This is a genomic window from Streptococcus sp. SN-1 (assembly GCF_041154385.1).
In the GTDB taxonomy this organism is placed as follows: Bacteria; Bacillota; Bacilli; order Lactobacillales; family Streptococcaceae; genus Streptococcus; species Streptococcus mitis_CT.
This window is the reverse complement of the sequence record NZ_AP028929.1, coordinates 1,613,128-1,700,000: the sequence shown is the minus strand read 5'-3', so window position 1 is coordinate 1,700,000 and position 86,873 is coordinate 1,613,128. Positions and strand designations below refer to the sequence as shown.

General features: G+C 39.9%; 86 protein-coding genes, 5 tRNA genes, 3 pseudogenes, 1 riboswitch and 1 other annotated feature (1 of these 96 running past the window's edge). Of the genes and pseudogenes, 68 read left to right on the top strand and 26 right to left on the bottom strand.

Translation table 11 applies throughout. From position 1 onward, the window contains the following. Positions 1-9 precede the first annotated feature (9 nt). The 3 genes from ACAM22_RS07645 to ACAM22_RS07635 all read left to right on the top strand — a co-directional run bounded on the left by ACAM22_RS07645 (position 10) and on the right by ACAM22_RS07635 (position 287). A tRNA-Gly gene (locus ACAM22_RS07645) sits at positions 10-80 on the top strand. Positions 81-119: 39 nt separating this feature from the next. After that, a tRNA-Ile gene (locus ACAM22_RS07640) sits at positions 120-193 on the top strand. A gap of 6 nt (positions 194-199) precedes the next feature. After that, positions 200-287: transfer RNA gene (locus ACAM22_RS07635), tRNA-Ser, on the top strand. A gap of 185 nt (positions 288-472) precedes the next feature. On the opposite strand, the gene birA is transcribed toward ACAM22_RS07635, so the two are convergent. Continuing rightward, complete coding sequence (gene birA / locus ACAM22_RS07630) at positions 473-1,408, bottom strand: bifunctional biotin--[acetyl-CoA-carboxylase] ligase/biotin operon repressor BirA (RefSeq protein ID WP_369606647.1); 936 nt, start codon at positions 1,406-1,408, stop codon at positions 473-475. A 269-nt stretch (positions 1,409-1,677) separates the two neighbouring features. Between birA and ACAM22_RS07625 the strand changes: the two genes are divergently transcribed. The 10 genes and pseudogenes from ACAM22_RS07625 to pnuC form a co-directional block, all read left to right on the top strand. Further along, positions 1,678-2,871, top strand: coding sequence for an O-antigen ligase family protein (locus ACAM22_RS07625; RefSeq protein WP_369606646.1), 1,194 nt, complete (start codon positions 1,678-1,680; stop codon positions 2,869-2,871). 147 nt (positions 2,872-3,018) lie between these two features. Then, positions 3,019-3,462 carry a MarR family winged helix-turn-helix transcriptional regulator gene (locus tag ACAM22_RS07620; RefSeq protein WP_261229742.1) on the top strand — a complete coding sequence of 148 codons (444 nt, stop codon included), beginning with the start codon at positions 3,019-3,021 and terminating at the stop codon, positions 3,460-3,462. A gap of 36 nt (positions 3,463-3,498) precedes the next feature. Continuing rightward, positions 3,499-3,690: pseudogene (locus ACAM22_RS07615) on the top strand (polyketide cyclase); the annotation flags it as partial. A gap of 14 nt (positions 3,691-3,704) precedes the next feature. Then, positions 3,705-4,433, top strand: a complete 729-nt coding sequence (locus ACAM22_RS07610) for an ABC transporter ATP-binding protein (RefSeq protein ID WP_261229743.1) — start codon at positions 3,705-3,707, stop codon at positions 4,431-4,433. Next, the gene (locus ACAM22_RS07605) at positions 4,426-5,946 is read left to right on the top strand and encodes an ABC transporter permease/substrate-binding protein (RefSeq protein ID WP_369606645.1); all 1,521 of its coding nucleotides are present in this window, start codon (positions 4,426-4,428) and stop codon (positions 5,944-5,946) included. Before ACAM22_RS07610 ends, ACAM22_RS07605 begins: the two co-directional genes overlap by 8 nt. 335 nt (positions 5,947-6,281) lie before the next feature. Further along, positions 6,282-6,884 (top strand): hypothetical protein, encoded by a 603-nt coding sequence (locus ACAM22_RS07600; protein ID WP_033679755.1) that lies wholly within the window; start codon positions 6,282-6,284, stop codon positions 6,882-6,884. Beyond that, a complete protein-coding gene (locus ACAM22_RS07595; protein WP_000130448.1) occupies positions 6,884-7,675 on the top strand; it encodes an energy-coupling factor transporter transmembrane component T in 792 nt (263 codons plus the stop codon). The genes ACAM22_RS07600 and ACAM22_RS07595 overlap by 1 nt, the downstream gene beginning before the upstream one ends. After that, positions 7,651-8,487, top strand: a complete 837-nt coding sequence (locus ACAM22_RS07590; protein WP_000343048.1) for an ABC transporter ATP-binding protein — start codon at positions 7,651-7,653, stop codon at positions 8,485-8,487. Before ACAM22_RS07595 ends, ACAM22_RS07590 begins: the two co-directional genes overlap by 25 nt. After that, a complete protein-coding gene (locus ACAM22_RS07585) occupies positions 8,474-9,274 on the top strand; it encodes an ABC transporter ATP-binding protein (protein ID WP_261050598.1) in 801 nt (266 codons plus the stop codon). The genes ACAM22_RS07590 and ACAM22_RS07585 overlap by 14 nt, the downstream gene beginning before the upstream one ends. 320 nt (positions 9,275-9,594) lie before the next feature. Next, positions 9,595-9,798: pseudogene (gene pnuC / locus ACAM22_RS07580) on the top strand (nicotinamide riboside transporter PnuC); the annotation flags it as partial. Between the two features lie 166 nt (positions 9,799-9,964). On the opposite strand, the gene ACAM22_RS07575 reads toward pnuC, so the two are convergent. Then, positions 9,965-10,501, bottom strand: a complete 537-nt coding sequence (locus ACAM22_RS07575) for a TetR/AcrR family transcriptional regulator (protein ID WP_261050599.1) — start codon at positions 10,499-10,501, stop codon at positions 9,965-9,967. A gap of 132 nt (positions 10,502-10,633) precedes the next feature. Between ACAM22_RS07575 and ACAM22_RS07570 the strand changes: the two genes are divergently transcribed. Beyond that, the gene (locus tag ACAM22_RS07570) at positions 10,634-11,524 is read left to right on the top strand and encodes a cation diffusion facilitator family transporter (RefSeq protein ID WP_369606644.1); all 891 of its coding nucleotides are present in this window, start codon (positions 10,634-10,636) and stop codon (positions 11,522-11,524) included. A gap of 138 nt (positions 11,525-11,662) precedes the next feature. Here the strand turns inward: ACAM22_RS07570 and galR are convergent, their stop codons facing one another. After that, positions 11,663-12,667: a DNA-binding transcriptional regulator GalR gene (galR, locus tag ACAM22_RS07565; protein ID WP_369606643.1), complete on the bottom strand. Its 1,005-nt coding sequence runs from the start codon at positions 12,665-12,667 to the stop codon at positions 11,663-11,665. A 164-nt stretch (positions 12,668-12,831) separates the two neighbouring features. On the opposite strand from galR, the gene ACAM22_RS07560 reads away from it, so the two are divergent. From ACAM22_RS07560 to ACAM22_RS07550, 3 genes are all read left to right on the top strand, one after another. Beyond that, entirely contained in the window at positions 12,832-14,010 is a 1,179-nt protein-coding gene (locus ACAM22_RS07560; RefSeq protein ID WP_369606642.1) for a galactokinase, read from the top strand. 18 nt (positions 14,011-14,028) lie between these two features. Continuing rightward, positions 14,029-15,510 (top strand): UDP-glucose--hexose-1-phosphate uridylyltransferase, encoded by a 1,482-nt coding sequence (locus ACAM22_RS07555; protein ID WP_369606641.1) that lies wholly within the window; start codon positions 14,029-14,031, stop codon positions 15,508-15,510. Positions 15,511-15,579: 69 nt separating this feature from the next. Next, positions 15,580-15,984 carry a PaaI family thioesterase gene (locus tag ACAM22_RS07550; protein WP_000651223.1) on the top strand — a complete coding sequence of 135 codons (405 nt, stop codon included), beginning with the start codon at positions 15,580-15,582 and terminating at the stop codon, positions 15,982-15,984. Positions 15,985-16,012: 28 nt separating this feature from the next. On the opposite strand, the gene ACAM22_RS07545 is transcribed toward ACAM22_RS07550, so the two are convergent. The 4 genes from ACAM22_RS07545 to ACAM22_RS07530 all read right to left on the bottom strand — a co-directional run bounded on the left by ACAM22_RS07545 (position 16,013) and on the right by ACAM22_RS07530 (position 19,638). Beyond that, the gene (locus tag ACAM22_RS07545) at positions 16,013-17,275 is read right to left on the bottom strand and encodes a nucleobase:cation symporter-2 family protein (RefSeq protein WP_001194476.1); all 1,263 of its coding nucleotides are present in this window, start codon (positions 17,273-17,275) and stop codon (positions 16,013-16,015) included. Next, positions 17,275-17,856, bottom strand: coding sequence for a xanthine phosphoribosyltransferase (locus tag ACAM22_RS07540; RefSeq protein WP_369606640.1), 582 nt, complete (start codon positions 17,854-17,856; stop codon positions 17,275-17,277). The genes ACAM22_RS07545 and ACAM22_RS07540 overlap by 1 nt, the downstream gene beginning before the upstream one ends. Positions 17,857-17,985: 129 nt before the next feature. Beyond that, positions 17,986-18,081, bottom strand: a riboswitch (purine riboswitch). A gap of 329 nt (positions 18,082-18,410) precedes the next feature. Continuing rightward, complete coding sequence (locus tag ACAM22_RS07535; protein WP_000386217.1) at positions 18,411-18,797, bottom strand: VOC family protein; 387 nt, start codon at positions 18,795-18,797, stop codon at positions 18,411-18,413. Between the two features lie 13 nt (positions 18,798-18,810). Continuing rightward, positions 18,811-19,638, bottom strand: a complete 828-nt coding sequence (locus ACAM22_RS07530) for an exodeoxyribonuclease III (RefSeq protein ID WP_369606639.1) — start codon at positions 19,636-19,638, stop codon at positions 18,811-18,813. Between the two features lie 133 nt (positions 19,639-19,771). On the opposite strand from ACAM22_RS07530, the gene ACAM22_RS07525 reads away from it, so the two are divergent. From ACAM22_RS07525 to trpA, 26 genes are all read left to right on the top strand, one after another. Continuing rightward, entirely contained in the window at positions 19,772-20,227 is a 456-nt protein-coding gene (locus ACAM22_RS07525; RefSeq protein WP_020900359.1) for a DUF3290 family protein, read from the top strand. Beyond that, positions 20,224-20,859, top strand: a complete 636-nt coding sequence (locus ACAM22_RS07520) for a DUF421 domain-containing protein (RefSeq protein WP_000174451.1) — start codon at positions 20,224-20,226, stop codon at positions 20,857-20,859. Before ACAM22_RS07525 ends, ACAM22_RS07520 begins: the two co-directional genes overlap by 4 nt. 54 nt (positions 20,860-20,913) lie before the next feature. Next, the gene (locus ACAM22_RS07515; RefSeq protein WP_369606638.1) at positions 20,914-22,659 is read left to right on the top strand and encodes an ABC transporter ATP-binding protein; all 1,746 of its coding nucleotides are present in this window, start codon (positions 20,914-20,916) and stop codon (positions 22,657-22,659) included. Next, positions 22,649-24,391, top strand: a complete 1,743-nt coding sequence (locus tag ACAM22_RS07510; protein ID WP_369606637.1) for an ABC transporter ATP-binding protein — start codon at positions 22,649-22,651, stop codon at positions 24,389-24,391. Before ACAM22_RS07515 ends, ACAM22_RS07510 begins: the two co-directional genes overlap by 11 nt. Positions 24,392-24,521: 130 nt before the next feature. Continuing rightward, positions 24,522-25,214 (top strand): sugar transferase, encoded by a 693-nt coding sequence (locus ACAM22_RS07505; protein WP_369606636.1) that lies wholly within the window; start codon positions 24,522-24,524, stop codon positions 25,212-25,214. Between the two features lie 42 nt (positions 25,215-25,256). Beyond that, complete coding sequence (locus ACAM22_RS07500; protein ID WP_369606635.1) at positions 25,257-26,483, top strand: DegT/DnrJ/EryC1/StrS family aminotransferase; 1,227 nt, start codon at positions 25,257-25,259, stop codon at positions 26,481-26,483. A 921-nt stretch (positions 26,484-27,404) separates the two neighbouring features. Next, positions 27,405-29,513: a glycosyl hydrolase family 28-related protein gene (locus tag ACAM22_RS07495; RefSeq protein WP_369606634.1), complete on the top strand. Its 2,109-nt coding sequence runs from the start codon at positions 27,405-27,407 to the stop codon at positions 29,511-29,513. Beyond that, a complete protein-coding gene (locus tag ACAM22_RS07490; protein ID WP_078171017.1) occupies positions 29,497-30,243 on the top strand; it encodes a protein phosphatase 2C domain-containing protein in 747 nt (248 codons plus the stop codon). The genes ACAM22_RS07495 and ACAM22_RS07490 overlap by 17 nt, the downstream gene beginning before the upstream one ends. Before the next feature lie 57 nt (positions 30,244-30,300). After that, the gene (locus ACAM22_RS07485; RefSeq protein ID WP_000945324.1) at positions 30,301-30,942 is read left to right on the top strand and encodes a phosphate uptake regulator PhoU; all 642 of its coding nucleotides are present in this window, start codon (positions 30,301-30,303) and stop codon (positions 30,940-30,942) included. 12 nt (positions 30,943-30,954) lie between these two features. Then, positions 30,955-32,430, top strand: a complete 1,476-nt coding sequence (galT, locus tag ACAM22_RS07480; RefSeq protein WP_054422763.1) for a UDP-glucose--hexose-1-phosphate uridylyltransferase — start codon at positions 30,955-30,957, stop codon at positions 32,428-32,430. Positions 32,431-32,442: 12 nt separating this feature from the next. After that, complete coding sequence (gene galE, locus ACAM22_RS07475) at positions 32,443-33,453, top strand: UDP-glucose 4-epimerase GalE (RefSeq protein ID WP_057487890.1); 1,011 nt, start codon at positions 32,443-32,445, stop codon at positions 33,451-33,453. A gap of 183 nt (positions 33,454-33,636) precedes the next feature. After that, entirely contained in the window at positions 33,637-34,296 is a 660-nt protein-coding gene (locus ACAM22_RS07470; RefSeq protein ID WP_000793811.1) for a DUF1868 domain-containing protein, read from the top strand. Positions 34,297-34,320: 24 nt separating this feature from the next. Continuing rightward, entirely contained in the window at positions 34,321-35,388 is a 1,068-nt protein-coding gene (locus tag ACAM22_RS07465; protein WP_369606633.1) for an extracellular solute-binding protein, read from the top strand. A 102-nt stretch (positions 35,389-35,490) separates the two neighbouring features. Then, positions 35,491-36,501, top strand: a complete 1,011-nt coding sequence (locus ACAM22_RS07460; RefSeq protein WP_000589137.1) for an ABC transporter ATP-binding protein — start codon at positions 35,491-35,493, stop codon at positions 36,499-36,501. A gap of 11 nt (positions 36,502-36,512) precedes the next feature. Continuing rightward, on the top strand, positions 36,513-38,204 hold the full coding sequence (locus tag ACAM22_RS07455; RefSeq protein ID WP_023943877.1) for an iron ABC transporter permease: 1,692 nt from the start codon (positions 36,513-36,515) through the stop codon (positions 38,202-38,204). A gap of 2 nt (positions 38,205-38,206) precedes the next feature. After that, positions 38,207-38,917: an MgtC/SapB family protein gene (locus tag ACAM22_RS07450; RefSeq protein ID WP_001149045.1), complete on the top strand. Its 711-nt coding sequence runs from the start codon at positions 38,207-38,209 to the stop codon at positions 38,915-38,917. Positions 38,918-39,012: 95 nt separating this feature from the next. Next, positions 39,013-39,381, top strand: coding sequence for a hypothetical protein (locus ACAM22_RS07445; protein WP_369606632.1), 369 nt, complete (start codon positions 39,013-39,015; stop codon positions 39,379-39,381). Between the two features lie 107 nt (positions 39,382-39,488). After that, on the top strand, positions 39,489-40,490 hold the full coding sequence (locus tag ACAM22_RS07440; protein ID WP_369606631.1) for a LacI family DNA-binding transcriptional regulator: 1,002 nt from the start codon (positions 39,489-39,491) through the stop codon (positions 40,488-40,490). A 512-nt stretch (positions 40,491-41,002) separates the two neighbouring features. Beyond that, entirely contained in the window at positions 41,003-42,181 is a 1,179-nt protein-coding gene (gene trpB / locus ACAM22_RS07435) for a tryptophan synthase subunit beta (RefSeq protein ID WP_000208439.1), read from the top strand. Continuing rightward, positions 42,172-42,403, top strand: a binding site (T-box leader). (Overlaps the previous gene by 10 nt.) A 71-nt stretch (positions 42,404-42,474) precedes the next feature. Continuing rightward, positions 42,475-43,836: an anthranilate synthase component I gene (gene trpE, locus ACAM22_RS07430; protein WP_369606630.1), complete on the top strand. Its 1,362-nt coding sequence runs from the start codon at positions 42,475-42,477 to the stop codon at positions 43,834-43,836. Then, on the top strand, positions 43,833-44,399 hold the full coding sequence (locus ACAM22_RS07425; protein WP_000601904.1) for an aminodeoxychorismate/anthranilate synthase component II: 567 nt from the start codon (positions 43,833-43,835) through the stop codon (positions 44,397-44,399). Before trpE ends, ACAM22_RS07425 begins: the two co-directional genes overlap by 4 nt. 10 nt (positions 44,400-44,409) lie before the next feature. Continuing rightward, positions 44,410-45,414: an anthranilate phosphoribosyltransferase gene (gene trpD / locus ACAM22_RS07420; protein ID WP_369606629.1), complete on the top strand. Its 1,005-nt coding sequence runs from the start codon at positions 44,410-44,412 to the stop codon at positions 45,412-45,414. Continuing rightward, positions 45,411-46,178, top strand: a complete 768-nt coding sequence (gene trpC / locus ACAM22_RS07415; protein WP_369606628.1) for an indole-3-glycerol phosphate synthase TrpC — start codon at positions 45,411-45,413, stop codon at positions 46,176-46,178. The genes trpD and trpC overlap by 4 nt, the downstream gene beginning before the upstream one ends. After that, positions 46,165-46,764 carry a phosphoribosylanthranilate isomerase gene (locus ACAM22_RS07410; RefSeq protein ID WP_369606627.1) on the top strand — a complete coding sequence of 200 codons (600 nt, stop codon included), beginning with the start codon at positions 46,165-46,167 and terminating at the stop codon, positions 46,762-46,764. The genes trpC and ACAM22_RS07410 overlap by 14 nt, the downstream gene beginning before the upstream one ends. Next, positions 46,742-47,965, top strand: coding sequence for a tryptophan synthase subunit beta (trpB, locus tag ACAM22_RS07405; RefSeq protein ID WP_261149242.1), 1,224 nt, complete (start codon positions 46,742-46,744; stop codon positions 47,963-47,965). Before ACAM22_RS07410 ends, trpB (ACAM22_RS07405) begins: the two co-directional genes overlap by 23 nt. After that, complete coding sequence (gene trpA, locus ACAM22_RS07400) at positions 47,958-48,734, top strand: tryptophan synthase subunit alpha (protein WP_369606626.1); 777 nt, start codon at positions 47,958-47,960, stop codon at positions 48,732-48,734. The genes trpB (ACAM22_RS07405) and trpA overlap by 8 nt, the downstream gene beginning before the upstream one ends. Here the strand turns inward: trpA and ACAM22_RS07395 are convergent. Next, positions 48,706-49,365 carry an A24 family peptidase gene (locus tag ACAM22_RS07395; RefSeq protein ID WP_369606625.1) on the bottom strand — a complete coding sequence of 220 codons (660 nt, stop codon included), beginning with the start codon at positions 49,363-49,365 and terminating at the stop codon, positions 48,706-48,708. The two genes, trpA and ACAM22_RS07395, sit on opposite strands and share 29 nt — an antisense overlap. Positions 49,366-49,434: 69 nt before the next feature. Between ACAM22_RS07395 and ACAM22_RS07390 the strand changes: the two genes are divergently transcribed. Next, positions 49,435-49,890 carry a GNAT family N-acetyltransferase gene (locus ACAM22_RS07390; RefSeq protein WP_369606624.1) on the top strand — a complete coding sequence of 152 codons (456 nt, stop codon included), beginning with the start codon at positions 49,435-49,437 and terminating at the stop codon, positions 49,888-49,890. Positions 49,891-49,937: 47 nt separating this feature from the next. Here ACAM22_RS07390 and ACAM22_RS07385 read toward each other — a convergent pair whose 3' ends face one another. Beyond that, positions 49,938-51,083, bottom strand: a complete 1,146-nt coding sequence (locus ACAM22_RS07385; RefSeq protein WP_049499291.1) for a low temperature requirement protein A — start codon at positions 51,081-51,083, stop codon at positions 49,938-49,940. An 800-nt stretch (positions 51,084-51,883) separates the two neighbouring features. Here ACAM22_RS07385 and ACAM22_RS07380 point away from each other — a divergent pair. Both ACAM22_RS07380 and ACAM22_RS07375 read left to right on the top strand, forming a co-directional pair. After that, positions 51,884-53,173, top strand: coding sequence for a DUF308 domain-containing protein (locus ACAM22_RS07380; RefSeq protein ID WP_369606623.1), 1,290 nt, complete (start codon positions 51,884-51,886; stop codon positions 53,171-53,173). Positions 53,174-53,182: 9 nt separating this feature from the next. Then, the gene (locus ACAM22_RS07375) at positions 53,183-54,271 is read left to right on the top strand and encodes an AI-2E family transporter (protein WP_033681461.1); all 1,089 of its coding nucleotides are present in this window, start codon (positions 53,183-53,185) and stop codon (positions 54,269-54,271) included. A 140-nt stretch (positions 54,272-54,411) separates the two neighbouring features. On the opposite strand, the gene ACAM22_RS07370 is transcribed toward ACAM22_RS07375, so the two are convergent. The 4 genes from ACAM22_RS07370 to ACAM22_RS07355 all read right to left on the bottom strand — a co-directional run bounded on the left by ACAM22_RS07370 (position 54,412) and on the right by ACAM22_RS07355 (position 57,025). Continuing rightward, positions 54,412-54,484, bottom strand: a tRNA-Lys gene (locus ACAM22_RS07370). A gap of 62 nt (positions 54,485-54,546) precedes the next feature. Further along, entirely contained in the window at positions 54,547-55,062 is a 516-nt protein-coding gene (locus ACAM22_RS07365; protein ID WP_000672740.1) for a DUF308 domain-containing protein, read from the bottom strand. A gap of 354 nt (positions 55,063-55,416) precedes the next feature. Further along, positions 55,417-55,489: transfer RNA gene (locus tag ACAM22_RS07360), tRNA-Lys, on the bottom strand. 264 nt (positions 55,490-55,753) lie between these two features. After that, complete coding sequence (locus ACAM22_RS07355) at positions 55,754-57,025, bottom strand: replication-associated recombination protein A (RefSeq protein ID WP_261077397.1); 1,272 nt, start codon at positions 57,023-57,025, stop codon at positions 55,754-55,756. 115 nt (positions 57,026-57,140) lie between these two features. Between ACAM22_RS07355 and ACAM22_RS07350 the strand changes: the two genes are divergently transcribed. The 6 genes from ACAM22_RS07350 (at position 57,141) to pepF (ending at position 62,767) form a co-directional block, all read left to right on the top strand. Continuing rightward, positions 57,141-57,611, top strand: coding sequence for a DUF3013 family protein (locus ACAM22_RS07350; RefSeq protein WP_033630114.1), 471 nt, complete (start codon positions 57,141-57,143; stop codon positions 57,609-57,611). An 18-nt stretch (positions 57,612-57,629) separates the two neighbouring features. Further along, a complete protein-coding gene (locus tag ACAM22_RS07345; RefSeq protein WP_369606622.1) occupies positions 57,630-58,697 on the top strand; it encodes a M50 family metallopeptidase in 1,068 nt (355 codons plus the stop codon). A gap of 1 nt (position 58,698) precedes the next feature. Further along, positions 58,699-59,127, top strand: a complete 429-nt coding sequence (locus ACAM22_RS07340) for an NUDIX hydrolase (protein ID WP_369606621.1) — start codon at positions 58,699-58,701, stop codon at positions 59,125-59,127. 137 nt (positions 59,128-59,264) lie between these two features. Beyond that, positions 59,265-60,215, top strand: a complete 951-nt coding sequence (prmA, locus tag ACAM22_RS07335) for a 50S ribosomal protein L11 methyltransferase (protein ID WP_369606620.1) — start codon at positions 59,265-59,267, stop codon at positions 60,213-60,215. Position 60,216: 1 nt separating this feature from the next. After that, positions 60,217-60,960, top strand: coding sequence for a 16S rRNA (uracil(1498)-N(3))-methyltransferase (locus ACAM22_RS07330; RefSeq protein ID WP_369606619.1), 744 nt, complete (start codon positions 60,217-60,219; stop codon positions 60,958-60,960). 10 nt (positions 60,961-60,970) lie between these two features. Then, on the top strand, positions 60,971-62,767 hold the full coding sequence (gene pepF, locus ACAM22_RS07325) for an oligoendopeptidase F (RefSeq protein ID WP_369606618.1): 1,797 nt from the start codon (positions 60,971-60,973) through the stop codon (positions 62,765-62,767). A 168-nt stretch (positions 62,768-62,935) separates the two neighbouring features. Here pepF and ACAM22_RS07320 read toward each other — a convergent pair whose 3' ends face one another. Continuing rightward, the gene (locus tag ACAM22_RS07320; RefSeq protein WP_005591134.1) at positions 62,936-63,325 is read right to left on the bottom strand and encodes a nuclear transport factor 2 family protein; all 390 of its coding nucleotides are present in this window, start codon (positions 63,323-63,325) and stop codon (positions 62,936-62,938) included. A 150-nt stretch (positions 63,326-63,475) separates the two neighbouring features. On the opposite strand from ACAM22_RS07320, the gene ACAM22_RS07315 reads away from it, so the two are divergent. Further along, positions 63,476-63,808 (top strand): helix-turn-helix domain-containing protein, encoded by a 333-nt coding sequence (locus ACAM22_RS07315; protein ID WP_000182730.1) that lies wholly within the window; start codon positions 63,476-63,478, stop codon positions 63,806-63,808. Positions 63,809-63,819: 11 nt separating this feature from the next. Beyond that, positions 63,820-64,612: pseudogene (locus ACAM22_RS07310) on the top strand (DUF2785 domain-containing protein). 107 nt (positions 64,613-64,719) lie between these two features. On the opposite strand, the gene ACAM22_RS07305 reads toward ACAM22_RS07310, so the two are convergent. Continuing rightward, positions 64,720-65,484: a (S)-acetoin forming diacetyl reductase gene (locus tag ACAM22_RS07305; RefSeq protein ID WP_000048147.1), complete on the bottom strand. Its 765-nt coding sequence runs from the start codon at positions 65,482-65,484 to the stop codon at positions 64,720-64,722. Between the two features lie 257 nt (positions 65,485-65,741). Here ACAM22_RS07305 and ACAM22_RS07300 point away from each other — a divergent pair, with 257 nt between their 5' ends. After that, positions 65,742-66,410, top strand: a complete 669-nt coding sequence (locus tag ACAM22_RS07300; protein ID WP_369606617.1) for an MIP/aquaporin family protein — start codon at positions 65,742-65,744, stop codon at positions 66,408-66,410. 57 nt (positions 66,411-66,467) lie between these two features. Here the strand turns inward: ACAM22_RS07300 and queF are convergent, their stop codons facing one another. The 7 genes from queF to ACAM22_RS07265 form a co-directional block, all read right to left on the bottom strand. Further along, positions 66,468-66,959, bottom strand: a complete 492-nt coding sequence (queF, locus tag ACAM22_RS07295) for a preQ(1) synthase (RefSeq protein WP_000082587.1) — start codon at positions 66,957-66,959, stop codon at positions 66,468-66,470. Between the two features lie 18 nt (positions 66,960-66,977). After that, complete coding sequence (gene queE, locus ACAM22_RS07290) at positions 66,978-67,694, bottom strand: 7-carboxy-7-deazaguanine synthase QueE (RefSeq protein WP_369606616.1); 717 nt, start codon at positions 67,692-67,694, stop codon at positions 66,978-66,980. After that, on the bottom strand, positions 67,687-68,130 hold the full coding sequence (gene queD / locus ACAM22_RS07285; RefSeq protein ID WP_000464575.1) for a 6-carboxytetrahydropterin synthase QueD: 444 nt from the start codon (positions 68,128-68,130) through the stop codon (positions 67,687-67,689). The genes queE and queD overlap by 8 nt, the downstream gene beginning before the upstream one ends. Positions 68,131-68,135: 5 nt before the next feature. Further along, on the bottom strand, positions 68,136-68,783 hold the full coding sequence (gene queC / locus ACAM22_RS07280; RefSeq protein ID WP_265472165.1) for a 7-cyano-7-deazaguanine synthase QueC: 648 nt from the start codon (positions 68,781-68,783) through the stop codon (positions 68,136-68,138). Between the two features lie 202 nt (positions 68,784-68,985). Then, on the bottom strand, positions 68,986-69,300 hold the full coding sequence (trxA, locus tag ACAM22_RS07275) for a thioredoxin (protein WP_001029581.1): 315 nt from the start codon (positions 69,298-69,300) through the stop codon (positions 68,986-68,988). 14 nt (positions 69,301-69,314) lie between these two features. Further along, positions 69,315-69,536, bottom strand: a complete 222-nt coding sequence (locus ACAM22_RS07270) for a DUF4649 family protein (protein ID WP_000570256.1) — start codon at positions 69,534-69,536, stop codon at positions 69,315-69,317. A 99-nt stretch (positions 69,537-69,635) separates the two neighbouring features. Continuing rightward, positions 69,636-70,016: a MarR family transcriptional regulator gene (locus tag ACAM22_RS07265; RefSeq protein ID WP_265472166.1), complete on the bottom strand. Its 381-nt coding sequence runs from the start codon at positions 70,014-70,016 to the stop codon at positions 69,636-69,638. 281 nt (positions 70,017-70,297) lie between these two features. Between ACAM22_RS07265 and ACAM22_RS07260 the strand changes: the two genes are divergently transcribed. The 4 genes from ACAM22_RS07260 (at position 70,298) to ACAM22_RS07245 (ending at position 74,482) form a co-directional block, all read left to right on the top strand. After that, the gene (locus tag ACAM22_RS07260; protein ID WP_265472167.1) at positions 70,298-70,672 is read left to right on the top strand and encodes a CidA/LrgA family protein; all 375 of its coding nucleotides are present in this window, start codon (positions 70,298-70,300) and stop codon (positions 70,670-70,672) included. After that, positions 70,669-71,364: an LrgB family protein gene (locus ACAM22_RS07255; protein ID WP_001288952.1), complete on the top strand. Its 696-nt coding sequence runs from the start codon at positions 70,669-70,671 to the stop codon at positions 71,362-71,364. The genes ACAM22_RS07260 and ACAM22_RS07255 overlap by 4 nt, the downstream gene beginning before the upstream one ends. 389 nt (positions 71,365-71,753) lie before the next feature. Then, entirely contained in the window at positions 71,754-73,025 is a 1,272-nt protein-coding gene (locus ACAM22_RS07250; protein WP_369606615.1) for a radical SAM protein, read from the top strand. After that, positions 73,022-74,482: an ATP-binding cassette domain-containing protein gene (locus ACAM22_RS07245; protein WP_369606614.1), complete on the top strand. Its 1,461-nt coding sequence runs from the start codon at positions 73,022-73,024 to the stop codon at positions 74,480-74,482. Before ACAM22_RS07250 ends, ACAM22_RS07245 begins: the two co-directional genes overlap by 4 nt. Positions 74,483-74,679: 197 nt before the next feature. On the opposite strand, the gene ACAM22_RS07240 is transcribed toward ACAM22_RS07245, so the two are convergent. The 4 genes from ACAM22_RS07240 to ACAM22_RS07225 form a co-directional block, all read right to left on the bottom strand. After that, positions 74,680-76,230, bottom strand: coding sequence for an ATP-binding cassette domain-containing protein (locus tag ACAM22_RS07240; protein WP_369606613.1), 1,551 nt, complete (start codon positions 76,228-76,230; stop codon positions 74,680-74,682). Positions 76,231-76,368: 138 nt separating this feature from the next. After that, entirely contained in the window at positions 76,369-77,136 is a 768-nt protein-coding gene (locus ACAM22_RS07235) for a hypothetical protein (RefSeq protein WP_369606612.1), read from the bottom strand. A 15-nt stretch (positions 77,137-77,151) separates the two neighbouring features. Continuing rightward, positions 77,152-77,847 carry an ABC transporter ATP-binding protein gene (locus tag ACAM22_RS07230; RefSeq protein ID WP_369606611.1) on the bottom strand — a complete coding sequence of 232 codons (696 nt, stop codon included), beginning with the start codon at positions 77,845-77,847 and terminating at the stop codon, positions 77,152-77,154. A 4-nt stretch (positions 77,848-77,851) separates the two neighbouring features. Continuing rightward, positions 77,852-78,217, bottom strand: a complete 366-nt coding sequence (locus tag ACAM22_RS07225) for a GntR family transcriptional regulator (protein WP_000119150.1) — start codon at positions 78,215-78,217, stop codon at positions 77,852-77,854. A gap of 139 nt (positions 78,218-78,356) precedes the next feature. On the opposite strand from ACAM22_RS07225, the gene nrdR reads away from it, so the two are divergent. The 9 genes from nrdR to ACAM22_RS07180 all read left to right on the top strand — a co-directional run. Then, positions 78,357-78,830: a transcriptional regulator NrdR gene (gene nrdR, locus ACAM22_RS07220; RefSeq protein ID WP_001203672.1), complete on the top strand. Its 474-nt coding sequence runs from the start codon at positions 78,357-78,359 to the stop codon at positions 78,828-78,830. Continuing rightward, positions 78,831-80,000 (top strand): DnaD domain protein, encoded by a 1,170-nt coding sequence (locus tag ACAM22_RS07215; protein ID WP_369606610.1) that lies wholly within the window; start codon positions 78,831-78,833, stop codon positions 79,998-80,000. Next, a complete protein-coding gene (gene dnaI, locus ACAM22_RS07210; RefSeq protein ID WP_369606609.1) occupies positions 80,001-80,897 on the top strand; it encodes a primosomal protein DnaI in 897 nt (298 codons plus the stop codon). Next, positions 80,894-81,607, top strand: coding sequence for an NADPH-dependent oxidoreductase (locus ACAM22_RS07205; protein ID WP_369606608.1), 714 nt, complete (start codon positions 80,894-80,896; stop codon positions 81,605-81,607). Before dnaI ends, ACAM22_RS07205 begins: the two co-directional genes overlap by 4 nt. A gap of 13 nt (positions 81,608-81,620) precedes the next feature. Then, the gene (der, locus tag ACAM22_RS07200) at positions 81,621-82,931 is read left to right on the top strand and encodes a ribosome biogenesis GTPase Der (protein ID WP_001207696.1); all 1,311 of its coding nucleotides are present in this window, start codon (positions 81,621-81,623) and stop codon (positions 82,929-82,931) included. Between the two features lie 80 nt (positions 82,932-83,011). Further along, positions 83,012-83,359 (top strand): hypothetical protein, encoded by a 348-nt coding sequence (locus ACAM22_RS07195; RefSeq protein WP_369606607.1) that lies wholly within the window; start codon positions 83,012-83,014, stop codon positions 83,357-83,359. Positions 83,360-83,498: 139 nt separating this feature from the next. Continuing rightward, complete coding sequence (locus tag ACAM22_RS07190; protein ID WP_369606606.1) at positions 83,499-83,786, top strand: hypothetical protein; 288 nt, start codon at positions 83,499-83,501, stop codon at positions 83,784-83,786. A 145-nt stretch (positions 83,787-83,931) separates the two neighbouring features. Beyond that, complete coding sequence (gene secA, locus ACAM22_RS07185) at positions 83,932-86,445, top strand: preprotein translocase subunit SecA (RefSeq protein ID WP_369606605.1); 2,514 nt, start codon at positions 83,932-83,934, stop codon at positions 86,443-86,445. Positions 86,446-86,525: 80 nt separating this feature from the next. Beyond that, positions 86,526-86,873: the 5' end (the start) of a 3-deoxy-7-phosphoheptulonate synthase gene (locus ACAM22_RS07180; protein WP_369606604.1), read on the top strand. Its footprint extends 684 nt past the window's final position; only the first 348 of its 1,032 coding nucleotides appear in the window; the start codon lies at positions 86,526-86,528; its stop codon lies beyond the right edge, outside the window.

Genomic DNA, 86,873 nt, shown 5'->3' with positions numbered 1-86,873 from the left:
AGTATGTATGCGGGTGTAGTTTAGTGGTAAAACTACAGCCTTCCAAGCTGTTGTCGCGAGTTCGATTCTCGTCACCCGCTTTGAACTTTGTTCAAATTACATTACCAAGTTTTTAACTTGGGCGCGTAGCTCAGGTGGTTAGAGCGCACGCCTGATAAGCGTGAGGTCGGTGGTTCGAGTCCACTCGTGCCCATTAATAGGAGAATTACTCAAGAGGCTGAAGAGGACGGTTTGCTAAATCGTTAGGTCGGGTAACTGGCGCAAGGGTTCGAATCCCTTATTCTCCGTTTTATTGAGAGTTTATAGCTCTTTTTTTGTATTTTTAAGAATAGTAGAATAAAAACTTCAGATTTGTAAAACTTAATTGGATTACTTATCTGAAGTTTTTTTGCGCTCTTTGTCAACTGTAGTGGGCTGAAGAAATACTAAAATTTGTATATATTGTTGATTTTATGGTTGTGCTAGTTTATTATTACTTCCAACTCTTGAGTGAAATTTCTCCGCTATTGAGCCAGATTTCTTTTCCGTTATCACATTGAACTAGAAGTTTTCCAGTTTCAGAGATGTCTTTAGCAAGTCCCTTGTAGTCTTTTTGATCTAGTGTGAAAGTAACTTCTTTTCCTAGAACGAATGACTGTTTTTTGTATAGGTATAATAGTTCTTCTGCTGGTGTTTCGAAGAAAGTCCGCCAGATTTCTATGATTAATTCATTTCTGGTAATAGGTGCTGGTGTTTTAAATAAACTAGCAGCTTTTTCTTTTAATTCCTGAGGGAAGTCTTTAATTGTAAAGTTGATCCCTACTCCAATAATGATATCTGTGACTAAGCCAGTTTCTACAGAGGTCATTGCTTCAGTAAGGATTCCTCCAATTTTATGATTGTTTAGGTAGATATCATTGACCCATTTTATATCGGCATCTATTAAAGTTAGGTTCTTAATGGCTTTGTAGATAGCTCCTGCTACAAGTAGTGTGTAGGATGGTAATTTGTCGTAAGGGAGATTTGGTTTAAGATGGAGTGTCATATAAATACCACCTTGTGGTGAGTAGAAAGAACGTTGAAAGCGACCTCGTCCTGCTGTTTGATAGGAAGATAGGTAGAGAGTGTTTGTTTTATCCCCTAAATCAATTGCTTCTTTTGCATCCAACTGTGTTGATTTTGTTTCGGGTTTAAAACTGACTTTAATTGGAAGGTTTTCTTCTAGAATCTCTGGAAGAATAAGGTCTCCATTCACTAGTTTATATCCTTTGTTTTTGATACTATCAATTTCAATGCCTTCTTGTTCTAGACGCTTGATGGCTTTCCAAATTGACGTTCGGCTTAGAGATAGTTCTTCTGCGATTTTTTCTCCGCTGATATAGTCGGTTTCTTTAGCTAGAATCTGGTAGACAGCTTGGTAGGATTTCATAGTGTTTCCTTTCTTTAGGAATAGTATCTGATTTGAATCTAGTTTGGCTAGTTGCTTAATTACTACTATTTTAACATATGCCTAGTATTTACGGTATGATTTTCTTAGAGTAAATGTAGTCATTAAGCTTGAGGTGTGAAATCTCAGTATTTTTGCTCCTTTTTTAACTAGGAAGCGTTTCCTTTGTTTTCAAATTGCTCAAAAAGTGGTATAATATAGGATAGCTTACTATTATCTGAATCAGCTGATTTGGAGAGAAAGGATTCATTTTGAAATCAATAGGCTTTATTGAAAAGCTGAAAGGGTTGTCTAGTAAAGAGCTGACTTTATTGGGAATTATCCTGAGTATCTTTTTACCCTTTTATCTTTTTGTAGTTGTATTCTGTTTATATATTATCAGTTTGATTTTTACAGGAGACATGAAAAGTATTCTTCAGAAAATGGGGGAGCATCCGATGCTGCTTCTTTTTCTTGGCTATAGTACTGTTATATCCGTTTTTGCACAAAATTGGATGGGAGTTGTGGCTTCAGTAGGAATTTTTCTATTTACTGTTTTCTTTTTGCACTATCAGTCGATTTTATCACATAAATTCTTTCGATTGATTTTGCAGCTCGTCTTGTTTGGTAGCGTCTTGTCAGCTGCTTTTGCGAGTTTAGAACATTTCCAAATTGTGAAGAAATTTAACTATGCTTTTCTTTCACCCAATATGCAGGTGTGGCATCAGAATCGGGCAGAAGTGACTTTCTTTAATCCTAATTATTATGGAATTATTTGTTGTTTCTGTATCATGATTGCCTTCTATCTGTTTACAACGACCAAGTTGAATTGGTTGAAAGTATTCTGTGTGATTGCAGGCTTTGTTAATCTCTTTGGTTTGAACTTTACGCAAAATCGAACTGCATTTCCTGCTATTATCGCTGGAGCAATTATCTATCTCTTTACGACCATTAAAAACTGGAAGGCTTTTTGGCTTAGTATTGGGGTCTTTGCGATTGGCTTGAGCTTCCTCTTTTCTAGTGATTTGGGAGTTCGGATGGGGACTTTAGACTCTTCTATGGAAGAACGCATTTCTATCTGGGATGCTGGAATGGCCTTGTTTAAGCAAAATCCTTTTTGGGGTGAGGGGCCATTGACCTACATGCACTCGTATCCTCGGATACATGCTCCTTATCATGAACATGCTCACAGCCTTTACATTGATACGATTCTGAGTTACGGAATTGTGGGAACTATTTTATTAGTTTTATCTTCTGTTGCTCCTGTTCGCTTGATGATGGATATGAGTCAGGAGTCGGGGAAACGTCCGATTATCGGTCTTTATCTATCTTTCCTTACAGTGGTTGCTGTGCACGGAATCTTTGATCTGGCCCTCTTCTGGATTCAGTCAGGTTTTATTTTCTTGCTAGTTATGTGCAGTATTCCGTTGGAGCATCGAACTTTGGTATCGGACATGACGGATTAAGTTTATAAGATTAAAAAATTCTTCTGCCTTGGGTAGGAGATTTTTTTACTTGGAAAAATTATTTCTAAATCGAAATAGTTGACAGTTAGAACAATGAGTGTTACAATTATTTTATTCATTTCGATATCGAAATAAATTGGAGGTGTTATGAAAGATAGTCATTTGCTAGCCCATCATATTCGTTTGTTGAATGGGCGGATTTTTCAAAAGTTACTGAGCCAAGATCCTGAAGCTCTTTATAGGGGTGAACAGGGTAAGATTTTAGCGGTTTTATGGAATAGTGAAACTGGCTGCGCAACTGCGACAGATATCGCGCTTGCGACGGGGCTTGCTAATAATACGCTGACGACTATGATAAAAAAGCTAGAGGAACAAAAGCTTGTAACTGTTATTCCATGTGAGAAAGACAAGCGTAAGAAGTATCTAGTTTTAACAGATTTGGGGCAGTCACAAAAAGAAGTGGGGCAATGTGTCAGTCAGAAATTGGATACGATCTTTTACAAAGGATTTTCAGAGGAAGAAATTCGGCAGTTTGAAGCCTTTCAAGAAAGAATTTTGGCTAATCTGAAAGAGGAAGAAAATGAGGATTAGAATAGAGCAAAAATTAACTGTTTATAAGTAAAGGCCACTTTTGACTTTGTTTTCCAGCTTTTGGGACAAGGAAATTATGTGGTTAGCTATGGCCAGGTTCAGATTGATGGCCTTGCTTATGCCCAGTACGATATTTTCCGTCTAGAAAATGGGAAAATTGTGGAGCATTGGGATAATAAGGAAATTATGCCAAAGGTTGAAGATTTGACCAACCGAGGAAAGTTTTAAATTGAGGACAAAGAATGATTGAATACAAAAATGTAGCGCTACGCTACACAGAAAAAGATATCTTAAGAGATGTCAATTTACAGATTGAGAATGGAGAGTTTATGGTTTTAGTTGGGCCATCTGGGTCCGGTAAGACAACCATGATTAAGATGGTCAACCGCCTCTTGGAACCAACTGATGGAAATATTTATATGGATGGCAAGCGCATCAAAGACTATGATGAGCGTGAACTTCGTCTTTCTACTGGTTATGTTTTACAGGCTATTGCTCTCTTTCCTAATCTAACGGTTGCGGAAAATATTGCCCTGATTCCTGAGATGAAGGGATGGACTAAGGAAGAAATTGCTCAGAAAACTGAAGAGCTTTTGGCAAAGGTTGGTTTACCAGTAGCTGAGTATGGGCATCGTTTGCCTAGTGAATTATCTGGTGGAGAACAGCAACGGGTAGGTATTGTTCGTGCTATGATTGGTCAGCCTAAGATTCTCCTCATGGATGAGCCTTTTTCGGCTCTTGATGCTATTTCGAGAAAACAGTTGCAGGTTCTGACTAAAGAATTGCATAAAGAGTTTGGGATGACAACAATTTTTGTAACCCATGATACGGATGAAGCTTTGAAATTGGCGGACCGTATTGCTGTTTTACAGGATGGGGAGATTCGCCAGGTAGCGAATCCCGAGACCATTTTAAAAGCGCCTGCCACAGACTTTGTAGCAGACTTGTTTGGAGGTAGTGTTCATGACTAATTTAATTGCAACTTTTCAGGATCGTTTTAGTGATTGGTTGACAGCTCTATCTCAACATTTGCAGTTGTCACTTTTAACCTTGTTACTAGCTATTTTTATCGCGATTCCCTTGGCTGTTTATCTTCGCTTTCATGAGAAGTTGGCGGATTGGGTCTTGCAGATTGCAGGGATTTTCCAGACCATCCCGTCTCTGGCCTTGTTGGGGCTCTTTATTCCTTTGATGGGAATTGGAACCTTGCCTGCTTTGACAGCACTAGTGATTTATGCGATTTTTCCGATTTTGCAAAATACTATCACTGGACTCAAGGGAATTGATCCAAGTCTACAAGAGGCTGGGATTGCCTTTGGGATGACTAGGTGGGAGCGACTCAAGAAGTTTGAAATTCCACTTGCTATGCCTGTTATGATGTCTGGAATTCGGACGGCAGCTGTCTTGATTATCGGTACGGCAACCTTGGCGGCCTTGATTGGGGCAGGGGGACTGGGTTCCTTTATCCTTTTGGGAATTGACCGTAATAATGCCAGTTTGATTTTGATTGGGGCCCTTTCTTCTGCAGTGCTAGCCATTGCCTTTAACTTCCTACTAAAAGTGATGGAAAAAGCAAAATTGCGGACGATTTTTTCTGGTTTTGCCTTGGTGACAATATTGCTCGGTTTGTCTTATAGTCCAGCTCTTTTGTCTCAAAAAGACAAAGAGAACTTGATCATTGCTGGGAAATTGGGGCCAGAACCAGAAATTTTGGCCAATATGTATAAACTCCTTATTGAAGAAAATACCAGTATGACTGCGACTGTTAAACCAAATTTTGGGAAAACAAGCTTTCTCTATGAAGCTCTGAAAAAAGGCGATATTGACATCTATCCTGAATTTACTGGTACGGTGACTGAAAGTCTACTTCAACCATCACCGAAAGTGAGTCATGAGCCAGATCAGGTTTATCAGGTGGCGCGTGATGGTATTGCTAAGCAGGATCATCTAGCCTATCTTAAACCCATGTCTTATCAGAATACCTATGCTGTAGCTGTTCCGAAAAAGATTGCTCAAGAATACGGCTTGAAGACCATTTCGGACTTGAAAAAAGTGGAAGGGCAGCTGAAGGCTGGATTTACCCTTGAGTTTAATGACCGTGAAGATGGAAATAAGGGCTTGCAATCAATGTACGGTCTCAATCTCAATGTAGCGACCATGGAGCCAGCCCTTCGCTATCAGGCTATTCAGTCAGGCGATATTCAAATCACGGACGCCTATTCAACCGATGCAGAGTTGGCGCGTTATGATTTGCAAGTCTTGGAAGATGACAAGCAACTCTTCCCACCTTACCAAGGGGCTCCACTGATGAAAGAAGCTCTTCTCAAGAACCATCCAGAGTTGGAAACAGTTCTCAATAAATTGGCTGGTAAAATTACTGAAAGCCAGATGAGCCAGCTCAACTACCAAGTCGGTGTTGAAGGCAAGTCAGCAGAACAAGTAGCCAAGGAGTTTCTACAAGAACAAGGTTTGTTGAAGAAATAGCTTGAGAATCGTAAGTTCAACTTACTTAAACGACTATATAGAAGAACGCTCAGACAATGTTGTCTGGGCTTTTTTAAGTTAGAGTTATTAAATGTCATTAAAAATGGAAAATAAGAGAAATTTTTAGGATTTTCTAAAATTTTACTGTAAATACACTTGACTATTCACAAAATAGGTGTATAATGTGTTGTGAACTACTTAACAAATAAAGATTTCCAGCTCATGTCGACTAAGGCTGGAAATCTTGTGTATAGACAGTTCAGTAGATATATAATAGAGCGTTGCGTCCGAAAGTCTATCCAGACACGGCTCTTTAAAAACAAAAGGAGAAGATTATGAAAACAGAACCGATTCATCGTACCAGTATGTGGAAATTTAAGTTAAGTGCTGCTACCATGACTTTGATTCCCGCTGCCGTGGGGATTAACTATGTTGCCAAAGCCTTGGCGGAGGGGTTAAAGTTGCCCGTTTGGCTGGGGTCTTTGGGAACCTTTCTTACCAGCATGTTGGCTGGGCCGGTTGCCGGTGCCATTAGTGGTTTCATCAACAACGTGATCTATGGGCTGACCTTATCGCCAATTTCAACCGTGTATGCGATTACCAGCATCGGAATTGGGATTGCTGTCGGAGTTTTGCACGCCAATGGGTGGTTCTCGTCAGCGCGACGAGTATTTGTTTCTGCTATTATTATTGCCATCGTTTCAGCTGTCATTTCAACGCCACTCAACGTCATCTTTTGGGGTGGTCAGACCGGTATCGCTTGGGGTGACTCATTGTTTGCGGTAATGGTCGCCAATCATGCACCAGTGTGGCTGGCCTCATTTACCGATGAGTTTGTCTTGGATATTTTGGATAAAGTCTGCGTGGCCTACCTGTCATTCTTCATCTATCGTCAGCTGCCGAAGCGGATGGTGCACTTCTTTAGCGATGATAAATGATGACTGATAAAACATTGATTTCTGGAGCGCCACGGGTCAAGCTCAAGTGGTACCAGGTGATCGATCCGATTACTAAGCTCTTGTTCATCTTGGACATGACGTTGTTGAGCTTTGCCAGTATGAATTTATTGCTTCAGGCCGGATTAATTCTTGTCGCAACACTGCTATTGTTATTTTCCAAATTGAGTTCTACCACCTTTAAGGCGCTGGGATTCAGCCTGTTTCTGATTTGCACCATGCTGATCATCCAAGGGTTATTTTACAGTCGGAATCAAACTGTGCTGTTTTCTGTGCTTGGGGTGTCGTTCTACAAAGAAGGCCTGATTTACGCCACCACTCTGGGTTGTCGAGTATTGGTAATTATTTTGACCAGTGGCTTTTTTATGGTGACCACGAGTATTTCAGAAAACGCGGCCTATTTGGAACTGTCCGGATTGTCTTATAAAACCGTCTACGTTCTGATGTCGGTGTGTTATATTTTGCCGGAAATGATGCGCAATATGCGGAAAATCCAGCAGGCACAAAAAGTTCGCGGAACCAATCCGCAAAAAACGTTGATTCAGAAATTAAAGTCAGTCCTGCCGGTTCTAATTCCATTGGTGATTAAGACCTTGGATCAATCGATGACGCGGTCGATTTCTCTCCAACTGAGAGGTTTTGATAATCTCAACCGGACTGTCAGAACCTCCCAGCGCGTGTATCGCCTGTCGCGGACGCTGCACATTGGTCTGACTGGATTGGCAATTTTATTGATTGGGTGGAAGATATGGACGAAGATAAACGGATTGTAATTGAAAATTTGACCACCCGTTATCCGGGTACTGAGCAACCACAACTGCGTCAGATTAACGCGGAGGTTCATACCGGCCAGGTGGTTGGGATTATCGGGAATAGCCACTCCGGCAAATCGACTTTGTGCCGTGTGCTGGCAGGGGTCATTCCCAAAATTGTGTCTGCTGAGATTGAGGGCGATTGGCACATGTTTGGCCAGCGAGTGTCCGACAATTGGCCCGTTTATAATGCCATGAATGGAGTTGTACTGCAAAATCCAGCTGGCCAACTAAGCGGTTTGGCAGACACGGTTGCCGATGAAATCGCCTTTGACTTGATTAATCAGGGAATGGCTGAAGGACTGATTCAAAAACGGGTTGAAGAAGTTGCCACGCAAATGGGGCTGATTGAACAGCTGAATTTGCGTCCCGAGAGCCTTTCCGGTGGTCAGATCCAGCGGTTGGCAATTGCCACGGCGATTGTGGCTAATCCGGCTGTTTTGATTATGGATGATCCGACCAGTGAGATGGATCCCCTTGGCCGCCGGCAATTTTTCCAATGGCTGGCCCAAGTCAAAGAGACGACTGTCTTCATTGTCACCAGTGAAATTGACGATTTGTGCGAAGTCGCCGACGTTGTGTGGGTGCTGCACGAGGGTCAAATGGTAGCCCAGGGCAGGCCGGGTGAGGTGTTTAATCACTTGGCAGCTGACTGGCAGATTCCAGCCCCTACAATCCAGCAACTTGCTCAAAAAATGGATTGGCACTTGGCTGATGGCCGGTATCCGGTGAATTACGCTGATCTGAAGGAGGTTCGTTATGTCCACAATTGAACTTAGCCACCTGACGTTCACTTATCCGGAACGGTCCTTTAGCTTGGATGTTGAAGACAAACACTTCGCCGATCCGATGGTGGCGATTGTCGGCCAAAATGGTGCCGGCAAATCAACGCTCTTCAAAGTGTTGACGGGCTTGCTGACACCACAAACCGGTGTGATTAAGATCGATGGAGAAAATTTTAATGATCTTAAACCAGTCGAAAAGTTACTGAAGGTTGGGATTACTTTTCAGAATCCTGACGATCAGCTTTTCAACCCGACCGTTCAACGAGAGGTGGAGTGGAGTGTCGCGCAGGTCATGGATGACCACGACACGATTACGAGGCGGGCTTTAGCGGCTCTAAAAAGAGTTGGCTTGGATGATAAAACAGCTGAAAGTCCATATGACCTGTCATTGTCGGAACGCAAGCTGTTGAGCGTTGCCACAGTTTTGGCAGTGGATCCGGCGATTTATTTATTTGATGAGCCGATGATGTCGCTTGATTGGGAAAGCCGGCGCAAGTTGACCGCAATTTTCCATCAGTTGGCTGATTCGGGCCACCAAGTTGTGACCATCACTCATGACATGGATTGGGTCGCCGCCGAGTTTGAGTCGGTGTATGTTATGGAACACGGGAAGTTTAGCTTCGCCGGCAGTCCACGGGAATTGTTCAGCAATCACGAACTTGTCCAGCGAGTGGGATTACTACCACCGCGGATTATGGACATAGCGGAGTCGCTGGGTGATTCACAGACATATTTATCGGTTAATGATTATTGCCAGAAAAATCGAGATGTATAGAAAAAGTCACCTCTGCGGGTTTTCCAGGTTGAAGGATTAACTTCAGCTTCTGGCAAGAACTCACATGGGTGACTTTTGTGTTTAATAACGTTTCATGATCATCGGGTGCTTCCTCAGATCACTCGGTTTTATTTTACTTTATTTCATGGTCATAATCATATACCATTTCTTTTGGATTTTTTGTTTGACTAATACAAAATAGGTCTTCATAGGTCTTCGCATTTTTAGCGCCAATTAGGATCATCAGTATAATTTTCTGAATTAGGAGACTGTCCCATCACTATTCGAACTTCGTCTCCCAACTTAAGCTGTTCCCATTCAATGGTGTAGGGCAAATCCTCATGACAGCTGTTTACCGTGAACAGTGGATATTCTGGGTTGCTACTAATGTCTTTTCAATCTATCTCTGGTGGGGAGAAAGCCTGCAAATCCAAGGGAAATACTTGATTTATCTCATTAACAGTCTAGTTGGTTGGTATCAATGGAGCAAGGCTGCTAAGCAGAATACGGATTTACCTAACTAGGAAAAGATGTTTGAAAGTACTGTTTTAAGTCTTGGGATAAAACAGATAGAGTTGACAATACAGGATTTTATATTATGAAAAAGAGGATCGGCGGGTCCTCTTTTGTTGTTGAAAAGATAAAAAACTCAGTAGCCTAGAAATAAGGCAACCGAGCTTTACTTGCTATTCAATTTTTAGGAATGAGAAGGTCTAGATAAAACTGGACAACTTCCTGGTCTGTAAAATCTTGTCCTTTTTTGAGCCACCAGGTTAATGTCTCGATAAAGTTGGACACGACCAAGTGTTGGATGTAAGAAGTAGGCAGACTGGGGTGAGCTTCTTTTAAATCATCAGCTAGCACGGAATAGACATGGTGTTCTAGCTCTCTCTGGAGTTGACGGAGGAAGTAGTCATTTTTGGAAAATAGCAGACTGGTGATATGGTCTTGGTTTTTCTGAAAATGAAGAAAGAGATGGGCGAGATAAACCTTAGTTGAAATGGACTCCTCTCTTTCAAAGAGGTGATGGAAGAGGTAGCGGCAAAGCTCGTCCAGAAGTAGTTCCTTACTCTCATAGTGACAGTAAAAGGTGGAGCGTCCCACATCTGCGAGATCAATGATATCCTGAACTGTAGTGGACTCGTAGCCCTTATCGTTCAATAGTTGTAGAAAAGCTTGATAGATAGCTTTTTTTGTTTTGCTGATACGGCGGTCAATGTTAGTCATATGGACACTTGAGGCAAATTGTTCAGAACTGAATAAAGCTGATATTTTGCTTCTATCCTTTCTTTAAGTTTTAGTGGATAATGATAATGAAGAAGGTGTTCATAAATCTATTATAACAAAGGAATGAGAAAGATGAAGGCAAAATATACTGTTTGGATAGCTTTTTTCTTAAATTTAAGCTATGCTATTGTTGAGTTTATCACAGGAGGTATCTTTGGTTCGAGTGCTGTTCTTGCTGATTCTGTTCATGACTTGGGAGATGCTATAGCCATTGGCATATCGGCCTCTTTGGAAACGATCTCAAATCGAGAAGAAGATAGGCAGTACACCTTGGGTTACAAGCGATTTAGTCTTTTAGGGGCCCTGGTGACTGCTGTGATTCTTATCACAGGATCCATCCTAGTGATTTTGGAAAATGTAACTAAACTTTTTAATCCACAGCCCGTCAATGATGAAGGTATCCTCTGGCTAGGAATTATTGCAGTCAGTATCAATGTGCTAGCTAGTCTAGTAGTTCGTAAGGGAAAGACAAAGAACGAGTCAATTCTCAGCCTGCACTTTTTTGAAGATACACTTGGTTGGTTGGCTGTCATTCTAGTGGCGATTATCCTCCGATTTACAGATTGGTATATCCTTGATCCGCTCTTATCTCTTGTCATTTCCATCTTCATTCTAACAAAAGCCATTCCTCGCTTTTGGAGCGCGCTCAAGATTTTCTTGGACGCTGTGCCAGAAGGAGTAGAGACTGGTGATTTGGAGAAGAATTTGGATGCTCTGACTAATGTCAAAAGTGTCAATCAACTTAGCATTTGGTCCATGGATGGTCTGGAAAATAATGCCATTATCCATCTTTGTTTAGAGGATTGGGGGCAGATGACGGAAACAAAGAATCAAGTACGTCAGCTCTTAGAAGAAAGAGGAATTCAGAATATTACCATCGAAGTGGACACCAGTCAAAGCAATCATGCGCAACATAAGCGAAAGGTAACAGCCTTAGAGCAACCTCATGGGCATCAACATTAGAAAAGAGGTTGGGGGAAAGTCTTTAAAAGTAAAAAGCGCATAGTATCAGGCATTGAAAATATGATACTATGCGTTTTATTGTGAGGATATTTACTTCATTTTATCTTGAAATTTAGTTTTTGCCTAGATTCTAATATCTTAATCATTCCTTGTACTCTCTCTCAATGTCAGTCTGGTTCCCAGCATAGTCAGGCTAGGTATTTTGCGACCGTGGAGTACTTCCTTGTTAAGAATATCCATACCTGCTCGGCCCATTTCTTCAGTATAAACTGTGATGCTAGAGAGGGGAGGATAGACTTGCTTGGTCAGGCTGGTGTCGTTAAAGGAAATGAGGCTGACATGGTCTGGTAGGCTGATTCCAGCTTCTTGGAGGGCACGGAGGGCACCGATGGCTAAACTATCGCTAGCTGCAAAAAAGGCAGGTGGCAGTTGGTCTCCCAAACTCTGAATAGCCTCTTTCATTAAGTCATAGCCAGACTGGGCGGTAAAGCTTCCTTGAAAGACCAGTTCATCATGATAGATCCCTTTTGTTGGGCTGTAGTTCCTAAAATTTTCCAGCCGCTTATCCTCAATGATTTCTTCTTGATCGGTTGTTTCCTCAAGCCCTGTTAGAATCCCGATACGGTTCATCCCTTGACTGAGGAAATAATCGACAACCTGTTTCATGGCAGTATAAAAGTCCGTGATAATACAGGTGTGTCCTAGTGAAAGAGTATCACTATCTAGAAAGACAAGAGGCTTTTGGTATTCCTCAAAGGTGGAAATCTGAGCTCGGCTAAATTTTCCGATGCAGAGAATCCCAATCACTTCTTCGCTCAGGGTAAAAGGATGGTCATTAAAATAGCGTAAGATATCATAGTCCAGTTCTTGGGCTCTTTTTTCTATTCCTAGGCGAATCTGGTAGTAGTAGAGGTCGTCCAACTCCCCTTGTTCGCTGACCCATTGGATAATGGCAATCTTTTGCTTGGGTTTGTGGGAATCGCCTGTCTTGAGGTGCTTGGTGTAGCCCAGCTCTTCAGCAACGGTTAAAATACGGTGTCTGGTTTCTTCGGTGACAGATAGGCTCTGGTCGCGGTTGAGGACACGGGATACGGTCGCGATAGAGACAGAGGCTAGCTGTGCAATGTCTTTTAAGGTAGCCATAACTCCTCCTTCTTTTAGGTTAGTATATCATATTTTTCTGCTTTTTACCGATAGTTTAGTAAAAGTTTAGTAAAAAGGATTGACCTTGGGAAATCCCTTGGATACAATAGAAGAAAACGATTACACGTTAAGGTGACTTAACGGACAGTCAAAGGAGAAATCATATGACACAACATCTTACTGCTGAAGCACTTCGTAAAGACTTTCTTGCTGTTTTTGATCAAGAAGCAGACCAAACCTTCTTTTCACCAGGTCGTATCAATTTGATTGGTGAACACACGGACTACAACGGTGGGCACGTTTTTCCTGCTGCTATTTCCTTGGGAACTTACGGTGCAGCTCGCAAGCGTGATGACCAAGTCTTGCGTTTCTACTCAGCTAACTTTGAGGACAAGGGCATTATCGAAGTACCTCTAGCTGACCTCAAGTTTGAAAAAGAGCATAACTGGACCAACTATCCAAAAGGAGTTCTTCATTTCTTGCAAGAAGCTGGACACGTGATTGACAAAGGTTTTGATTTTTATGTTTATGGGAATATCCCAAATGGTGCTGGCTTGTCTTCTTCAGCATCCTTGGAACTTTTGACAGGGGTAGTGGCAGAGCATCTCTTTGATTTAAAATTAGATCGTTTGGATTTGGTTAAAATTGGTAAACAAACAGAAAATAACTTTATCGGAGTCAACTCTGGTATCATGGACCAGTTTGCTATCGGTATGGGAGCTGACCAACGTGCTATTTACCTAGATACCAACACCTTAGAGTATGACTTGGTGCCACTTGATTTAAAAGACAATGTTGTTGTTATCATGAACACCAATAAACGTCGTGAACTAGCAGACTCTAAGTACAATGAACGCCGTGCTGAGTGTGAAAAAGCAGTGGAAGAATTGCAAGTTGCCTTGGATATTAAGACCCTGGGTGAATTAGACGAGTGGGCCTTTGATCAATATAGCTACCTGATTAAAGATGAAAATCGTTTGAAACGTGCTCGTCATGCTGTGCTTGAAAATCAACGTACCCTTAAAGCGCAAGCAGCCCTTCAGGCAGGTGATTTGGAAACATTTGGTCGTTTGATGAATGCGTCACACGTTTCCCTAGAGCATGACTATGAAGTAACTGGTTTGGAATTGGATACCCTTGTTCACACAGCTTGGGCACAAGAAGGAGTTCTCGGTACTCGTATGACAGGGGCAGGTTTTGGCGGATGTGCCATTGCTTTGGTGCAAAAAGATGCTGTTGATGCCTTTAAGGAAGCTGTAGGCAAACACTACGAGGAAGTAGTTGGCTACGCTCCAAGCTTCTATATCGCTGAAGTTGCAGGTGGCACTCGCGTCCTTGACTAGTCAAAAGGAGGCTCTATAGTGACCTTAGTAGATAAATTTGTAACACATGTCATTTCTGAAAGTTCATTTGAGGAAATGGATCGAATCTACCTGACCAATCGTGTCTTGGCACGAGTGGGAGACGGTGTTTTGGAAGTTGAGACGGATCTGGATAAAGTGATTGACCTCAAGGACCAGCTGGTTGAGGAAGCCGTTCGATTAGAGACGATTGAGGATAGTCAGACTGCGCGTGAAATCCTCGGTGCTGAATTGATAGACTTGGTAACTCCTTGTCCGAGTCAGGTCAATCGTGACTTTTGGGCAACCTACGCCCAATCTCCTGAGCAGGCGATAGCGGACTTCTACCAACTCAGTCAGAAAAATGACTACATCAAACTCAAGGCCATTGCTAAGAATATCGCTTATCGTGTTCCATCTGATTACGGTGAACTTGAAATTACCATCAACCTCTCTAAGCCTGAAAAGGATCCCAAAGAGATTGCGGCAGCCAAGTTGGTGCAAGCTAGCAATTATCCCCAGTGTCAGCTTTGTCTAGAGAATGAGGGTTACCATGGTCGAGTTAACCACCCAGCTCGCAGCAACCACCGTATTATCCGTTTTGAAATGGCTGGTCAGGAGTGGGGCTTCCAGTATTCGCCCTATGCTTACTTTAATGAGCATTGTATTTTCTTAGATGGCCAGCATCGTCCCATGGCCATTAGTCGTCAGAGTTTTGAACGTCTGCTGGCTATCGTAGAGCAGTTTCCAGGATATTTTGCAGGCTCTAATGCCGACCTGCCGATTGTGGGTGGCTCTATTCTGACTCATGATCACTATCAGGGAGGCCGTCACATATTTCCTATGGAATTGGCTCCTTTGCAAAAGACCTTTCAATTTGCTGGTTTTGAGCAGGTCAAGACTGGGATTGTCAAGTGGCCCATGTCAGTCTTGCGTTTGACTTCGGATTCCAAAGAAGATTTGATCAATTTAGCTGACAAGATTTTGCAGGAATGGCGTCAGTATTCAGATTCTAGTGTGCAGATTTTGGCAGAGACAGACGGGACACCGCATCACACCATCACACCAATTGCTCGTAAACGAAATGGCCAGTTTGAGTTGGACTTGGTCTTGCGGGACAATCAGACTTCTGCAGAGCATCCTGATGGTATCTATCATCCCCATAAGGATGTCCAACATATCAAGAAGGAAAATATCGGCTTGATTGAGGTCATGGGCTTGGCAATCTTGCCACCACGTTTGAAAGAAGAAGTGGAGCAAGTTGCTAGCTATCTTGTAGGAGAAGCTGATACAGTTGCCTCTTATCATCAGGAATGGGCAGACCAACTTAGAGGTCAATATCCAGACATAACAGATAAAGAAAAAGCCCTTGAAATCGTCAAGGACTCTGTGGGTACTATCTTTGCGCGTGTACTTGAGGATGCAGGAGTCTATAAGCAGACGGAACAAGGTCAGACAGCCTTTATGCGCTTTGTAGAGCAGGTCGGAATTTTGCCAGACTAGGAGCTTTCTCCTTGCACAGTCCTATAAAAAGTAGTATCATAGTGTCGTTTGAAATATCAGGAGGAAACGATGAAAGATTTTCATTTTGACGCTATATCTGCCTTTGAAAATTACGAAATTGAACAAATGAGAGATGGTCACGTTGTTGTGACGACCAAAGTAGTGGACTCGTCGCTCAACTACTATGGCAATGCCCATGGTGGCTATCTCTTTACACTTTGTGATCAGATCAGTGGTTTGGTGGTCATTTCGCTAGGACTAGACGGAGTGACTCTCCAATCCTCTATCAACTACCTCAAAGCAGGAAAACTCGACGATGTGCTGACCATCAAAGGAGAATGTGTCCATCAAGGTCGCACAACCTGTGTAGTGGATGTCGATATCACCAATCAAGAAGGCAGAAATGTCTGCAAAGCAACCTTCACCATGTTTGTCACAGGCCAACGGTCAGAAGACAGACAGGTAAGGATATAACATAAAAAGAGGCTCGCACCTCTTTTTCTTATTTCTTTTTATGATTTAGTACCGCATTGAGGACAATGGCGAGTAGGCTAGCTACAACGATTCCGTTTGAGAAGAACATTTGGAAGGCTGTCGGCATGCTGATGAAGAGATTACTGTTATTGAGTCCGACACCTGCTGCGATTGATACTGCTGCGATAAGGAAGTTATGTTCATTGTTAGCAAAGTCAACACGGGCGAGGATTTGCATCCCTTGAATAGATACAAAACCAAACATCACCAGCATAGCACCACCAAGGACAGGGCTCGGAATGATTTGGGCAAGGGCGCCAAACTTAGGAAGGAGTCCAAGGAGAACCAGGAAACCAGCTGCATAGTAGATTGGTAGGCGAGTCTTGATACCTGACAATTTAACCAAACCAACGTTTTGTGAAAATCCTGTGTAAGGGAAGGTATTAAAGATTCCTCCGAGAAGTACGGCCAAGCCTTCTGCGCGGTAACCGTTGCGAAGGCGCGTGCTGTCGATTGGGTCCTTCGTGATATCAGACAAGGCTAGGTAAACACCAGTCGACTCAACCATAGAAACCGTTGCGATGATACACATCATGACAATAGATGAGATTTCAAAGGTTGGCATCCCAAAGTAGAGTGGAGTTGGGACATGGACAAGTGGTGCTGCTGCAACAGGAGAGAAGTCAACCAAGCCCATGCTAGCAGCAATGGCAGTTCCAACAACCAGACCAATCAAAATGGAGATAGACTTGATAAATCCTTTGGTAAAGATGTTAATCAAGAGGATAATCAGAACAGTGATAGCTGCAAGCAGAAGACTTTGACCAGTTGGTTCTGGAACGTTATTTCCCATATTTCCAATAGCGACAGGAATCAAGGTTAAACCAATAGTGGTAATAACAGATCCTGTTACGATAGATGGGAAGAGATTGGCCACTTTTGAGAAGATGCCTGAAACAAGAACTACGTAAATCCCTGATGCGATGAGGGCTCCAAACATAGCACCACTACCATGGCTTTGCCCAATCATAATCAAGGGAGCGACTGATTGGAAGGCAACTCCAAGAACGACTGGTAGTCCAATACCAAAGTATTTGTTGAGTTGGAGTTGGAGGAAGGTTGCCACACCACACATGAAGATATCTGTGGAAATCAAGTAGGTCAACTGCTCAGCTGAATAACCAAGGGCTGTCGCAATCATGATGGGAACCAGGATAGATCCTGAGTACATGGCTAGTAAGTGCTGCAAGCCAAGAACGGCTGCTTGTGAATGTTTTTCTTGAGTTTGCATTAGAGATCTGCCTCCTTAAATACGACCTGACCATTTTCAAAACGATCCAAACGAGTAAGTGATAGTACAGGGTAGCCTGCTTTTTCAAGCAAATCACGGCCATCTTGGAAGGATTTTTCAATCACAATACCGATAGCTTCGACTGTGGCACCAGCTTGTTCAATGATTTGAATCAAGCCTTTAGCAGCTTGGCCATTAGCAAGGAAGTCGTCGATAATCAAAACCTTGTCCTCTGGTGAGAGGAATTTTCCAGCGATAGAAACGGTGCTGGTTACCTGCTTGGTAAAGGAGTAAACTTCGGCAGTTAAGATTCCTTCGTTCATAGTGATGTTTTTAGCTTTTTTAGCGAAAATCATGGGAACGTTTAAGGCCTCAGCTGTAAAAACAGCAGGAGCAATCCCCGACGCTTCAATGGTCACGACCTTAGTAATGCCAGCAGCAGCGAATTTTTCCGCAAAAACCTTACCGATCTCTCGCATCAAGCTAAAGTCAACTTGGTGGGTTAAAAAGGAATCCACTTTGAGGATGTTGTCACCCAAGATGTGCCCATCCTTGAGGATGCGCTCTTCTAATAATTTCATAAGACCTCCTAAAGTCTAAAAGATAATCTATTTGCTTGTTTCAGATTTATATCCAGTAAAACTGATAGAAAAAGGACCTACTTAATCTCTAAGTAAGTCCCCAAAATAGGCATGGCAAAAACGACCATACCTCACTTCTGACTTACTTATTGTTAGGTGTTCCGGCACCTTGTAGAAACGTCGTGCCAATTCACGACATAAACAAGTAAAATGATATTCAATTTTAAATAGGCTTGAGCCAATGTTCTTATTTTACACTAAATAACTTTAGAAATCAAATATTTTGTTAGTGTTTTTGTTTTAAAAACGAACAAATATAAGAAAAGCGGACAAAGATTAACTTATTGGCTAACATTTATACTCAATGAAAATCAAAGAGCAAACTAGGAAGCTAGCCGCAGGCTGTACTTGAGTACGGTAAGGCGACGCTGACGTGGTTTGAATTTGATTTTCGAAGAGTATTAGAAGATTTTTTCATTATAAAAGACATATTATCAAGTTTCTTCAAGACCTGCTAATATGCCTTTTCTGATTTGAAGGATTTTTTCTATTCTCTATTCGCTAAATCTTAAAAAATAGCCATCGGGGTCCAAAACTGCAAATTCATGTGGATATATAAAGCTATCTCCTACTCGAAATTCTCTTTTTGTCAGGGGACGATGGATAGGATAGTCAGCTTCCAGCAGTTTTTGGTGGAGCTGAGGAACATCTGCAATGCCAAAGGAAATATTGACACCGCGCCCGAAAGGATAGGTCAGCTGAGCTAATTCTTCTGCGCTGCCTTCTTCTAGCATAAGTTGGCAGTCTTCAAGCGAGAGGAAGAGAAATTTCTCCTCTGGACGCTCGTATTCGACAGAGAATCCTAGCAGGTCGCAGTAGAAGTGGCGTGATTTTTCGATGTCAGATACTACAAATTCAGGAATGACAGCTTGATAGTCCATTCGTTTTCTCCTCTTAGAGTTCAATCTCCATGACAATCGGTGTATGGTCTTGGCGAGCACCAGAATCAATCATGTCAGACTTGGTCACCTTGTCAGCGATGCGATTACTTGTGAGCCAGTAGTCGATTCTCCAGCCTGTATTGTTGATTTTAGAAGTCTTGCTGCGTTGTGCCCACCAAGTGTAGCGTTCAGGGACATCGCCGTGAATATGACGGAAGGTGTCTGTAAATCCTGATGCCAAAAGGTTGGTAAATCCAGCACGTTCCTCGTCGGTAAATCCAGGTGAGCGGCGGTTGCTAGCAGGATTTGCAAGGTCGATTTCATTGTGGGCTACGTTGTAGTCACCGGTTGCAAGAACTGGTTTTTCTTTGTCTAGTTTAGCCAAGTACTCTGCATATTTGACATCCCAGACTTGACGTTCTTCCAAGCGTTTGAGGCCATCACCAGCGTTTGGTGTGTAAACTTGTGTTACGAAAAATTCATCAAATTCTAGAGTGATGATACGGCCTTCCAAGTCCATGGTAGAAGGAGCACCGATTTCTGGGAAAGTGACAGTAGGCGTAAGTTCTTTCTTATAGAGGAACATAGTTCCAGCATAGCCTTTACGGGCAGGCTCTTGGGAAGAGCGCCACGTGTTTTCGTAGCCTGGAAATAGTTCTTCTAAAATTTCTAGATGTTTCTTTGTAGGCCCCTTAGCAGAAAGTTTGGTTTCTTGAATAGCGATGATATCAGCATTTTCAGCGACCAAGGTTTGTAGGACTTCTTGGGACAATTTGGCACGAGCTGAGTCACTCGTTAGGGCTGCGTTGAGGGAATCAATATTCCATGAGATAAGTTTCATAAAGTTACCTTTTTCATTCAGATTATAGATTTTATTATACCAAAAAAAGGTCTATTTCCCCAACGTATGGCTTGAAAAATCACTCTCTTTCGTTTATAATGAAGAATGATTTTATGAAAGGGAGTGAAAATAAATGAAATTTTACTCATATGACTATGTACTTAGCCAAATCAGTCAGCAAAATGGAATCATGATTGGCTTTGGAATTGTTCTCCTAGCTATCACAGGATTTTTTGCCTTTAAGGCCTATCGAGATAAAAAGGGGACTAAGTTTCGGGAATTGGTCATGATTTTGGCCTTGACCTTAGTGGCCATGCTTTTAGTGACAATTTCAAAATACCAGACCAATCAAGCCTCTAACAATCAATTTCAAACCTCCCTTCATTTCATAGAGGTTGTTTCCAAAGACTTGGGAGTGGATAAATCAGAAGTCTATGTCAATACTTCTGCAGCCACTGATGGAGCGCTTGTCAAGGTAGGTTCAAATGTCTATCGTGCCATGAACGGGAGCCAACCAGACAAGTATCTTTTAGAGAAATTAGAATTGCATCAAACAGATGCTATTGAATTGGTGGAGGTAAACAAATGACACTCAATTATATGGAAATTTTAATCAAACTGGCCTTGGGGCTCTTCTCGCTTGTTTTTGTTATCAATGTGACAGGAAAGGGGAACCTAGCACCTAACTCTGCGACAGACCAAATTCAGAACTATGTTCTCGGTGGTATCATCGGTGGGGTGATTTACAATAGTTCTATCAGTATTCTCCAGTATGCAGTGATTTTGATGATGTGGACGATTTTGGTCTTGACCCTAAAGTGGCTCAATAACAATGTTCGTTTTGTCAAACGCTTGATTGATGGAAAACCAACTCTCCTTATCAAAAATGGGCAGATTGACCCAGAAGCCTGTCGTTCAGTTGGTTTGTCTGCAGCAGAAGTTGCTCTCAAACTTCGTAGCCAAGGGATTTTCCAGATGAAACAGGTCAAATGCGCTGTGCAGGAGCAAAATGGCCAACTCATCGTGGTCCAAATGGGGGATGAAAATCCTAAGTATCCAGTTGTGACTGACGGTGTGATCCAAGTCGATGTTTTGGAATCGATTGGCCGTAGCGAAGAGTGGCTGCTTGATAATCTAAGCAAACAAGGACATGACAATGTGGCCAATATCTTTATCGCTGAGTATGACAAGGGTGCCGTCACAGTTGTAACCTATGAATAAGAAAAACCTGGGGTCTTGGCCTCAGGTTTCTATTTGCAATCAGAAAGGGATTTTATGTCCATTATTCAAAAACTTTGGTGGTTTTTCAAGTTAGAAAAACGCCGTTATCTAGTCGGGATTGTGGCCTTGGTCTTGGTTTCCGTCCTCAATCTTATTCCACCTATGGTCATGGGGCGGGTCATTGATGCCATCACATCGGGGCAATTAACCCAGCAGGACCTCCTTCTTGACCTATTTTACTTGCTTCTTGCTGCCTTTGGGATGTACTATCTACGCTATGTTTGGCGTATGTATATTCTAGGGACTTCCTACCGTTTGGGACAGATTATGCGGTCTCGCTTGTTTGAGCATTTCACAAGAATGTCTCCAGCTTTTTATCAAACCTATCGGACGGGGGACTTGATGGCACACGCAACCAACGATATCAATGCCTTGACTCGTCTGGCAGGAGGCGGTGTTATGTCTGCGGTGGATGCTTCTATCACGGCTTTGGTGACCTTGCTGACCATGCTCTTTAGCATTTCGTGGCAAATGACCCTAGTTGCCATTTTACCCTTACCTTTCATGGCTTATGCGACCAGTCGTCTAGGGAGAAAGACCCACAAGGCTTTTGGCGAATCACAGGCTGCCTTTTCCGAACTTAATAATAAGGTACAGGAGTCTGTATCAGGTATTAAAGTGACCAAGTCTTTCGGTTATCAGGCAGATGAGTTGAAGTCCTTTCAGGAAGTCAATGAATTGACCTTCCAAAAGAACCTCCAAACCATGAAATACGATAGTCTCTTTGACCCCATGGTTCTCTTGTTTGTTGGTTCTTCCTATGTTTTAACCCTCTTGGTCGGCTCCTTGATGGTTCAGAAAGGGCAAATCACGGTTGGGAATCTGGTCACCTTTATCAGCTACTTGGATATGCTGGTTTGGCCTCTTATGGCTATTGGTTTCCTCTTTAATATCACTCAGCGAGGGAAGGTTTCCTATCAGCGGATTGAGGAACTTTTGTCTCAGGAATCACCTGTACAAGACCCTGAGTTTCCTCTAGACAGTATTGAAAATGGGCGCTTGCAGTATGCCATTGATAGCTTTGCATTTGAAAATGAGGAAACACTGACGGATATTCACTTTAGTTTAGAAAAAGGGCAAACCCTGGGCTTGGTTGGTCAGACAGGCTCTGGAAAAACGTCCTTGATCAAACTCCTCTTGCGTGAATACGATGTGGATAAAGGAGCCATTTATCTGAATGGCCACGATATTCGTGACTATCGTCTGACAGATCTTCGCAGTCTTATGGGCTATGTCCCTCAGGACCAGTTCCTCTTTGCGACTTCGATTTTAGACAATATCCGCTTTGGCAAACCTAACTTGCCCCTTTCAGCGGTCGAGGAAGCGACTAAGCTAGCCCAAGTTTACCAAGACATTGTAGCCATGCCTCAAGGATTTGATACACTGATTGGTGAAAAGGGAGTCAGTCTTTCTGGTGGTCAAAAGCAGCGTCTGGCCATGAGTCGGGCTATGATTTTAGACCCTGATATCTTGATTTTGGATGATTCTTTGTCGGCCGTGGATGCCAAGACGGAGTATGCGATTATTGACAACCTCAAGGAGACGCGAAAGGACAAGACAACCATTATCACAGCTCATCGCCTTAGTGCAGTTGTCCATGCAGATTTGATTTTGGTTCTGCAAAATGGTCAAATTATCGAACGGGGAACGCACGAAGAACTGCTAACTCTAGATGGCTGGTATGCCCAAACCTACCAGTCTCAGCAGTTGGAAATGAAGGGAGAAGAAGATGCAGAATAAGAAAGAACAATGGACTGTATTGAAGCGCTTGATGTCTTATCTCAAGCCTTATGGACTCCTGACCTTTTTGGCCCTCAGTTTTCTCCTAGCGACGACGGTCATCAAAAGTGTCATTCCCCTTGTGGCTTCCCACTTTATTGACCAGTATCTCAGCAATCTCAACCAACTTGCTGTGACCGTTTTACTGGCCTACTATGGCCTTTATATCCTACAAACTCTGGTCCAGTATGTCGGCAATCTTCTCTTTGCGAGGGTATCCTACAGTATTGTAAGGGATATTCGTCGCGATGCCTTTGCCAATATGGAGAAGCTGGGCATGTCTTATTTTGACAAGACGCCAGCAGGCTCTATCGTCTCTCGTTTGACAAATGACACCGAGACTATCAGTGATATGTTTTCGGGGATTTTATCTAGCTTTATCTCAGCAGTTTTCATCTTTCTGACAACTCTTTATACCATGTTGGTATTGGATTTTCGTTTGACAGTATTAGTCTTGCTCTTTCTCCCCTTGATTTTCCTTTTGGTCAATCTCTATCGGAAAAAATCAGTGAAAATCATTGAGAGAACCAGAAGTCTCTTGTCAGATATCAATAGCAAGCTGGCTGAAAATATCGAAGGAATCAGAATAATCCAAGCCTTTAATCAAGAGAAACGCCTGCAGGCGGAATTTGATGAGATCAACCGAGAACACTTGGTCTACGCCAACCGTTCTGTAGCCTTGGATGCCCTCTTTTTGAGACCTGCCATGAGTTTGCTGAAACTCTTAGGTTATGCGGTCTTGATGGCTTATTTTGGCTATCGTGGACTTTATCTGGGAATAACGGCCGGGACCATGTATGCCTTTATCCAGTATATCAATCGTCTCTTTGACCCCTTGATTGAGGTGACGCAAAACTTTTCAACCCTTCAAACTTCTATGGTTTCTGCAGGTCGTGTCTTTGCCCTGATAGACGAGAGGACCTATGAACCTCTTCAGAAAGATGGGCAAGCCAAAATCCAAGAAGGCAATATACGTTTTGAACATGTGTGTTTCTCATATGATGGCAAACATCCGATTCTGGATGATATTTCCTTTTCGGTTAACAAGGGTGAGACCATTGCTTTTGTGGGGCATACAGGTTCTGGGAAATCTTCGATTATCAATGTTCTCATGCGCTTTTATGAATTCCAGTCAGGGCGAGTTCTCTTGGATGATGTGGATATCAGGAACTACAGTCAGGAAGAGTTGAGAAAAAATATCGGTCTAGTCTTGCAGGATCCCTTCCTCTATCATGGGACTATTAAGTCCAATATCGCCATGTACCAAGAGATCAGTGATGAGCAGGTCCAGGCTGCGGCAGCCTTCGTGGATGCAGATTCTTTTATTCAAGAACTTCCTTTAGGCTATGATGCACCCGTTTCCGAGCGTGGTTCGAGCTTTTCTACTGGACAGCGCCAGCTTCTTGCCTTTGCCAGAACAGTCGCCAGTCAGCCTAAAATCTTGATTTTAGATGAAGCGACAGCCAATATTGACTCTGAAACAGAAAGTCTGGTTCAAGATTCACTGGCTAAGATGAGACAGGGGCGGACAACCATTGCCATCGCCCACCGCCTTTCTACTATCCAAGACGCCAACTGCATCTATGTTTTGGACAAGGGGCGCATTATCGAGAGCGGAACCCATGAGGAACTTTTGGGATTGGGAGGAACCTATCACAAGATGTATAGTTTGCAAGCAGGGGCCATGTCCTAATACTCTTTGATTTTCATTGAGCATAAGAAGGAAATCCTTCAAATTACAGATTTCTTTCACCGCCTTTTCCATTTTGTGGTATAATGAAAAATGTTGATAAATAGTATAATAAAAACAAAGGAGAAACAGCATGCTGAAATGGGAAGACTTGCCCGTGGAAATGAAATCAAGCGAGGTTGAGTCTTACTACCAGCTTGTCTCTAAAAGGAAGGGTTCGTTGATTTTCAAGCGTTGTTTGGACTGGGTTCTAGCCGTAGTTTTGCTGATTCTGACCTCTCCTATCTTTCTCATCTTGAGCATATGGATCAAGTTGGATAGCAAGGGGCCAGTGATTTACAAGCAAGAGCGCGTGACCCAGTACAACCGTCCTTTCAAGATTTGGAAGTTTCGTACCATGGTGACGGATGCGGATAAAAAAGGGAGTCTGGTGACTTCTGCTAACGATAGCCGCATTACCAAGGTTGGCAATTTTATCCGCCGTGTCCGTTTGGATGAACTGCCTCAACTGATCAATGTTCTTAAAGGCGAGATGTCCTTTGTAGGGACGCGTCCTGAAGTTCCACGTTACACAGAGCAGTATAGCCCTGAAATGATGGCGACCTTGCTTTTACCAGCAGGGATTACCTCTCCAGCCAGCATCAACTATAAGGATGAGGATACGATCATCAGTCAAATGACGGAGAAAGGACTGTCAGTTGACCAAGCCTATGTTGAACATGTCCTCCCTGAAAAGATGCGCTATAACCTTGCCTATCTCCGAGAGTTTAGTTTCCTTGGAGACATCAAAATCATGTTTCAAACCGTGTTTGAAGTGCTAAAATAAAGTAGTCATGAGAGAATGAGTACAGATAAAAGGAGCAAATCAATGCCAAATTACAATATTCCATTTTCACCACCCGATATTACGGAAGCAGAAATTGCTGAAGTAGCGGATACCCTGCGTTCTGGTTGGATTACAACAGGTCCTAAGACCAAAGAACTGGAGCGTCGCTTGTCTCAATACACACAGACGCCCAAGACTGTCTGTCTTAACTCTGCGACTGCCGCGCTTGAGTTGATTTTGCGCGTCTTGGAAGTTGGACCTGGTGATGAAGTCATCGTTCCAGCCATGACCTATACAGCTTCATGTAGTGTTATCACTCACGTAGGGGCAACCCCTGTCATGGTGGATATTCAAGCAGATACGTTTGAGATGGACTATGACTTGCTTGAGCAAGCTATCACTGAAAAGACCAAGGTGATCATCCCAGTAGAGCTCGCAGGGATTGTTTGCGACTATGATCGTTTGTTCCAAGTTGTGGAGAAAAAACGTGATCTCTTTACTGCTTCAAGCAAGTGGCAAAAGGCCTTTAACCGTATTGTGATTGTTTCTGATAGTGCCCACGCTTTGGGGTCTACTTATAAAGGACAACCAGCTGGATCAATCGCGGACTTTACTTCCTTCTCATTCCACGCCGTTAAGAACTTTACAACTGCGGAGGGTGGAAGTGCCACTTGGAAAGCCAATCCAGCGATTGATGACGAAGAAATGTACAAGGAATTCCAAATCCTTTCCCTTCATGGTCAAACAAAGGATGCCCTGGCTAAGATGCAGTTAGGTTCATGGGAATACGATATCGTCACACCAGCCTACAAGTGCAATATGACTGATATCATGGCTTCCCTTGGTTTGGTACAATTGGACCGTTACTCTGGTTTGCTTGGCCGTCGTAAGGACATCGTGGACCGCTATGATAGTGGTTTTGCAGGTTCTCGTATCCATCCATTGGCACACAAGACTGAAACTGTCGAATCTTCACGTCACCTCTACATCACCCATGTAGAAGGAGCAAGCTTAGAAGAACGCAATCTCATCATCCAAGAATTGGCCAAAGCAGGAATTGCAAGTAATGTACACTACAAACCACTTCCGCTCTTGACAGCCTATAAGAATCTTGGCTTTGATATGGCGAACTATCCTAAGGCCTATGCCTTCTTTGAAAATGAAATTACGCTCCCTCTTCATACTAAACTAAGCGATGAAGAAGTGGACTATATCATTGAGACTTTCAAAACAGTTTCTGAAAAAGTGCTAACTTCATCAAAAAAATGACAAACTACAGTCAAGTAATAGTGATTCTGTTTCTAAAAAGTCTAATTGAGTGTAAAACTGTTGTTTTCAATTGAAAGTCCTATAGTAAAATGAAATAAAAACAGGACAAATCAATCAGGATAGTCAAATTAATTTCTAGCAATATTTTAGAAGCAAAGGTGTACTCTTATAGTTTCAATATACTGTATGGTTTGAAATGAGATGTGAGCAATTTGGTGTAGCATTTAGAATTTTTATTAGGCATCATTTAGAAAATGTAGTGTCTTGTTCTAGTTTTCAATTCACCCTATTTTTTGAAAGACGCGAGTTTCCACGAATGAGGTTGTGGAAACTCGCGTCTTTCTTTTTTGTTTTCAGAATATTGTTCAAAGTTTTGAGACTATTTTTCATGTTCTAGTCATTCTTTTGAAATAATCTATAAAATACGTGTCTACAATGATCTATATGTCCTATTCCAGTATTTTAGAAGAACTGCGTCTATTTTTATAGAGCTTGAATTTAGCTTTTATAGAAAATCTATTTAAGAAATATATTGTATTGTTTTGATTTCAATCCGCTATATGAACGATATTCATGTAAATATACCTGGTGAATGCTTGCATGACAAGATATTTGTTTTTGTATTTATAAATTAGTATTTTACGAGATATCAACATGCTTTAAATACAGTGAATAGGATATTTTTATGTTCAAGCTAAGAAAGATAGTAATCACTTTTGAATGGAAGGCTAAAGAATTATTAGAAGTATGGTTAGATATATAAATGGTCACGCTTTCACAATTTTGATATTTTATTGTGTTATTCCTTGACAATTTTGATTTAAAAATATATTATAAAGAAAATGACAGCGGTGTCATTTTCTGGTATGGAATTTATATGAATATTAAATTAGGACATAATATTTTTAATTGGAGGCTAATATGAAATCTTTTCAACAAAATGAGGTTTTCTCTATTCGTAAGTCTAAGGTGGGAGTTTGCTCAGTTCTCTTAGCGGTTTTATTTATTGGAACACAAAGTGTTTTAGCTAATGAAGTAGTTGGTGAAACTTCTTCGTCTAAAGATAATATGCAAATGAACTCTTTGTTGAGTAGCACATCTACATCATTATCTGCGGAACCCCATTCTGATACTCTCAGTCTTGATAACAATTCAAGTTTAAGTACTGATAATAATGGAGGAGTGAGTATTAATCAAAATAAACCTGATATAACAAATGATACTATGATGGGTAACATCTCTGGGATGGAAGTGAATACTATTTTAAGTACTAATCTGAACGAACACGTAGCTTTGAATGTTAAAGATTATGGAGCAATAGGTGACGGGGTTCATGATGATCGACAAGCAATTCAAGATGCAATAGATGCTGCAGCTCAAGGGCTAGGTGGAGGAAATGTATATTTTCCTGAAGGAACTTATTTAGTAAAAGAAATTGTTTTTTTAAAAAGTCATACACACTTAGAATTGAATGAGAAAGCTACCATTCTAAATGGTATAAATATTAAGAATCACCCTTCTATTGTTTTTATGACAGGTTTATTTACGGATGATGGTGCGCAAGTAGAATGGGGCCCAACAGAAGATATTAGTTATTCTGGTGGTACGATTGATATGAACGGTGCTTTGAATGAAGAAGGAACTAAAGCAAAAAATCTACCACTTATAAATTCTTCAGGTGCATTTGCTATTGGGAATTCAAATAACGTAACTATAAAAAATGTAACATTCAAGGATAGTTATCAAGGGCATGCTATTCAAATTGCAGGTTCGAAAAATGTATTAGTTGATAATTCTCGTTTTCTTGGGCAAGCCTTACCCAAAACGATGAAGGATGGGCAAATCATAAGTAAGGAGAGCATTCAGATTGAACCATTAACTAGAAAAGGTTTTCCTTATGCCTTGAATGATGATGGGAAAAAATCTGAAAATATTACTATTCAAAATTCATATTTTGGTAAAAGTGATAAATCTGGAGAATTAGTAACAGCAATTGGTACACACTATCAAACATTGTCGACACAGAACCCCTCTAATATTAAAATTTTAAATAATCATTTTGATAACATGATGTATTCTGGTGTACGTTTTACAGGATTTACTGATATTTTAATTAAAGGAAATAGATTTGATAAGAAAGTAAAAGGAGAAAGTGTACATTATAGAGAAAATGGTGCAGCCTTAATAAATGCTTTTAGTTATAAAAATGTAAAAGATGAACTTGATTTAAATAAGAAAGTCGTTATTACTGAAAATACATTTTATATTTCTGATCCTAAAACAAAGGCTATTAGAGTAGCAAAAGATAGTGCAGAATATTTAGGAAAAGTATCAGATATTACTGTAACAAAAAATGTAATTAATAATAATTCTAAGGAAACAGAACAACCAAATATTGAATTATTACGAGTTAGTGATAATTTAGTAGTGTCAGAGAATAGTATATTCGGTGGTAAAGAAGGAATTGTTATTGAGGATTCAAAGGGTAAAATAACCGTTTTAAATAACCAATTTTATAATTTATCCGGTAAGTATATATCATTCATCAAATCTAATGCAAATGGGAAAGAACCTGTTATACGTGATAGCGATGGTAATTTCAATATTGTAACGGAGAATGGGCTTTACAAAATTGTAACAAATAATTTAAGTGATAAAAACGAAAAAGAAAAAAACAAAGAGGAAAAATTTAAAACAAGTTCATATGTGCATGAAAAACAATCTAATTCAAATAATGTAATTGATAGTAACCAGAAGAACGGAGAGTTTAACTCAAGTAAAGATAATAGACAAATGAATGACAAGATCGACAATAAACAAGATAATAAGACAGAAGAAGTGAACCATAAAATAGTTGGAGATGGAAGAGAAACTGAAAATCATATTAATAAATCTAAAGAAATAGTAGATGTAAAACAAAAATTACCAAAGACTGGTTCGAACAAGATTATGGAACTATTCTTAACAGTGACAGGAATTGGTTTACTTTTGACACTAAAAGGGTTGAAGTATTATGGCAAAGATAAATAAAATTTGTTCGATACAAGGAAGTTCCGTAGAAAATGAGGATGCTGTAGGTTCACAAAATCAGTATTTTTGGATTATTGATGGAGCTACAGATTTATATAATTCTAAAGAGGAGATAGGTTATTCAGTCTCAGAAGTTGTACATATTTTATCAGAAAGTTTGTCGGTTAATTGTAAAGAATCAAAAACTCTTAAACAAATATTTGAAACTGCTTTACTCGAGGTTAAAGATGAAATCGGTTTAAACTCATATGAATTAACAGAGTATTATCGCTTACCAACATTTGCTTTTATATTTGCTAAACTTTCAGAAAAAAAGTTGGAGTATATGATGCTAGGTGACTGCGTCATGTTAGTAAACGAAATGGAAATAACTGATCATAGAGTAGATAACTTATTTGAAAAAGGGAAAAATGAGATAAAAGACTCAATTGGTACAAATAGTGTTTTAAATAAAAAAATTATTTTACAAAAAATCAGAAAATTATCTAATCAACCGAGTGGGTACTGGATAGGTTCGTTGGATGAGAGATTTTTAGACCATGCTATTATTAATCAAATAGATGTTACTAGTGAACAAATTGTTTTAATGAGCGATGGCTTTTATGAATTCTATCAAAATAATCAAAATAAAACTTTTGAAGAGTTAATTAAGATGAGATTTAATTCTTCTGCTATTGATCCAATCTATGGAAAGAAAGATGATGCAAGTATTCTAGTTATTGATGTTTGATATATTGTTTAAAATATTAATTGTTACTATTGAACTTTGTTAAGAAGAGGTACCTAAATGTTAAGGTTATATTTAGAAAATGAAATTATAGAATTATCAAATAATTTAGAGACCATTTGGGTATCTGTGCTTGATAAATATGAGAAGTTATTTGAATATTTATCAAATGAAGAACGAATAGAATTGATTAAAGAAGATTTAATCATAAATGAGTCAGTTCTAAATGTTGATAAAAAAGGATATGAGTTAATTTGTTTACAACATCCCGTTTCATATGACTTAAGAAGAATTATTAGTGTAATAAAAATATCAACTGACATTGAACGTATTGGGGATAGAATTGTTGAAATTTTAAAAAATCTACAGATTATTCAAAACAATGAAATTTTGAAGAAAATTATTTCAGAAATAAAAATACTTCATGAAGTTATCGGACTGCATATGAATAGGGCTATATCTTGTTATAGAGAGGAACAATCTGGATGTTTAGATATGGTTGTTATACAAAAACAGAATGAGATAGAAGAGCTTAGTATAAATATTGAAAAGAAAATCATGAATTACATATTTGAAGATGATGGGAACGTTTCTGAAGTAATTGGTGCTTTGGATATTATTCATCACCTTGATAAAATTGCTCATACTACGCAATCAATTTATAAATGGATAATGTATAGAAAATATGGGAACATAAATTAGAAAGAAAAATATATGAAAACAATTATTGATAATTTTGTTGATAGAGTAATTGAATACGGAATGTATAATGAAATTGACAAAATATATGTGAAAAATAGAGTACTAGCGTTAATAGGTGAGGAGGGAACTGATCGCATTTCCGATGAAAATGACCTGAAACAAATAAAAGATTACTTAGTGGAAATCGCCTTAAAAAACGGTAAAATTAAAGATTTAATCGAGGAAAAGGAATGTTTAGGAGCAGAGTTAATGAATTTCATAGTTCCTTTACCTAGTCGATTAAATGATATTTTTTGGAGTTCATATGATATATCACCTCAAGAAGCAGTTGAAGAGTTTTATAAGTTAAGTAAAGATAGTGATTATATTAAAACTTCTGCTATTGCTAAGAATATTGAGTTTAGAGCATCAACTAAATACGGAGAGCTAGAGATTACGATAAATTTGTCAAAACCCGAAAAAGATCCAAAAACAATTGCTGCTGAAAAATTAGTAAAAGCAACTAATTATCCTAAATGTTTACTATGTATGGAAAATGAAGGATATCAAGGTCGAATAAATTATCCAGCACGTTCGAATCATAGAATTATTCGGTTGAAACTTGGTGACGAAGTATGGGGATTCCAGTATTCTCCCTACTCATATTTTAATGAGCATGCGATATTTTTGAATAGTCAACATGTACCAATGGCTATTACCTCTAAAACATTTGAACAATTATTGGAGATTGTTGATATTTTGCCAGGATATTTTGCTGGTTCAAATTCTGATCTTCCTATCTCAGGAGGCTCCATTCTTAGTCATAACCACTACCAGGGAGGGAAATATATTTTCCCAATGGAAAAAGCAAAATTTGAGAGTGAATTTCGTTTTAAAGACTTTGAGGATGTTAATGCTGGTATTGTAAAATGGCCAATGTCAGTAATTAGGTTACAAAGTGAAAATAAAAATCGCTTGTTAGATTTAGCTACTAAAATTCTAAATAAGTGGAGAGAATATTCAGATTTAGAAGTAGACATCATTGCAATGACTGCAGATGTCCCACACCATACGGTGACTCCTATTGCTCGTAAAGTGGACGGAAGATATGAATTAGATATTGTTCTAAGAGATAATCATACTACTGAACAATACCCAGATGGTGTTTTCCATCCTCATCAAGATGTACAACATATTAAAAAGGAAAATATTGGGTTAATCGAAGTGATGGGACTTGCGATTTTACCACCTCGTTTGAAAACAGAGTTAGAAGAAGTTGAGAAATATCTTTTAGGAAAAGATAACGCAATTGCTGATTATCATTTAGAATGGGCCGTTCAATTGAAAGAAAAATATCCTGGACTTAAAGAGGAAGAGGTTCATAGCGTAGTTCAACATGAAGTAGGGCAAGTATTTGCGAGAGTTCTCGAAGATGCAGGTGTTTATAAGAATACTCAAACCGGACAAGAAGCATTTATGAGATTTGTTAAATCGGTTGGAATTAATTAGGAGGAAGTAAAAATGGCAATATTGGTAACAGGCGGAGCTGGTTATATTGGTAGCCATACCGTAGTAGAATTACTAAATTTAGGTAAGGAAGTCGTTATTGTCGACAACCTTTCAAACTCAAGCATTTTAGTATTAGATCGTATTGAAGCAATTACAGGGCAACGTCCTGCGTTTTACGAATTAGATGTTTGTGATAAACAAGGATTGAGAAAAGTTTTTGAACAAGAATCTATTGAGGCTGCAATTCATTTTGCAGGATACAAAGCTGTCGGCGAATCCGTGCAAAAGCCTGTAATGTATTACGAAAATAATATTATGAGCACATTAGCTCTTGTTGAAGTGATGTCAGAGTTTAATGTTAAAAAGATTGTATTTTCATCGAGTGCGACTGTATACGGCGTTCACAATCAGTCTCCCCTTATTGAGACGATGCCGACAAGTGCAACGAATCCGTATGGGTACACAAAAGTGATGCTTGAACAAATTTTAAAAGATGTTCATGTAGCAGATTCAGAGTGGAGTATTGCGTTGCTTCGTTATTTCAATCCGATTGGTGCTCATGAGTCGGGGTTGATTGGAGAAGATCCATCAGGCATTCCTAACAACTTAATGCCTTTTATTGCACAAGTAGCGGTAGGTAAGCGACCAGAGCTAAGTGTTTTTGGAGATGATTATGATACGGTAGATGGTACTGGTGTTCGCGATTATATCCATGTAGTAGATTTAGCAATAGGACATATAAAAGCTTTAGAAAAAGTATCTGAAAAAACAGATGTTTATATTTATAACCTTGGTTCAGGAGAAGGCACAAGTGTATTACAACTTGTAAATACATTTGAAAGTGTTAATAAGGTTCCAATTCCGTATAAAATTGTACCAAGACGATCAGGAGACGTTGCGACTTGTTATGCAAATGCAGACAAAGCATATAAGGAATTAAATTGGAGGACAACAAAATCGATTGAAGACATGTGTAGAGATACATGGAATTGGCAATCAAAAAATCCCAATGGCTATAATTGATGATACTGTCTATATGAGTGCTGTATTTTGGAAAAATTACTTAACCTTTTAATGAAATGCATATTTAATGAAAGATAAATTTTTTTAAAAAAATGTTTGAAAGCGCTTGACAAAGGAAACGGTTTCATTGTATAATGTAAACAAGATGACACCGATGTCAAATATAAAAAAGAAGGTCTTTATATGAAAAACTTAACAAAAATTAAGTTCAAAGAGAATGGGGAATTTAATCATTTCCCTGGGAATACAGTTGTAGCAAATCTTTATACTAAACAAGATTTGATGGAAGTTGTTGATATTATTCAATCACGTTATAGAGAATTACCATTTATCGATAAGTTTACTTTAACTCCAAGGAATTCTATTCACATGACTGTAATTGAATTGTTGTGCCATGAAAATCGTGAAACGGAGTTTTGGAGCAGTAATCTTCCTCTAGATACACCTTTACAGGAAATACATGATTACTTTGCTAAACAACTTGAAATTTTTCCATTGTTGGATGAAGAAATTCATATGCGTGTAACTGAAATGGGAAAACAAAACATACTAGTTGAACCTGCAGATGAAGCTTCTGCAAAGAGATTAGAAGAAATTCGTACTTATGTCTCAGAAAAAGCAGGTGTTCGTTTCCCTAATCATGATAGATATCAATTCCATATTTCAATTGGGTATCTTCGGATTCCTCTAACCGAAGAGGAGGAAGAAGAGTTTACTAAAGTCAGAGCAGAATTAACTGAAATTTTATTAGAGAAGATTCCAACTATTACTGTAAACCGTATTGACTATACTGTATTTGAAGATATGAGACAATTTGTTCCATATCACGAAAAATTTAAATAAAATAATTAAAAAGGAGAACTTATCATGAAAAAAATGAAAGTTTGGTCTACTGTACTTGCAACGGGAGTTGCTCTTACTACACTTGCTGCTTGCTCTGGAGGTTCAAATTCTACGACTGCTTCTTCATCTGAAGAAAAAGCTGATAAAAGTCAAGAACTAGTAATCTATTCGAACTCAGTCTCAAATGGTCGTGGTGATTGGTTAACTGCTAAAGCAAAAGAAGCTGGTTTTAATATCAAAATGGTTGATATCCCTGGCGCTCAATTAGCAGACCGTGTTATTGCTGAGAAGAATAATGCAGTTGCAGATATGGTATTTGGAATTGGTGCTGTTGATTCAAATAAAATTAGAGATCAAAAATTACTAGTACAGTACAAGCCTAAATGGTTAGATAAAATTGATCAATCTTTATCCGATAAAGATAATTATTATAATCCTGTGATTGTTCAACCATTAGTTTTAATTGGGGCGCCTGATGTAAAAGAAATGCCTAAAGATTGGACTGAATTAGGTAGTAAGTATAAAGGTAAGTATTCAATTTCTGGTCTTCAAGGTGGTACAGGACGGGCAATTCTAGCAAGTATCTTAGTTCGATACCTTGATGATAAAGGTGAATTAGGTGTTTCCGAAAAAGGTTGGGAAGTAGCAAAAGAATATTTGAAAAATGCATACACTCTTCAAAAGGGAGAAAGTTCAATTGTTAAGATGTTAGACAAAGAAGATCCAATACAATATGGAATGATGTGGGGTTCTGGTGCATTAGTTGGACAAAAAGAACAAAATGTTGTTTTCAAAGTTATGACTCCTGAGATTGGTGTACCATTTGTAACTGAACAAACTATGGTTTTAAGCACTAGTAAAAAACAAGCGTTAGCTAAAGAATTTATTGATTGGTTTGGTCAATCAGAAATTCAAGTAGAATATAGTAAGAACTTTGGATCTATTCCTGCAAATAAAGATGCCCTCAAAGATCTACCAGAAGATACTAAGAAATTTATTGATCAAGTGAAACCACAAAATATTGACTGGGAAGCTGTTGGAAAGCATTTGGATGAATGGGTAGAAAAAGCTGAATTAGAATACGTACAATAAGAAATAAGAGTTAATTTTTATGTCCAAGTCTCTCTATTATTTCTAAATTTATGGAAGAAATAAAGAGAGGCTTTTGGTTTAGTAATAGAGGGAGTTAGTGAGATGATTAAATTTGATAATATTCAAATTAAATATGGTGATTTTGTTGCAATTGATAATCTGAATTTAGATATACATGAAGGTGAATTTTTTACATTTCTTGGGCCTTCAGGATGTGGTAAATCAACTACTTTGAGAGCATTGGTAGGTTTTCTAGATCCATCATCAGGAAGTATTGAAGTTAATGGAACAGATGTCACTCATTTGGAACCTGAAAAGCGTGGAATTGGTATTGTATTTCAATCTTATGCGCTATTTCCAACTATGACTGTTTTTGATAATATTGCATTTGGTTTAAAAGTTAAGAAGGTAGCTCCAGATGTTATTAAAGCTAAAGTATCAGCAGTAGCAGCAAAAATTAAGATCTCTGATCAACAGTTACAGCGTAATGTATCAGAATTATCTGGGGGTCAACAACAAAGGGTAGCATTGGCTCGTGCTCTGGTTCTTGAACCTAAAATTCTTTGTCTAGATGAACCATTGTCAAACCTTGACGCAAAATTACGTGTAGATTTGAGAAAAGAGTTGAAAAGACTTCAAAAAGAGTTAGGTATTACTACTTTATATGTTACTCATGATCAAGAGGAAGCCTTAACTTTATCTGATAGAATTGCAGTCTTTAACAATGGATACATCGAACAGGTCGGTACACCTGTAGAGATTTATCATAATTCTCAAACTGAATTTGTATGTGATTTTATTGGCGATATTAATGTTTTGACCGATGAAACAGTCCACGAAGTATTACTTAAAAATGCAAGCGTTTTCTTAGAAGATAAAAAAGGATACATTCGATTAGAGAAAGTTCGATTCAATCGTGAAACTGAACAAGATTTCATTCTAAAAGGAACAATTATTGATGTTGAGTTTTCTGGAGTTACAATTCACTATACAATAAAAGTTTCTGAAAGTCAGATTCTTAATGTAACAAGTATTGATAGTCAGGCTGCTATTAGATCTGTCGGAGAAAGTGTGGACTTATTTATCACACCATCAGACGTTCTGCAATTTTAAGGAGGTGCAGTATGCGTCATAAATTAAATTTAAAAGATTGGCTTATTCGTTTAGGGTTAATCTGGTTCCTAGTAACATTTATTATTTATCCAAACTTTGATCTAGTAGTGAATGTATTTGTAAAAGGAGGAGAATTTTCCCTTGAAGCTGTACATCGTGTTCTAAAATCTGAGAGGGCACTTCAGAGTATTATGAACAGTTTTAAGTTAGCATTTTCACTCATTATTACAGTTAATGTCGTAGGTATTCTTTGTGTTCTATTTACAGAGTACTTTGATATTAAAGGTGCTAAAATTTTAAAATTAGGCTATATGACCTCTTTAATTTATGGAGGAGTGGTTTTAGCGACTGGATATAAATTTGTCTATGGTCCTTATGGATTGATAACAAAATTTTTACAAAATGTTATCCCTTCTTTAGACCCTAACTGGTTTATTGGGTATGGTGCAGTCTTATTCATTATGACATTTTCAGGAACTGCTAATCATACATTGTTTTTAACAAATACAATTCGAAGCGTTGACTATCACACTATTGAGGCTGCACGAAATATGGGAGCAAAACCATTTACTGTTTTCCGAAAAGTAGTGTTACCAACCTTAATTCCAACTCTATTTGCACTTACTATTATGGTTTTTCTTAGTGGTTTGTCTGCAGTAGCAGCACCCATGATTGTTGGTGGTAAAGGATTTCAAACTATAAATCCAATGATTATTACATTTGCAGGGATGGGGAATTCTCGTGATTTAGCTGCCTTACTTGCAATTATTTTAGGTATTGCAACTACAATTTTGCTTACTATCATGAATAAGATAGAAAAAGGTGGAAATTATATTTCTATCTCTAAGACTAAAGCGCCTCTTAAAAAACAAAAAATTGCATCTAAGCCTTGGAATATCATTGCTCACATTGTAGCATATGGATTGTTCACAGTTTTCATGCTTCCACTAATTTTTATAGTATTATACTCATTTACAGATCCAGTTGCAATTCAAACAGGTAACTTAACATTATCAAACTTTACTTTAGAAAATTATCGCTTATTCTTTAGTAATAGTGCGGCATTCTCTCCATTCTTGGTCAGCTTTATTTATTCTATTATCGCTGCGACAACAGCAACAATTCTCGCAGTTATATTTGCTCGAGTTGTCAGAAAACATAAAGCTCGCTTTGATTTCTTATTTGAATATGGTGCTCTACTTCCTTGGTTACTACCAAGTACACTTTTAGCAGTAAGTTTATTATTTACTTTTAATCAGCCACAATTTCTTGTCTTGAATCAGATTTTGGTAGGTAGTTTGGTAATTCTACTTATTGCATATATAGTTGTAAAAATCCCATTTTCTTATAGAATGGTACGTGCTATTTTATTTAGTGTTGATGATGAGATGGAAGATGCAGCAAGAAGTATGGGTGCTTCACCTTTTTATACTATGATGAAGGTTATCATTCCATTTATTTTACCGGTTGTTCTCTCTGTTATTGCTTTAAACTTTAACTCTTTATTAACTGACTTCGACTTATCTGTATTTCTTTACCATCCATTAGCTCAACCGCTGGGTATAACTATTCGTTCAGCAGGTGATGAAACAGCAACTTCAAATGCTCAAGCACTTGTGTTCGTTTATACTATTGTATTAATGATAATTTCTGGTTCTGTATTATACTTTACTCAGAGACCAGCTAGTAGAAAAAGGAAATAATAATGCAGGCAACAAGCTTAGGACTATCATATATCGAAATTGTATTAAGAATTGTACTTTCATTAGTTATTGGTGGAGTAATTGGTTTAGAGAGAGGAAGTAAATCTCAACCAGCAGGTATTCGTACACATAGTATTGTTTGTCTGGCTGCATGTTTAATTATGATGACTAATGAGTATGTATCTTATAAATTTGGTACAGGAGATCCTACACGCTTAGGTGCGCAAGTTATATCAGGTGTTGGTTTTCTTGGGGCTGGAACAATACTTATTACAGATAAAAAGAAAATAACTGGTTTAACAACTGCAGCCGGAATATGGGCTTCAGCTGGAATCGGTCTAGCTATAGGTGTTGGTTTTTATGAAGGAGCCGTACTAGGAGCAATTTCTGTTTGGAGTGTTATAACTATGTTCCAACCTTTAAAAAAATATCTTCAAAGTCGTTCAAAGATAATCGAATTGTATATCGTTGTTAGATCTACAGAGGCATATAATCGGGTACTAGTATACTGTGCTGAGAATGGCATTAGAATGACTGATTCTAGAACTGCATTTGGAGATGTTAATTCAGAAAGAATTGAATATTTTGATGTTCCAGAAAAAAAAATAGCATCATTTATTACTCTAGAACTATCAGGAAGATTTGAACATCTTCGTTTGATGGAAGAAATTGCTAATATTGTAGGTGTTATTTATGTCGAAGAAATTAGCTGAAATTTAGTAAACAAAGGGACAGATGTTTTTGTCCTTTTGTTTTTTAGATGTTTTAATCATCTAATTTTTGAGTAGATTTTTGCTCAGAGGTTTTTATGAAAGATTTTAAAATCTATTTTGATTTAGGTAAAATAGAATATTTTGATAATAATTGTTTGATACAAGTATACAAATTTATTTCTTTTTATGATATTTGTGAAATGGTGTTTCCCTTTCATTTACCTCCTGATGAGTTGATAACAAATGTTATTTTTAAAGTAAAAATTAAGTCTATGTTAGAATGTTACATTGACAGGCTATTATATATTTTTATAAATCCAACAATTTTTACTGAAAAAGTTAATCTACAATTTTATGGTAGTTTTTTCTCATATGAATTTATTTGTCGTGAAGTTGGAAACATTCTTAAAAATAAAGGTGTGAATTGCAATTTAAACTTTTTTGAAGGGGAAGAATATTTGTAAAATTAATATTGTGTATTTGTGGATCTTAAATAATTTACAAAATTCTCTTGTTAAAAAAAATTAAATATTGTATAGTAATATTAGAATGTTCGTAATGGAGGACTGAAATGAAAAATATAAATGGGAAAAAGGTAACTATTTATGATATTGCACGTTTATCAGGTTTTTCTCCAAAAACAGTTTCACGAGTTATTAATGGTGGAGTAAATGTTAAAGAAGAAACTTATCAAGCGATTCAAAAAGTTATAGAGGAATTGTCGTATATTCCAAATGCGTATGCAAAAAATTTAACTAAAAAAGAAGCTATAAATATATTGATTTCTGTAAAAAAAATCGACTCTTTTCCTTTAATTTGGTTTCAAACTTTATTAGATAAAGTTTTACAAACTTGTAAAGAGTATGGTGTTAACGCTATTGTTGAATATTTTAGTGAAGAAGATACAATTAGTAATTCAATAATCTCGAGTACAGGAAGCTTGATAGATGGTGTAATAGTATTTTATGAAAGTAAAGAAGATATTCGGATTAATTACTTGCAAAAGAATAAAATGCCATTCATAGTTTTTGGAGAATCTAGAACACCTAATGTTGTGTATGTTTCTAACAACAATTTTCAGGCCACTTATGACATGATGAAATTAGTATCAAAAGAAAACATTAATAGTATGTGGTTACTTATGGGAGGAGAATCCCTTGTTAATATTGATCGAGAGAGAGGGGTTCGTGCTTTTTTAAATGATAATAACTATGAAATGGATTTGAAAGTAGTATATGGTCTAACTACAATAGATTCGGTTTATTTATATGCTACAAGACATCTATCTAATCAAAATTATCCTGATTTGATTTTTGTATCCGGTGATGAAAAAGTACAGGGATTGATTCGTTCTTGCTATGAGAAGGAAATTACTATTCCTGATGATATTTCAATAATCGGATTTGACAATATTCCAATTTCTCAATATTATACTCCAGCTTTATCTACAATTTCTCCTGATTATATCATGTTGGCTAAAAAAATGATTGAAGGGGTATTAGCAATTATAAAGGGGGAAAGTGTCACATCTGTTGAAGTTTCTACTAAACTTGTTAGGAGACAGAGTTTCTAGTATTGTTTAATTCTTGAAAATCCTAATGGAAAAGATGGAGTGTTCTAAAGTAAGTTCTGTTTAGCCTCCATTCAGTTTCTATTGAGTTGGATCCAATTTCTAATAAGTGGGACATTTTCACGTTCGATTTACTAAAGACATTATCACATTCGAATCACACATCTTTCAAAAAAATTGTAAAAAAGTCTTGACAAAGAAAAAACAAAGTATTAAAATAAGTTCAACAAATCAGAAAAGTAACTATTTTTGATCTTCAGGGAGCCTGTGGTGATTGTGAACAGGTGGTTGGAAGTAGTGAAAGTGGGCTGATTTTAAAAATGAATTTGAAACAATGAAAATTCGGTGCGCACACCTTACAGTGCAACTTGTTGTTAGACAAGGCAGAGATGTAAAGGGGAATAGTCCCTTTATAATTGAGGTGGCACCGCGTTACCAACGCCCTCACATGGAAGTATATTCTGTGTGTGGGCTTTTTTCATATCTTGAAATCAATACTGAAAGAGGAAAATTTTATGACAACTAAAGGTTATTTTGGACAATTTGGTGGAAGTTTTGTACCAGAGCCGATTCAGGCTTTGTTGGACGAGTTGGAAGTGACATTTGACAAGTACAAGGATGATCCAGAATTTTTGGCAGAATTTCGTCATTACTTGAAGGACTATTCAGGTCGCGAAACACCGCTCTATTTTGCGGAAAGCTTGACAGATCACTTAGGTGGCGCTAAGATTTATCTCAAGCGCGAAGACCTTAACCACCTTGGTTCTCACAAGCTCAACAACGTTTTAGGACAAATTCTTTTGGCTAAACGCATGGGCAAAAAACGAGTGATTGCGGAAACAGGGGCAGGTCAGCACGGTGTTGCGACAGCAGCGGCTGCAGCCAAGTTTGGTATGGCCTGTGATGTCTACATGGGGGCAGAAGATGTGGAACGTCAACGTCTCAATGTTTTCCGTATGGAGATGATGGGAGCAACTGTTCATGCAGTTGAAACAGGGACTCGTACCCTCAAAGATGCTGTTGATGCAGCCTTTGGAGCATGGATGAATGATTTGGAAGCCTTTTATGTTCTGGGATCTGCTGTGGGACCTCACCCATATCCAACCATTGTCCACGAGTTCCAAAAGGTCATCAGTGAAGAATCTCGCCGTCAAATCTTAGAAAAAGAAGGCCGTTTACCAGACTATGTCATTGCCTGTGTAGGTGGTGGTTCCAATGCCATCGGTGCTTTTTCTCAGTATGTGGCTGATGAAGAAGTTAAATTGGTTGGGGTTGAAGCTGCTGGTCACGGACTTGATACAGACAAGCACGCAGCTACTATGACAAAAGGTAGTATCGGAATTGTCGACGGCATGAAGACTTATGCAGTCTTTAAGGAAGATGGAGAGCTAGCTCCAGTTTACTCTATCTCAGCTGGATTGGACTATCCAGGGGTTGGCCCAGAACACGCCTACTTCAAAGATTCAGGTCGCGTGGAATATGTTGCTGCGACGGATGAAGAAGCTGTTCAGGCTCTCCTCCTTCTCAGCAAGACAGAAGGAATTATCCCAGCGATTGAAAGTTCGCACGCCATCGCAGAAGCGGTTAAACGTGCACCAAAACTAAGTAAAGATGATATTATCATCATCAATGTCTCTGGTCGTGGAGACAAGGACGTAGCTGCTATTGCAGACTACCTAGAAGCTAAAAAATAATAGATGGAAAAATTACAGTCCTTTCTCTCACAGAGAGCTTGTGGTTGCTGGAAACAAGCAGAGAAAGCTGTAAGGTTGGGTCCATCTGAAATAAGAGAAGAAAACATAATTCTCAAGGGAGTGCCCTTTATCGCACAGCCTGTTACAGGAGGTATCTGAGACAGGAATGAGAGATAGGAGAAATCCTATAATTGAGGTGGCACCGCGAATTTCGTCCTCACGCAAGTTGTTTTGCGTGGGGATTTTTTATACAGTCGCCACCAACTAGAATTAGAACTGAAAGGGAAATTACAATGGAACGAATCATTCATGGAGATGTCTTATCACCAATCTTGGCTTACATGCGCCTAAAGGGGCAACACAAGGTTATCTTAGAGAGTATTCCGAGAGACAAGGAAACAGCTCGTTTTTCTATCCTAGCCTATAATCCTGTTTTTGAGATTAAGTTTGAAAATGGGGTCCTTTATCAAAATGGTCAAGTGATTGATCGTGATCCCTTGGATTTTCTTTATGAAGTGACTCATAAGAGACAACACCATTCAGATCTACCTTTTGGTGGGGGAGCCATTGGTTTTGTTGGCTACGATATGATTTCGCTTTATGAAGAAATTGGTCAAATCCCTGAGGACACAATTGGGACGCCAGACATGCATTTCTTTGTTTATGAGAGCTACATGGTCTTTGACCACAAGAAGGAAAAAATCCATGTCATCGAGGATGCTCTCTATAGTGAGCGAAGTCAAGAAGACTTGGAAAAAGCCTTGAACCAAGTGCTTGAGGAATTACGCATTCCTGCTCCAAATGAATTTGAAGATTTGGATTTATCACCACTTGACTTCAAACCCCATATCGCTCCTCAGAAGTTTGAAGAAATGGTGGAAACAGCTCGTGACTTGATTCGTAACGGAGATATGTTCCAATGTGTACTCAGCCAGCGTTTCTCAGCAGAAGTTACTGGCAATCCATTTGACTTCTACAGAAATCTCCGTGTGACCAACCCATCTAATTACCTCTATTTCTATGATTTTGGGGATTATCAAATCATCGGAGCTAGTCCAGAAAGTTTGGTTTCTGTCAAAAATGGCATCGTGACAACCAATCCGATTGCGGGTACACGACCAAGAGGAGCTACGGATGAAGAAGACAAGGCTTTGGCGACAGACCTGCTTTCGGATGAGAAGGAAACAGCAGAGCATCGAATGTTAGTAGACTTGGGTCGTAATGATATTGGTCGCATCTCTGAAACGGCCAGTGTTCAAGTTACCAAGTATATGGAAGTGGAGCTCTTCCGTTATGTTATGCATTTGACCAGCGTGGTTAAGGGGCGTTTGCTTCCAGAACTCACTGCCATGGATGCCTTGAAAGCAACACTTCCTGCTGGAACAGTTTCAGGAGCACCAAAGATTCGAGCGATGAGACGCATCTATGAACTGGAAAAAGAAAAACGTAGCGTATACGCAGGAGCAATCGGCTACTTGTCGGCAACGGGTGATATGGATTTTGCCATTGCCATCCGAACGATGATTCTCAAAAATCAAACAGCCTATGTGCAGGCTGGGGCAGGGATTGTCTACGACTCCATCGCCCAAAACGAATACAAAGAAACCATTAACAAGGCTAAATCTATGACTAGAATTGGAGAACTAAAACCATGATTTTATTGATTGACAACTATGATTCTTTTACCTATAACTTGGCCCAATACATTGGGAACTTTGCAGAAGTTCAGGTCTTGAGAAATGATGATCCCAAGCTGTATGAAGAAGCTGAAAAAGCAGATGGTTTGGTCTTTTCTCCCGGTCCAGGTTGGCCAGTTGATGCTGGAAAGATGGAAGATATGATTCGTGATTTTGCTGGCAAGAAACCGATTCTTGGAATTTGTTTGGGTCATCAAGCCATTGCAGAAGTCTTTGGTGGTAAGTTAGGCTTGGCTCCAAAAGTCATGCATGGGAAACAGAGCAATATCAACTTTGAAGCGCCATCTGTTTTGTATCAAGGTATTGAGGATGGCCGTGCGGTCATGCGTTACCACAGTATTTTGATTGAGGAAATGCCAGAAGACTTCGAAGTGACAGCTCGTTCAACTGATGACCAGGCCATTATGGGAATTCAACACAAAAATCTACCAATTTATGGTTTCCAGTACCATCCAGAGAGTATCGGAACGCCAGATGGCTTGTCTTCTATTCGGAATTTTATCGAGAAGGTTGTAAAGTGAGGAAACTAGGATGAAAGAGATTATTGAAAAACTAGCAAAATTTGAAAATTTATCAGGTGTGGAAATGACGGATGTCATTGAGCGTATCGTAACTGGGCGTGTAACGGAGGCGCAAATTGCTTCACTCCTCTTGGCTCTTAAGATGAAGGGGGAAACACCTGAAGAACGCACAGCCATTGCCCAAGTCATGAGAGGACATGCCCAACATATTCCAACTGAAATTCATGATGCTATGGACAACTGTGGTACAGGTGGGGACAAGTCTTTCAGCTTTAACATCTCTACAACTGCAGCCTTTGTCTTGGCTGGTGGCGGTGTTCATATGGCAAAACATGGTAATCGCTCGATTTCTTCTAAATCTGGTTCTGCAGATGTCCTCGAAGCCTTAGGCATCAACCTAGACCTCAAACCAGCTGAACTAGGTAAGGTCTTTGATAAAACTGGCATCGTCTTTCTCTTCGCTAAAAATATGCACCCAGCTATGAAATACATCATGCCAGCTCGTTTGGAACTAGGAATTCCAACAATCATGAACTTGACTGGTCCACTGATTCATCCAATGGCTTTGGAAACACAGCTTCTTGGAATTAGTCGTCCAGAACTTCTAGAAAGTACAGCTCAGGTTTTGAAAAATATGGGCCGCAAACGTGCCATCGTTGTTGCTGGGCCAGAAGGATTGGATGAAGCTGGTTTGAACGGAACAACCAAGATTGCACTTCTTGAGAATGGTGAAATCAGCTTGTCAAGCTTTACTCCAGAGGATTTAGGGATGGAGCGCCACGCTATCGAAGATATCCGTGGTGGCAATGCTCAGGAAAATGCAGAAATTTTGCTCAGCGTTCTTAAAAATGAACCAAGTCCATTCTTGGAGACTACAGTTTTAAATGCTGGTCTTGGTTTCTATGCTAATGGTAAGGTAGATAATATCAAGGAGGGAGTTGCCTTGGCCCGTCAAGTGATTGCTAGTGGCAAGGCCCTTGAAAAACTCAGACTGTTACAGGAGTACCAAAAATGAGTCAGGAATTTTTAGCACGAATTTTGGAGCAGAAGGCGCGTGAGGTCGAGCAGATGGAGCTGGAGGAAATCCAGCCCCTGCGCCAGACCTATCGCTTGGCTGAATTTTTGCAGAATCATCAAGACCGTTTGCAGGTAATCGCTGAGGTCAAGAAGGCTAGTCCTAGTCTGGGAGATATCAATCTTGATGTGGATATTGTGCAACAGGCCCAGACTTATGAAGCAAATGGCGCAGTGATGATTTCGGTTCTGACAGATGAAGTTTTCTTTAAAGGGCATTTGGATTATCTGCGAGAGATTTCAAGTCAGGTAGAGATTCCGACGCTGAACAAGGATTTTATCATCGATGAAAAGCAAATCATCCGCGCTCGCAATGCCGGTGCGACAGTTATCTTGCTCATCGTGGCTGCCTTGTCAGAAGAACGCCTCAAGGAACTCTATGACTACGCTACAGAGCTTGGTCTAGAAGTTTTAGTGGAGACTCACAATCTAGCTGAACTAGAGGTAGCACACCGCCTTGGAGCTCAAATTATCGGGGTTAATAACCGCAATTTGACTACCTTTGAAGTCGACTTGCAGACCAGTGTAGACTTGTCCCAGCACTTTAAGGAAGGACGCTATTACATTTCTGAATCTGCTATTTTCACAGGGCAGGATGCGGAACGAGTAGCACCATACTTTAACGGAATTTTGGTAGGGACAGCTCTTATGCAGGCAGAAGATGTAGCCCAGAGAATCAAGGAGTTGCAGATTGACAAAGGTTAAAATTTGCGGATTATCGACCAAAGAAGCGGTGGAGACAGCTGTGTCAGCAGGAGCCGACTACATCGGTTTTGTCTTCGCACCTAGTAAAAGACAGGTGACCTTGGATCAGGCTGCTGAGCTGGCAAAGCTTATTCCTGCAGGTGTCAAAAAGGTTGGTGTATTTGTTTCACCAAGTCGGGCAGAACTGTTAGAAGTCATTGACAAAGTTGGTTTGGACTTGGTTCAAGTTCACGGTCAGGTGGCAGATGATTTGTTTGAGAATTTGCCTTGTGACAGTATTCAGGCTGTGCAGGTGGATGGAGAGGGTCATGTGCCCAATTCTCAGGCAGACTATCTACTCTTTGATGCCCCTGTGGCTGGGAGTGGCCAGACCTTTGACTGGGCTCAACTGGATACGATTGGACTAACTCAGCCTTTCTTTATCGCAGGTGGGCTTAATGAAGACAATGTAGTACAAGCAATTCAATACTTTACTCCCTATGCAGTAGATGTATCGAGCGGAGTGGAGACAGATGGACAAAAAGATCATGAAAAGATTAGAAGATTTATAGAGAGGGTAAAGAATGGCATATCAAGAACCAAATAAAGATGGATTTTACGGAAAATTCGGCGGACGTTTTGTCCCAGAAACATTGATGACAGCAGTTTTGGAGTTGGAGAAGGCCTACCGTGAAAGTCAGGCAGACCCAAGTTTCCAAGAGGAATTAAATCAACTTTTGCGCCAGTATGTGGGACGTGAAACTCCTCTTTACTACGCAAAAAACTTGACCCAGCATATCGGCGGAGCCAAGATTTACCTCAAACGGGAAGATCTTAACCATACAGGGGCCCACAAGATTAACAATGCCTTGGGACAAGTTCTGCTTGCAAAACGCATGGGTAAAAAGAAAATTATCGCTGAGACGGGTGCTGGCCAGCACGGTGTAGCAACTGCAACAGCTGCAGCCCTCTTTAACATGGAATGTACCATCTATATGGGTGAAGAGGATGTTAAACGTCAAGCCCTCAATGTGTTCCGTATGGAGCTTTTGGGAGCTAAGGTTGAGGCAGTGACAGACGGTTCGCGCGTGCTCAAGGATGCGGTCAATGCAGCCCTTCGTTCATGGGTAGCTAATATCGATGATACCCACTATATCCTTGGTTCTGCCTTGGGGCCTCATCCATTCCCAGAAATCGTTCGTGACTTCCAAAGTGTCATCGGTCGAGAGGCTAAACAACAGTATCGTGATTTGACAGGTCAAGATTTACCAGATGCCCTAGTAGCCTGTGTTGGTGGTGGTTCTAATGCCATCGGGCTCTTCCATCCATTTGTAGAAGATGAGTCTGTAGCCATGTATGGGGCTGAAGCGGCTGGACTTGGTGTGGATACAGAGCACCACGCAGCTACCTTGACCAAGGGTCGTCCAGGCGTCCTCCACGGTTCTCTCATGGATGTGCTCCAAGATGCCCATGGTCAAATTCTTGAAGCCTTCTCTATCTCAGCAGGTTTGGACTATCCTGGTATCGGTCCAGAACATTCTCACTACCACGATATCAAACGTGCCAGCTATGTTCCTGTCACAGACGAGGAAGCCTTGGAAGGTTTCCAACTCTTGTCTCGTGTGGAAGGGATTATCCCAGCCTTGGAATCTAGCCATGCTATCGCCTTTGCGGTGAAATTGGCCAAAGAACTTGGACCAGACAAGTCCATGATTGTCTGTCTATCAGGTCGTGGGGACAAGGATGTGGTTCAAGTTAAAGACCGCTTGGAAGCAGATACAGCAAAGAAGGGAGAAGCTCATGCCTAAGACATTAACAGAAAAATTAAATGCTATAAAAGCAGCTGGAAAAGGAATTTTCGTTCCCTACATCATGGCTGGAGACCACGAGAAAGGTTTGGATGGACTCGCTGAAACAATCCACTTTTTAGAAGATTTGGGTGTTTCTGCCATTGAAGTGGGTATTCCCTTTTCAGACCCTGTCGCAGATGGACCTGTTATCGAAGAAGCTGGTTTGCGCAGTCTAGCTCATGGGACTTCGACACAAGCTTTGGTTGAAACCTTGAAAACTGTTCAAACAGAGGTGCCACTTGTTATCATGACCTACTTCAACCCTCTCTTTCAGTACGGTGTGGAGAACTTTGTCAAAGATTTGGCAGATACAGCAGTTAAAGGCTTGATTATCCCAGACCTGCCTCATGAGCATGCCAATTTTGTAGAGCCATTTTTGGCAGATACAGACATCGCTTTGATTTCCCTAGTTAGTTTGACGACAGGGATTGAGCGCCAGAAGGAGTTGATTGAAGGGGCGGAGGGCTTTGTCTATGCCGTTGCCATCAATGGAGTGACAGGGAAATCAGGCAATTACCGAGCAGATTTAGACAAGCATTTGGCACAATTGCATCAAGTGGCTGACATTCCAGTCTTGACAGGTTTTGGGGTATCTAGTCAAGCCGATGTAGAACGCTTCAATGCTGTGTCAGATGGTGTTATCGTTGGTTCGAAAATTGTAAAAGCTCTCCACCAAGGAGAGCCGATTCAGGACTTTATCAAACAAGCAGTAGCTTACCAAAAATAATCACACAAGCAGCGAGCAAGAGGAAAGGCACGAAAGGAAGTCTTTCCTTTTTCTTTTGCAGGAGAAAGGAAAGAATCCCCGTAGCAGAAGCAAACTGAATCAAGATGAGTAATTCGGTTGCGCTAAAGACGAGGGCACAAGAAGCCAGAAAGAGGAAATCTCCTGCACCCATGCGGATATCGATAAAATGAGCCAAAATTCCGAGAACAAGGAAGAAGACCATGACCAGATTCCAGCTAGACCAGACCATTAGGAGTAGATGAAAGACAATCCAGACCAGTAAGGGGTATTCCTGATGGCGCAAATCGTAGATGCCTAAGGTCAAACCAGTGGTGATTAGGATGACTTGTCCCAAGGAAAGTAATCCCCAAGACCAAGCCAGAAAGAGGAGGCCTAAACCTAGTTCAAAAAGGGCATACCAGAAGGGATAAGGAGACTTGCAGTAGCGACAGTGAAAGCGATTGAAGACCTGTGACAGAATCGGAATCAAATCTAAGGTGCACAAGCGAGTCTGACAGGAATCGCAGTGACTAGCAGGTTGGATAATGGATTGCTCTGGAAAACGGTCAATGACCAAACCAAGAAAGGAAGCGAGAATGCTCCCGACAAGAAAAAAATAAATATCAATCATACTTATTTATTCGTAAAAAATAGGAGAAGTAGTATAATAAAGAAACATAGATAAGATGGTGAGGAAAAGATGACAATTCGTTTTGAAGAAAAGGTAAGTACAGAAAACGCTCAGCTCGTATGCCAATGGTCCAACTCCCTTGGCAAATCCTTTCAAGAACAATGGATGGGAACAATGATTCCTTTTCCCTTAACCATTCAAGTCTTGCAAGATTTGGAAGGAATCTTTTCTATCTTTGATGGACGAGAGTTTGTGGGGCTTATCCAGAAAATCAGGCAAGAAAACAGCAATCTTCATATCGGGAGATTTTTTATCAACCCCCAGAAACAGGGGCAAGGCTTAGGTAGCCAGGCTTTAAGGAAATTTGTTAGTTTGATCTTTGAAAATGGAGACATAGGTAGTATTTCTTTAAATGTCCTCGAAGCAAATCAAGCAGCCCAGCACCTTTATCAAAAAGAAGGATTTGAAATCGTTCAAGTGGTTGAAGCACCTGTACGAAAATACATCATGAAAAAGTTTAGATAGAAAGCAAAAAAGCCTTGGTTCCAAGGCTTTTTTATGTTATAAACTCATTAAAACAACTCCCAGTAAGGTGTGGAATGTTTTTTAGTCTGTGTCATATAAAAATAAATAGAATGAATAGCTATAGCTAGAGCTAAAATGGTTGTAATACTTACTACTATTATAGGATTAGAAGCAAAGATTAAAGAGAGAATCAAGGCAGCCAGATAGAGTGTAGCTTGGACACAGTAGTAACTTTTCGAATAGCGAAGATAGTGTTTGTTATAGGGCCCATTTGCTAGGACAGCAGCTTGGAAGAGGCCAATTCCGATATAAAAGAAGCTGGTTGCAAAGAGAAGATTAGTTTCAGGATTCAGAAGAAAACTCATCGAAACGGTCATCATAAGAAGTCCAATGAAAATAGGATAGTGACTGTAAATTAGAAATAGTCCCTTTTGATTAGATTCTTCATCAATAGCATGGTCGAATTGAACAAAATAAAACAAGAACAGAGAAAGCATAATAATGAAATAAAGAACCGAATAAATCGAGAAATTCTCGATTGTAAAGAAGTTAACTAGCCCCATAATCATCTCTCCAAACGTAATAATGACAAGAAGGGAGATGCGCTCGATTAAATGGGGGAGAACTATCTGGAAATGATCATCTTTACTAATCGAGGTAATTGGCGTAATAAATGTTAGCAGAATACTAGCATAAAGGATATAGACTCCAATGTAAATAGGAAGAAGAGCTGCTAGATAGATTTCTAAACTTCGTAGACCTGTTATCCATAGAAAACCTTTGATACTTTCCCTATGAACATTATCGGTTGATTTTTTAAAAAACTCAACCAAATATTGAAAAAATAAGGTAAGGGTTAATGTACCAATAGCCCAACAGACATAATGAAAATATTGTTGCCAATCATCTTTAATCAAATTGGATATAAAGAGTAAAAGTCCCATATTGATAAACATGATTAGCATGTTAAATAAAGAGTTCTTTCCATAGCGATTTGTATAAACGGTTTGAATCATCCAGGCATTGATGAGAAGCAAGACAGACATGAAAAAATCAAGCAAAGAATTCCAAGTCAAAATACCGTTATGAAGATGGTGAATTAAAGCAGTTACTTTTGAAATCGCAAAAACAAAAACTAGATCATAAAAAAGTTCTGAATAATTTACACGTTTATGTTTAACAAGAGTTGTCATCTTAAGACCTTTCTATTTTAGAAGTACAATTTATTATAACAGAAAATGGTAATAAAAAAAGAGATGCTTAAATAACTTCATGTGACGCGAATGAACTGCGCCACAAAAGTTAGGTTTTTTCTGTCTAACTTTTGGGGTGCAGTTCAGAAGGGGTGTTTTTTCTATCGTTTTTTAGTGCTAAGACTACACAAAAAAGCCTTGATTCCAAGGCTTTTTCCTGTTGATTTAGATGCCCCCTACAGGGATTTGGAAAGGACTTTCATATTGAGAGCAATTAAAAATATTGAAATATAAGTGATTTTAGGTATTTTCAATGTCATGATTTAAAAATGGGACAAAAGTGGGGCAAAAACCATACAGATTCTAAACTGTATGGTTCTTTTTTTATCTAACCAAGAAAGGTTAAAACTTATTAAAACAAATGCAATCAACTGTTGAAAACTTTTTAGTCCGTGTAATATAAAAACAAGTAAAAAGTTGAACTATAGGGAATATTGTGTCATAATAGGTAATAGATGAATAATTAATAGATTGGAAATAATGCTTTCTTACCTTAACAAGTTGAATTGGTTATACATTTTTTCGTCGCAATTGTGTCTATCTCTCGAGTTTAGCTAGTTTTTATAAGCTCTGGTTTCTAATCAATATAACAAATTTTAGAAGTGCATAAGACAAGATGGTGACATTATTACAGTCATTTCTAGTCACCATATGTTGCTGGCACAGGCTGTTTGTAGTGTTGGCTATTTACTAGTCAGTTTAATCGGAGTGTTTAATTTTTATTGTTGAAAGGTTTTTATATGGCGAAAATTCTATCTTTAGGTCTGACAGGTAAGAAATTACTTGCTCAGGGGTTCTTGTTTGTTCTGCTAGGTCTCATCTTGATGGTCACGGGGACTTGGTTGCCAGTAAAGGTTATTCGACTGGTTCTGTTTTTAGCTTGGATAGCAACGGTCTTAGATTTAGTATTACGTATTTTCAAAAAAAGTCAGTCAACGGACACCTTGGGAGTTGCACTGGTTAAATTGTTAGTGCTGGGATATTTGCTTGGCTCCAATCTTGCGACGGATGTGCCGATTTATATTTTGGCTCTTGTGATTGGAGTTTATCAGATTTTTCATGCTAGTATTAACCTTGTCACCTATGTTCTCTACCGCAAAAACAAAATTCGACCTCGTTTTCGTCTCTTACTAGATGGACTCGTACTAGTTTTTCTTGGTGGGACTAGTCTTTTGTCCTCTACAGGAAATTCTGTCTTTCAACTCTTTGTATTAGGGGCTTATTTTTTCCTTTATGGTGTGTCCAATATCCGTGATGGTTTCTTGTTTGAGGAGGAAATTGGGAAAAACCATCTCAAACGTCGTGTAAGAATGAGCTTACCTATTGTCCTAGCCGCTCTCATCCCTGCAAGAACTTTAGCAAAAATTAACAAATTCATGCAGGAAAATGCTGATGAGAGAGAGGATATCCATCTTGGAATAGTGAAGTCTGGTAAGACAGCAGAGCTAGAAATTTTTGTTCATACAGCTGAGACCTCTCTGTTTTCGGCAATTGGTCATGTGGATATCTGCTATCAAGGCCGTGTTATTTCTTATGGCAACTATGATCCGTCTTCTGAGACCTTATTTGGCATGGTAGGAGATGGTGTCTTATATTTCTGTGATCGTGACAAGTACATTGACCTATGTAAACGTGAGAGTCAAAAAACGCTTTTTGGTTATGGGATAGATTTGACGCCTGAAATGGAAAAAGCAGTTCAGAAAAAGTTGGCTGAATTGAAACAACTGACGATTCCATGGGAGCCAAGTGCAGATAAAATCATGACAGGTGATGGTAAGGAAGACTACACCTACGCTTATAAAATCAGACATGAGACAGATGGGGAACTTTATAAATTTATCAAATCTAAGTTTAAATCCTACTTTGTCTTATCTACAAACTGTGTGCTCTTGGCTGATACCATAGTCGGTCAGGCTGGCACCGATATCCTCTCACCCAAAGGATTTATCGCTCCAGGAACTTACCAAGCCTACCTTAATCGAGAGTTTGAAAAACCAAATAGTATAGTCGTATCTAAACATGTTTATTAAGGAGAATTTATGAACTTAGTAAAAAAATACACCCCGTTAATACTTTTTATAGGGCTGGTTGCTCTTGTAATTCTGAATGCATCGAGCTTTATATCAGGAGCAATCTCTCTCTTTGATGTAATATCAACCTTGATTTATGGTGCTGTTATTGCTTTTGTGCTTAATGTTCCTATGAAAAAAATTGAACAGTACTTAGTTAAATTGAAGGTAAAGGCAGAGTTGCGTCGTCCGATTGCCATGGTACTTGTTTTCCTAGCTCTTATCTTAATCGTGATTGCTCTTTTGGTTTTGGTGCTGCCAACCCTAGCTCAGACTATTAGTCAGCTGGGAACAGTCCTTTCAACAGTCCTTACTCAACTTGGGAAATTTCTAGGCAGCTCGGAATTTGTAACCAAAGACATGTTGTCAACTATCGTATCAGGCATACAGGGACAATCTAGTTCTATTAGCCAAGCTTTGATAGGTTTTTTATCAGGTCTGACTAGTAATATCGGCAATATTTTTTCAAGTTTGATGAATGCCTTTTTGATTATAGTCTTCACCTTTTTATTTTTATCCAGTAAGGAACATTTGGCAGCGATGACGAGTCGACTTCTAAAAGTTTTTCTTCCAGAGAAGGTGGTGATAAAGTTGACTTACATTGGACAAGTAGCACTAGAGACTTATGACCAATTTTTGATGAGTCAGCTGATTGAAGCAGTTATCATAGGAGTTATGATAGCGGTTGGTTACAGCGTGTTTGGGATACCCTATGGAGTAATGACAGGTATCTTTGCAGGAGTGCTATCGTTCATTCCTTATGTAGGGCCTATGATTGCTTGTGTTGTGGGAGCGATTTTTATCTTCACAGTGAGTCCTACTCAAGCCTTACTTTCTCTTCTTCTATATCAAGTTATACAGCTGATTGAAGGAAACCTTATTTATCCTAGAGTTGTAGGTCAGTCTATTGGTTTGCCAGCTATTTTCACGCTTGCGGCTGCTAGTATTGGAGGCAATCTCTTTGGCTTACTTGGGATGATATTCTTTACACCGATATTTGCTGTTATCTATCGATTGGTTAAGGAATTTGTCGTTGCAAAGGAAAATCAGCTAGATTAAGAAAAACTAAATTTAATAAGATATACTGAGAAGAGAGTGAGAGATTCTCTTCTCTTTTATTTTTAAATACTTTTCTACAAAAAGCTATTAGACGTTAAAAAAAGCCTTGGTTTCAAGGCTTATTTCTGTTGATTTAGATGTGCCCCCTGCAGGGCTCGAACCTGCGCCCCATAGCTTAAGAGTCTACTGCTCTACCAACTGAGCTAAGGAGGCAACAGAAAAAGCTGAGAATGTAACTTCCCAGCTATTTTAATATGCCCAAAATGGCAGCTAGATTATTTACGAAAGGCATCAAGGATATAGGTGAAACCAACAATTAAAAATGCAAAGGCAACGACATAAACGACAAAGACACTTGTAGCTACTGGATTGAACAAAATCACTAGACCTAGTAAAAATGCAAGCAACGCTATCCACATGATATGGTTGCCAATAATAGGGAAAATCAATCCCAGACGATTGCCTTTAAAGAAAACTATAATGGCTTCTACAATTAACCAAATTCCTAAAATAGTTGGAATGACAACTGGCAGCGTCACAAAGCCATAGGCAACGAGGTAAAGAGCTAAGAGAAGATTAACAATCCCTTGGAAAAGATGAGCTGGTGAGCGAAGCTCTTTTGGTACAGAGAAATAGCCTAAAATAGCTGCTATAGAAGAAACCAGTAAACCAAATGCAATCCACCAGCTGTAAGCAACAAGATTAGCTACTGGGTTTGTAAATAGGAAAAGTCCTAAAAGGACAAAAACAACTCCTGCAAGGAATAGCAGTAAACGATTAGAAAATTTCATTTCAATACCCCCTATATAGTATAGTATAGTTTGATAATAAAAATTTTATACACCTTTTTAGAGGAAATGTCAATAAACAAAATGGAAAATTTGGAAGTTTCAGTCTGATTTATGAAAAGAAAATCAGTTTTTATTATTTTGAAAATAAAAAGAGAAGATAAAATTTGTCTTCTCTACATGAAAATATTGTATGGAATCAAAGCAAAAGTAACTGGCTTTACACTATTTGTAAAGATGTAATTTGATTCAAAAAGAAAAGATAGATTTAAAATGTGGGACAAATGATGGGGTAAATCAGTTATAGACAAGCAAAAAAAGCCTTGATTTACAAGGCTTTTTCCTGTTGTATTTAGATGCCCCCTACAGGGATCGAACCTGTGACCCACGGATTAAGAGTCCGCTGCTCTGCCAGCTGAGCTAAGGAGGCAAAGAAAAAAGCTGTATTGGTGCCGAAACTTCACGGTTTGTATTGAACCCGCGCAATTAAGCAGGTGGGCAACTCGCTCTAACTGAAGCTGTTTCCGTGTGAGACGGCCTACATGCTGTTAGAAGACTTTTGTTTCCCTAATAATACAAAAAATAGTCGGTCAACACTTAAGTGTGAAGTCGTACACCACAGCGTTTCTATGTTTATATAATACCACTTTTTCAAAAAAAATCAAGAGGAAAGTGCAATTTTTTGAAAAGGATTTCAGATTTTTCGCAAACGGTCGATAGCTTCCTTTCTTTGAGCCAAAGCCCGTTCATATTTACCAGTATCTTCTGCTTGGAAATAGTGATGATTACGAATTTTTTCTGGTAGATAGTCTTGCTTGACCCAATTTCCAGGATAGTTGTGTGGATAGAGATAGTCTTGGGCATTCCCCAGTTCCTTGCTTCCACTGTAGTGCCCATCACGCAGGTGTCGCGGAATAGGCAAGTGCCCTGATGTTTTGAGGTCGGCAAGAGCCTTATTCATAGCTACATAGGCTGAGTTGGATTTTGGAGAAAGGGCCAAATCAATGACGACATTGGCAATGAGAATGCGGGCTTCTGGGAACCCAATCTTTTGGGCAGCATCCAGAGCAGTCACGGTGTGAATCTGAGCTTCAGGATTGGCTAAGCCGATATCTTCATAGGCGATAACAGTCAAGCGACGAGCGAGACTTGGCAAATCACCAGCCTCAATCAAGCGGGCAGCATAGTGGAGACTGGCATCCACATCTGAGCCACGGATAGACTTTTGCAGGGCTGAGAGAACATCATAGTGGCCATCTCCATCCTTGTCCATGGTAATATAGCTCCGTTGCAGGCTATTTTCCATGATGTCGAGGGTGATATGGCGAATGCCCTCGTCATTCTCAGGGGTAGAGAGAACAGCCAAGTCCAGTGAGTTGAAGGCAGAGCGAAGGTCTCCGTTTGTAGAGGTAGCAATAAAATCCAGCGCATCCTCATCTAGTTCTACTGGAAAATCAAAACCACGCTCAGGGTTACTTAGAGCTATTTGCAGAGCCTCTTTGATGTCTTGGTTAGACAGAGGTTCCAACTCAAAAATTTGAACACGGCTACGAATGGCAGGAGTGACAGAGAAGAAAGGATTTTCAGTCGTAGCGCCAATCATGATGACCAGACCACTTTCCAAGAGAGGTAAGAGGAAGTCTTGCTTGGTTTTATCTAGTCTATGAATCTCGTCTAGCAATAGGACGAGACCACCAGAGAATTTAGCCTCTTCGGCGATTTCTTGCAGTCGCTTTTTACTATCAACTGTCGCATTGAAAGTTCGAAAGGCATACTTAGTAGTTCCAGCGATGGCAGAGGCAATACTGGTCTTGCCGATTCCTGGAGGTCCGTAGAGAATCATGGAGGACAGGCGATTGGCTTCCACCATGCGACGGATGATTTTTCCAGGTCCGACCAGATGCTCCTGACCGATGACCTGGTCGATGGTTTTAGGGCGCATGCGAAGCGCGAGATTGTCTGGCATAGCAGTCCTTTCTAACGTGGATTTTCTGATGTATATGTGGTAAGATGGTAGTATCTATTTTAGCATATTTCCGAGCAATCGGGGCGATTTAAGAGTCGCATAGAAAGAGGACAAAATGGCAACATACGGATTTTTAGATGTTTTAGAGGAAGAGTTGGAGAAGAATTTTCCCTTTGACTTTGAGATTAGTTGGGACAAGCGCAACCACGCGGTTGAAGTGAGTTTTCTATTGGAAGCGCAAAACGCTACAGGTGTGGAGATGGTAGATGAAGACGGAGAGGTTTCATCGGATGATATTCTCTTTGAAGAAGCAGTGCTTTTTTACAATCCTGCCAAATCAACCGTCAATGAGGAAGACTATTTGACTGTCATACCTTACTTGCCTAAAAAAGGCTTTTCTCGCGAATTTTTAAACTATTTTGCACTATTCCTAAAAGATACTGCTGAGGTTGGGCTAGATGCCCTTATGGACTTTTTGGAAGACCCAGAAGCAGAAGAATTTGTCATGGAATGGAACCAAGAAGTCTTTGAAGAAGGAAAAGTTGGCTTGGAAGAGGGAGAGTTTTATCCTTATCCAAGATACTAGGAGTTGGTTGGAGATGTTATGAAGAAAATTGGGATTTATTTGGTTTATGTGCTAGCTGTTGTCTTTATTATGCTGGCTTTTGCTTGTGGAACAATGGCATTTGCAGAGCTGGGGTATTCCGCAGTTTTAGTCTTTGCTTTTGGTTATGCCTTCGCTCTTCTAAGTATGTATTTAATCTTTATTCTTCATGAGCTGGGACATGCTTTTTGTGGCTACTTGACAGGCTATCGGCTGGTGGCTTTTGGATTAGGACATTTTATTTTGACCAAAAAGTCAGGCAAGTTTCGTCTTAGTAGAACAGCCATTCTGAAAAATGTTGGTGCTCAATACATTGGTTTAAAAGAGGATGAAAGCGATCAAAGAATCCTCCTGATGCTTTCAGGAGGCTTGATGGTTCATCTCAGCTTGATATTATTGGCGATAGTGTTTGGATTTTTGACAAGAAGCTGGTATTTTGCAGGGACTTGGATTTTTCTTAATTTGTCTTTCTTCCTAAATAACATTTTGCCAGTCGGCATCACCGATGGCGCAAAAATTTGGGAATTGCTACAACACCCTGAAAATACGAAATACGCCTACTTGATGTTGAGGCATTCTGCCCAGACCTTGCTAGCTCCTCAAGAATATGATTTAAAAGACTTTATCATGCCTGTTGATGAGGAGGCGAGAGGGAGTTTTGCAGAAAGTGTTCAGACTCTTCAGGGGTTGGTATTCATATTGGATGATAATATAGAGCTTGCAAAGCAACAGTTTCAGTCTGTGCTAGAGAAAACAAATAATTCAATGTCTAAAACTATTTCTCAATTATACCTTCTTCAAATTGCTCTGATGGAAGGAGATAATAAGAAAGCGGAAGAATATGCAAGTATTCGAGGGGTCAAATCCTTTTTATCTCTAAAAACAGCAGATATGCAGGTCATTCAAGCTTGGTATCAATTTAGGGTAAAGAAAGATGTAGTTCAAACTCACAAGGCTATGAAGATTGCTAGACAGAAAATGAATAGCAGCCGGATGTTACGGGATGAGAAAAGCTATTATCAAAACTGGTTATCCGAGCTGGAAAAGGAATTAACCGAAGGAGTCTAACATGGAAGTAGAGATTTCTGATTTCACAGGTTGTAAGATTGCTTTGTTTTGTGGGGATAAGCTCTTGACTATCTTACGCGATGATAAGGCAAACATTCCCTGGCCCAATATGTGGGAACTTCCAGGCGGTGGACGTGAAGGTGATGAAAGTCCTTTTGAGTGCGTGGCGCGTGAAGTTTATGAAGAACTGGGAATTCATCTGATTGAGGATTGTCTGCTTTGGAGTAAGGTTTATCCAAGTATGCTTTTTGCAGATAAACAATCTGTATTTCTAGTTGGACAGTTGACACAGAATCAGTTTGACAGTATCGTATTTGGAGATGAAGGGCAAGCCTATAAACTGATGAACATTGAGGAATTTTTGACATCCAGTCAAGTAGTTCCGCAGTTGCAGAGTAGATTGAGGGATTATTTAAAAGTAAGTGATTAGAAAGGATGGTTCAGTTAAATTTCTAAACTGAACCCGCCCTAAACACTGTACCAAAAAGATAAACTTCTCTTAGACACAAGCGTCTTCAGAGAATTTCCTATTTTGGTTTTGTGTTTTACGGGCTTGGTATCTTAAATATGGAAATATGGCAAGAGTTAAAAGTTACAGTGAAGCGTGAGGGGGAGGAGTTAGTTTCCAATCTCTTGATTGAGCTGGGAGCGCAAGGAGTCGCAATCGAAGACAGTATGGACTATGTGGGAAATATTGACCGTTTCGGCGAGATTTTTCCAGAGGTCGAGCAACAAGATGAAATCGTTGTGACCGCCTACTACCCTGAAACGGTTGATGTAGCAGCGGTTGAAGCGGATTTGCAGGCTCGCTTAGCAGACTTAACCGATTTTATGGATCTGGGAGAGGTCAAGATGGGGACAACTGCCTTGGCTGAGGAAGACTGGGCAGACAACTGGAAGAAATACTATGAGCCAGCTCGTATCACTCATGATTTGACTATCGTTCCCTCTTGGACAGAATACGAGGCGACTGCGGGAGAAAAGATTATCAAGCTAGATCCTGGTATGGCCTTTGGAACAGGAACCCATCCAACGACCAAGATGAGCCTTTTTGCCTTGGAACAGGTTCTTCGTGGTGGGGAAACAGTGCTAGATGTGGGTACTGGATCAGGCGTCCTCTCCATTGCTAGCTCGCTACTTGGAGCTAAGGAAATTTTCGCCTATGACCTAGATGATGTGGCGGTTCGTGTTGCTCAGGAAAATATTGAGCTCAACCCTGGCATGGAAAACATCCATGTAGCAACAGGAGACTTGCTTAAGGGAGTTGAGATTGAGGCAGATGTGATTGTAGCTAATATCTTGGCTGATATCCTCGTTCATCTGACGGATGATGCTTATCGTTTGGTTAAGGATGAAGGCTACCTGATCATGAGTGGCATTATCAAGGACAAGTGGGATATGGTGCGCGAGTCGGCTGAGTCAGCTGGATTTTTCCTCGAAACTCACATGGTTCAAGGGGAATGGAATGCCTGTGTCTTTAAGAAAACCAAGGATATTTCCGGTGTGATTGGAGGCTAGCATGCAACAGTATTTTGTCAAAGGCAGTGCTATCTCTCCTGTCACCATCGAGGACAAGGAAACCAGCAAGCATATGTTTCAGGTTATGCGCTTGAAAGAAGATGATGAGGTGACCTTAGTCTTTGATGATGGAATTAAACGTTTGGCGCGCGTCTTGGATGTGGAAGCTCGTCAGTTTGAATTGGTAGAAGAACTAGATGACAATGTGGAACTGCCAGTCCAGGTGACTATCGCATCTGGCTTCCCCAAGGGAGACAAGCTGGAGTTTATCACTCAAAAAGTAACCGAACTGGGCGCCAGCCAGATTTGGTCCTTCCCTGCCGATTGGTCGGTCGCCAAATGGGATGGCAAGAAATTGGGTAAAAAGATTGAAAAACTAGAAAAAATTGCCCTTGGAGCAGCAGAACAAAGCAAGCGTAATCTAGTACCAAGTGTCACACTTTTCGAGAAAAAATCAGACTTTCTAGCTCAACTGGACCAGTTTGACTCTATAGTAGTGGCATATGAAGAGTCGGCCAAAGAAGGAGAAAGCGCTGCGCTTTTACAAGCAGTTACTGGACTCGAGAAAGGAGACAAATTGCTCTTTATCTTTGGTCCAGAAGGTGGCTTGTCACCTGCAGAAATTGAGAGTTTTGAAGCTAAGGGATCAGTCTTAGCAGGACTTGGCCCTCGCATTTTGCGAGCAGAAACAGCACCGCTTTACGCCTTATCAGCCCTTAGTGTTTTATTAGAATTAGAGAAATGAGAGGAAGAAAATGGAACAAAAACACCGTTCAGAATTTCCAGAGAAGGAACTGTGGGATTTAACAGCCCTATACCAAGATCGTGAAGATTTCTTGCGTGCAATCGAGAAGGCTCGAGAAGACATTAATCAATTTAGCCGTGATTACAAAGGTAATCTTCATACTTTTGAGGATTTTGAGAAGGCCTTTGCGGAATTGGAACAAATCTACATTCAGATGAGCCATATTGGCAACTATGGCTTTATGCCTCAGACGACAGATTATAGCAATGACGAATTTGCTAATATTGCCCAAGCTGGGATGGAATTTGAAACAGATGCCAGTGTAGCCTTGACCTTCTTTGACGATGCTCTAGTGGCAGCAGACGAGGAAGTCTTGGACCGTTTGGGTAAATTGCCTCATTTGACGGCAGCTATTCGTCAGGCAAAAATCAAAAAAGCCCACTACCTAGGGGCTGATGTAGAAAAGGCCTTGACCAATCTGGGTGAAGTTTTCTACAGTCCACAGGACATTTACACTAAGATGCGAGCTGGGGATTTTGAAATGGCTGACTTTGAAGCCCATGGCAAGACCTACAAAAACAGCTTTGTCACCTATGAAAACTTCTACCAAAACCATGAGGATGCTGAGGTTCGTGAGAAATCTTTCCGTTCCTTCTCAGAAGGTCTTCGTAAGCACCAAAATACGGCTGCAGCAGCCTATCTAGCCCAAGTCAAGTCTGAAAAACTATTGGCAGATATGAAGGGCTACGAATCAGTTTTTGATTATCTTCTAGCTGAGCAGGAAGTGGACCGTGCTATGTTTGATCGCCAGATTGACCTCATCATGAAGGACTTTGCGCCAGTCGCTCAGCGATATCTCAAGCATGTTGCCAAGGTCAATGGTCTTGAAAAGATGACCTTTGCGGACTGGAAATTGGACTTGGACAGCGCCCTCAATCCTGAAGTGACTATTGACGATGCCTATGATTTGGTCATGAAGTCCGTAGAACCTTTGGGACAAGAATATTGTCAGGAAGTTGATCGCTATCAAGAAGAGCGCTGGGTGGACTTTGCTGCTAACAGTGGCAAGGATTCTGGTGGTTATGCGGCGGATCCATATCGCGTGCACCCTTATGTCCTCATGAGCTGGACAGGTCGTTTGAGCGATGTTTATACCTTGATTCATGAAATTGGGCATTCTGGTCAATTCATCTTTTCAGACAATCACCAAAGCTATTTCAACGCCCATATGTCGACCTACTATGTTGAAGCACCGTCAACCTTCAATGAATTGCTTCTCAGTGACTACTTGGAGCACCAATCTGACGACCCACGTCAAAAACGTTTCGCTCTTGCCCATCGCTTGACAGATACCTACTTCCATAACTTTATTACCCACCTCTTGGAAGCAGCCTTCCAGCGTAAGGTGTATACATTGATTGAAGAAGGAGAAACCTTTGGAGCAAGCAAACTAAATAGCATTATGAAGGAAGTTTTGACAGATTTTTGGGGCGATGCTATTGAAATCGACGATGATGCGGCACTGACTTGGATGCGCCAAGCTCACTACTACATGGGCTTGTATAGTTACACTTACTCAGCAGGACTAGTCATCTCGACTGCTGGTTACCTTCATCTAAAAAATTCAGAAACTGGAGCTGAGGACTGGCTCAATCTCCTCAAATCAGGTGGTAGCAAGACACCACTTGAGTCAGCTATGATTATCGGTGCTGATATTTCAACAGACAAACCACTCCGTGATACCATCCAGTTCTTATCAGATACAGTTGACCAGATTATCTCCTACAGCGCCCAGTTGGGAGAGTAAATTAAAAGAGTCTAGGACAAAAGTCTAACCTTAAATATAAGAAGCGAACAAAACGAGCTATCTGATACTCAGAATTCTGTCTTGTTCGCTTTTTTTCTAATCTATCGATTTTAAAAATTTACAATAAAGAATTCCTAAAATCAAAATTTTTTGTCCTGGTCTCTTTAATTATCCCCAAAAGCTATCTTCTTCAGCTTGATCTGAAGAGAAGAGCCAAACTTCTTTGATTTTTCCGTCTTCAATACGGAAGAGGTCAATCCCGTTCATATTGAGTTCAGTACCATCAGCACGTGTTCCAAGAAAAGTAACATTGGCTGCGATTAAATCCTTATTGTCAGAAACCCAATTTGTTACCACCTTAAAGGTTCCATTAGTTTTCTCAGCAAATGTAGCCAGGTGAGTTCCTAGCTTGTCCTTACCAACAACTGTACCAGATATACTATGAGTACCAGGTTGATGCCAGATAATATCGTCTGCCATCGTTTCAAAGACACCAGGAAAGTCACCAGCAATTAAAGCTTGGTTATAAGCATTGAAAATTTCTAAGTTTGTTGACATATCTATTCTCCATTTCTTTTTTATGATATAATTGTAACAGTTACAAACAAAAAAACAAGTAGACACTTTTTCGATAGCTAGTATCAAAAGTGGTACTATTATTGATACTAAAAGATAAATTTTTTTTAAAAAATAGAAAGAAGATATTTTATGACAAATAAAGTGAGTGAGTATGGTATTTGTCCATTTGCGACAACGCAGAGGGTTTTAACGGGGAAATGGGCATTGGTAATCATTTATCAGTTGAGTACGGGTACCAAACGATTTAAAGAATTGCAGAGATTATTGCCTGGGATTACTCAAACTATTTTGACCCGTCATCTCCGTCAATTAGAAAAGGATAAGATTGTTCAACGAAAGGTCTATGCCGAAGTTCCACCACGAGTTGAGTACAGCTTAACCGAAATGGGACAGGAATTCAGAGTTGTTTTAGATGCTGTCGAGAAATGGGGTCTAGATTATATCAAGTTGCTAGAAATGTAGAGGTATTGACCATGTATCAAGAGTTACTTAGAAAAATAGCAGAAGAAAAAAACAAGTTATCATGAGGAAGAAATCCAATGGTTGCTTGATCATTTGGGAGATTCTTCTCCAGAAATTCGCGATGACCTTGTTTTTACAAGCTTTGCTAGAGGGATTCAGGAAGAGCTATTTACACAGGAACAATTTCAGTTCATTGCTGAGGTGGTCTCAGCTGATGGAGGACTAGATAAAGAGATTGATAAGGTAGGTCTGTCAACACTTGAACGTTCTTTTAGGGCGCTTATTTATGCCAACCTCTTGTCTGCAGATGCTAACCAGCAATCGATTTTCTATCAGGGATTAAAAGGAGAAATTCGCAATGTCCTTTTAAATCAAGGTTTGCACTATCTTTCAAAAGAAAAGGACACGACAGGTTTTTCAAGTCAGTATGGTTGGGTTCACGCTTTTGCACACGGAGCCGATTTACTGACAGAGGTAGTTTGTCATCCAGGCTTTCCTAAAAATAGAGTTCATGAAGTCTTTGACATACTTGGCCCATTATTTAAAAGAATTACCATTCGGTTTACAGATGATGAAGATTGGCGTTTAGCCAGAGTACTTTATGAACCGATTTTACAAGGGAAGTTGGAACAAGAGCAAGTAGCTTCTTGGATAAAAACGGTTGATTTTCCGATAGAAGAAAGGGAAGATTTTTATAAATTTTCCAACTTCAGATCCTGTCTGTTGGAAGTCTATGTCCAACTTGACCAGAGAAATAGTTTACAAGATGACTTGAAAGAAGCTATCCAGTATTTTCAATACTAGGGATTAGCTAATATTACTTTTTGAAAGAGTTTCTATTGTATTCTCCTAACTAATAATGAAAACTAATAAAAGAGGTTGAATCATTTTCCAACCTCTTTTTGTGTATCTTAATGGAATTGCATACCACCATCAACGATAATGGTTTGTCCTGTAATGTAGTTTGAATCTGGTCCTGCAAGGAAGCTGACAGCAGCAGCCACATCTTCTGGTTCAGATAGACGTTTTAGGGTAATATCTTTTGCAAATGTCTGCATACCCCACTCGTCATCTTTTCCTGCATTTTTACCAACTTCATGAGCGATGTCGTACATCATTGGTGTTTTCACAATACCTGGTGCGTAGGCGTTAACAGTGATGCCTGAGTCTGCTAAATCACGTGCTAATGTTTGCGTAATTCCTCGAACAGCAAATTTGGTTCCACCATAAACAGTTAGATTTGGGTTACCGACTACACCGGCTTGAGAGGTTGCGTTGATAATTTTACCTCCGTGGCCAAGTGCTTTAAATTGCGCTTGTGCAGCTTGTGAACCCCAAATGACACCACCAACGTTGATACCGAAAGTGCGTGTAAATTGTTCCTCAGTAATTGTATCAAGAGGAGTAGTTGGTGCAACACCAGCGTTATTTACGACAACATTTAAATCACCAAAATGGTCAACAACCTTTTGAAATGCTTGTGCAACTTCGGCCTGTTTCGAAACATCGGCCACGACAGCAAAGGCATTTTCAGCTGATAATTCGGCAACAGCTTTTTCAGCTGTTTCAGGATTGTAGTCTAAGACTCCTACCTTAAAGCCATCTTGAACCAATCGTTTTGCGATTGCAAAACCGATTCCTTGACCTGCACCTGTGACAATAGCAACTTTAGACATATGATTCCTCCTTGGTATCCACGATACCATTCAAACGTTCATAAAAGAACAGCAAAGGTTTACAAATAAGCTTCGATAATGGGTTTTGTAAACCCTATCAAAACTACGCTATTAGTATACACCTTTGAAAAAAATGTTTCAAATAATCACTACCGTTTTTACAGAATTTTATCCTGAAAATTTCCAATCAATTTTCTTGAAACCCTTTCCCTCTTTTGATAGACTAGTATCTAGTTTTTGAAAAAAGGAGAAAGAAAATGAAAAAATTTGTCGCTGAGTTAATCGGTACTTTCATGCTTGTGTTCGTTGGGACTGGAGCTGTTGTTTTTGGAAATGGTCTTGATGGCCTAGGTCACCTTGGAATCGCCTTTGCCTTTGGTTTAGCCATCGTGGTTGCAGCCTACTCAATCGGAACTATTTCAGGTGCTCACTTGAACCCAGCGGTTTCGATTGCTATGTTTATTAACAAACGTTTGTCATCTTCAGAGCTTGTAAACTACATCCTTGGACAAATAGTTGGAGCTTTCCTTGCGTCAGCTGCGGTATTCTTCCTCTTGGCTAACTCAGGTATGTCAACTGCTAGTCTTGGTGAAAATGCCTTGGCAAACGGTGTCACTGTCTTTGGTGGATTCTTGTTTGAAGTCATTGCAACCTTCTTGTTTGTTTTGGTTATCATGAGTGTGACTTCAGCAAGCAAGGGCAATGGTGCGATTGCTGGTTTGGTAATCGGTTTGTCCTTGATGGCGATGATTCTTGTTGGATTAAATATCACTGGACTTTCAGTAAACCCAGCTCGTAGCTTGGCACCAGCTGTCTTGGTAGGTGGAGCAGCCCTTCAACAAGTATGGATTTTCATCCTTGCGCCAATCGTTGGTGGAGTTCTTGCAGCCCTTGTTGCTAAAAACTTCCTTGGAACAGAAGAATAATTGAAACTTAAAAAGCCTTGCTCCTCATTTTGAGGAACAGGGCTTTTTCGTATGAGTTTAACGGTTGTCAATTTTCTCTGGATAAAGGTCGTGTTGGAAGAGGCGTTGTTCTGCCAAGCCTTCATACTTGGTTCCAGGCTTACCGTAGTTGTAGTAAGGGTCGATTGAAATGCCACCGCGAGGAGTGAATTTTCCCCATACTTCTAAATAGCGAGGGTCTAGCAAGTTGACCAAGTCTTTCCCGATGGTGTTGATACAGTTTTCGTGGAAATCTCCGTGGTTTCGGTAGCTAAAGAGGTAGAGTTTGAGGGATTTTGACTCGACACAAAGCTTGTCAGGAATGTAGGAAATATAAATCGTCGCAAAGTCTGGTTGAGCAGTGATTGGACACAGTGAGGTAAATTCAGGACAGTTAAATTTGATAAAATAGTCATTTTCCACATGACGATTGTCAAAGGATTCGAGGACTTCTGGTTGATACTCGAAAATGTAGTTGGTTTCTTTGTTGCCGAGGAGGCTGAGGTTTTTCATTTCTTCTTGTTGTGACATGATTTTTCCTTTCTAATCTTAAACACCACGTTGATTATCGTAGAGGAGGGTATGCAGTTGAGGAAGGACGCGGACATTGCCCCAGCTATCGTCGGCAGCGATGTGTTCCCAGAGTTCTTTGAGGCGGTCCAGTTGATCTTGGACAATATTGCCTCTAGCCTTGGGCTCAGGATTTCCTGCCGATAAGAAGAGGACATCTGGTTGGTAGCGCTCTTGTATGCCTCTGGCAAAGGCCAAATCTGCATCGTCAAAGACAGGGATTTTAAAGGTGACCTTGTCTGGATCAAGTTGGGAAACGATAAAGTCCAAGGTCTCAAAGTTGACTTCCATCTTTGATGAAGGAGGTTTGGGGCTCAGAGTGACCTGGTCGATGTCTTTCAACCAATTTTGCCAGCGGGAGCCTTGGGTCTCAACAGCCAGAGTGACACCACGTTCCTTGAGTTTAGTGACCAATTCGGCCATGTTGGCTGCTAGGATAGCAGGATTTCCCCCAGATAGGGTGACGTAGTCGTAGCTCCCTAATTTATCCAAGGCAGCAATGACCTCGTCAGCAGTCATACGAGTTGGCTTTTCAGAGCCATCCCAAGTAAAGGCAGAATCGCACCAGTCACAGTGGTAGTCGCAACCAGCAGTGCGGACAAACATGGTTTTCTGCCCGATAGCACGGCCTTCTCCTTGAAAGGTTGGGCCAAAAATTTCCAGAACTGGTAGTTTGAGGACACGTTCCCTAGTCATCTAACCACTCCCGTCTAAACTCCGCAAAGGCAGTCGGAGTCTCATAGAGGCGAACGTATTCCAAACGGAGACCGCGCTCGTCTGGCAACTCTTGACTCATGGTTTGGAAAATCCAGTAAACCATATTTTCAGCAGTCGTGTTCATATAGGGAAGAGTTTCATTGAGATAGCGATGATCCAAGTGGGGCTCTAAGTAGTTCTTGTAGATAGCTTTGATATCTCCGAAATCGTAGGTCATGCCACGTTCATCTAAAAATCCACTGACAGCAATCTGCAGATGATAGGTGTGACCATGAAGGGATTTGCATTTTCCCTCATAGTGAAAGAGGTGGTGGGCAGCATCAAAGGTAAACTCTTTTGATACTAAGGTTCTGTGAGGATTGTAGACAAGAGACTCTCCGGTTTCCTGTTTGATTTCTTTGGGTGCAAAAAACATTAGGCCTATCCTTTCTGTGAGAGATAAACATCTAGACCATGCTGACGTAGGTGGCAGGCTGGGCAATCTCCACAGCCACTTCCGATAATCCCGTTGTAGCAGGTTAAGGTCTTTTCACGAACATAGTCAAAGGTACCGAGTTGGTCGGCTAATTCCCAAGTTTCAGCCTTGTCCAGCCACATGAGAGGTGTTTGGATAACAAAGTCGTAATCCATGGCAAGGTTGAGGGTAACATTAAGGGATTTGACAAAGACATCTCGACAATCGGGGTAGCCTGAGAAGTCTGTCTCGCAGACACCTGTCACGATATCTTTAATACCTCGTTGCTTAGCAAGGACTGCCGCAAAGGATAGAAAGAGGTGGTTGCGACCGTCAACAAAGGTATTGGGAACCTCTCCCTCTTTTTGCTCAATTTCCAGATCAGAGGTCAAGGCATTTTCAGTGATTTGTCCCAGCAGAGACATATCTAGGATGTGATGACGAATCCCTTGTTCCTCGGCGATTTCTCTAGCAACTTGAATTTCGAGATGATGGCGTTGGCCGTAGGCAAAGGTGACGGCTTCGACTGTTTCATAGTGTTCTTTAGCCCAGAAAAGGCAGGTTGTAGAATCTTGACCGCCACTAAAGACGACCAAGGCTGATTGACGTTTCATAGTACTCCTTCCAAAATGGGAAATGTTCAGAGCACGCAAAAAGCTCCCTTGAGGGAGCTAAAAAATACCAAGTAGAGGTTTTTTTTAGCGATGGCATGTCCCAAACATCGTAATATTCTACTTACAGTCTAGCATATTTTTTGAAAAATGGCAAAGGGCAAGAAAAAAAGAGACCAAAGAAAGTACTTGGTCTCTAATGTGATTAGCTCAATTCAGCAACGATGGCCTTGATTTGTTCTGCTGTGTGTACACCAGCAACTTGTTTCACTACTTGGCCGTCTTTTTTGAAGAGAAGAGTTGGGATAGACATGATTCCAAAAGCACGAGCTGTGTTTGGATTTTCATCAACGTCCATTTTAACGATTTTCAAAACATCTTCTGAAAGTTCTTCAGACAATTTATCCAAGATTGGACCTTGCATACGACATGGACCACACCAAGTTGCCCAGAAGTCTACCAAGACCAAACCGTCTTTTGTTTCTTGTTCGAATGTTGCATCTGTAATTGCTTTTGCCATTGTATTTCTCCTTTTTAGTTATATTGGCTTAAATCTTGTTTCATGAGATAGAAGAAGACATCTCCATAAGTCCCATGGTAGTCCAAATCATGACCGTTGTAAGTTAATTTTTGGACAGGGTAATAGTCTGCGACGCCGATAAGGCAAGCTTGTTGTGAACGATCAAAGTCTTCATAAGATTCGAAAGTTACAGTTCTTTCGTTCTTGCTGGCATCTAGATAGGTAATTTCAATCATGTTTAAAACTCCTTTGTTTGATGATAATTTTATTTTACTCCTTGTAAAAGAGAATGTCAAGAAAAATGATTGCGCACGCAACTTTTTTCTAAAATCATCTTAAATCAAGAAATCCAAACCAGTTTCCAAGCTTTCTTCGACAGCCTTTTGTAGAGAGGCCAGTGTCTTTTGCCCATCACCTGTCAGGCAGATAAAACTAGAGCGTCGATCTTGATCACAACACCTGCGACTAAGCAGACCGCAATTTTTGGCTTCCAAGCGAGCCACCATCCGAGAAACAGCGCTCGGGCTCAGATGAAGTTTATCTGGCAGGTCAATCTGGCGTAGAGATTTTTCTTGAGCTAAGTCCAGATAGTAGAGGAGGTAGAACTCTTTCAAGGTCATACTTTGCTCGCTCTGCTGGGCAATTGTCTCTTCCAAGAGACTTTCAATTTCTTTCTGACGCCGATTGAAGTCAAACCATTTTTCCAAATAGGTCATAGTATCTCCTTTCTTTTTAGAGTTATCATATAGAAGAAAGTCCGTTCACGGACAATTTCTGCATCACAAGATGATTGCGCATGCAATAATTATACTACTTTTCAAGAAAGCTGGCAAGAAGGATGCTAGAATCTTTCACCCTAAATCATGCCTATTTTCACTAATTTTAACTGTCTGTATCCCCTTTCCTCTCTAATTTTCATTATCCCTTGTGCATTTCCTTGAAATTTTCTGAAAAAAGAGTAAACTGGTATGCAGAAGTCTATTTCGTGGAGTTTAGGATGAAATTATATGTTCAATTAATGATTCTCTTTGTGATTTCTCTAATCGGAGAGGGGATCTCTAGTTTCTTTCATTTGCCCATACCCGGCAGTATTATCGGTTTGATTATTCTCTTTCTCGCCCTACAATTCAAGTGGCTGAGAACCAGACATGTCAACATGGTTGGGAATTTCTTGCTGGCCAATATGACCATTCTCTTTTTGCCGCCAGCAGTGGGAATCATGGAAAAGTTTGATGTGATTGCTCCCTATCTTTTGCCAATTGTTTTGATTGTCTTTTTTGCAGCAGTCATCAATATTATCCTCATAGCCTTGGTGGTTCAGTTCATTAAGCTACGGTTTGAGGGAGATTATGAGAAAGGAGATGCCAAATGAGTGAATTTGTTTCCAATCCCCTGTTTGGGCTTGCCCTGTCTATCCTAGCCTATCTAGTGGGAATGCTGATTTACAGACGTTTTCCCCATCCATTGACAACGCCCCTGCTTTTGTCAGCTGTTTTCATTATCATCTTTCTAAAGGTGACGGGTATTTCTTACCAAGATTACTACCAAGGTGGGGTTTATCTGAACAACTTGATTGTCCCATCGACCGTGGCTCTAGGGATTCCGCTTTATAAGAGCTTTCACCTGATGAAGCACCATGCTCGGAGTATTCTTTTTGGAAGTCTGTTAGCGGTAGTTGTCAATACCTCTTTCACAGCCCTTGTAGCTAAGATTTTTGGAATGGACTTTTTCCTAGCCATTTCACTCTTTCCTAAGTCAGTGACAACCGCCATGGCAGTTGGGATTACAGAAAAATTGCAAGGTTTGACGACTGTGACCTTGGTTGTTGTAGTAGCAACTGGGATTTTAACCAGTGTCATCGGCCCAACCCTTTTGAAGTGGTTGAAAATTGACGACCCAGTAGCTGTTGGTCTTTCCCTTGGAGGAACAGGCCATGCAGTCGGAACAGGAACAGCCTTTCGATACGGCTCTGTAGCAGGAGCCATGGGTGGTTTGGCTATAGGTGTCACCGGTATTCTCTACGTCTTTGTCAGCCCCATTGTAGCCAGTTTGATATTGAGTTAAAAAATTAACGGCAAAATTTCGAAATTTTAAAAATTTTTCAAAAAAATACTTGACAATCTACATGAGAAGATATACAATGAAGCCAGAGAAAACGGATACAAAATAATTTTTACTTAACAGTATATGAGATTTTTCTTTTCTATAAAAGAATTATACGTATAATTCTTTTTTAAAAAAGGAGGGAGAGCGATGCTTAATTTGACTGATGTTATCAAAGTTGTTAAAAAAGGTCACCTAGCCTCAGTACAGCAGCATCCAGATAAATGCCCAGGGCGTTATCGTTAGATTGCCTTGAGTTGCTTATGTAAAAGCGATAATTTATCACTTTACTATTATAATGATGAGGCTGAGGGGGATCCCCTCAGCCTTTTTAAAGTGGGAGATAAGTTATGGAAACAATTTATTCTTTTTCTACAGATGATGTAGTTTATTTAAAAAATTTATATACAGGATCTATTTGTGAGATTGATGAGGAACTATTCAAGAAGTTATCTTTAAAAGAATTTCCTTACTTGATAAGTGAGATTGATAAACAAGTGCCCTTTATTCACTCTAAACGAATAGTAGAGGGAGATGAATTATCACTATATATAGTTACAACTATGTCGTGTAACTTGACTTGCTCTTATTGTTTTGAGAATGATAAGGATAGGAAACCGTCCTTAGGTAGTGAGTATGACGGTAAAAAGATTGTGAATTTTATATTAGATGAACTCAATTTTAAGAAGTATAAATCTCTGGATATCTGTTTTACTGGTGGTGAACCATTATATAACTTTCAGTTTATACGAAATTTATGTGAAACTTTAGATGAGAAACTAGATATTCCTATTTCGTATACTTTGATTACAAATGGAACGATATTCACAAATAAAATAATGTCTTTTCTTGACTGTCATAATTTCGCTATTCAAGTTTCTTTTGATGGTGATGAGCACTATCATAACCTAGAAAGATGCAATCGATTAGGGAAAGGAACTTATCATAGAATCATAAATAACTTGTCAGTTATGTTGGAAAAGTATAAAAATTTATCCATTCAGGCTAGAGTTAACATATCTAAAAGAAATTATATATCTATCCAGAAATTATTTTTAGATTTAAAAAAGTATACAGAATTTGAAAATTTTAATCTTTATTTTGATTTTGTAGCTGTACCTAACGATTCAATTCTATATATTGATAGTGAAACTAAAAAGAAGATTTGTCTAGATTTATTGCTGTTTTTATCAAAGGAAAATATACCGTATTATCATGATTTAAAAATAGGAGGCTACTGTATGTTCAAAAATCAAGATTCTCTTACAATTCATGCCAACGGTAACTTATATAAATGTTATTCATTAGTAGGGAATGAAAACTATCAGTTGGGAAGTATTGGTCAAGTTACTAATGAATTAACAGGTCTGGGAAGCATGTGCCCTTATAAAGATTGTGCTTATTATGAATTTTGTTATGGAGGTTGCCCATTTAATACATTTGTAAATAATGGGAAGATGGAACGCGATTGTCAGTTTGACTATTTAGAGTGGTTTCACAAGATTGTATTTTTAGATGAATTAGGATTATTGACAAAGGAGGATGTTGAAGGGACTATCCAACATATATCTGTTCATAAAATATATGTTGATAAAAATTTAACTATGGAGGCATGCAGATGAAAAGATTGTTATCCTATAACAATAAAGTGCTATTTCTAAAAAGCTTTATTTTGAATACCCTTGTTACTATACTAACTGTAGCTATTCCTTATATTAGTAAGTTATTTATTGACCATATTCTATCTCAGAAAGTTCATGCTATGATTGTTTACGGGGTGCTTTATGTAGGAATTTCTCTGTTTATTCAAGTTTTATATTATTTTTGTGATGTGCTTCAAGGAGAATCAGAATCGTATGTTTGGCAGAATATTTGCCAAAAAACTGCTGAAAATATCCAGCTCTATGATATGGTAGAGACAGAATTGTCTGAAGCTACCATTACACAAGAATTAGGGCAGACCTATGAGCTGTTAAAACGATTTTTTAACGAATATCCTGTTGCTCTTCTCCTGTACTTGATACGAGCACTTGTGATTATAGGGATTTTATGGAGTATTTCTCCTACTATTGCTGTGATGATAGGTATTTTGATACCTATATTTATCTTTATTTCGCAGAAATATAGTGGACGACTATCTAAGCTTGGTTCCGATACAGTGAATTGTATGAAGGATATACGCGATTATCTAGTGGATAGCTATAAACTCATGCCTAGTATGCGATTTTCAGCTCATTCTAGCTTGATTGATTTCTCTCCCTTGGTGAAAAAATATATTTCATGTAAAAATAAGGAAGTGAGAATGACTTCTTTATTTGAAAATTTTCTTTCCTATGCATTTTTGAATTTTATGATTATGATGACGACGATTATATCAGGTTATCAGACTTATAAAGGTTGGATTACGATTGGTGATCTAATGGCTATCCAACTATATATTTCACAATTTTGGACACCTATTGAATACTTCCTTGATGTTTATAAGGAGTACTCGGGAAGTAAGAAAATTATCGAAAATTTTATCAATTTTTTGGAACCTGTTCAGATTTCGTATGAGTCTATTCCAATTTTAGAGATAGTCTTAGAAAAGTATGTTAGCTTGGGGAGAGATGGTGAAGAACTGCATGAGCCACTAACAACTCGTTTAGAAAAAGGACATATTTATCGTATTGTTGGAGAAAATGGTGTTGGTAAGACGCGACTGATTTTAGCGATAGTAGGTTACAGCATGAATTATCATGGTGAGATTTACTTACCTAATTATAGAAAGAATTCGAATTTTTCATACTGCCCTGCAGAACCTATTGCGAGTCGATTTTATAAAAATGAATTGAGTCAAGGTGCATCCATGGGACAACTAAAATTGTTGCAGTTGCAAGAAGCAGTAGCGGTGGAGAAAGATGTTTATATTTTTGATGAGCCAAGTAATTTTTTAGATTCACAAAATAAGAAAAAAGTCGTGCAAATCCTGTCTGACTTGTTAGCAAAACAAAAGTTAGTGATTTTGATTAGTCATGATGATGATTTAGTCGATTTTCCAACAGAAGTTATTACTCTTCAATCATGTGACAGTGAGTAAGGAAAAGTATAACTTTATTGAGTTTAAGAAATAGATTAGTAAGAATAGACTGGGTAAAAAGTCTTTAAAATCAGAAAAATGCATAATATCAGGTGTGCAAAAACTTGATATTATGCGTTTTATTGTGGTAATATTAATTCATTTTCTCCTGAAATTGAGTTTTTGCCTAGCCTCCTTTTCAAATCGTATGTTATAGACTATTGCTTTTCTTTGCTTAAGTGAATGACTTGGTCATAGTGTTTTAAGTCTTCTTCCGTGTAGTGGTGAATGACTTCAATGACTGTTTGAGGTAGGGAGAAGAGCAAGGCGCTAATTTTTCTGCTATTTTCCGAGTCAAGATTGGCCTTAATCTCATCTGCTAAGATAAGCTGGCTATCGTGGTAGAGGGCGCGAGCGATTTCTAGGCGTTGTTTCTCGCCACCAGATAGACTGTTATTGCTAAGTGTTCGATTTTTCAAATGTTCTAATCCTGTTTTTTTGAGGATGTAAGTTAAACGTTCCTCCTTTTTATCCAGTCCTAGAAGGATATTGTCGTCGAGAGAGAGCGTGTCAAAGTAATGGCTATCTTGGAGGATATAGGAACTAAAGCTTGTGATTTCTTTACGTGACAGGTTTTGACCAGCAAAGCTAATCTGTCCACTTGTTGGTGTCTCTTCTCTATGAATGATATTTAGCAGGGTTGTTTTACCAGAGCTACTTTCCCCGATAATGGCAATTTTTTCTCCTTGCTTGATGTGTATGGAAATAGGATATAAGAGGATATTCCCCTCTTTTTCAAGGCAGATGGTGTCAAGTTGGATAGGGAAAATGTTTTCTATGCTTCTAGGCGAGATGAAGTCAGACTGGCCTAAAAGTTTTTGGTATTTGTTGAGAAGACTTCGAGTTGCTTTTCGGGTGTTGGTAAAATAAGCCAACTCTTGGAATTGATAGCCGATATTATGGGAAACTAGATAGATGGCCACAAAACTCGCCGCATCTAAATAATTATAGTAGGTCATAAAGCCACCGATGACGATTGGTGTGACGGAACAAAAGGCATCGATGCTATTGATCAAGAGACTGTTTAAAGTTCGTTGCTTTTCATAGTTGATTTCGGTATCTAGACTGGTTTGTAATTGCTTTTGATAGCGAGTAAAAAAGAAATCTTGCCCCTGATAATGGCGAATTTGTTGGCTACCACCAATAAAATTTGTCAAGCTTGCTAGGTAGCTCTGGTTAACAGTGGACCGCTTTTCAGAAAGTGAATCCAAACGTTTTGATCCAATAGCACTGCAGAGTACAGGAAAGGAGTAGAAGAGGATGAAAATCAAGCCCAAGTAAAAATTGGTCCATAGGGCATAGAGAATGGACACAGTTGTAAATCCAAGAGAAGAAATAATGATAACCGTTGGTTCGATATAGCTTTCTTCTAGTTGCTTGACGTCGTTTTCTAGGTCAGACAAAATATCCTTTTCATCAATCTCATAACTGTTTAAAAATCGCTTGAAAATAGCACTCTTGATTCCATATTTGAAATCAGTAATCAAACGGGCGTAGTAATAGCGTTTTCCAGCCAAGCCTAGTAAGAGGATAAGATTACCAAGGATTCCTAGAATCAATACTTTCCAAAGAAGGCCTAGTTCTTGATTGGTAAAACTGGCAACAATATTCTGAACAAGGGCTGGCGTGATAATTGCTTCCAGCCAAGTAATGGCAATAGAAAAGAAGTAAAGTATGAGGTGTTTCTTAGCAACAAATCTTCTCAGCATAAAGAGTTGACCTCCTTATCGATATACATGTAATTAGTTTTAAAGTCATTATACTCCTTTTTATTAAATACTTCATATAAAAATGTAAATCTTGAGGACGAAAAAAGCCTAGCGAGTTATTGTCGCTAGACTCTAAGATTATTGCAAATTAACCTTGTTTTTCAAGATATAGTAGGTTCCGAGGTAAAATATAGCTATGAATATGAGCTCTTCAATAATACCCGTACTTGCTCCCATATAGAAATTATCATTAAATCCTGCAAGTGAATTGATATAGAAGTTAGTACTGGTATTGAAGAAGACTTCTATAATTCCAATGACGATTTGGATACCAATGTAGGCTGCAACAGCGAGTGCTGTACGGTATTCATTGAAAAGCTGTCCAATGGAAATAGCCAGGTAGATGCAGAGGATTCCTGAAATGGTATTTAGTAGGAAGGATATACCTGTAAGAAAGATCTGAGGGAGATGTGTTTCTACAAATGTAATCACATAAGAAAGAGGGATCCATTCTGGAACCGTTATGGTCACAATAATAACAGCACTTAGAACTAGGATAGCAGTGCTAATCATCGACCAGATAAAGGCACCGACTAGTTTGGCTGTGATGATATGGTGTTCAGATACTGGAAGGGTCAAAGTCAGATAGCCTTGTCGGTCATAGACACTACCTTTGAATCGTTTAATAATCAAGAAAATGGTTGAAATCCCAAGTGTAATCATCAATCCACCAAAGACGAGAGCCAGAAAGAGAAGTAAGACAGGTTGGCTATCTTTGAAAGATACATAATTATAGTAGTGTACTTGCATTCCTATGAGAACGGAAAGAACTAGCACGGCAGCGTAAAGGGCTAAATACCACTTGTTAACATTTTTAAATTCGTAGCGAACTAAATTCCAAAACATAATAATCTCCTTTGCTTAGGCCTTAAATTCCTGACGGAAGAGTTGGTCAATGGATTCACCTGACTCATAGCGAATATCATCTACATTGCCTTGACGAACGACTTTTCCGTCTTTGAGGAAGACAATTTCATCCAAGATTGGCTCGATATCAGAAATCAAGTGGGTAGAAATCAAAACGGTAGAAGTTGGGGAGTAGTTGTTGATAATAGTATTGAGGATATACTCACGGGCTGCTGGATCGACCCCACCAATGGGTTCGTCTAGAACGTAGAGACGAGCATCCCGGCTCATAACCAAAATCAGTTGTACCTTTTCTTTGTTTCCTTTTGATAGTTTTTTGAGACGACTATTTTCATCAATGCCGAGGTCTGCAAGTAGATGATGGGCACGTTCAAGATTGAAATCTTTATAGAAGGTCTTAAAGTAGGTTAGGGCTTCCTTAACCTTCATTTGCTCATTGAGATAGGTCGTATCAGGTAAATAAGCTACGATAGCCTTGGTTGCTGGGCTTGGTTCCATATCGTTGATAAGGACACGTCCTTGATCTGGTTGTAAGAGGCCATTGATTAGTTTAATCAGGGTTGTTTTTCCTGAGCCATTTGGGCCGAGGAGACCGACAATTTTTCCAGCTGGAATGTCAAGAGAAACATTTTCAAGGGCTGGTGTTGCTCCATAAGATTTGGATACATTTTCAAATGCTAGTAATGACATAGGCTTAAACTCCTTTAATATAATCACTGACTACGCCTGGTAGTTCTTCTTTTTCATAGCCAAAATGGGTCATGGAGGAAACGAAGTGTTCCAATTCTTCTTCTGATAATTGTTTGCGCGATTGGGCGATTAGCTCCTTATCCTCAGTCACAAATCGTCCAGTTGTGCGCTTGCTGTAGACAAATCCTTCTCGTTCAAGGTCTGACAAGGCTCTTTGGATGGTGTTTGGATTGACACCCGCCTCGCTAGCGAGCTCTCTCACGGTTGGAAGTTGTTGATTGGGTTCTAGTGTATGGGAAACAATCTGAAGCTTGATTTTCTCCATAATCTGTAAATAGATGGGTTTTTTGTTGTCAAATGTCCAGGACATCTTGGTCTCCTTTCTTTTATCCTTTTGTCTTAATAAAATAATACAACAAAACAAAAAACTTGTCAAGCAAAAAGAAGAATTGTTTTGGGAATCGTTTAAAAAATGGTATAATGAAAAGAAAACGATAAGGAGGGAAAGGATGCGTTGTCCAAAATGTGGGGCTACCAAGTCAAGTGTTATCGATAGTCGCCAAGCAGAAGAAGGGAACACTATTCGTAGAAGACGTGAGTGCGACGAATGCCAGCACCGTTTTACAACCTACGAAAGAGTAGAAGAAAGAACCTTAGTGGTTGTTAAAAAAGATGGCACACGGGAACAGTTCTCCAGAGATAAAATCTTTAATGGGATTATCCGCTCAGCCCAGAAACGTCCTGTGTCAAGTGATGAAATCAACATGGTAGTCAATCGTATCGAACAGAAACTCCGTGGTCGAAATGAAAATGAAATTCAAAGTGAGGACATTGGTTCACTCGTCATGGAGGAGTTGGCTGAGTTGGATGAGATTACCTATGTACGTTTTGCCAGTGTCTATCGTAGTTTTAAGGATGTGAGTGAGCTAGAGAGCTTGCTCCAACAAATCACCCAGTCCTCTAAAAAGAAAAAGGAAAGATAAATGAAGCCAATTGACCGTTTTTCTTATCTAAAGAATAATCGGGTGTCGCAAGATACCTCATCTCTGGTACAGTGCTACCTCCCGATTATCGGTCAGGAGGCACTGAGCCTTTATCTTTATACAATCAGTTTTTGGGACAATGGCAGAAAAGAATACCTCTTTTCAAGCATTCTTAACCATCTCAACTTTGGAATGGATAGACTGATAAAATCCTTGAAAATCCTATCTGCTTTCAATCTCTTGACCCTCTATCAAAAGGGTAATGTTTATCAGCTAGCCCTCCATGCTCCTCTATCTAGTCAGGAATTCTTGGAACATCCTGTTTATCGCAGACTTTTGGAGAAGAAGATTGGTGATGCAGCTGTGGAGGATTTGAGGGTTGAAAGTGCTGAGGGAGAAGAAAGACCTGTCTCACTCAATCAAGTCTTTCCAGACTTGGCAGAACTGGGAAGTCAAGAAGACCTTGGTCTCAAGAAGAAAGTGGCCAACGATTTTGACTTGGACCATTTTCGTCAGCTTATGGCTCGAGATGGGCTTCGCTTTGTGGATGAGCAGTCCGATGTCTTAAACCTCTTTGCCATTGCCGAGGAGAAGAAATGGACTTGGTTTGAGACCTATCAACTGGCTAAGTCAACAGCTGTTTCCCAGGTTATTTCAACCAAACGCATGCGGGAAAAGATTGCTCAAAAACCTGTTTCCTCTGACTTTAGTTCTAAGGAAGCAACCATTATCAAAGAAGCCAAAAGCAAGACTGCCCTGCAGTTCTTGGCAGAAATCAAGCAAACACGCAAGGGAACCATCACCCAAACAGAAAGGGAACTCTTGCAACAGATGGCTGGCTTGGGCTTGCTGGACGAAGTCATTAATATCATTCTCTTGTTGACCTTTAATAAGGTGGATTCGGCAAACATCAATGAGAAATATGCCATGAAGGTAGCCAATGACTATGCCTATCAAAAGATTCATTCGGCAGAAGAGGCAGTCTTGCGCATTCGTGAGCGAGGACAGAAGAATCAGGCTCAAAAGGCTAGTAAACCGAGTCCTACCAAGTCCAATGTACCCAAGTGGAGCAATCCAGATTATAAGAATGAAACCAGCGAGGAAACTCGTCTGGAACTAGAACGTAAGAAACAAGAACTATTAGCTCGATTAGAAAAAGGAGGAGATTAGATGGAAAGTGTCGGAGACGTACTCAAACGTCAACCTAGCCGTTTTCATTATCAAGATTTGGTCCAGAAAATCATGCAGGACCCTGATGTTGCGGCCTTTATCCAGCAAGAATCCTTGACTTCAGAGGAATTAAATCGCAGTATCTCCAAGTTTAATCAATATATCACCGAGCGTGACAAGTTTCTCCGTGGGGATACGGATTATATTGCCAAAGGCTACAAGCCGATTTTGGTTATGAATCATGGCTATGCGGATGTTTCTTATGAAGAAACTCCTGAACTAATCGCAGCGGAAAAAGAAGCGGCTATTAAGAATCGTCTCAAGTTAATCAATCTGCCAGCCAGTCTCAGGAAAGCTAGTTTGGCTCAAGTTGATTTGGATGATTTGGGTCGCTTGCCAGTTTTTGAAAAGCTATTAGCCTTCGTGGAGCAATATCCAGCTATTCGAAAAGGTCTTTACCTATATGGAGACTTTGGTGTTGGTAAAAGTTTCATGGTTGCTGCCTTAGCCCATGATTTATCAGAAAAACGTGGTGTTTCATCAACTATCCTCCACTATCCTAGTTTTGTCATTGATGTCAAAAATGCTATCGGTGATGGTAATGTCAAGACCTTGGTAGATGAGATTAAACTGTCTGAAGTCCTGATTTTAGATGATATTGGTGCCGAGCAATCAACAGCTTGGGTGCGTGATGAAATCCTGCAAGTCATTCTTCAATATCGAATGCAGGAAAATTTACCGACCTTTTTCACCTCCAACTTCAACTTTGAAGATTTGGAGTTGCATTTCGCTAAAGGGAAGCATGGAAATGACGAAACCTGGGAGGCCAGACGGGTCATGGAACGCATCCGTTATTTGGCTGAGGAGACTCGTTTAGAAGGAGTAAACCGTCGATGACAGAAACAATCAAATTAATGAAGGCTCATACTTCAGTGCGCAGGTTTAAAGAGCAAGCCCTTCCTCAAGAAGACTTGACTGAAATCCTGACAGCAGCCCAAATGGCCTCGTCTTGGAAGAATTTCCAATCCTACTCTGTGATTGTGGTACGAAGTCAAGAGAAGAAAGATGCCTTGTATGAATTGGTGCCTCAAGAAGCCATTCGCCAGTCTGCTGTTTTTCTTCTCTTTGTCGGAGATTTGAACCGAGCAGAAAAGGGGGCCCGACTTCATACCGATACCTTCCAACCCCAAGGTGTAGAAGGTCTCTTGATTAGTTCGGTCGATGCGGCTCTTGCTGGCCAAAATGCTCTACTAGCAGCTGAAAGCTTGGGCTATGGCGGTGTCATTATTGGATTGGTGCGTTACAAGTCAGAAGAAGTGGCAGAGCTTTTTAACCTGCCTGACTACACCTATCCTGTCTTTGGGATGGCGCTAGGTGTGCCAAATGAAGAACATGAAGTCAAACTTCGCTTGCCATTGCATCAGGTGGTTTTTGAGGAAGAATATCAGGAACAAACAGTTGATGTGATCGAAGCTTATGACCGTATACAGGCTGACTATGCTGGGGCGCGTGCAACTACAAGCTGGAGTCAGCGCCTAGCAGAACAGTTTGGTCAAGCTGAACCAAGTTCAACTAGAAAAAATCTTGAACAGAAAAAGTTATTGTAGAAAGTGAGAAATTATGGCCCTACCAACTATTGCCATTGTAGGACGTCCCAATGTTGGGAAATCAACCCTATTTAATCGGATCGCTGGTGAGCGAATCTCCATTGTAGAAGATGTCGAAGGAGTGACACGTGACCGTATCTATGCAACGGGTGAGTGGCTTAATCGCTCTTTTAGCATGATTGATACAGGAGGAATCGATGATGTCGATGCTCCTTTCATGGAACAAATCAAGCACCAGGCAGAAATTGCTATGGAAGAAGCAGATGTTATCGTTTTTGTCGTGTCTGGTAAGGAAGGGATTACCGATGCGGACGAATACGTAGCCCGTAAGCTTTATAAGACCCACAAACCAGTTATCCTTGCAGTTAACAAGGTGGACAACCCTGAGATGCGAAATGATATCTATGATTTCTATGCTCTCGGTTTGGGTGAACCACTGCCAATTTCATCTGTCCATGGTATCGGTACAGGGGATGTGCTAGACGCTATTGTAGAAAATCTTCCAAATGAATATGAAGAAGAAAACCCAGATGTGATTAAGTTTAGCTTGATTGGTCGTCCTAACGTTGGAAAATCAAGCTTGATCAATGCTATTTTGGGAGAAGACCGTGTCATTGCTAGTCCTGTTGCTGGAACAACGCGTGACGCTATTGATACCCACTTTACAGATACAGATGGTCAAGAGTTTACCATGATTGATACGGCTGGTATGCGTAAATCTGGTAAGGTTTATGAAAATACTGAGAAATACTCAGTCATGCGTGCCATGCGTGCTATTGACCGTTCAGATGTGGTCTTGATGGTCATCAATGCGGAAGAAGGTATTCGTGAATACGATAAGCGTATTGCAGGATTTGCCCATGAAGCTGGTAAAGGGATGATTATCGTGGTCAACAAGTGGGATACACTTGAAAAAGACAACCACACTATGAAAAACTGGGAAGAAGATATCCGTGAGCAGTTCCAATATCTACCTTACGCACCGATTATCTTTGTATCAGCTTTGACCAAGCAACGTCTCCACAAACTTCCTGAGATGATCAAGCAAATCAGCGAAAGTCAAAATACACGTATTCCATCAGCCGTCTTGAACGATGTGATTATGGATGCTATTGCCATTAACCCAACACCGACAGACAAAGGGAAACGTCTCAAGATTTTCTATGCTACCCAAGTGGCAACCAAACCACCGACCTTTGTTATCTTTGTCAACGAAGAAGAACTCATGCACTTTTCTTACCTGCGTTTCTTGGAAAATCAAATCCGCAAGGCCTTTGTCTTTGAAGGAACACCGATTCATCTCATCGCAAGAAAACGTAAATAAAAAAGTAGAATCTGGAATGACATTTCCAGATTTTTTTGATAGAATGAAGATAAAGAAAGCGCTAACAAAGAGAGGTGTCGATGATGAAACTGTCGTTTAATTGGTTTCATTTGATACTCTTATTACCCTGCTTTTACTTTTTTTATTGGATAGATAATGCTGATAGAAACAGTAAGTTTTTCCCCATTATCTACTATTTCTACTGGATTTATATTTCCCTTTTAGCTCTGTTTAGCATGGATATGACAATTTTTTCATTCTTATTTTTCCCTTTTGTTCTAGATTATGTATCAGATGCTAGTGATTGGGGTGTTTGGTTGCTTCTGATAGTCTTATCTCTAGGCAGTGACTGGTTAACCTATATCTTTTTCAAAAAAATGTTTCGCTTGAGACGAGAACTAGGGGAGTCTAACGGTGGGAGGCATTGATTTATACTCTTCGAAAATCAAATTTAAACCACGTCAACATCGCCTTGCCGTACTCAAGTACAGCCTGCGGCTAGTTTCCTAGTTTGCTCTTTGATTTTCATTGATTATTATATTACTTTCTATTTGTAGGAGGTTGCTTATGGAACGTCTAAAATCATTTATTACACGCTATTCTAAGGTCTATATTGGTTTAGTTCTGCTGATCTGGCTGGCTTTCTTCTTTGTTCCTTGGGATAAACCAGTTCTGGGAATATCTATCAATCTCTTAATCATGCAGAAAGTTTTACTAGTTTTTGGAATTCTGTCGATTTTGATGGCCTTGCTGTCCAAGAAAGTCAGTCTCTTTGTTTTTGGATTGATCTGCTGTTTTTCTCTTTGGATTAATCTATTTATCCTATTTGCGATTTTGCCGATTTTTGGCAATTAAAGTATCATAAAAGTCAGAGAGGTTAGCTTGGAAACTAGCCTCTTTTTCCTTTTCAAAATGGGGATTCTTCCTTGAAAATAATCAGTAATTGTGCTAAAATTAAAAGAACATTCTAAAATATTCGGAATTTAAAGTAAGGAAAAACATGGCTAATATTTTAAAAACAATTATCGAAAATGATAAAGGAGAAATCCGTCGTCTGGAAAAGATGGCCGACAAGGTTTTCAAATACGAAGACCAAATGGCTGCTTTGACTGATGACCAACTAAAAGCAAAAACAGTTGAATTTAAAGAACGTTATCAAAATGGAGAATCACTGGATTCATTGCTTTATGAAGCATTTGCGGTTGTCCGTGAGGGTGCCAAACGTGTCCTAGGTCTCTTCCCATATAAGGTTCAGGTTATGGGGGGAATCGTTCTTCACCATGGTGACGTGCCAGAGATGCGTACAGGGGAAGGGAAAACCTTGACTGCGACTATGCCGGTATACCTCAATGCCCTTTCAGGTAAAGGGGTTCATGTAGTTACGGTCAATGAATACCTATCAGAACGTGACGCGACTGAGATGGGTGAATTGTACTCATGGCTTGGTTTGTCAGTAGGGATTAACTTGGCTGCCAAATCTCCAATGGAGAAAAAAGAAGCCTATGAGTGTGATATTACTTACTCAACCAACTCAGAAATCGGATTTGACTACCTTCGTGACAACATGGTCGTTCGTGCTGAAAACATGGTACAACGTCCGCTCAACTATGCCTTGGTCGATGAGGTTGACTCAATCTTGATTGACGAGGCCCGTACACCTTTGATCGTATCAGGTGCTAACGCAGTTGAAACTAGTCAGTTGTATCACATGGCAGACCACTATGTAAAATCTTTGGACAAAGACGACTATATCATCGATGTGCAGTCTAAGACTATTGGTTTGTCTGATTCAGGGATTGACAAGGCTGAAAGCTACTTCAAGCTTGACAATCTCTATGACATCGAAAACGTAGCTCTTACTCACTTTATCGATAACGCCCTTCGTGCCAACTACATCATGCTTCTCGATATTGACTATGTGGTGAGCGAAGAGCAAGAAATCTTGATCGTCGACCAATTTACAGGTCGTACCATGGAAGGTCGTCGTTATTCTGATGGATTGCACCAAGCCATTGAAGCCAAAGAAGGTGTTCCAATCCAAGATGAAACCAAGACATCTGCCTCAATTACTTACCAAAACCTTTTCCGTATGTACAAGAAATTGTCTGGTATGACGGGTACTGGTAAGACTGAGGAAGAAGAATTCCGTGAAATCTACAACATTCGTGTTATTCCAATCCCAACAAACCGTCCAGTTCAGCGTATTGACCATCCAGACTTGCTTTTTGCTAGCATTGAAGCTAAGTTTAAGGCCGTTGTTAAAGACGTTAAGGCTCGTTACCAAAAAGGTCAACCTGTCTTGGTTGGTACAGTAGCGGTTGAAACCAGTGACTACATTTCTAAAAAATTGGTCGAAGCTGGTGTTCCTCACGAAGTCTTGAACGCCAAAAACCACTATAAAGAAGCCCAAATCATCATGAATGCTGGTCAGCGTGGTGCTGTTACCATCGCAACTAACATGGCCGGTCGTGGTACCGACATCAAGCTTGGTGAAGGAGTTCGTGAACTTGGAGGACTTTGTGTTATTGGTACAGAACGCCATGAAAGCCGTCGTATCGACAACCAGCTTCGTGGACGTTCAGGTCGTCAGGGAGACCCAGGTGAGTCACAATTCTACCTATCTCTTGAAGATGATTTGATGAAACGTTTTGGTTCTGAACGCTTGAAGGGAATCTTTGAACGTCTCAACATGTCTGAAGAGGCGATTGAATCTCGTATGTTGACGCGTCAGGTTGAGGCAGCGCAAAAACGTGTCGAAGGAAATAACTACGATACCCGTAAACAAGTCCTTCAATACGATGATGTCATGCGTGAACAACGTGAGATTATCTACGCTCAACGTTACGACGTCATCACTGCAGACCGTGACTTGGCACCTGAAATTCAGTCAATGATCAAACGTACGATTGGTCGTGTTGTTGATGGTCATGCGCGTGCCAAACAAGATGAAAAACTCGAAGCAATTTTGAACTTTGCTAAGTACAACTTGCTTCCAGAAGATTCTATTACGATGGAAGATTTGTCTGGCTTGTCTGATAAGGCCATCAAGGAAGAACTTTTCCAACGTGCCTTGCAAGTTTACGATAGTCAGGTTTCAAAACTACGCGATGAAGAAGCAGTTAAAGAATTCCAAAAAGTTTTGATTCTACGAGTGGTAGATAACAAGTGGACAGATCATATCGATGCCCTAGATCAATTACGTAACGCGGTTGGACTTCGTGGCTATGCTCAGAACAACCCTGTTGTCGAGTATCAGGCAGAAGGTTTCCGTATGTTTAATGACATGATTGGTTCGATTGAGTTTGATGTGACACGCTTGATGATGAAAGCACAAATTCATGAACAAGAAAGACCACAAGCAGAACACCATATCAGTACAACAGCGACCCGCAATATCGCTGCCCACCAAGCAAATATACCAGAAGATTTGGATTTGAGTCAGATTGGACGGAATGAACTTTGCCCATGTGGTTCTGGTAAGAAGTTTAAAAACTGTCACGGTAAAAGACAATAAAATGAGATAGTTTAGAGGCGGATACCTTGTGAAAAGTAAATTTTTACTTGGTATCCGTTTGATTTATAAGGAGATGAGTTATGGTATTTACAGCAAAAAGTCCTAAAATTAATATTGAAGAAGTTCGTGCCTTATCAAAATTAGAAGGCCAAGCTTTGGAGAGAAAATCACAGCGCGATAAAGAGCTAGAAGCCATTATACGTGGAGAAGATCAACGAATTCTCTTGGTAATCGGGCCATGCTCATCTGATAATGAAGAAGCTGTTCTTGAGTATGCTAAACGTTTGGCAGCTTTACAAGAAGAAGTGGCAGACCGTATCTTTATGGTTATGCGTGTTTACACTGCCAAACCCCGTACCAACGGAGATGGCTATAAGGGCTTGATTCACCAGCCTAATGCGACAGAAGCGCCTAGTCTTATCAACGGA

Bases quoted from the DNA above. Each gene is read 5' to 3' on its own strand.
- ACAM22_RS07365 (WP_000672740.1), bottom strand. From the start codon at position 55,062: ATGAAATTTTCTAATCGTTTACTGCTATTCCTTGCAGGAGTTGTTTTT.
- ACAM22_RS07270 (WP_000570256.1), bottom strand. From the start codon at position 69,536: ATGATTGAAATTACCTATCTAGATGCCAGCAAGAACGAAAGAACTGTA.
- secA (WP_369606605.1), top strand. From the start codon at position 83,932: ATGGCTAATATTTTAAAAACAATTATCGAAAATGATAAAGGAGAAATC.
- ACAM22_RS07620 (WP_261229742.1), top strand. From the start codon at position 3,019: ATGAAAGATAGTCATTTGCTAGCCCATCATATTCGTTTGTTGAATGGG.
- ACAM22_RS07265 (WP_265472166.1), bottom strand. From the start codon at position 70,016: ATGACCTATTTGGAAAAATGGTTTGACTTCAATCGGCGTCAGAAAGAA.
- queF (WP_000082587.1), bottom strand. From the start codon at position 66,959: ATGTCACAACAAGAAGAAATGAAAAACCTCAGCCTCCTCGGCAACAAA.
- ACAM22_RS07320 (WP_005591134.1), bottom strand. From the start codon at position 63,325: ATGTCAACAAACTTAGAAATTTTCAATGCTTATAACCAAGCTTTAATT.
- ACAM22_RS07535 (WP_000386217.1), bottom strand. From the start codon at position 18,797: ATGGACTATCAAGCTGTCATTCCTGAATTTGTAGTATCTGACATCGAA.
- ACAM22_RS07560 (WP_369606642.1), top strand. From the start codon at position 12,832: ATGACACAACATCTTACTGCTGAAGCACTTCGTAAAGACTTTCTTGCT.
- ACAM22_RS07455 (WP_023943877.1), top strand. From the start codon at position 36,513: ATGCGTCATAAATTAAATTTAAAAGATTGGCTTATTCGTTTAGGGTTA.
- ACAM22_RS07245 (WP_369606614.1), top strand. From the start codon at position 73,022: ATGAAAAGATTGTTATCCTATAACAATAAAGTGCTATTTCTAAAAAGC.
- ACAM22_RS07195 (WP_369606607.1), top strand. From the start codon at position 83,012: ATGATGAAACTGTCGTTTAATTGGTTTCATTTGATACTCTTATTACCC.
- queC (WP_265472165.1), bottom strand. From the start codon at position 68,783: ATGAAACGTCAATCAGCCTTGGTCGTCTTTAGTGGCGGTCAAGATTCT.
- ACAM22_RS07440 (WP_369606631.1), top strand. From the start codon at position 39,489: ATGAAAAATATAAATGGGAAAAAGGTAACTATTTATGATATTGCACGT.
- ACAM22_RS07550 (WP_000651223.1), top strand. From the start codon at position 15,580: ATGAAAGATTTTCATTTTGACGCTATATCTGCCTTTGAAAATTACGAA.
- ACAM22_RS07315 (WP_000182730.1), top strand. From the start codon at position 63,476: ATGACAAATAAAGTGAGTGAGTATGGTATTTGTCCATTTGCGACAACG.
- trpB (WP_261149242.1), top strand. From the start codon at position 46,742: ATGGCATATCAAGAACCAAATAAAGATGGATTTTACGGAAAATTCGGC.
- ACAM22_RS07515 (WP_369606638.1), top strand. From the start codon at position 20,914: ATGTCCATTATTCAAAAACTTTGGTGGTTTTTCAAGTTAGAAAAACGC.
- ACAM22_RS07345 (WP_369606622.1), top strand. From the start codon at position 57,630: ATGAAGAAAATTGGGATTTATTTGGTTTATGTGCTAGCTGTTGTCTTT.
- ACAM22_RS07595 (WP_000130448.1), top strand. From the start codon at position 6,884: ATGACTGATAAAACATTGATTTCTGGAGCGCCACGGGTCAAGCTCAAG.
- trpB (WP_000208439.1), top strand. From the start codon at position 41,003: ATGACAACTAAAGGTTATTTTGGACAATTTGGTGGAAGTTTTGTACCA.
- nrdR (WP_001203672.1), top strand. From the start codon at position 78,357: ATGCGTTGTCCAAAATGTGGGGCTACCAAGTCAAGTGTTATCGATAGT.
- ACAM22_RS07375 (WP_033681461.1), top strand. From the start codon at position 53,183: ATGAACTTAGTAAAAAAATACACCCCGTTAATACTTTTTATAGGGCTG.
- ACAM22_RS07250 (WP_369606615.1), top strand. From the start codon at position 71,754: ATGGAAACAATTTATTCTTTTTCTACAGATGATGTAGTTTATTTAAAA.
- ACAM22_RS07570 (WP_369606644.1), top strand. From the start codon at position 10,634: ATGAAGGCAAAATATACTGTTTGGATAGCTTTTTTCTTAAATTTAAGC.
- ACAM22_RS07380 (WP_369606623.1), top strand. From the start codon at position 51,884: ATGGCGAAAATTCTATCTTTAGGTCTGACAGGTAAGAAATTACTTGCT.
- ACAM22_RS07260 (WP_265472167.1), top strand. From the start codon at position 70,298: ATGAAATTATATGTTCAATTAATGATTCTCTTTGTGATTTCTCTAATC.
- ACAM22_RS07495 (WP_369606634.1), top strand. From the start codon at position 27,405: ATGAAATCTTTTCAACAAAATGAGGTTTTCTCTATTCGTAAGTCTAAG.
- ACAM22_RS07350 (WP_033630114.1), top strand. From the start codon at position 57,141: ATGGCAACATACGGATTTTTAGATGTTTTAGAGGAAGAGTTGGAGAAG.
- ACAM22_RS07445 (WP_369606632.1), top strand. From the start codon at position 39,013: ATGAAAGATTTTAAAATCTATTTTGATTTAGGTAAAATAGAATATTTT.
- ACAM22_RS07605 (WP_369606645.1), top strand. From the start codon at position 4,426: ATGACTAATTTAATTGCAACTTTTCAGGATCGTTTTAGTGATTGGTTG.
- ACAM22_RS07300 (WP_369606617.1), top strand. From the start codon at position 65,742: ATGAAAAAATTTGTCGCTGAGTTAATCGGTACTTTCATGCTTGTGTTC.
- ACAM22_RS07395 (WP_369606625.1), bottom strand. From the start codon at position 49,365: ATGATTGATATTTATTTTTTTCTTGTCGGGAGCATTCTCGCTTCCTTT.
- trpE (WP_369606630.1), top strand. From the start codon at position 42,475: ATGGAACGAATCATTCATGGAGATGTCTTATCACCAATCTTGGCTTAC.
- galE (WP_057487890.1), top strand. From the start codon at position 32,443: ATGGCAATATTGGTAACAGGCGGAGCTGGTTATATTGGTAGCCATACC.
- queE (WP_369606616.1), bottom strand. From the start codon at position 67,694: ATGACTAGGGAACGTGTCCTCAAACTACCAGTTCTGGAAATTTTTGGC.
- ACAM22_RS07545 (WP_001194476.1), bottom strand. From the start codon at position 17,275: ATGCAAACTCAAGAAAAACATTCACAAGCAGCCGTTCTTGGCTTGCAG.
- ACAM22_RS07215 (WP_369606610.1), top strand. From the start codon at position 78,831: ATGAAGCCAATTGACCGTTTTTCTTATCTAAAGAATAATCGGGTGTCG.
- ACAM22_RS07530 (WP_369606639.1), bottom strand. From the start codon at position 19,638: ATGAAACTTATCTCATGGAATATTGATTCCCTCAACGCAGCCCTAACG.
- galR (WP_369606643.1), bottom strand. From the start codon at position 12,667: ATGGCTACCTTAAAAGACATTGCACAGCTAGCCTCTGTCTCTATCGCG.
- ACAM22_RS07240 (WP_369606613.1), bottom strand. From the start codon at position 76,230: ATGCTGAGAAGATTTGTTGCTAAGAAACACCTCATACTTTACTTCTTT.
- ACAM22_RS07600 (WP_033679755.1), top strand. From the start codon at position 6,282: ATGAAAACAGAACCGATTCATCGTACCAGTATGTGGAAATTTAAGTTA.
- ACAM22_RS07490 (WP_078171017.1), top strand. From the start codon at position 29,497: ATGGCAAAGATAAATAAAATTTGTTCGATACAAGGAAGTTCCGTAGAA.
- ACAM22_RS07230 (WP_369606611.1), bottom strand. From the start codon at position 77,847: ATGTCATTACTAGCATTTGAAAATGTATCCAAATCTTATGGAGCAACA.
- trpA (WP_369606626.1), top strand. From the start codon at position 47,958: ATGCCTAAGACATTAACAGAAAAATTAAATGCTATAAAAGCAGCTGGA.
- der (WP_001207696.1), top strand. From the start codon at position 81,621: ATGGCCCTACCAACTATTGCCATTGTAGGACGTCCCAATGTTGGGAAA.
- ACAM22_RS07340 (WP_369606621.1), top strand. From the start codon at position 58,699: ATGGAAGTAGAGATTTCTGATTTCACAGGTTGTAAGATTGCTTTGTTT.
- ACAM22_RS07470 (WP_000793811.1), top strand. From the start codon at position 33,637: ATGAAAAACTTAACAAAAATTAAGTTCAAAGAGAATGGGGAATTTAAT.
- ACAM22_RS07190 (WP_369606606.1), top strand. From the start codon at position 83,499: ATGGAACGTCTAAAATCATTTATTACACGCTATTCTAAGGTCTATATT.
- ACAM22_RS07255 (WP_001288952.1), top strand. From the start codon at position 70,669: ATGAGTGAATTTGTTTCCAATCCCCTGTTTGGGCTTGCCCTGTCTATC.
- ACAM22_RS07355 (WP_261077397.1), bottom strand. From the start codon at position 57,025: ATGCCAGACAATCTCGCGCTTCGCATGCGCCCTAAAACCATCGACCAG.
- ACAM22_RS07460 (WP_000589137.1), top strand. From the start codon at position 35,491: ATGATTAAATTTGATAATATTCAAATTAAATATGGTGATTTTGTTGCA.
- ACAM22_RS07305 (WP_000048147.1), bottom strand. From the start codon at position 65,484: ATGTCTAAAGTTGCTATTGTCACAGGTGCAGGTCAAGGAATCGGTTTT.
- pepF (WP_369606618.1), top strand. From the start codon at position 60,971: ATGGAACAAAAACACCGTTCAGAATTTCCAGAGAAGGAACTGTGGGAT.
- ACAM22_RS07505 (WP_369606636.1), top strand. From the start codon at position 24,522: ATGCTGAAATGGGAAGACTTGCCCGTGGAAATGAAATCAAGCGAGGTT.
- ACAM22_RS07510 (WP_369606637.1), top strand. From the start codon at position 22,649: ATGCAGAATAAGAAAGAACAATGGACTGTATTGAAGCGCTTGATGTCT.
- ACAM22_RS07500 (WP_369606635.1), top strand. From the start codon at position 25,257: ATGCCAAATTACAATATTCCATTTTCACCACCCGATATTACGGAAGCA.
- ACAM22_RS07610 (WP_261229743.1), top strand. From the start codon at position 3,705: ATGATTGAATACAAAAATGTAGCGCTACGCTACACAGAAAAAGATATC.
- ACAM22_RS07485 (WP_000945324.1), top strand. From the start codon at position 30,301: ATGTTAAGGTTATATTTAGAAAATGAAATTATAGAATTATCAAATAAT.
- ACAM22_RS07520 (WP_000174451.1), top strand. From the start codon at position 20,224: ATGACACTCAATTATATGGAAATTTTAATCAAACTGGCCTTGGGGCTC.
- ACAM22_RS07540 (WP_369606640.1), bottom strand. From the start codon at position 17,856: ATGAAATTATTAGAAGAGCGCATCCTCAAGGATGGGCACATCTTGGGT.
- ACAM22_RS07425 (WP_000601904.1), top strand. From the start codon at position 43,833: ATGATTTTATTGATTGACAACTATGATTCTTTTACCTATAACTTGGCC.
- ACAM22_RS07450 (WP_001149045.1), top strand. From the start codon at position 38,207: ATGCAGGCAACAAGCTTAGGACTATCATATATCGAAATTGTATTAAGA.
- ACAM22_RS07585 (WP_261050598.1), top strand. From the start codon at position 8,474: ATGTCCACAATTGAACTTAGCCACCTGACGTTCACTTATCCGGAACGG.
- prmA (WP_369606620.1), top strand. From the start codon at position 59,265: ATGGAAATATGGCAAGAGTTAAAAGTTACAGTGAAGCGTGAGGGGGAG.
- trpC (WP_369606628.1), top strand. From the start codon at position 45,411: ATGAGTCAGGAATTTTTAGCACGAATTTTGGAGCAGAAGGCGCGTGAG.
- ACAM22_RS07205 (WP_369606608.1), top strand. From the start codon at position 80,894: ATGACAGAAACAATCAAATTAATGAAGGCTCATACTTCAGTGCGCAGG.
- ACAM22_RS07390 (WP_369606624.1), top strand. From the start codon at position 49,435: ATGACAATTCGTTTTGAAGAAAAGGTAAGTACAGAAAACGCTCAGCTC.
- ACAM22_RS07235 (WP_369606612.1), bottom strand. From the start codon at position 77,136: ATGTTTTGGAATTTAGTTCGCTACGAATTTAAAAATGTTAACAAGTGG.
- ACAM22_RS07465 (WP_369606633.1), top strand. From the start codon at position 34,321: ATGAAAAAAATGAAAGTTTGGTCTACTGTACTTGCAACGGGAGTTGCT.
- ACAM22_RS07590 (WP_000343048.1), top strand. From the start codon at position 7,651: ATGGACGAAGATAAACGGATTGTAATTGAAAATTTGACCACCCGTTAT.
- galT (WP_054422763.1), top strand. From the start codon at position 30,955: ATGAAAACAATTATTGATAATTTTGTTGATAGAGTAATTGAATACGGA.
- birA (WP_369606647.1), bottom strand. From the start codon at position 1,408: ATGAAATCCTACCAAGCTGTCTACCAGATTCTAGCTAAAGAAACCGAC.
- dnaI (WP_369606609.1), top strand. From the start codon at position 80,001: ATGGAAAGTGTCGGAGACGTACTCAAACGTCAACCTAGCCGTTTTCAT.
- queD (WP_000464575.1), bottom strand. From the start codon at position 68,130: ATGTTTTTTGCACCCAAAGAAATCAAACAGGAAACCGGAGAGTCTCTT.
- trxA (WP_001029581.1), bottom strand. From the start codon at position 69,300: ATGGCAAAAGCAATTACAGATGCAACATTCGAACAAGAAACAAAAGAC.
- ACAM22_RS07330 (WP_369606619.1), top strand. From the start codon at position 60,217: ATGCAACAGTATTTTGTCAAAGGCAGTGCTATCTCTCCTGTCACCATC.
- ACAM22_RS07525 (WP_020900359.1), top strand. From the start codon at position 19,772: ATGAAATTTTACTCATATGACTATGTACTTAGCCAAATCAGTCAGCAA.
- trpD (WP_369606629.1), top strand. From the start codon at position 44,410: ATGAAAGAGATTATTGAAAAACTAGCAAAATTTGAAAATTTATCAGGT.
- ACAM22_RS07225 (WP_000119150.1), bottom strand. From the start codon at position 78,217: ATGTCCTGGACATTTGACAACAAAAAACCCATCTATTTACAGATTATG.
- ACAM22_RS07575 (WP_261050599.1), bottom strand. From the start codon at position 10,501: ATGACTAACATTGACCGCCGTATCAGCAAAACAAAAAAAGCTATCTAT.
- ACAM22_RS07385 (WP_049499291.1), bottom strand. From the start codon at position 51,083: ATGACAACTCTTGTTAAACATAAACGTGTAAATTATTCAGAACTTTTT.